The sequence below is a fragment of the Vibrio sp. 970 genome (assembly GCF_033339075.1).
Map to the genome: position 1 here is coordinate 1 of NZ_JAWOTW010000008.1, position 115,343 is coordinate 115,343.

Below are 115,343 nucleotides of genomic sequence, written 5' to 3' on the forward strand. Positions count from 1 at the left end.
CTTTAAAATACAAAACGCCCGATGAAGTACATCGAGCGTTTTAGTTAAAAAGTGTCAACCCATATCAGGACGGGTCACATCTATCAATGTACAGGCTTGTTCGCATGCTGGAAGTTTGAATACAAGCCTACAGTCGACTTATTTATATGGTCTAGAATTAGCTGTACCCTTGCTCGCTTATCACTATCTGACTTTCTGTCTACATCTTCACAATCAATAGTTATCAGCTCTGCAAGCTTTGATAGATCTACTTCGCTTACATCAACTTTCCTATGCTCTAATTGCTCTAACCTGCTGTTCAAGGTCAATAGTTTTGCATTAAATAGTAAAGTAAACTCATCTGAATCGATTCTGTTTTTTCTGCCTGATAACCAATAGTCTACCGACAGACTCTCAATAGAATCGAAAATGCGGAACAAATCATCCATCAGAGACTTAGTTTCTGCTCTAGTTGCAATCTTGACTGCATTTCTGTAGATAACAGCCCAACCTATGATAACTAAGAGAACACTTATCAAACCGCTATATTTAAGAATGGCCTCCAACTTCCCTCCTAGGCACGAGCTTCTTGGATAAACTTCTTAACTTGCTTATCGTATATTCCTATGCGGTCTTTTACACGAATATGAGCTATGAGTTCTTTTTTATCGAAACCTTTTCGAACCAGTCCGCCAAAAGCTTCTTCTAGAAAGGAGGAACCTACACCTAGCGCCACTTTAGAGAAATCAACCTCAACGTCTTCGCCATGAGATCCCTGAATGGCTGGAATTAATACAGTATCTCGGAACTTTTCGGCACTAAAATCACTGTCTTGTGCATACCTACCAAATGGAGTCTGCGAGAATGTTGCAACATCAATTGTAATCATATCAACCACCTAAACAATCAGCACATAATGTCCATTGCACTAACGTACCGTGGAAAAACAACCCTAGAGGCACAACTTGCCCCTGACGAAAACTAGAATTATATTGGTATTTATACCCACTACTATAAATCAGAAGTTCCTCTTTTGCACTATCATCCACAGGTCTTTTCATATCCTCGGAGCCATTGCCTCTCCCCGAACCTATGAATCGGCTATTCCCACCAGTCAAAGCCTCTGACAATGCCTTTTGTAATGGGAGTGCGCTTCCAATAACACTCATGTCACGCAAGTAAGTTTGCGCAATACCAAGGCCAATATCACAAATAATAAATGTCCAAGATTCCTCACTTTCATCATACCAAGCACATTGCCACCACCTTTCTCCAAGACTATCAACAATGTCTATTTTTACAGGATCAATTTCTGTATTACTCCCTGATTTTTTATAGGCATGGTGAATCACGTTCAGCATTGCCTCACCAATACCAGAAATCAAAATGTCGGTTTGCTGACTCGGTAAATTTTTATTAAATAAATCGAGAGTAACCATAAGAAGCTTTAGTGGGTCTACTCCAGTCTGGTAGTAATTCTGAGACTCATTGAGGGCCTCTATTTTATCAAAGCTACCTGCTAATAGTGCTTTGGATAGTCCAGTTTTGACGATATAACGATGTCCAACAGGGTTTCTGTCTGCTTTAGGGAAAATACATTTCACTGTGTTTGGGTTACCGCTCATAAGCTGACAGGTGTTAATGGTTGCGAACAACAAGACCGACGCAGCCGCGGTAACATTGCCTACCTTACTTAAATCCAGAGTTATGTACTCCCCACGCTGCAAGCATGAATTATTTATCCGTTGGAGTAATTCATAAGTCTGCTTTGTTGTACTGTGGTTATATATACAGAGAGTGGAAGGAGCTTCAATTATGGTTCGGATCATTAACTATGAGGTATAATCTATTGTTTGCATAAAGTATTAATCTGCCATTTGTTGTAGGTAAATTCCACATTTTTAGAGGAAAATGAGAGCTAGGGTTGATTTGCTCTACAGCCTAGACCACCAGCGCTCTATTAATGTTCTCTTTCACACGCCAAACTCCATATCACTACTTAAACAAAAGGAGTCGCAAAAGACACCAAGAACAATGTGGTTTGGCTGTGAGTTTAAGTTCCAGTTTTCCTAAATTATCCCTTTAAAAGAGAGGTTCTTCTACTCAACGATGGCGAGCTTAGGCACTACAAGCTTAAGCCCGCTTATCGAAATGAAAGGAATAACTTAAATTGGTTGTAAGCAGATCGCCGTAGAATAAAGGTTAACGTCATATGGTGAATTGCGATTCAGACCTACCACAAACCAAGCGCGATTTAAGCCACTATTTGAGACATCGCCTCCCATAATCGCTGGTTTAGATTGTAATACGTCAATACTAGAAGTCGCTTCATATCCCCCACCAGTCATGATACTTCCCAATGGGCACTCAGCCATAGCATTTCCACCACTGTTTTTGGGGATGGTCGTAACACTAACGACTCTAAGTTGAAGGAATCCTCCAATTCCACCACTTCCACTGCCAACTTCACATACATATGAACCATCAACGTTCGTAGAGTGTAAGAACTCTCCAGGCTGACACTCTCTATTCATGTAGCTTGCGTATCGATCTATGCTAATAGATAGCGAATTGACCTGTGAAAGTAATCCAGAAATTAAAGCTTTATTGGCCTCAATTTGTGATTCTAGGAGACCGATTGAATTAATTTGACTTTGAAGGTTAACAATCAAGGTGTCGTTGGAATCAATTTGTGATTGAAGTGATAAGTCCCCTGCTTCCATCGCTAGTCGTAGGCTAGTATTTTCAGCTTTCAATGCGTCAATCTGCCCTTGGAGAGTATTGAATTCTGCAACCGCAAGCTGAAGGACTCCAATCAGAGCAAGGTTAGTATCGATTTTCGATTGCAGAATATCGTCACCGGTCGTCATATCAGTTCTGAGTTTATCTAACTCATCCTGAAGGCGCGTTATCTCACCCTGTAAATCAGTAATGTTCCCTGCATTTGCATCGATTAATGCTTGTAAAGCCGCATCTTTAGCTTGTAAAGCTTCAATGGCATCTTCCGTTGCGTCCAAATGCTCTTCTATGCTTGAAACGTCACCGACTAAATCATCGATTTGTTCTTGTAGAGAAAGTTGAACGGCTTCAATCACTTCAATTTGTTCACCAATATATACAAAAGGCTTGCCTTGTGGCGTTGTTCCTCCATTGGTTTTTTCATTACCTTTTGCAAAGGTTGGTGTAGCAATGATGCTCAGTGTTAAGAGACTTAACACACCGATGCCTAATTTACTATTCATACTCTATTCCCCTGATCGTGTTGTTTTGCCGCTATAGGGCACATATGCACCTGCTCCGTGTGCCACCAAGCCAGCATAGAAATATGAAACAACCGACACCTCTCACTATTGAGATAATTTCAGAGAATTTTGAGTAATAAGCCACGATAGCAAACTTATCACAATGATAAGAATGAACTTTATGAAATTAAATTAACTGGTCTTACCTGGTAATTTAAATCTAAAGAATGATATTTAGATCCCACCGTGCCGGCCACCAACGCTTTACTAATACTTTCTTTTAGACGCCACGGTCCATATCACCAATAAACTGATAGTAACCGTTAGATACTCAAGGGTTAAAAATGTGAGCTATGTATTTTGTTGAATATTCATATCTAATGTAAGTTGCATTTAGACCTAAGAATATGAGCTAGAGGACTATTAAAATGTATACCGAAACATTCACCGCAAATGTCCAATATGATGACTATATAGGTACAGCTGCTGCTGATGATTCAGATAACGATAGTCTCATCACATGGTTGATAGAAGGGGGACATGCTGAAGATTCTGAGCATTTAATCGGTGTCGAAATGTACGTCAGTGATCTTGCTGTAGATAGTGATGATGAGCCAGTTTGGGTAAGCATCTTATTAGAGGATGAGAATGACGACTCAATACGAAAGATAAGAGTCAATATGTCATTTGAGGACTTCTTCTCATCCTTCAAAAGATTCAATTTGAAAATATCTCGTGGTGGAGAGTTAACTGATGAAGAAGTGCAAATAGATAGCACCACTGAACTGGATTAGCGCATTTAAGTGTTTAAGATTGAATCCCAACGCTTGGCACTTTTCATTTCATAGTTGGGTTTTGAGTTTACGACGCAACGGGTTAGGTTTCGTGGTAACGATGCTCAAAACTTAATACGGCGTTCTGTACATAGGAGAGTGGAGTGAGTGGAGTAAAGATTCCATTTGGTTATGATTCTAATGGAAACCAAGTAACGATTTTGAATTATTTAGCTTTCGGTAGACCAAGTCCAATTTTTTGTGGCGGCAAGGACTGCATAGCGGAACTTGAGTATGTTTCAGCAAGCCAAAGAGTTGGAAAGTCAAGAACGACTCAAGTACCTGCTTATTTTCGACTAGCCAAATATGAACTTCACTCAGTGACCTGTTCTTTTGCGACTAAAGGCAAGCAAGTAATCAATGCAGCTGGCTCATCGAATGAAATATTGACAGCTTTGGCTAATGGAAGTCGAGTTTTCCGTATTCACCTAATGGATGACAAAGACCAAGCAAAAATGAAAGGTAAGGAAAATGACTTTCTAAAAAACCATAATCATGACACGGTAAAGCGTACATACAGAACCCGCGGTAAAAAACTTCCTTATGTAAATAATCTAAACGGTCTGTTTGACCTGTATGAATATGGGCGTAAAAACCCAACGAAACGTCAATCAATTTTCGTCGTGGTGGATAAAGAAAAGATAAGATGGGACGATTTCTTCTTTGATGTAAAACACTATGATGCTTTACATAAGAAAGTAGTTAAAAACGGACCTGTTAAAGCGGCAGTCATAGGTCAGATACGACAAGTCAGTTTTAGTACCCCAACAAGGCGCTTCCATTCAGCAGAATTTTTGCCAAAGCTACAGAGTACTGGAAACAATATTTACCCCGTTGCACGACTAAAGTTCGGTTTAAGTCATAGTTTTATTACACCTGGTAAGAAAGTGCTATGTTTTGGATCGTTTAAATTAGAAACTGATCCATATAAACGTGTTGTATCTGGCAATACGGGACACGAATTAGTTATGGGTTTAGCCGCACCATATCAATTGCTTGAAATATAAATATGACGTTTAAGTGGGATTTGGCTCGTAAGGCATTGCTGGTATGTATTGGGTTTGTACTCAAGGCTGTTTGCAGAAACTTATGTATTGCGTAAACCCTAACGCTGTGTTCGTGTGCTAGGAGAAATATGAGCGAAAATTCCTTTAAATCTATTAGAAACGGGGCAATAGCATCTATTGTAGCTGGAGTCGCCCTAACTTTTATCCCTGAGTTAAGAAATTACGGGATGGCAGTTATTGATTGGATCTGGTCTCTTGCCTCATGGTGTTGGAGAGCTTTAATTGATACCTATGCTTTACCTGGATGGGCTTGGATTCCAATCATACTTCTGACACTGGTTGGCATTTTTAATATCTATCGATCGTTAAGAACACCTCAAAAGCAACCTACTTATACAAACTATCAAGAAGACTACTTTTACTCGACCAAATGGCGATGGTCTTGGGATAACAACGAAATATCTAATTTATGGTGTTTCTGCCCATCTTGCGATGCAACATTAGTTTATGACGATAGCTCTTGTGGCACCTTTTATGAAGAGGATAAAACGCACTTCATATGCGAAAATTGCAACAATAGTGTTATTACGACCGTTAAAGGTGGCAATCACTATTATGCTCTTAGTGCTGCCGAGCGAGAAATTTTTAGAAGAATTAGAACAGGTGAGTACAACACACACTAAAAACTGTTCAAGAGGGATTCGCTACGCGTGGCAGTTTTACTACGCGTTGGTTTTAGTGATTAAATTGGTATGCGGCGGCATCGGCATTGCGTTGCTCACCCTAAACAAGGCGTTAGCCATTTAGGAGTATCTCTATGAGTACATGGAAATTATCTATAAAGCCCGATAGTGAATCGCATTTAAATGCATTCGATTTATGCAGAGAAAAATCTTTACTAGGCGTTGGGTGGTCTGCTGCATATTTAGAGTCTCAACCGAATACTTTGGAGGAAGCAAAGTCTTTGGTTATTAAAAGGTATAACAAATGGCCATATGCTGTGCGTAAATTACTCGAAGATGTAAAGTGTGGGGATCATGTTTGGTTGCACCAGCAAGGAGATTACTATCTATGTCGAGCTAAAGAGGAAATTGTAATAGGCTCTGAAATTGATGAACAGTTTTCTCGCTTTGATCTTGGTCATGCAAGGAAAGCACAGTGGGTTAAAGTTCCTGAGATCTTTGTTTCAGGTGCCGTTCAACGAGGAACCATTGCACAAAGAATAATTCAACGAATAAAAGTCAATTCTAAAGAAAGGAATTGCAATGACATTATTTTTGAACGGTTATCTGTCGACCCTAACTGGTGTCCCGAAATAGACACAAAAGTTCTATCTAGCAAACTTAAAGAAATCGATGTGTATGCACTTTTTTCTATCATGACACCAGATGAACTCGAAGATACGGTTGCAATGTATTTACAAACACAAGGTTGGTGTTTAGTTAAATCAACGTGCTTTAGAAGTAAGCCTACATTTGAATTTTCTATGGTCAACAAACGTTCTGAAGTTTGTAGTGTCCAAGTAAAATCGGGTAAATACCCTGACCCATTGCCACCTGAAAAATATGAAAAGTTTGTAACTGATACAACGAAAATTGTACTGTTTTCTACAAATCCGAATGCCTATCCTGGTGAGCCAAAAGATGGTGTTAGATGTATAGAGCATTCGGTGTTGTTTTCTTGGTTGGTTAATAACGTTTGGTCCATGACAGAATCCCTTAAATTGAAACTATGGATACACCTTTGTGAAGACGGCTAACAAATATGAACCTTCTGCCTCTCAATATGTTTGGCTGCGCTAGCAGCCAAACCTTCTCGAAATCGCACCTCACCCCAACGCCCCAACCACCAGCGCCTTATTAATCGTCTCCTTCACATGCCAGAGCTGATCGCCGTGTTGATGTTCCCAAGTGTTCATATCGCGGTGCAGTTCTTGATGGTGTTCATTACATAACGGGAAGGTAAACATGTCCGAAGCCTTACTTCCCATCTTCCCTTCTCCGTGGCCGATTAGGTGATGAGCGATACCTGCAGTCTTACCACATACGCGACAGGGTAACTTTCGCACGAATGAAAGGTATTTCTCACTCTCCCAACGGATTGGCTTCGGCTTTCTTAGGTACATCGCTGGTGGATCGTCATCGATGATTAATTTGAGAACTGGCTTAGCTAAACGTTGTAGTTGCTCACGCAGATCTTCGAATACATACCTGGCATCCGTATCCACGTTTCCCAGCACACCGACTCGCTTGCTGCCTTCTTCTCGCTTGAGCTGGCGATCGAGAACAGACTGTGGAAGTAATGAATACACGTCATTGCGAACGGCCCACCAGCACAAATCAACATCCGTGATGTGTCTTACTTCACCATGCAGCTGGCGAGAAACAACCATCAGACCGTGGCGAACCGTATTCTTTCGGGCTATCGAAAACGCCTGGTGACTGTCGTCGGCCATATTGTCGTGATGCCAACACAAACGAATCGCTCCCTCACCGGTTACCCGAGTTTTCAGATTATGATTGCAGTAGCCCTCATCCTTCAGCTGACACTCGGAAATCGTATCAACATACTTAGCTGTACTACCGATAAGCAGTTGCACGTCATCATGCGCGAAGAACGCCACCAAAGAGAGGTCATCCGAAGACAACCCTCCAGCGGTCTTTGTGGCCAAACGTTGATTGGGAGAAACTAATCCGATCTTACCGTCCACCAGCAGTGACTTTAACGATTGAGTATTGGGTGTCAGAGCGATCACCGCAGCGTTAAGAATGGGCACAATATCGATATCTACCTTAATCACTTAATGCCTCCTCAATCATCTGTATCGCCAACCCCTTTTTGATCATGTCTCCGGTAAAACGCAAAACAGTCCAACCTCTCAATGCTGCCGTGTTGTATTTCTCACAATCTGCTTCAAAACCTTTCGCTCGATTATGGCGACCATTACTCCAAGTCCCACCTTCTACTTCGATAGCCAGCTGCTGATCGGGATAGGCAAAATCAAAGCGCCATCTGCGTGTCTCGTGAAATCGATACTCAGACATAGGTACTTCCAACTTCAACGCTCTTATATGCTGCAACAACAACTTCTCTAACTGACTCACGCTGCCACCGCCTTAAGGTGACCTGTTTCCAACAGCTTTTTGCGCAGCCAGATTTCACCCTTTCCAGTAATCAAGGCCGTGTGGCTGATCCTAGTTTGGGAGTTAGTTTCGTAAGTACCCTGTTTCACCGTAAAGTAACCACGTTCTACAAACTCCTGATACGGCAAGTTGTAAGATTCACCACGGCTCATAAAGATCTTTAACTCTCGAAGTACACGGAAAATAGTGACAGGCCCCAAGCCTACTGTTTTAGCAAACTGACCAAGCTTCACACCTTTATCCGCTCCAGCAATAGCATCTGCAAACTCGGCTTTTGGCGCTGCGATAGCTAATGCCTGGTTCTTTTCTTCCAGTTCTTTGGCTTGATTGGCCGCAAGCAAAAGAGCATCAGCAAAAGTTTGAGGAACTTGTGGTTGAGACTGCTTTTCTAGCTCTTGCCATCGTTTGACAATTTTCGCGGTAAACTCTGGAGATAGTCTCGCCACGACGATGTAAGAGCCTTCTTCGTTAACATGATAAACCCTCGTTGGCTTCCCTCCGCCTACGGTCGGTTCCTCAAATTGAGTGACCGAAATTAAAGACAAGTCCCACAAACTTTCTATAGTGCGTCGAACATTGTCGTGACGCTTACCTGTCAGTTCCGCAATCTCTCGACTACTCATTGTCATCTCTGTTTGGGTGCTGATACTTAACACTCGACTCCCTCCGCTAACCAGTATTTACTCGAGAACCCCGTAAGTTCACTACTCTCATGCCGGACATCCACACCAGAACGGCGAGCCGCCTTAACCAATCTAACTAAGTCACAAACGTGAATACCTAATTCATCACACAGCTCGCTCGGAGACCAAAGCCGACGACGAGATTTCATTACCTCAACCAAATCCTTTTTACTTGCCATTCTCGCCCCCCTACACCGCCTCTAGGTTCGCAACACGCTCCAGTAACTCTCTGCGCTTGGCCGACAAATCTGCGATCTTTCGCTTTGATGGTTCCACTTCATGTTGAGGTCGCTTAGCGTCAATCAAGTACAACATGCGCTGATTTTCTGAGTTGATAGAGCTCTCTAGCAAAGCGACTTCTCGCTGAATCACGGTCACTTCGTCCTGAGTATCCACTGAGGAATCACCTTGCTGTGGTGGTAGATAACGCCCCTTGTCTTGCTCTCTGCCAAGCCAACCTTGAATAAACTTCTCAATACCCTGCTTGGTTTTCCGCTTACGAGGATTGGCATCGCACCAAGCGATCATTTTTTTCAGCTCAGCACGAACATTCACTGCACCAAACAAATCCGAATAGCGGTCGATGTCTGGTTGAGTTACTCCATGAAACTGCCCTTTCCTGTTCAAAGGAATTTCAAACAGTGCTGGTTCGGCTTCGAGCGGTTCGCTTGGAGCAAGATCTTTACTTGATGGTTCTATTGGTGGATCTATTGGTGGTTTATAGCCGGATTCCGACCTACCCCCAGTCGGAATTTGACCTACCCCCTCTGGTTGTTTCGTCTGTTCGAGTTTCGAACGTTCGACTTTTGAAAAGACGAAATTCGACTGTTCAAAATCTGTCTGTTCATCTGCTTTCTTCTTCAAAAGCATCACAGGCAACTGGTACTGATTATTCGAACGGACTAAACGGCCAGTGTCCGCCTTTTTGAATTGGTTCTTTTTGAATAACCATCCGGCAGCTTCCAGTTTCTTAAGTGTCGATTTTACAGTGGTAGGTGAAACACCAGACTTACGAGCAATAGTATCGATAGACGGCCAGCAAAGGCCGCTATCGTCCGCATGGTCAGCTAGGCAAAGCATCACCAACTTATCAGAACCTTTAAAACTCGGAATGTCCCAAACGTAGCTCATTACCTTTACTGACATACATCCCCCATTTCAGATACAACTTTGTCGATGTTCTGGTGAATAACTTCGAATTCGATTACCCAGACGTAAGGGTTTTCATCCCAATTCTGATAGATCGAATCCCATAAGGTTGGAAAGTGATCCTGAGGAGGTACCGCCAAATCAACTTCCCCACCACCAACTCCATACCAACAGCCTTCCGCTCTAGCTTGTTCGTCAGTGATGTCTTTGATTCGCTCGATGCGAACGTTGGTTACCCTAAGTGTTAATCGGCTAGCCCAGCGAGGCATATGGATTGACGGTGTCCATTTAAGATCTGGAAATCCTCCTGCTTTAAAGAGGCAATGTTCATTAGTTTTTAGAGCATCAGGCAAGAACGCAGCAGAACAGCCACAGTTATTCCATTCAAAAAAGCTAAGTTCATGGTCGTCCCATGAGTCATGGTCGCAATCTGGGTCTGTACAAAACGTCTCGCGAACCCAAATTAGATCACCAACCACAAACGGATATGGAAGCCATTCTTGATTTGGGTTTTGTTGATTTACAGCAAACCGCTGACGCCCAGATACAACTGTTTTGTTAAAAGTACGACAATCGATGGTTCCCGCTCTTACTTTGCTGACTGGCCGACGTGTAACTGTCTTGCGACCATCAAGAAGTGCTTTCACCATTTCAGTATTGAAGATCATTGGGATGACTTTCATGCTTCCACCTCTTCTTTCTTCAACGTCCAGAACGCAGGGCGCTTAATACGGTTTCCTCTATCCCAACAAATCCATGCATACTCAGAGTTATCGCTTCCACCATGAACAAAGCATGGTCTCGGTGTTAGGATCAGTAGGTTTGTCCAAGGGAAAGAACGCCAGAAATCTGCACGACCTTTGCTGCCCAACATAGAGAGGCGAAGCAAGAAGCACATGGTGCCGTCATGCCGTAGGTCGCGGGTCATAGCCGTTGCGATAAACTCCAACGCCAAACTAAAAGGTGGATTAGTAATGATCACATCTGCAGACATGTCTTTTTTAGGGTTTAGGTAATCAATACCTTCGGCCAGCTCCGCATACTTGATAGTGTGTCCACCTGGTAGCTCGTTCGTTACACGGCCATCACCACGGCAAGGCTCAGAGATAACATCACCCTCGCGAAACTCGATGCAGTCCAATAAGGCTTTCACACACCAAGAAGGTGTTGGATAGAAATCTCGTTCGATACGTTCTTTAACCACGGAGCATCCCCTTATAAACAGCAGTTACGTAAATGCGCTTTGCTTCAAACAAGTCTGCTAATTCATCATGGGTGAGAATGATGCTCTGCCCCTTCTCCACCTTGTAAAACTGGTTTTGGTGGTACCACAATGAATAATTGAGTGTTATTCTTTCCATCACTCCTCCGTGATCTTTGCTGGTGACTGAGTGAGCTGTGATTGTTCCTCGCAAGAATCATCACAACCCGGCTTTAAACCGTTGCCGCGGTTTAAAGCCACTTCCTCATCTATTACTCGTAATCGACGTTCGCACTTTGCTTTCAACAGCTGAATTTGCTCACGTTCGTAGACTTCTGACGATTGGCCTTGCGCCACCATTAGCTTTGCCGAGCTGCAGGTGATGTCTGCCATCTGTGAAACGGTTTGCCAAAATATTTCTGTTTTCATACAACCTCCGCATACAACGCATCGAGCTTCAGCATGAAGGCTTCGAAAGTTGCGTGATATTCCGCTTTTAATTGAGCGATGAGCGCACGTTCGCGAGCATCAAACACACCATCCGCTTTCGCTTCTTCAATGGTTTTATCCAAAAGCCCTTTCACAGCATTAAGGTGTAAATGGCAATCGAACATATCCACGGTATCCAGTTCTGCGACATCAGGTTGCTCTACCACCATGCAATGAACACGGTTAGCAAAGTACTCTGCTACATATGGGGTGTTGGTTAGCTCAGCCATTTCCACCAGCTCATCAACACTAAAAAAGCGAGAACCCTTCTTCTCGTATAGGTGATTGTTAAAACTGTCGATCGACATACCGAGAACAGCAGCAACCGCCTCTTTACCACCAGTGACGCCTGCAATGGTTTTATTCACCATCTCTTTCTTATTCACCATTTGCTCCTTTGATTGGTGGTTTAACTTCTTGCCCTTCTGTTCCACAATCTTCTTGCGGGTCTGGGAATACGTCATCGAACGTACATTCAGCACCAAGCTGATTAAGTGCTTTAACTATCTTCCAGCACATCTCGACATTGATGTTACGGATACCCGACTCGTAATTGCCGATCGTTGATGGTGTTACGCCGATAGTTTTTGCTAAGCCTGCTTGGCTGACCTTTGCTTTGTTTCGATATTCTGAAATTTTGTTCATGTTGTTCCCTCCACCAGCAAAAGTACACGATTCGTGTTTGCAAGTAAACACAAAAAGTGTGCATACAACACACACGGAGCGTGTTAAATTTTTTCTTATGACAAAAAAAATTGAGATAGGACTGCGACTTAAGCAGTTCCGAGAAGAGAAAGGCCTTAGCCAGAGAGCCCTAGCCACTAAGTGTGGGTGGGGGCCTTCGCGTATCAGTAATTATGAATCGGGAATAAGAAGCATCAGTTTGGACGACGCCGAAACAATTTCCAACGCTCTAAACATTTCACCAAAAGCTCTACTGTTTGGTGATAGCTCTAATATCGAGAAACAGCCTCAAGCAAATGCAGAAATTCTCGGTAATATGCAGGTTTGGGATAGCAAGACTCCTATTGGGGATGACGAAGTAGCAGTGCCATTCTTATCTGAAATAAAACTTTCTGCAGGAAATGGATTCGTAAACGACTTAGAGCACGACAACGGTTTCCGCTTACGTTTTGCTAAATCCACCCTTCGTCGCTACAACGTAGCACCCGAGAACGCTGTCTGCGTAGCTGTCCATGGAAACAGTATGGAACCTGTTCTACCTGATGGCTCTACTGTGGGTATTGATTGTGGTAACAAAACACTCATGGAAGGAAAAATTTTTGCCATCAACCACAATGGTGAGCTTTTTATCAAGAAGTTATACCGACTACCCGGGGGTGGCCTCAGAATATACAGCTTCAATGAGTTAGAATATCCAGCTCGTGAATACACCGAAGCGCAAGTGTTAGAACAAAAAATCACTATTGTCGGACGGGTATTCTGGTATTCAGTAATGCTATAAGGACATACAAATGAAGTATTTAAAAATGATGGCCGCTTCTTTGGCGATGCTATCATTTACTGGCTGCGTTAGTACGCCAGAAACTAATGCTAACGCTCAGTCAGAAGTTACTCCAATAAATAACCCGATATATAGCGATCAAGATTTTTTGGACTTAGTGACCAAGTTAAACACAGCAGGACAAGGGAGTATCACTAACTGCACATTAACCTCGACTTCCAGTGTAATAAAGACTGGCTATTCTAATTCTTTCGACCGAGAGAAGCTTTTTGTGACAGTAAGCGATGAATATGGTGTTAACTATATTTTACTTCACCTATACCCAGATGATCTTAAGGTATTTAGAGAAACCCTAATAACAGCATCTGATAAGGCAAAAAGTAATGAGTCGTTAGAAAACCTAACTCTCGGTCGTTACAGTAGTTTTCGTACTGAAGTAACCTTTATTTCGCGTTACGGTAAGTTATTCGGTTTTTGGACGAGGTCTCCTGACCGAGTGTTAACTCCTATCAACGCAAATAACCTATTGCAATGCATCAACCAAGTATCTAAACAGCTTTAATTTATTCATACCGCCGCCCGGCGGTTTCTTGTCCATTTAAATACAACTATCTCCTCATATTTCTTTGCTTTTTAACTCGCCGCTTGGCGTTTTTTTTTGGCCCAAACAAAACAAGTACACAAAACGTGTTGACACAATAAACACAATTTGTGTACTTTATTGATACACAAAACGTGGATCGCGAGGAAATCACATGTCTAACCAAGAAGCAGGAAACCTCAGTCTTGAGGACCGCACCACTAACTTCCCAAAACTGATGCAGGAACTGGACGGCGGCGTTGTCTCCAATGTCGTCGGTTTGGCGTTATCTAACGTAGCCCGAGCTGTGTCCTACAGCGATAAGCAGGGAAACGTGAAGATGGATCTAAAGCTCAAACCAATGGGTACCAACAACGAAATGGTCGAAATCACCGTTAACATGTCGGTAAAAGAGCCAAAAGCCGGATTCGGTACCAAGTCAGAAGACTTCCAATACACCTCAATCGCGTACGTAGGCAAAGGCGGCAAACTTACCTACGACCGACCAAAAGAAGATATTCACGGCCAAGCCGTTATTGAAGAAGGCATGCTGCGCGAAGTACGCGGCTAACCCACTCCACCAGCAACTCACTCAAAGAGAGAATAGATAAATGGATAAATCAGCAATCCAGCAGATCCAAGAATCAGCGAATACACCGCAGTTTTTAAAGCAGTTAGAACAGGCAGGCTTCCCTGTTGCGGCTCTGCCTCAGTCTTTCAATCTGCATGATTTAGAAGAGTACATGCCAAACCGCAATTATTTCCGCGGCACAATGAAGACGGCAAATATCGACGAGTTTGTGCATTACCACGAAGAGTATCAAACCGAAGGTAATCAGTGCTTTATCAATGCGGAACGTATGGCTGCAGTAACTATTTTTGACCTTGGTACTCATAACTTCCCTGGGCACTGCAAACACCAAGCAAACTTGATTCTGCGCCGTACCGCAGCATTTAACGCCCTGCTAAACATTAACGAAGAACGCCTTGGCCAAAAGAAACTGGCTGAGTGGGTCGAAGACTACAGCGAGTTCGTTCAGGTCTTCTCCACCACTGGGGAAGTTATCGAAAACTCCGTCGCGTCTGCCGCTATTCGCAATATGAAGTTTGAAGCGAAAGCAGGGCGTGAATCCAATGTAGATGACTTCAGCCACCATCAATCTGAATACGAGTCTGTTGCGGTTCGCACTAAGGAAGAGTTCCCAATGCCTGCGGTGTTTAAGTTCACGTGTGTGCCTTACTTAGGTTTGGCTGAACGCACCTTTGAACTGCGCATGAGCACGATAGGTAATGAAACTCTAGTCCTTCGTATCAAGAAGCTGGAACAACACGAAGAAGAGATGGGCGAAGAGTTCCAAACCAAGCTTCAAGCGTGCTTTAAAAACGGTGAGATCGAAATTGATACCTTCATTGGCTCATTCAGCTCTTAACTAATATTGGCGCCCTCTTCTTAAAGGGGGTGTATCTTGCGAGGAAATATCTATGGCGGCAACCATCGATACTCAATTCGGGCAGGTCACGACATCGGCCCCTTACTTTAGTCACCAACTAGGTTGTGAAGTGATCAACCTAACTCTGATTAAACCAGAGAACGAGAGCAACGGCTGGGGCATCAGCAAAGAATGTCCTTCTAATGTCTCGCTCACCAATCAATTTCTAAACATGTTCGCCAGAGATGCAGCACAAGTAATGTAAGGATTTCGCGATGAGCATGACACAAGAAGAGATCAATAGAGCGGTTGATGGTGTGATGGAACTTCGCCCAACTGATGCGCGTTTACCAAAAGAGCAACCCAAGGACTCAGCCGTTAAACAACGAATGAATGATGTGCTGTTTGAGCAGGAACTAGCAGCAATTATGGAAAATGAACCCGTGTTAGGTTCCGCTTTCTATTTTTGTAATCAGGACGTAACGAAAGGTGGTCGTAAGAACCTGAACTTCAATCGATATCCTGGTGGAGTGAAGTAATGGCCCTCATTAACTTACATTATCTGTCACTACTTCGCTGCTATTAACACATCAACCACCAAATTAAGAAGAGTAAGGTGGTTGCCCTGCTCTTCTCTCAATTCAACTATATAGGAGTTTACCGATGAGAACATTTACGGTGATTCAATTAGAACCTAGCCGTTGGGTGAAAGAGGACCTTTTAATTGATTTAACAGGCATGTCGACCAATGAAATCAAAGACTATCGTCAGTTTCGTTGGATTGAAGGCGTTCACTTCAAAAAAGCATCCGGTAAGAGTAGTGGTGGTGGCAAAAGTTTTAAGTATGACCGTGTTGCCATCGATGAGTTTTCAGCAAGAGAAAGGGTTGCATAATGAACACACCAGAAGGTGTAGAAATCCGCGGTAAGTCTATCCGCATTAGTTTTACTTACCGCGAGATGCGTTGTCGAGAGACCCTAAAAGGCTGGGAAGTCACCAAAGGTAATTTAAAAAAAGCTAGCCATCTACGCGCTTCTATACTTTCTGAAATTTCATTAGGCACATTTGATTACTTATCTCGATTTCCAACATCAAAGAAAGCTCAACTCTTTGCGACTCCAGAACAGCGTGGTAAGAACCTTACTGTTCGCGAGTTGTTTGATGACTATATTCAATTGAAGAAAACGACTATGGCTTCGCAGTCACTCTACGTATTGAGTACTACCGCAAGAGCATGCTGCTTGTTTGTTGGTGAGGAACGTACTATCTCCACCATCACGATTATGGATGCACTAAAGTGCCAAAAGTTAATGGTCGACTCCCCTACTCGCAATGGAAGACCACGAAGCGCAAAGACGATCAATAATATGATCAAACTAATGCGCCGATGTTTTGATTTAGCAGTTAAATCAAAATTTATCGATGACAACCCATTTCTGCATGTTGAGTTACTAAGTGGTGGCTCTGGTGAACCAGATCCACTAGAACTAGAAGACTTCCACCAGCTAATAGAGTCAACGACAAACTTACAGCAGCGGAATATGTTCACCTTAGCCATTTACACTGGCATGCGAACTGGTGAACTTTGTGCGTTAGCCTGGGAAGATGTTGATCTAGATAAAGGGACAATCGAGGTTACTCGTAACGTCACGATTGAACGAAAGTTCACAACACCGAAGAATAAGAAGTCAGAGCGGACAATTCACCTACTTGAGCCTGCGCTACTCGCCCTTAAGTCTCAAAGAGAACTAACCATGTTTAGCCCGGTAAGAGATATTTTTGTGGAAGTAAAAGGTTCAAACACCTTTCGCCAGGAAAGCGTTCGATTCGTGTTTATCCCAGAACGTCGTAACGGCCAAGAACCTAGCGAGACTTATAAGACGACAACCTACAATCGACTATGGTCACGCGCACTTAAGCGAGCGGAGGTTCGCCACCGATGCTCATATCAATCTCGACACACCTACGCTTGTTGGCTGATCACCAAAGGCGCAAACCTATCTTTTATTGCGGAGCAGATGGGTCACAAGAGCACGATGATGTTGGAACGTGTTTACGGCCGATTCATGAAATCCCACTCGCACGAACAGATCGAGTATTTAAATGGGCTTATGGCTTCAAATAAATAAGGCCATTCAATCAAAATAAAAACAATGACATAATAACCTGATTGTGAATACCTCTGGAGGATTATATGTCTGCGCTACTAGAAGCCACACCCAAAAAAGATAAAGTTAAAATACTTAAGTCTTTAAGTGAAACGCATCATGATTGTTTGTATCGCTTTTTCCCAAAAAAGAGTGAAGCGGAAGCGTTGGTATCAGGAAAAGTTTGGGTTAGCACATTAGAGGCATGTCGAGGCTATGATGATCCTGCTAGAGGTGATGCTGGAGAAGGTACCATTGAGTACAATTCAGGCGCAATATCAGGTAACGGTTCTGATCCAAGGCTTCAAATGATAGCTGCAAGATCTGGTATTGGAGGAATAGGTCCGGGGGTGAAAAACATAAGTATTAGTAATGTAACACACTCGATGAGAATCCCTGATGCCTTTGTTCTATGCACAACGGAAAAGTATGCCCCTGATGATATGAAAGACGGCATCGGTAGTTATTGTGTCAAGATTACTGACCCTAATAGGTTCTTCAAGAAAGTAACTCGGAGACTGGCAGAGGAGTATCATCTGAATTTAGCTAAGATAAACAAGGTGTCATACTCTAAGCGTCATTACACAGGTACTGAGCCAATGTTTATTTCTCACATTGGCTTTGTTAAACCAAATATAGATATTTATACCTCTCAAAATGAAGTAAGAATGCTCTGGGAGTTAAAGAAACACATTAACATTAAACCATTCCTTCTTGATTGCCCCGAAATAAAGAAATTTTGTACTTTAGCTTAGTATCTTTTCAAAACTTGGATACAGACTATTTTGTTGGTTTATGAGTTTTAGAGTGGTACTTTCCTTTGTTTTTATCGGTGAGGGAGTGATTTTAGCCTGCTGTTTGTAGGCAACCGCGTCATTTGGAATAGAAAAAGTTATCTGAAATAAAAGGCTTTCTAACTCACCATAACACAGTAGTGTGCAGTTCTGCAGTACGATCTAATCGTGACTAACCAGCGGACGTGTAAGATCGGGTATGAGTTGCTAAAAGTAATGTTCAAATCTTCACACGCGAACTTTAATCCGTATAACCATTAATAATTCTGAATTGTCCCACCAGCGCCCCACTTTAGTCGGGGCGTGATAGCCACCAATAAAAACAATCACTTATAGCGTGGGTGTATATACCACGCAAATCTATACTCACGTTATCGAGCGCGGGGCTGGCGGTGTGTTGAGTCCATTATCCAGCCTTTAGAAAAACAAAGCCACCTCGAAAGGTGGCTTTGCTTTACAACTCGTTATTGACGAACACCGAGTTTCACATTGCCTTTTGAATCAAACCAAAGTGCTTGCGAACGGCGACGTCCTATTAGTATCGGACCATCGTCATAAAAGAGAAAGTTCTTCCAGTGCTTTTTAAAAATAGACCATTTCGTTTCGATGACATTGTACTTCTCGTAGCAAAAGTAAACGGTTACATCGTCTTGCCAATCGATATGTGCCTCAGCTTCCGCTGGCATGTCAGGATCATCCGACTCCCACGCAGCCATCCAATCCACAGTTTCAGACCAATTCGCCTCGTTCATTGGCCAGTCTTGGGAACTTAGTCTATCCATATCAGGGCTTTGAGCACTGATATTTTCTTTCCAAAATTGTGCTGAGCGGGCTTGGCTCATCGGCTTAATAAAAGCCAAATCTTCTTCTGGCACAGGCATCGACTGATGCGTAAAAATCCATTTTCTTTGGTATTCGTCCAAAGGCAAATAAGACATTCAGTCTCCTTTATTACGATTTCAGCCAACCTTTCTCTGTGGCTTCTTCAATCAACTCTTTCGCTTTGTCCCATAAGGTAACAGAGCCAAATTCAATTCGTTTATTAATGGTAAGTGCTTGTTCGCGTGAGACACCATGTTCCTTCCAACTCTGACCATTATTATGGTAGTTCAAGAGCATTGGAATTAACCGATCGAGTGCTTTTGCATACTTAGCATCATCGGTCTGCGCGGCTTCAAATTCATGCCAAAGCGCCAATAGCTCTTGCTCCTGATCGCTGGGTAACATACCAAACAAGCGCTCTGCAGCTCTAATTTCTTTTTCTGCTTGCTCTTGAGACGCAGCAGTATCATAAACAAAGGTATCGCCCGCGTCGATCTCTACTACGTCATGTATCAATAACATTTTCATCACTCGGCAAATATCAACAGGTGCATTCGCATGCTCTTCCATCAATATTGCCATCAGTGCGACATGCCAACTATGCTCACCACTATTTTCGAGGCGCCCTTCAGCACTTTTAACTCGAGTTCGGCGCAAAATGCTTTTGAGTTTATCGAGCTCGATTACAAGTGCTAACTGCTTTTCCAATCGTTCCATACTATCGCCCTTCTTGCTGCCAATTCGGATTAATAAGCGACGTTAGAACGTGGTCTTGCCACTCACCATTAATCAAAAGGTAATCTTTTGCATACCCTTCTCGGTTGAACCCTACATGCTCTAGCACAGATTCACTGCGTTTATTGTGAGGCATGTAGCCAGCTTGAATACGATGTAGTTTCTGAACGTTAAACATGTAGTCGCAAGCCATGGTTAATCCACGACGCATATAACCATGCCCTTGCGCTTTTTCAGCGAGAGAATATCCGACGTTACAAGAATAAAAAGGAAAACGACTCAAACTACTAAAGGATATCGTACCTAGCATTTCACCCGAAGAGGCTCTGACTAAAAGGCAATAATACCCCAATCCCATTCGATGCAGCTCATTGAGCTTGATAAGCTTTTGCAACCAACCGTTCACTGAGAAAAAAGCCTCTTCACGTTTCGGTTCAAACGGTTTCAGGTATTCTCGGTTCGCTTGAAAATATTCGGCAATCATATCTGCGTCACCGATTTCAGCGGTACGAAGAAGCAAGTCACCGTCCAACATATGAACGGCGATAGATGAGCTGTTATCTTCCATTACAAATGATTAATTCCGTCTTTTCGTTCAATTCGATTAATTCTTACGGATACCGTAATCACGCAGTTTATTAGCGATTGAGGTATGCGATACATTTAAGCGCTTAGCAAGCTTACGGCTTGATGGGAATGACAGATACAAACGTTCCAGAACTTGAGATTCATAATCACGCATGATCTCATCCAAAGAACCGTCGATGTTAAGCGTTGCACTACCAGCGCCGACTGACTGAGGCTGAGGTAAATTGAAGTGACCCGCGTTTAGTATATCACCATCCATTTCCGTGAGCGCTCGAAGAACCATGTTATCCAGCTGGCGCATGTTTCCTGGCCACTGATAATTTGCAAGGGCATCAACTAGACCATCATCAAACTCTGGCTTATCAATCCCAAGCTGTTGAGCATGTTTCGCCACAAACAACTCAAGCAATGGTGCAACGTCGTTTGAGCGCTTACGTAACGGAGGAATGCTGAGCGTAAGTACGTTGAGACGATAATACAAATCTTCACGGAACATTCCTGCTTCAGAAAGCTCGGCAAGGTTATGTTTTGTTGAAGCGATGATACGAACATCGACATGCATCTCATCTTCTGCACCGACACGACGGAAATTACCATCTTGTAGAAAACGTAACAGCTTGATTTGAAGATGCGAACTCATTTCACCGATTTCATCAAGAAATACCGTCCCGCCATTTGCTTGCTCAAAGATGCCTTTGTGGCCTTGTTCATGATTAAATGAACCCGGCGCATGACCAAAAAGTTCGGTTTCTGCTACATCGTCAGGCATCGAAGCACAACTCAAAACTAGGAATGGCTTGCTCGCGCGGCTAGAACGGCTGTGGCAAGCTTTAGCAAGCATTTCTTTACCGGTCCCCGTTTCGCCCTCAATCAACAATGGTTGGTCAAGCACAGACAGCTTCTTAGCTTGGTTCATTAGTGCTTTATGACGGTTCGATATACCAACAAAGTGCTCAAAACCCAGAGGGTTATGCAGCGGTAGCGCTTCTTCAATTCTGGCAACTTGCTGACTAGAGCGAATCGTCATTAGAGTACTCGCTAGAGTCGAGTTTTGCGCTTCGTCTCGGATATAAACGGGCATCAACTCTAGAACATAGTCCAAGCCCTCAATCACAAGGTTTTCCCGTGTTCGGCCATTCACACCCTCAGACCAACGAGAGAAACGAACACTTGGTAACAAAGCACCGATTTGAGTACCAATCACTTCTTGCTTGTGAAGGCCAAGCAATGAAAGTGCAGACATGTTTGCCATGTCTACGGCACCTTTAAGATCAATGGCAAAAACAGGATCGGGCAAGTTATCAACTAACGAGAGCAGCTCCGTATTGTGGCGCTCCATCGGCATAAACTGGATTTTACGTACGTCTTTCACCCCCGGAATACGGCGGATTTCAGCCATCAGCTCACTAAACGTATCAAAATCAATATCCGGGCAATTCAAATAGATAATACCGCTAATATCGATTTCGATACCACGCAAGTCGATGCTTTTAGACGCTAAAATATCGAGCAGTTCTCGGGTCAAGCCGAGTCGATCTTCACATAAGACTTCAAGACGCACTTAAAATATCCCAATTCACAACTGTCAGGAAAAGTTGACAGTAGTTTCTATCATGCTTGGAATGGCGTCAAGCAATCCTATCCATCAAAGTTGATATTCGTTACGGTTTCATCGTAATTGATGCAACTTTCGCCGCCACTGCCTTGCGTATGGTGCCCAACTTAACCTGACGGTCAGGATACCAGGGTAGTGGACGCAATAAGGTCATCGCTTTCAAGCCCAAACGTGCCGTTAGAATACCAACACCTAGCCCCTGCCCCGCACGAGCAGAAACTTTGCCAGCAAGATCCATCGACATCAAATCCATACTGGCATCAATAGCGAGCTCACTGGCACCAGCCGCCGCCATATTGACAAATACCGCTTTTAGTAACTTGATGCGAGATGCATAACCTAGCTCTACCCCATATACCTTGGAGAGGTTGTCGATCATTTTGAAATTTCGCCAAGCCACCAGCAACATATCAGCGGCAGCCAGAGGGCTCACGGCGACTAGGGCCGCACACTCGGTTGCGTGCTGTGATACGATTTTCGTTGCCAACTTGTCTTGTTGGCTCACCACCATCGAGTCATACATATCAAGAATTTCAGCGTCACTATGAGCAGGGTTAATACTGTTCTGCCAACGATCAAAGCCCGGATTCTCTGCCATCACACCACTTTGTTCTGCTACGGTTTCGCAAAAGGCTTTCCCTTTCCCAACGCTCTCACTATTAACAAGTGCTTCTGCTTCTTCTTGAACACTAAAATGATTTCGTAGTTTTCGCAGTTTCCAAAGCTCTTTACCCATAGCTCCTAAACCAAGCGAAGCGATCGCAGCAATAAACCCCGTCCAGCTTAAGGCCAGCCAATCAGAAGCCTGAATTGCGGTTATAACCGAGTCCACCGCTTGCCAGCCAACCAAACCAGCAAAAGTTGCAAATGCGCCAGTCGCGAGCCATTTTCTGCCCGATTTTGGACGAATGACATGCTCGAGTTGCAATTCCTGTTCGGTCTCCTGGTGCGCTTCTTTAACTTCAACAGGTACAAATGTTTCTTTTTCGCCGAATGTTTGCTGCGCCGTCAATTCCGGTTGATTCGATTGCTGCTCTTTTTCCATTGCCTTTTCAGAGAAAACTTGTTTTTGCTTCAACTCACTCATTTCAATTTATCTCCAATCAGGTAATCCAGTGCTTTGTCTAAGCGTATGTGCTTCACTGGCTCATCATTCGGTGAGGGCATCGGACGAAACGACGTAAAATCAAACCCGTTGTTTTGCCAATAAGCTGCATTTGGTAGCTTTTTCGGCACCTCTCCGGGAAACATAGTCATCGGCTCACCACCCAATGTTGTTCCTTGTAACGCCGGGATGGTCTTATCTCCAGAGGAAATAAACCCCGTCGTGGTTGCTTGGATGGAAGCGATACTCATGCAGCTCATCTCAATATTCTCGTAGGCTGCCGTTTGCCATGCTGGATGCACCATTTGTTGGAGCAGAGACACCAAATTTGGGTGCTGATCGGGCGTGATATGATCCGCTTTTGTAGCAGCAAACAACACTTTGTCGATTTTTGGTGAGAACAAACGACGCAAAAAGCTACTACGACCATAGCGGAAGCTATGCATGATCTGTTCTAGCGCTTGGCGCATGTCGTAAAACGCTTCATCACCGGCATTGAGAGGCTGCAAACAATCCACCAGTACAATCTGGCGATCGAAGGTCGCAAAATGATGCTTATAAAACGCTTTCACTACTTTCTGTTGGTATTCCTGAAAACGGGCTTCTAGCATCGCTAAGTTACTGCCCTTGGGCGCTTTGCTTTCCGAATCAGCACGACACGGAAAAAACTGTAGCACCGGCGCGCCTGCTAGCTCACCAGGTAATACAAAGCGGCCAGGCTGAACCCAATGAAGGCCAGAGTCTTTACAAGCATGAAGGTACTCTGTGTATGTGTGTGCAACTTTCTCAAGTAGTTTCTCATTCACTTCTGCAAAGAGATCCACTTTCTCCAGTTCAGAAAGCCAAGCTTTGGCTAAATCGCCACGCTGGCCTTTAAGTGCATCAAACTGAGTTTGCGACCACGTTGCAAAGTCCATGTCCAATAAAGGCAGGTCGAGCAACCACTCTCCTGGATAGTCGATAATATCAACATTTAAAATTGCGGTTTTACTCAACAGCTTTTTCGTAGTTTTATTTGGTTTGTACTTGAGCGCTAAGCGAATCTCACTCACATCACGTGTCGGTACTGGCCACTGAGGTGGAGTGGCATGAATTTGGCTCATCGCCTCATCGTAAGCAAAGCGTGGCACCATCATATTCGATTGAGGCTCACGCTTCGCTCCAATAAGGCGCTTATCTCTAGCCGCAGTCAAAAGAGGCAAATTGTCATGGGTTGCAGTATGAAGAAGCTGATTCACTAATGACGTGATGAATGCCGTCTTACCGGCACGAGAAAGTCCGGTGACAGCAATTCGAACATTAGAGTCCATACCTCTGTTGATAAAGTCATTAACTTCTTTCTTTATTCTCTTCATTACGCTTCTTTATCTTACTCCACTTTAAAACAACGTTGTCAGCGACTTCGAATTTCGAGCTATGAATACTGTTCTATCCCGAATTCTATGAGTTTAACTTTATATACCTTAATAAAAGATGAACAAAACATCCGGCTTAATGCTGTATCAAAAAAGAAAAGCCCCTGAGTGGTTCAGAGGCTTACTTAATCTACAGCATTAGTTACTCTATATGCGCTGATTACTATGTTAAACAGGAACCCGCTTTCTTTAAGCCTAGTCGTCTTCGATCAACTTATAGATAACAAATAGAGCGATTTCTAAAATCAGCCACAACACACATGTGATGGTCACGTACTTTTCATCAAAGATGCTGATACCGTGAAGAATCAAGTCATAGCCAACAAAGCCACCTATCACTACAGCAAGAATAATTTGTAGAATCTGAATAAAACGAGGCATGCCGTCTCCTAATTATTGTTCGCATAACGTTTGATTGCTATGCCTAAAGGTTTATATCCTTAATTATATAGACAAAAAGTGCAGGTTTCGCTGCACTTTTGTCAATTGTTTGCTAGGTAAATCAGCACCTTGTCACATTCTCTCTACTGAGACGCAGCAAGATTGCCCTTTGCCTTATGCTTCCATCTCTTGAATTTTCACTTTCCAAGTGTCTGGACCAATTTGGTGCGCGTTAACACCATTTGAGTCGACAGCCACTGTTACTGGCATATCTTCAACTTCAAATTCGTAAATCGCTTCCATACCTAAATCTTCAAATGCGACAACGCGAGCTTTCTTGATCGCTTTCGCCACCAAGTACGCAGCGCCACCGACAGCCATTAGGTAAACCGCTTTGTGATTCTTGATAGATTCAACCGTTGCAGGGCCACGCTCAGCTTTACCGATCATGCCCATGATGCCTGTTTTTTCTAGCATCATATCGGTGAATTTATCCATACGCGTTGATGTTGTTGGGCCAGCAGGACCAACGACTTCATCACCAACTGCATCAACAGGGCCTACGTAGTAAATGAACTTACCGTTTAGATCTACACCTTCAGGCAGACCTTCGCCATTATCTAGCATGCCTTGAATACGTTTATGCGCAGCATCACGACCAGTCAGAATTTTACCTGATAGAAGAACCGTTTCGCCTGTCTTCCACTCTTGTACTTCTTCTTTAGTAATTGTATCTAAGTTTACGCGACGCGTATTTTCGCCCGCTTCCCAAGTGATGTCTGGCCAATCTTCTAGTTTAGGTGGTGTTAGCTCTGCTGGGCCGCTACCATCAAGCGTGAAGTGCACGTGACGAGTCGCCGCACAGTTCGGGATCAAACAAACAGGCTTAGAAGCCGCGTGCGTTGGCGCAGTTTTGATTTTAACGTCGACAACAGTCGTCAAACCGCCAAGACCTTGCGCACCGATACCAAGTTTGTTCACGCGATTGAAGATATCCAAACGAAGCTCTTCTTCTGCGTTTTGTGGGCCACGGTCAATAAGCTCTTGAATATCGATGTGTTCCATTAGAGATTCTTTTGCCAATACCGCTGCTTTTTCAGCCGTACCGCCGATACCAATGCCAAGCATGCCAGGAGGACACCAGCCCGCCCCCATTGTTGGTAGCGTTTTTTCTACCCACTCAGCAATATCGTCAGATGGGTTTAGCATCACCATCTTAGTTTTGTTTTCGCTACCGCCGCCCTTCGCAGCGATCTGAATTTCAACTTTATCGCCCGGAACCATGTTGATATGTACGACGGCAGGCGTGTTGTCTTTGGTATTAATACGTTTACCAGCAGGGTCCATAAGTACTGACGCACGCAACGGGTTATCAGGGTTCGTGTACGCTTGTCGAACACCTTCATCTACCATCTGCTGAACCGTCATGTCGGTCGAATCCCATTGCACGCCCATACCGATGTTGACGAAACACGTCACAATACCAGTATCCTGACAAATTGGACGGTGACCTTCTGCGGACATTCGGGAGTTAATTAGGATCTGAGCAATCGCGTCTTTCGCGGCTTGACTCTCTTCGCGGTGATAGGCTTTTTCAAGAGCTTGAACAAAGTCTAGCGGGTGGTAGTAAGAAATATACTGTAGCGCATCAGCGACACTGCTGATCACATCCTGCTTGCGTATTACCGTCATTACATGCCTCGTTATAGTTATGCTTCCATTATTGGCTTGGCTTCAATCGTGTTTGTTAAGCTTATTGCTCTTTTGAGCTTCGTTTTTTATAAACAATTGTCGAACGGCTGATATCGACACACGAAATGCTGAAGTTGCCTACTTGTAAACCATCTCAAAACCCTATGAATAGAGGGAGTTTGGCTACACAGAGGAATATGATACTCTTGCTGCCCATGACATGCCATGCAGTGAACGATCTCTTTGTCACAAATTACACAAATGAACAACATGGACAATCAATTCATTGATTTTAAAGCGTTGGAATACGCACCAGAGTTTGCTCTTCACCTTTTTTCTCGCATTCAACACCAGCCTTGGGCGATGTTGCTGCGTTCTGCATCAAAAACGCATATCGATAGCCGCTTCGATGTATTGGTTGCCAACCCAATTGCAACGTTAGAAACCACTGCCGACAACACACAAGTTGAAACGCCATCGAATGCCTATTCAACTCAAGATGACCCATTTGCGCTGCTTCATCAGATGCAAGAACAGTGGCTTCCTCACGTAGAGTTAAATAAAGAATTGGATTTGCCTTTTGTCGGCGGTGCGCTAGGTTACTTCAGTTACGATTTAGGTCGCCGCGTAGAAACGATGCCAGAAGTGGCAGAAAAAGATCTCAACACGCCGGATATGGCGGTAGGTCTGTATGAATGGGCCGTCGTTGTTGACCACAAGCTTAAAAAAGCATGCTTAGTCGGTCAGAACATCGAGCAAGCTTGGCAATGGTTAAACGAGCAAAAAGCAGAACAAACCGTTGACTTCGCTTTGTCTGGTGCTTGGCAGTCAAACATGACAAAAGAGAGCTACGCCACTCGCTTTGACAAGGTGCAAGAATACTTGTTGAGCGGTGACTGTTATCAGATCAATTTGGCGCAACGCTTTAACGCACCGTATCAAGGCAGTGAGTGGCAAGCGTATCTAAAATTAGAGTCCGCCAACCAAGCGCCATTTTCCGCTTTTATCCGTATGCCTGAGTCTTCGATTTTGAGTATCTCTCCAGAGCGCTTTTTAGAGCTCAAAGATCGCGTCATTGAAACAAAACCAATCAAAGGTACTCGCCCACGCAGCGAAGATCCAAAGAAAGATAACGCTAATGCCCATGACTTGCAGACAGCGGAAAAAGATCAGGCAGAAAACCTGATGATTGTCGATTTGCTGCGTAATGATATTGGTCGGGTTGCATCACCGGGTAGCGTTCACGTGCCAAAGTTGTTCGATATTGAAAGCTTCCCTGCCGTGCATCATTTGGTGAGCACCATTCGTGCAAATTTGGATGAACAATACGCTCCTGCGGATTTGCTGCGAGCGTGTTTTCCAGGCGGTTCAATTACGGGAGCACCTAAAGTTCGCGCAATGCAGATTATTGAAGAACTGGAGCCGCATCGACGCAGCGCGTATTGCGGCAGTATTGGCTACATTTCACGCCATGGTCGTATGGACACCAGCATTACTATCCGAACTCTTGTAGCGGAAAAAAACAAACTTTACGCTTGGGCTGGCGGCGGCGTCGTGGCAGATAGCGATTGCGCCTCTGAGTATCAAGAAACGTTGGATAAGCTTTCAAAGATTTTGCCAGCGCTGCAATCGTAGGTTTCAACAGCACACAACGCCGCTTTAATGCTATTGACGAAAACAATCTAAAACGCCTCCAGAACGGATAATGCCGCTCATTTAACAGCGAGTGGCATATTTCTGTATCTCATCACCCTGCACAGCGACGAAAGAGCGTGATACAGGTTCTTCTATTCAAGCACTTTGTGGTCAAATTTGTTTCATTATCCGCTCGGCGTGCTGCTACTAGATTCTTAGTCTCGCCAAGGCTCGCTAGAATGACCCAAAAAACATCGTTAAATGATCGGCATTATCCGGTGTGGTGCGTTTTTTTGTGTGTTTTATTTGCATGTACTTTAGCTTTTAGCCGTTGGCCAACAAACATACTTTTTAAGAGGCAGCGTCTACTGCTCAAGCCACTTACACATAATCTGTTCGATATCGGTTGCGGTGTACGGCTTAGTGAGGATGTCGTCCATGCCTGAATCAATGCACTTTTGACGCTCTTCGATGGTAGTGCCAGCGGTTAATGCAATAATAGGATGAGTAAAGCCACGCTCTCTCAGATACATCGTCGCCTCATAACCATCCATTTCAGGCATTCGGCAGTCCATGAATATCAGTTCGTAGTCTTTACTTTTCACCGCTTCTAATGCTTCTTTTCCGTTGGCTTTTAAATCAGGTGTAATGTCGAGTTTTTTCAGCATTTGAGTAACAATGACTTGATTCATTCTGATGTCATCAACCACTAATATTGAGCGTCCTGCTAAATCGCTTCGCTCTATAGTGACCAATTCCCCCTCTGCTGTGCCTTGTGCTTGCCCTTCCTCAAGAGGAATAGCAACTTTAAAAGTTGTCCCTTTGCGCTCTTCACTCTCAAAGCTAATTTGACCTTGCATCAAATCCACGAGGTTTTTACAAATCGCGAGACCTAAACCTGAGCCTTCAAAGCTGCGTTTCGCCGAGCGATCAACTTGGACAAATGGGTCAAAGAGTGACGGCTGTGCTTTTATTGGGATGCCAATACCAGTGTCTTCAACCTCAAAATAAGCCGTGCCGTTAAGCCATTCCACACGTAACACGACACCACCCAAGTGAGTAAACTTAATCGCGTTTCCCACCAAGTTAACCAAAATTTGTGTAATGCGCTCTAAGTCACCGACTAAAAATTCAGGGATCCCCAGCTTTTTGTCGATAGAGAAATGGATGCGTTTTTCCGCAGCCTTAGCTGCAAATACACCCATGATGGCTTTTTCAAGCTCCTCCCAGGCAAAAACTTTATGTATGATTTCCATCATACCGGCATTCATCTTACTGAAATCAAGAAGATCATTAATGATAACTCTCAATAAGTCCCCTGATTGAGTCAAATTGCTCAAGTATTGACGCTGCTCTTCTTCTAATTGGGTTCGACTCAATAACTCCGCACTACCCAATACGCCATTGAGAGGAGTTCGCAGCTCATGGTTAATCATGGCGACAAACTCCTTCGTCGCTTTTTCTGATTCCTCAGCCCGCTTTCTCAGCTCGACCTCTCGCTCTAAACTTAAGTGTCGACCAATAACACCATGAACTAAGTCAGACACGAGCTCCATCTGTTTGGAAATAAAAGACTGATCGATTTGATCTTGCAACACGGAGAAAATCAACTCCCCAACCGTTTCCCCATCAATGATAACTGGCAAATGCAAATTCTCTCCCTGCCAATTAGGAGTGGTGAAAATCTCGTTGTTATGACGAAGCTGTAAGTGACCAAAGTGATGACGACGCAATGAGCTCAGCTTTGTAGCGTCAAGAAACAAGTAAGCCGCAGAAATGATCGAGTTAGAAGTGAGCTGCTCAATAAAGCTCGCTATCATTGCTTCATCGAACGTGCTCGATAAAAAAGTACGACCGAACTTAATCAACGTCGCATCAATTTGCTCTTCAAACTCAAACTTACGAAGATCCTTTTTAGATTTCAGCTCCAGCTTTTTCAATGCAACACTGAGTTGCTGGTTGGATTCATATAACTCTAAGCTTTTCTGTTCCAACAGCTGCTCAGCTGCTTTTCTTGATGCAACTTCTCGTTTGAGTTTCCTTTCTAATGAGGAACTTCCCGTCATATCGTTCTTATTGAGCCTCTAACCAAAAACGTACTTTGCTACCATCTTCTGACTGATTTTGATGTTTGATATGAACTACCTCACCAAAATGCGCAGCACAGCCTTTTATCAATCCTAAGCATACGTGAGACATACATCTTGCGCTGTGGTAGTCAAATACCAATTGGGATTGATTTTCACTAATGAAATCAAATTGCGGAGGGTTAGCATCAGGATAGAGCTTCTTAACTTCGACATGAATAAAGTCTTCAACATGGCGAACAAATTGAAACGTCGTTTCACACTGTTGCAAACTGGCGTGACTAGGAATGGAGCGAAGTAAATTCAAAAAGACGCACTCTCCAAACACTTCTTGCAGTTGCTCGGGGGGAACACCAGATACTTTACTGAGATTCACGATCAACTTAACCAAGTCTTTGTGATCGTAACTACCAACAGCGGTGTAAACACCTTCATCGTTAGAAAGATCGAGAACTTGGTCTAACACATCAAGACCGAATTTCTCTTCTACTAACTCCATGAACTCGGTGAAAATAATCCCTTTCATTGGCCAATACTTGTCCTATAGTGACGTCCTAAAATAAAGAATGGTGTATAACCTTATAAGTTTCAAATTAATATGTTCAAGCAGAGTGAGACACGCAACACAAAGAGGGAAAGTGCTGGCGAGTGCTTTAATGCGAATGTTTTATTTGGTAACCAGTAACGATAACGCCATACGCTTTGCCGTCTTTGAGTATAATAAATAATGGTTAGGCACGATAAATAAGGACTCAGTTTGGTTATCGACAAAACTCATTTACTACAGAACTTTCAATTTCGGCTTCCAACGGGCTACCACAAAGAGTCCCTTGCACGACTGAAATGGATGAAAGAAAAGTCCCTGAGAGATGCGGCAGTCTTAATCGGTTTTGTGGAACGCGATGACGGGTTACAAGTCATTCTGACTAAGCGTGCAGCCCACTTACGCCATCATCCGGGACAAATCAGCTTTCCCGGTGGCAAATATGAGCAGGAAGATATTCAGCTCGTGAATACCGCTTTAAGGGAAACCAAAGAAGAAGTTGGGATAGAAGATGAGCATATTCATGTGTTTGGTCAACTGCCTACACTACCAACGATTAGTCAATTTAATGTGACACCTTTTTTGGCTTTTGTTTCTCCGGAATATAAAACGCATATTGACCCAAATGAAGTAGAGTCAGTTTTTGAGGTTCCTGCCAACCATATTCTGAACCCCAAAAAATTGTATAGCACCAAATTTGACCTAAAAAGAAGCAGTCATCGTGTATTTGCTATCCCATATAGACAGCATTTCATCTGGGGCATGACGGCACAAATTATCGAATCAATGCAAAAACATATTATTTCACATTAAACAGTTGTTGATATCGGTGCTTTTATAGGCGCGATCATTATGCGCATCAATATTAATAAAACGTTGCTTCATAAACATTCATTCACATTAGATTAATTTTCCATTTTCACCGCAAACGCTTGCGGTGAAATAAATTTATACAAACAGCCCTATTGATAAGTTTTTCTAATTTTACTCATTAGCAGAAATCACGAGTAGCACATCATTTTCGTGATAAAAAGCAGGTTTTTGACATATCATTCAATAAGCGTAAGCAATAAATGATTTAGATCTAATTTTCCTAGTGTAAAATCTTGCAAAATTACTCCCGACTTATTTCCTGTTCCCAAAATGAGTAACTAAAAAATGAATACAACTACTTCTGCGGTTTCTACCGCACAATCGTCTAGTAAGTTTTCTTACAAAGACTTTACCTGGTGTCTGTCCCTTTTTGGTACGGCAGTAGGTGCAGGTGTACTGTTCCTTCCTATTAAAGCAGGTGCAGGTGGCTTCTGGCCATTAGTAATCCTAGCCCTAATCGCAGCACCAATGACTTGGTTCGCACACAAATCTTTAGCTCGTTTCGTTCTTTCTGCGAAAAACCCTGAAGCGGACATCACCGACACAGTAGAAGAGCACTTTGGTAAGACTGGCGCAAACCTTATTACGTTCGCTTACTTCTTCGCTATCTACCCAATCGTACTTATCTACGGTGTTGGTATCACAAACACAGTTGACTCTTTCCTAGTTAACCAAATGGGCATGGAATCTATTCCTCGCTGGCTACTTTCTGGTGCACTTATTGCTGCAATGACAGCAGGCGTAGTATTCGGTAAAGAGCTTATGCTGAAAGCAACTTCAGCAATGGTTTACCCTCTCGTGTTCATCCTACTAGCACTGTCTGTATACCTAATTCCTGGTTGGAACACTTCAATGATGGAAGTGTCACCTGACTGGGGTGCAATGCCAGCTATCGTTTGGCTAGCAATCCCTGTTATTGTGTTCTCTTTCAACCACAGCCCAATCATTTCTCAGTTCTCTAAAGAGCAACGTCGTGTATACGGTGATGACGCAGTTAAGAAAACTGACGCTATCACCGGTGGCGCAGCAATGATGCTGATGGGCTTTGTTATGTTCTTCGTTTTCTCTGTTGTACTTTCTCTGTCTCCAGAGCAACTAGCAACGGCGCAAGAGCAAAACATCTCTGTTCTCTCTTACCTAGCAAACGTGCATGAATCTCCACTGATCTCTTACATGGGTCCATTGGTTGCTTTCGCAGCGATCACCTCTAGCTACTTTGGCCACTTCTTAGGTGCGCACGAAGGTCTAGTTGGTCTAGTGAAATCTCGTTCAAAATCACCAGTAAGCAAGATCGAGAAGATGTCTCTAATCTTCATTGTAATCACAACTTGGATCGTTGCTATCGTTAACCCAAGCATCCTAGGTATGATTGAAACAATGGGTGCACCAATGATTGCGGCAATCCTATTCTTGATGCCAATCTTCGCAATGCAAAAAGTTCCTGCGATGGCTAAGTACAAAACTTCAGCACCTGTGCAAATTTTCACAGCAATCTGTGGTCTTGCTGCAATTAGTTCTGTAATCTACGGCGCTCTTTAATCATCTCTGCCCAGTGCAGTATGATTAATCCAAAAATATAACGATAAAATTAAGCCTCCCAACTCCCCTTGGGAGGCTTTCTTCTGAGGTAATCGATATGATTAGTGTTTTTGATATCTATAAAATCGGTGTTGGACCTTCAAGCTCACACACTGTAGGCCCAATGAAAGCGGGTAAAGAGTTTATTGATGATCTTCGTGCAATGGGAAAACTGCGCGACATCACTAAAATCACCGTTGACGTTTATGGATCACTATCACTGACAGGGAAAGGTCACCACACAGATATTGCTATCATCATGGGTCTTGCAGGCAACACTCCTGAGAAAGTTGATATCGATTCTATCCCGGGCTTTATCGCTCGTGTAGAAGAAACTGAACGCCTTCCTGTTGGCATGCACTGTCACACAGTATCGTTCCCACGTGAAGGTGGAATGAACTTCCACAAAACAAACCTAGAGCTACACGAAAACGGCATGCAGATCCACGCGTGGATCGAAGACGAAAAAGTGTACTCAAAGACTTACTACTCTATCGGCGGTGGTTTCATCGTTGATGAAGAAAATTTCGGTAAAGAAGCTGAGAACCCAGTAAAAGTACCTTACCCGTTTACAACGGCAGAGGAACTGGTTAACCAATGCCACGAAAGTGGATTGTCCATCAGCGCACTAACCATGAAGAATGAGCATGCGCTTCATTCAGATGAAGAAACTCGTACTTATTTCGCGAACATCTGGCGCACAATGCGCGAGTGTATGGATCGCGGTATGAATGAAGAAGGTATTTTGCCTGGTCCACTACGCGTGCCTCGTCGTGCAGCAGCACTTCGCCAGCAGCTACTTACTTCAGAAAAGACGACAAACGACCCAATGTCTGTTGTTGATTGGGTAAACATGTTTGCTTTCGCAGTAAACGAAGAGAACGCAGCAGGTGGCCGCGTTGTTACAGCACCAACTAACGGTGCGTGTGGCATCATCCCTGCGGTACTGGCTTACTACGATAAGTTCATCCAAACTGTGACTGAAAAAGATTACATCCGTTACTTTGCGGCTTCTGGCGCAATCGGTGGTCTTTACAAGCGCAACGCGTCTATCTCTGGTGCAGAGGTTGGCTGTCAGGGTGAAGTTGGCGTGGCATGTTCTATGGCAGCAGCAGGCCTTGCTGAGCTTATGGGTGGTAGCCCAGAGCAAGTATGTATGGCAGCAGAAATCGCGATGGAGCACAACTTAGGTCTAACGTGTGACCCAGTTGCAGGTCAGGTTCAGGTTCCATGTATCGAGCGTAACGGTATTGCGGCAGTAAAAGCAATCAACTCAACTCGCATGGCACTACGTCGCTCTTCAGCTCCAACTGTTTCTCTAGATAAGGTTATCGAAACCATGCTAGAAACAGGTAAAGACATGAACGCGAAATACCGCGAAACATCTCAAGGTGGTCTAGCAATCAAAGTGATTTGCTAATACGACTTTCTGAATACCAATCAAAACCCGAGTTTATGCTCGGGTTTTTTTATACCCCAAAAACCTAGGAGAATACGTTATCAGGACAAGTAAAAAAAAACCTAAAACGTTGAATATATCCAAATATTATGGATATCTCAGTAAAAAATCACATCTCTTCCCTAGCTTTATTGATAACGTAGCCAAAAATTAAACTTGGAGCACATCAACACATGATTAGGTTTGAAATTGGAAACCAAATCTGCGTTTGCTTGTCCGAAAACGAAATATCTCTAGAGCTCAATCAGTCACTCCACCACTCCATTCCTGTCAACCCAAATGAGTACGCCATTCTGTCAACTATCGCCACATACGGCAGTTTAAATACGCCGATTAGTCAGCGGTTAATAGAAAGCAAAATCACTCAACAATACAAAATGACACTGCCTGAAAATGGCTTTAAAAACGCGGTGGCCGCTCTAAGAAAGAAATTTCGCAAGCTCACGGAAGAACATTTAACCACTAACAAAAACATTATCGAAAACATTCACCGGACCGGATACTTCATTCCTTTTACTATGCAAAATAACCATCAGAATGGCATCGAACATCAACAGAAGATCAATCAATACACAACCAATAGTCTTCGCAAAGCGCTTCGTATTTGCCTGCGTAATAAAAAGATCTATTCAGAAGCAATGTGGGTTGTGTTGATCACTGCGATCATTTTCTTTGCTATCTGTTACTACGCGATAAACAGCATCGTTAAACATAATTATCTGGATAACGCCTTCGAAATTGCAGAGAACCTTTCCCGCAGGAGTTGCTTTGCTAATGAAAGCGAACTGAAGTCACTATTTGATAATGTGAAGTTGGTGGAGTCGAGCATGATGCTAGATCGTTTCAATATTCGATGCTTAGTCACTCCAGAAACCGTTGTCCCTGTCAGCAAAAAAGCGTTTGAAGAGTGGAGTAACAATAGCAATTACACTACCCAATCATTTGACTTAAATAACGCAACTGTTTTGGTTCGTGTTAAAAACATTAACTTATCCGACAATGTTGAAAATCATATTTCACGTTTTTTTCTTTCCGGTATGAAGCTATCAACGAATACCGGAACGTCGTTAGAGATTGGTAACACCAATGAACGCTTTTTCAATTATCACGTAAAGAATAGTGGCTATAAAGAGGTGTATTACATCTCTGGGCCGTTTCAAAGTATCATTCTACTGAGCTTACTTTTTCTCATTATACTGCGTCACCGCTCCCTACAAGCCTTTATGGCTTACTTGTGCGCAATTCGACAGTTCAAAATAAAACTGGAGCCGATTTATAACACTTCGGCACAAAAGATTGTGCACTACGAAGCCCTCTCCCGGTTTAAGGTAAAAAATACGCAACGGTTTATTGAAACACTGATCCGCAATGGATTGCTGCTAACTCATACCTTACTGGTGATTGATTCCATCTACACCAAACAAAAAGCGTTGCCCATCCCTATCAGCATTAACGTTTGTCCTTCTTTGCTGCGAGGGCGTAACTTTTCAATCCTATATAGAGAGCTATCTAATCGGGATTGCCGTTTGCTGACAATCGAAATCACAGAAAATGCATCGATGTACTATACCTCTGAGATTTATGACAATGTCGCGAAACTAAAAGCTCTGGATTGTAAAATCAGTATTGATGACTTTGGCACCGGCAATAATAATGTGGCGCTTATCAGCAAGCTGAATCCGGACTACCTCAAAATCGACCGAGAATTTGTTATTGGCCTAAAATCTGATGATAAAAAGATAGAAACCTTGCGTCAGTTAATTGCTATGGGCAATACGTATCGCTGCACGGTCATTGTTGAAGGCGTAGAAACGGCAGACAGTGCTCACTTACTCACAACATTGGGCGCCTATATTCACCAAGGTTATTATTACCCTCTTCATTGCTAGCTTTTCTTCACTCGGTTAGTTACTTAAAATAGATCTAATACTCTATAAAAACTCGTGGTGGCATAAAGGTATGCCGCCAATTTGTGATTGAGCGATGATTGCGATTAAACCCACCAAACTGAAAGATTTTTCAAGTTTGATGCAATTGGATGTGCAAGAAGAGCAAAAAGGATTTTTTACACCGTTTGAAATGGCTTATCAAAAACGTAGTAAGTCAGAGGCGTTCTTTACGATTTATTCTGATGATCTATTAGTAGGCTATCTTGTTATCGATAAAGGTTTCTCCCAACATGCGCCGTTTGCTAAACGATACGAACTGGAGCTTAAGTACTTGATGATTGATCAACGTTTCCAACGTCAAGGGGTTGGGAGTGAGGCATTGCGTAAACTGTTCCTTTATGCGTATACCATTAACCCTAAAAGCACCTCTCTTTGCGCCACTGTTCCACAAAGTCAGCAATACGCTATCAGTTTTTTTGATGCGTGCGGATTCATTAATACAGAGGAAACAACATTGGGTGATAATGAAAAAGAATGGATTCTACGACACCCATTAAGCTAACTGGTGAAGCATAATCAAAATTGGGCCATTCAGATACAACAAAGGCAAGCTTCTCGCTTGCCTTTGTTTAATGCTCAATAGAAAGTGACTTATTCGCCTTTGTAAATACAACCCGCTGTGCACGTTTCTTTGATTTCTACTTTACTTAGCAGTGGTAAGCTTGGCTTAAGCTGCTGCCAAATCCATTTTGCTAACACTTCGCTAGTCGGGTTCTCTAACCCTTCAATGTCGTTTAGGTAGTAATGGTCTAAGCGATTGTAAATTGGTTTAAACGCAGCTTTGATCTCTGCAAAATCCACTACCCAACCTGTATGTGGATCAACTTCACCTTCTACATAAAGACGAACAAGGAAAGAGTGTCCGTGCAAACGACCACACTTGTGACCTTCTGGTACGTGTGGCAAATGGTGTGCTGCTTCGAACATAAACTCTTTGTATAATTCTGTTTTCATCTTGATTCTCAGGCTTTAAAAAGACAGGCAATACTAAGGAATTCGCTGCCAAGAGACAAGCGTTACCCCATACAAGCGTAGCAAAAACTTCCGCTAGTTCCCGGCCTCTTTGCTATCACTCACACCAAAGCGCCGTATTTCTGTCACGCGCCAAACATTTGATTACACAGCACTCACATCACAATTACATATCCCCAACATGTGTGGGGTCACAATCATTCATTTCGTTGTTCGCAGTGCGCATTTGTGCACATTAATATTGTGCAGTTCGTTCCAATTACACTTATAAATTTATGCGCTCAACTATCACTTTTAAGCTCTTACTGGCGTTAATTGCTGTCTTCAGCTGCGTCCTAGCTGCCTCTACGGCTTACCAATACCATCAACAAAAAACCTTAATCAATGATGTTCTTAGTGAACAACTCCATGATAAGGCTAGTAATTATTTCGATAGCCTAAATATGATGATGCTTACGGGCACCATGTCGCAAAAAGAGACCTTACGTCAAAAATCCCTGGCCCAAGAAGGCATTGAAGCAGTTCGCGTGTTGCGAGCTGATACTGTGACCAAACTTTACGGACCTGGGCAACAAAACCAGCAGCCTGTCGATGATATTGATCAACGAGCGTTGAATGGTGAACTGGTGATTGAACCAATCTCAGCCGATTGGGGCAAAGGGTTAGTAGTCGCGCTACCAATGAAATCGAGCGAAAATTACCGTGGCACCAACTGCGTTTCTTGCCACGTTGCACCAGCAGGAGAAGTGTTGGGCGCGATTCGCTTGGAATACAACATGAATCATGTCAATTCAATGATCAGTAAACAGGCAATGTTTGCGATGGGAATAATGGCCGTAATCGCATTTGTGGGCTTCATCATAACGATGAGTTTGATTCAAAAAATCATTGTACGACCAATTCAAAGAACGTCGAAATTCATGTCGAATGTGAGCCATAGTAAAGATCTATCTCAACGACTGATGCATCACCAACAGGATGAAGTGGGCCAACTTTCTACAGCCATCAATTCATTCATGGACACGGTCTCCGAAAGCTTAGAACGTGTGCAAGACACCTCTCACTCACTTGCCGACTCCGCGAGTAAACTAACTGCTGTCGCGCAGTCCACAGATAAAGCGGCCAATAACCAACAGCTAGAGACCAGCGAAGTACAAAGCAATATCACCGATATGCTGCAGCAACAAACTGCTGTTGAGGACTCGACTAACAACGCTACTGTTTTGGTCAATCACACCGTTGATGTCGCCACTCATAGTGCAAGCCAAGCACACAATGTAAGTGAAGACATCAAACAACTAGTAAGTAACATTGATACCGTACGGGAAAAAATCAGCTCTCTAAACCAAAGAACCGAAGAAGTGTCGTCCATTCTTGTGGTTATTAAGGGTATTGCAGAACAAACCAATCTGCTCGCGTTGAATGCTGCTATTGAAGCCGCCCGAGCCGGAGAGCAAGGACGCGGTTTTGCGGTCGTCGCGGAAGAAGTGCGTAACCTGGCTTCTAGGACGGCTGAAGCCACTGGTAATATTGAACATATCATTTCTCAATTCCAGCAAGGAAGTGAAGAGTCATTAACTTCTGTTGATACCGTCTGCCAGTTTGCTCATCAACGCTCTGTCGATGTCGAGGCACTATCAGCCACAATGCATAACGTTGTTGACGAAATGCGCCAAGTGCTCAGACATGCAGAAGATATCCAAAACCAGACGCAAACCACATCTGATGTAAGTCAGCATATTCAATCTAAAATAGATGTGATCACACTGCATGCTAACGACACATCGCAATCAGCATCACACACGCGTGATATTAGTGTTGATTTAGAGCATCTATCCGAACGTTTAGAGCAATTACTAAACCAATTCACACTTTCAGAGCACCAAAGAGTGAATAAATAGAGAGATTCTCCCCATCAAAACGAATATAAAGGTTGATGCGAGCGAATTGACAGGTAATATGTCTCGTTGAATCTGTAAAATGCTACCCAACTCAGCGCTTAGCTTGTTTTTTGAACAAAAATGTTATTAGACAAGTACTTTAAGTAAGCGTTGAGTTGAATTTTTACCTCAATGGAGAATATTGAAAACATGACTTACGCGCCTGTATCAGACGTATTGAAAGGTCAGCTAGCAGTAGACAGCGAAGTGACTGTTCGTGGCTGGATCCGTTCACGTCGTGATTCCAAAGCTGGAATCTCTTTCCTTGCCATATATGACGGCTCTTGTTTCGACCCGATTCAGGCCGTGGTCCCAAATAATCTTAATAATTACGAAGAGGAAGTATTAAAGCTAACGACTGGCTGCTCTGTTGAAGTAACTGGTAAGATTGTTGAATCTCCTGCAAAGGGTCAAGACTTCGAACTTGCTGCCACTGACGTTAAAGTGGTTGGTTGGGTTGAAGATGCTGAAACTTACCCAATGGCAAAAACTCGTCACTCAATCGAGTACCTACGTGAAGTTGCGCACCTACGTCCGCGCACAAACGTAATCGGTGCAGTAGCACGTGTACGTAACTGCCTATCTCAAGCAATCCACCGCTTCTACCACGAGCAAGGTTACTTCTGGGTATCTGCGCCGTTGATCACGGCTTCAGATGCTGAAGGCGCTGGTGAAATGTTCCGCGTATCTACGCTAGACATGGAAAACCTTCCTCGCACTGACGCTGGTAAAGTGGACTACAACGAAGACTTCTTCGGTAAAGAGACGTTCCTAACAGTATCTGGTCAGCTAAACGCAGAAGCTTACGCTTGTGCACTAAGCAAAGTTTACACTTTCGGCCCTACTTTCCGTGCTGAAAACTCAAACACAAGCCGCCACCTAGCAGAATTCTGGATGGTTGAGCCTGAAGTTGCGTTCGCAGAACTGGATGATGTAGCGAAACTGGCTGAAGACATGCTCAAGTACGTGTTTAAAGCGGTGCTTGCAGAGTGTCGTGATGACCTTGAGTTCTTCGCTCAACGCATCGATAAAGAAGCAATCACTCGTCTAGAGCAGTTCGTTTCTTCTGACTTCGCGCAAGTTGACTACACTGACGCAATCCAGATCCTTCTTGATTCAGGTCGTGAGTTCGAGTTCCCAGTTGAATGGGGTATCGATATGTCTTCTGAGCACGAGCGTTTCCTTGCTGAAGAACACTTTAAAGCACCTGTAATCGTTAAGAACTACCCGAAAGACATTAAAGCATTCTACATGCGTGCTAACGATGACGGTAAAACAGTTGCAGCGATGGACGTTCTAGCACCGGGCATCGGCGAAATCATCGGTGGTTCTCAGCGTGAAGAGCGCCTAGACATTCTAGATGCACGTATGCGTGAAGTGGGTATCGATCCTGAACACATGAGCTGGTACCGCGACCTACGTAAATACGGTACAGTGCCACACGCAGGCTTCGGTCTAGGCTTTGAGCGCCTAGTATCTTACGTCACTGGTATGGGCAACGTTCGTGACGTGATCCCATTCCCACGTACTCCTCGCTCTGCGAACTTCTAATCACTTTTTAGTGATATCGAATTAAAAAGACCTCCCATGTGGAGGTCTTTTATTTGTACGAATGATTTTCTAGCAACCGGTGTATGCACTCTAGTTGTTATTTTCGTCGTCATCCTCATCTGCTCGCGCTGCGTATTTTACTCCAACCACACACAAGCCAAACATCACAAATGGGATAACGGCAGCAGTGTATTCCGTCCAAACCATATGAGAGAAAGATTTCGCCAATATCAAGTGTGCAAACACCAACAAAAATGCGCTAAAAATAGCAACACCCATCAACCTAAGTTCATGCTTTACCAACTGCTTTTTCATTACGGCTCCTAACCTAAATGGTTGTCTGCCCATGATTGAAACACAGCTTCGGTATCGTCCACTGATACAGTTTGAGCAAAAAACAGGTAAACAGTTGGCTAATGAAGTAATTCTCCGACCGTCTTCACGGCTTGTTCTAATTCATCATTTACAGGTAACGATGTATTAAGCCTCAGGTAGTTCTCATAATTTGGAGCGATAGAAAACAACTGACCAAATGCTACAGTGATGTTCGCTTCCAATAACTTCTGATAAATCGCTTTTCCGCACTTTGTGTTCGGCAGTTCTATCCAAAGAAAATAGCCGCCTTCCGGTTGCGTGTAACGAATCGATTGGGGAAAGTACTTATCAACCAGTTCAATAAACGCCAATTGCCGCTGCTCAAGATTCTTTCGCAGTTTTCTAAGATGGCTATCATAACTATCGTTTTGCAAGTAATGCGCGATACCCTGCTGGATTGGTGCACTGCCTGACAACGTCGAGATAAGTTGCAGCTTTTGAAGTTGCTCATTGAAGCGTTTGTTTACCACCCAGCCCAGCCTATAGCCAGGGCAAAGGCTTTTTGAAAATGATCCACAATGCAACACGCGCTCTTGTGTATCAAAAGCTTTAAGTGAGCTTGGCTTTTTTTCAGAAAAATAAAGCTCTGAATACACATCATCTTCGATCAAGTACACATCGTATTTGTCAGCCAGTTCGACGATACGTTGCTTCTGCCCGTCACTTAATAAGGTTCCTGTTGGATTGTGAAAGTTAGTCATTAACCAACATGCGCGAACCTCATTGCCGGCAAAAGTCGCTTCAATTTGATCCACTGAATGTCCAGTTAACGGATCCACCGTTATTTCTATCGCCTTTAGACCTAAACGTTCAATCGCTTGAAGTGCGCCATAAAACGTCGGTGATTCAACTACAACAGTATCTCCAGGCTGGGTCACGGCCTGAAGGCTCAAATTCAATGCTTCTAATGCGCCAGAAGTAACGACAATATCATCATGGGTAAACACCATACCTTGTTGGATGTACCGTTGAGCAATCAAACGGCGTAGAGACTCACAGCCCGGCGGCAAGTTATCCAATAACGTCTCTGCCCCCATCTTCCTGCCTGAGCTGGCTAGGTTGCGGTTTAGCGCTTCTAATGGGAACAATGCTGGGTCTGGAAACGCGGAGCCAAACTTCACCGCATTCGATGAGGCCTGATTTTTGAGGTAGTCGTAAAGTTCATCGTTGATGCTGGAGCGATAAACGGAAGTGGCTGGAGAACTCGGTTCGAAGCGGTCCAACTCCGCAGTCACAAAGTATCCAGACTGAGGTTTCGCTGCGACCCAACCTTGTGCTTCGAGCAGCTGATAAGCTTGTAATACCGTACCTGCGCTGACAGAATGGTTTCGGCTTGTTACACGCACTGATGGCAGCTTTTCCCCTGCTCTCCAAGTATTTTGCTGAATCTGCGTTTTGAACAGCTCAGCCAGTTGACGGTATCGGTTCATGTTTCCCTCATTTCACTTACAGCCGCACCATAGCATACTTCGCGCCAGCATTCTGATATGGGAGTATTCAATTTAGCAACGTAATTTATCAAGCTTATAATAGATATTTCAGCCACGAAGTGAGCGTTTATATCCCATACTTTGACCGTTACACACATATTGCCTCACATCTTTGCAATACCTAAAAGCCAAGGTTTTACGTTGGACTGAGTTCGTTAAACTCACTTCGAGCTACGGTCTTTAAATCAGGAGGAAGCGATGAAAGTTTTTACAATGGACGATCTCTCGTATCACGGAAAACATAAAGGTGTACATAGTTGGGACCATCCTGGCAGTACCACCCCTTATTATTGGCATCCTGATTGGCTGCATATCGCTGAAGATGCTTTGGGTGAACACAAAAAGGCTGACCTTGAACTCCCTGATGGAGAAACAGCGACAGAAGAGCATGCAAAAGCGGCGATTCTCAAACACTTGAATGACGAGTAGTTTAGGCTCTATCACCGTTCAAGAATAGCATTAGGTAGGCGAATCCATCGTTGTATGCTTTAAACACAAATAAAGCTAAAACCTGCCAAATAGTAAATTCTTCTGAATGAGAAGTACGCATCTTCTATAGCGTTCAAAGGGCAAAATAAGTCGATTGTTATCACATTAATTTTCATTACATCTGTTACATTTAAATATTAATGGTGATGCACACCTCAACTCATGGATTATGAGAGAAAACAATAATGGCGAAATACAACGAAGAAGATATTAAATACAAAGGTGAATCCAACGGCGTACATTCTTGGAGCTCTCCTTCCGGCCAACCTTATTACTGGCACCCAGATTGGTTACACGTTGCGGAAGATGCGACGGGTACGCATCCGAAGCAAAAACTTGAAGTTGAAAAGACAGAAGTACCAACCGAAAAGCACGCGTTAAAAGCGATCTTAAAGCATATGAATGACTGGGCGACTGAAAAGCTTTCTTCTAACCCTGACATCGAAACCAATGCGGTTGAGTCGGAAATCAATCTGAAGAAATAACCCCAACCGATATCCATACTTCTAACAGTAAACGCTCCACCTTTGGTGGGGCGTTTTTGTCTCAACAAATCCTCACTAGACAATTATAAACGTGTTAACGCAAAGCACTGAATTGAAACGATTGGGATGTGTGCAAAACTTCTCCAACCATGGCATAAATGCCCTTCAAACTCTGTGCCTACCAAACGTTTTCATGGCAAAAACTTTAGTTATGTTAGAATTCTGTTTCAAATCGCAACTTTTTTAGGTTTTCTTTTCAGTAACGGTTGTAACCAATATTGCTGAAAGGTATAAATGTTAGCACACCCCTTCGATTAACATGGATGAAGATTATGTTTGAAAAAGTAGTTGCCGCTCCGGCTGACCCTATTCTTGGCCTTACTGAAGAGTTTAAAAAAGATGCTCGCGCAGACAAAATTAACCTTGGCGTAGGTATTTACAAAAACGAGCAAGGCGAAACTCCCGTTCTTGCGACAGTAAAGAAAGCTGAAGCAGCACTTGTTGAAACTGAAAAAACCAAATCTTACCTAACCATCGAAGGCACAGCAGAGTACGGCATTGCAGTACAAAAACTGCTTTTCGGCTCTGATGCAGAAATTGTAAACGAAAAACGCGCTAAAACAGCTCAAGCTCCGGGTGGTACTGGTGCACTACGTGTTGCCGGCGAGTTTATTAAACGTCAACTAGGCGATGTAAAGATCTGGATCAGCAACCCAACATGGGCGAACCACAACGGCGTATTTACTGCTGCTGGTATCGAAACGGCACAATACAGCTACTACAATGCTGAAACAAAAGACAAAGACTTCGATGCGATGCTAAATGATCTGCAATCTGCATCTGAAGGCGACATCGTGCTTCTACACGGCTGCTGTCACAACCCTACAGGGATCGATCCTACGGCTGAAGAATGGGAAACATTGGCGAAACTTGTCGCAGAGAAGAAATTGCTTCCTCTGTTCGACTTCGCCTACCAAGGCTTTGCTAAAGGTGTGGAAGAAGATGCTGCAGGTCTTCGTACTTTTGCTAAATACAACAAAGAAATCCTAGTCGCGAGCTCTTTCTCGAAAAACTTTGGCCTATACAATGAACGCGTAGGTGCCTTCACGTTAGTAGCTGAGTCAGAAGAAGTCGCAACAACCGCTTTTTCTCAAGTTAAAGCCATTATTCGCTCTATCTACTCTAACCCACCTGCACACGGCAGCGCTGTCGTGACTCACATTCTTGGCAACGCCGAAATGCGTGCGGAATGGGAAGCTGAAGTAGCAGAAATGCGTGACCGCATTCAAGAAATGCGTGAACTGTTTGTAGCGACACTAAAAGCAGAGGGTGTGGACGCAGACTTTAGTTTCATCGAACGTCAAAATGGTATGTTCTCTTTCTCTGGTCTTTCTAAAGAGCAAGTTAACCGCCTTAAAGAAGAGTTCGGTATTTACATTGTCGGTTCTGGCCGAATCAGTGTTGCTGGTATGACGAAGTCAAATATGGGCCCTCTATGTAAAGGCATTGCAGCGGTTTTATAATCGACTGTCGCATACTTTATTAAAAGGAAAGGTCAGCATAAGCTGACCTTTTTTGTTTTAACTTAACGCCAAAAACGAACCCGTCCGATCTAGTAGACAAACTTCAAACTCAGCCCTACTTCATTGACGTAATCTGAGCTTTCACCGCTGTAATCAGTATCTCTAAACTGATAAAAAAGACCAGTGCCGATGACTTTATGCCATTGGTAGTTAAGACCGATCTTAAAATTGTTCTCATCAACGATATCACTACGGTTCAACTCCACTTCAGCTGTCGCAATAAGCTTTTCACTGAGCAAGTAATTCACCCCAACAGTTACAGCTTGAATCAATTCGCTATCGGAAGACAACGTATTATCCGTTTTGTCGTCCGTCGCTTTCGCTTTGATTGCGCCTATTCCATATAGCCCGTAGATATCGAATTGCTCTGTAACTCCATAACGGTAACCACCACCAAACAAAAGGCGGTCAATGCGAAGAGTAAAATCATCCGGATGGAAAAACTGCGCTGAGTAATCAACATTAAACAACCAGTTCTCAGTAAACAAATAGTTACCACCGAGTCCAACTGTGGTCGCATTAGAGTTATCTAACCATTCTTCGTTTGTCGTTCCGGCACCAACATCCAAATGAATGTGTTCGTACCCAAATTTTTCTGCTTGGTCCATGACCGCTGCGCTTGATATCGCCGGCAAAGCAGCTAAAGAAACAAGCAATAAATTTCTCACCATTCGACTTCCTTTCATGAGAATTATCTAAACACTGTATTCCATCGCCTGAGCTACTTGGCTCAAGAAGAATAGCTTAATCTAAAGACGTGATAACGATCTGAAACAGCCAAAGATCTAATCAGTCATCACGAAGAAAACATATCGACGACGTCTTTTTCAATTGAGGTGACCATATAGTAGTAAAAATGAAGCTCCCTTATCGTGCGATATGTCAGAATCTTATGACTGAGCACGAAAATCGCGGTTCAGATAAGACTCTGTTTTAAAACTAAGTTAAGATTACTTTATTATTTGCGAACTAAAAGGCGCCTTCGATGGATGCAGAACTTCTCGAGATTTACAACTTTCTCGCCAAGTATCCCCCGTTCAATGAACTCCCTGAAGAAACACTAAACAAGGTGACAGAGAGTGTCGAAATCTCGTACTACCGAGAAGATACCCCCATCATCCATTTTGGAGACTATATCCAAGATTTATACGTGGTGCGAAGCGGTGTTGTTGAAGTTTATCGACGCAAAGGTGAGCTGTATAATCGCCTTGACGAAGGTGACCTATTTGGCCAGATGGGCATGCTCACCAATAACAAAGTCCGCTTTCCGGTAAAAGCCATTGAGGATACCCTGCTCTACTGTATTCCTGGTGACATTTTCCAAGAAATTTACGATAACTTTGATTCCTTTGCGGATTTTGTTGAAGTTGAAAATAGCGCTCGTTTACGCCAAGCCATTTCAGAAAACAAAGACGCCAATGACCTGACGACGTCGAAAGTGAAAACCTTGCTGACTGGCGATGCTCATACGATTGATCGTGGTCAGACAATCCAGCAAGCCGCGCAGCAAATGGCGAATGACAACGTATCGGCTTTACTTATCGTCGACCCAGATTTCGTTCGTGACGAAGACGATCCACAGTCCCCAGTACTTGGTATCATTACTGACCGTGACTTGTGTACCCGTGTGTTAGCTGAAGGTTTGTCCCCACAGGACGATGTGTCCAGTGTGATGACCACGGAGGTCATGTCTCTTGACCACAACGCTTACATCTATGAAGCAATGTTAACGATGCTGCGTTACAACGTACATCACCTACCAGTGGTAAAAAACCAATTACCAATCGGTATTATCGAAACAACCGACATTGTTCGTTATGAATCTCAGAATTCGTTGTTGTTGGTGAGTAGTATTTTCCAACAACAGACTATCGAAGATTTAGCAGTTGTTGCCGAAGAAGTGAAAAGCAGCTTCGTGCGTCTGGTCAATGAAGATGCCAACTCTCACATGGTGGGTAGCGCGATGTCGGTCATTGGCCGAAGCTTCAAACAGCGTCTGCTAGAAATGGCAGAAGAAGAGCTTGGTCCACCGCCAATTCCTTATTGTTTCCTTGCACTTGGCTCAATGGGGCGAGATGAGCAACTGTTGGTGACTGACCAAGATAACGCCATCATTCTAGATGAGACTTATCAAGAAGAGAAACATGGTAAATACTTCGAAGCCCTAGCAAAATACGTCAGCGATGGGTTAGATGCCTGTGGCTACAAATATTGCACAGGTGATATTATGGCAACCAACCCACTATGGCGCATGACTCGTTCAGAGTGGGAAGAGTGTTTTGCTGACTGGATTGATAACCCGAACCCGAAAGCACTACTCAACGCCTCCATCTTTTTCGACTTGGATGGCGTCTATGGCCGCTTAAAATGGGCAGAACAGTTAACTAGCTTTATTGTTCGTCGCGCTCGAAAGAACAACCGCTTCTTAGCGTGTTTGGCTCGTAACGCACTAAACAGAACACCACCTCTGGGCTTCTTTAAAGACTTCGTGATGGAAAAAGATGGCAGACACAACAACTCCATCAACCTCAAACGTCGCGGTACTGCTCCTCTGGTCGACTTAATTCGTGTTCACTCTCTGGCGGTTGGTTCACGTGCACAGAACTCGTTTGAGCGTCTTGACGACATTATTGATGCTGGCATTTTGCCAAAAGGTCGAGCACAAGACTTAAAAGACGCGTTAGAATTTATTTCCATGGTACGTATTCGTCACCAAGCGACGGATGTGGAACTAGGCATTGAGCCTGATAACAATATCGAACCGGAAAACCTCTCTGAGTTTGAACGTCGCAACCTAAAGGATGCATTCCAGATCCTAAGCAATGGTCAAAATTTCCTTAAGTTCCGCTACCAAGCGAACAAGAGCTTTAAGTGAGGTTTAGCATGATTAAAAAGCTCTTTCAGAAGCCAACCATTCAGTGGCCAACGAAGTTTGAACAAAAGCTGGAGATGGCGAAGGATGAGAATTTAATTGCGTTCTATAGCAACAAGCCGCCTGCTCCAGAAACACCGTTATCTGAGGTGGAGTTCGTGGCGTTAGATTTCGAAACGACGGGTTTGAATCCTGAAAAACATGACATCATTACTATTGGTTTGGTGTCGTTTAACCTGAAGCGAATTTTCCTACGTAACTCGCGTCATTGGAAGGTACGTCCACAGCGTGCACTCGATGAAGACTCAGTCATTATACACGGTATTACTCACAGCGAATTGATCGATGCGCCTGACTTAGGCGATATCTTAAGCGAGCTGCTACCATGCTTAAGCGGGAAAATCATTGTTGTTCATTACCGTCGTATCGAGAGAGAGTTTCTGGATAAAGCGCTCAAAAGCCGTTTAGGGGAAGGTATTGAGTTTCCTGTTTTAGATACGCTGCACCTTGAAGAAACGATTCAACAGAAACGTTCAGGCTCTCTCTGGGAGCGTCTAAAAGGGAAAAAACCAGAATCGGTTAGGCTAGCGCAATCTCGACGCCGTTATGGGCTGCCAGACTATACGCCTCACCATGCATTAACCGACGCAATTGCTACCGCAGAGCTGCTGCAAGCGCAAATCGCCCATCATTACAGTGAAGAGCAACCCATCAGTGAGTTCTGGCTGTAATGTATTTCACGCTTAATAGCGATCAAAAAAGGAGCCAGATGGCTCCTTTTTACTTAGGTTGAGACAAGATTACAGCTTAAAGCGTTGAATCTCTTGTTCAAGTTCGTGTGATAGCTCAGACAGGTGAGCAGCTTGTTCTGCTGCTTGATGAGCTTCGACTGACAACTCGTTAGACACGTCACGAATACCTTCAGTGTTACGAGTGATCTCAGTGGTTACCGATGCTTGCTCTTCTGCTGCTGAAGCAATCTGCGTTGCCATATCACTGATACGCTCAACAGCAGTGTGGATTTGCGTCAAGCTCGCTGCAGCCGCATTGGCATCATCAACACTGGTATCAGCTAGACGACGACTGTCACCCATAATACCGACCGCTTTGGCCGTTGTGCCTTGTAGCATCTCGATAGTTTCTTGAATCTCTTGCGTTGAAGCATGAGTACGTTGGCTCAATACGCGGACTTCATCTGCAACCACAGCAAAACCACGGCCTTGCTCACCTGCACGTGCCGCTTCGATCGCCGCGTTAAGTGCAAGTAGGTTCGTTTGCTCTGCAATGCCTTGAATCGTTGATAGAATCGTATTGATGCTATTTCCGTGTGCTTCTAGCTCTTGAATCACATCAGTAGCAACTTGAACTTCTTGCGCTAAGTTCTGAATAGAGCCTTGCGTTTGAGTTACTTGGCTTGAACCGTGTGAACAAGCTTGAACCGCTTCTTCTGAGTTACTTGCCGTGCTATCAGCATTACCTGCAATTTCTTGTGTCGCTGCTGCCATTTCGTTCACGGCCGTCGCCACCATGTTGATTTCATCTTGCTGGTAAGAGATACGCTGACTACGCTCCTCAGCTTGCTGTGCTGTCGTGCGTGCTTGCTCTGAAAGCGCAGAAGATACGTGGCTAAGCTTAGTAACCATTGTGTGCATGTTGCCAACAAAACGGTTGAAGTTTTCCGCCAGTTTACCTACTTCATCATCACTGCGTGGTTCTAGGCGTTGCGTTAAGTCACCTTCACCAGATGCAATTTCTTCCAGTGCATTTGATACGCGGTTCAAGTCACGGAACAAGAAACCAACTAGCCAAGAAACTGCAAGAATAACCACAATCGTGATCGCCACAGCAGTAAACAATAGATCTCGTAGCAATACCGCATGACCTGCTTCTTCTGTTGCGCGATCCATTTCAATCGCAAACATCCAATGCGTACCAGGAACTTTATTGAAGTAGTAAAGCTTCTCTTTTCCTTTGATTACCGTATCTTCGATACGACCTTCATCGGCGGCGCGCTCAATTGCCTCTTCTGAAAAATCTTTTAGAACACTGGTGATAGGCTTAAGCGTCAAGCTTTTATCTGGATGCGCTAAGAAGGTGCCTTCATTCATGTCGATTAGCATCGCATGCGCGTTTTCACCTGCATCTAAGTTAATCACATCGCTGATAAGCTGATCGATCAGTACGTCCGCACCAACAACACCAACAAACTGACCATTTTTCATTACTGGCTCAGCAATGGTCACAAGTAGTGCATTCGTGATTGCGTCTTGATATGCGGCTGTGATGATTTGCTTACCCGCGGCATCAGCATCCTTGTACCAAGGACGTGTGCGAGGGTCATAATCAGCACGGTTACGCTCCGGATGAGAGCGGTACATATCACCGTTTGGTGTACCAAGGAAGATGTCATCGAAGCCACCAGCCTTGCGAGCTTGTTGTAGGAAAGGAACAACGTCTTGCTCGGTCGAGTAGTCGTTGAACGCAGTGGCAATATCTTTACGGATATTGACCCAATCAGAAATTCCCTCTGACGCAGTAGTACTAAGACTTTGCGCACGTGAATAGACACCTGAACGAGTCTGATCAAATAATTGACCAGCCGACAACCAAGTAAGTGCTGTTGCCATCACAACAACAGCAGAAAGGCTTGCGCCTATAAGCTTTTGTTTTAATGATAATTTCATATTTATAGTTTTTTGAGTTGGGAGAACAGTTAAGGTGCATGAATATTACACACTTTTTTACGACTATTCACTAATTTTTAAAAAACAAAATAGCACATTAACTCTTTGTAAAATATGAACTTTCATGTGTCATTTTTTTGTCTCGAGCGTCATAAAAACCGCACAAAAAAAGCCAGCAAATTGCTGGCCTTTTGATTAATTGTTAGTCAAACGGTTTTATAAAATGCCGAATTACTGACGCTCAGTTCGCATACCCATCAATAAGCTCACACACATTGCAAGCAGAATGAAGGTAAATGGCAGTGCTGTAGAAATGGCACCAGCCTGAAGAGCTTGAACCGCCTCGGAGCCACCAATCCATAGCAGAGCAACCGCAATTGCACCTTCCATGAATGCCCAGAAGACACGTTGAAGTACAGGTGCATCGACTTTACCACCTGCCGTGATACTGTCGATAACAAGTGAACCAGAGTCAGAAGACGTAATGAAGAACACAAGTACCAGCACAACAGCGATGATAGAAAGCATGCTACCAAATGGAAGAACATCAAACATTTGGAACATAGCAAGTGATACGTCAGTCAAGCCATTTGTGCCCAGCTCACCTACTTTATCAACAACTTGCTCGATCGCCAGGCCACCAAATACAGACATCCAAACAACGGTAACCGCCGTTGGAACCAGCAGAACTGCTGTGATGAACTCGCGAACGGTACGGCCACGAGAAACACGCGCGATGAACATGCCTACGAATGGCGACCATGAAATCCACCAAGCCCAGTAGAACACTGTCCAGCCTTGGAACCAAGCTTCGTCCGTACGACCAAACGGGTTACTTAGTGGGATGATATTCTCTACGTATGCCATAAGTGTGGTTGGAATCGAGCCTAGGCTCGCCGCCCAACCGATAAGACCAACAAGGAGAAGTAGCAAGAACGCCACAACCATGTTGATGTTACTAATGACTTTAACACCACCATCGATGCCGCGTACGACTGAAACAACAGCAAGTAAAGTCACCACGGTAATAACGACGATTTGCAGACCTAGGCCTGGCTCAACACCAAATACGTGATGAATACCACTTGCTGCTTGCTGCGCACCTAGACCTAGGGATGTAGCAAGACCAAATAAAGTCGCAAGCACAGCCAGAATGTCCACAATGTGGCCAGCCCAACCCCATGCACGATCACCCAGAAGTGGGTAGAAGATCGAACGCATAGATAGCGGTAAACCTTTGTTGTAGGCAAAGAATGCTAAAGAAAGTGCTACAACACCGTAAATTGCCCATGGGTGAAGGCCCCAGTGGAACATCGTTGCACCCAGTGCCAATCTCGCGGCTTCTGGTGTATTTGCCTCAACACCAAGTGGCGTTTCATACCAACCGGTGAAGTAAGCGACAGGTTCTGCAACACTCCAGAACATTAAACCGATACCCATACCAGCTGCAAATAGCATTGCAAGCCATGACATAAACGAGTAATCGGCAACAGCGTCTTTACCACCTAGTCGGATCTTACCCATTGGTGAGACGATAAGCGCCAAACAGAAAATAACGAAAATGTTACCTGCAATAATGAACAACCAATCGAATGAACCAATAATTTTCCACTTCAGCCCATCAAGTGCCGTCTTTGCGGTATGTGCATCTAGAACTAATGCAGCGACAAGAAACAGCGCAATTAAACCTGCACTAATACCAAAAACTGGGTTATGAACATCAAAACCCCATTTTTGAACGTTGTCCTGACCTACCGTATAGTCGGTACTATCGATACTGTACTTATCTATACCCTTTGTCATCGTTCCTCTCTATTTTTGTAGTGTTTTTACGTACCAAACAAAAAAATCTTTCGAACACGATACGTTTTGCATTCCGTGAAGGCGCAAGATCCTATCATTTGACACGTTTTTGTCTATCTTTTTGCTATTAAAAAATCCAATAACTTACTTTTCACTGTGTGGTTACGGCCTTTGATAGAACAAATCACTACTACAATAGTTAGACCACAAACATTTATTGCTATAATAATTTTAGCTCTTCTTATTTTGTCGAAAAGGCGCGACAAAATGGTATTGAGGACACGGCGTAAAATTGTAGGGGTAATTTTTGATTTCCCCCCTTTAAATAAGGGCGCATTTAAGTTAGTGTCGCCTCGATAAATGTTCCCTACAGACTGGATGAATAAATTGGAAAAGTACGAAGAAGTATTGGTCTCGATTCGTCAGATCATCCGCGCTATTGATTTACATTCTAAAAAGCTGAGCAAAGAGTCTGGATTGACTGCTCCACAGTTGATTTTGATGCGCGCTATCAATGACTTAGATAACGTGACGATTAAACAGTTGTCTAGCCACACTAACATGAGCCAAGCGACCGCAACGACCATTCTAGATAGACTAGAACGAGGCCAGTTTGTTGAGCGTCAGCGCAGTGTTCAAGACAAGCGTAAAGTGCATGCTGTACTTACGAGCAAGGGCCAAGAAGCCTTAAAACAAGCACCAACGCCGCTGCAAGAGCACTTCATTAATCGATTCCAAAAATTGGAAGAATGGGAGCAATCCCTTCTACTATCTTCCGTTCAACGCATCTCGACGATGATGAATGCAGAGGACATCGATGTTGCTCCAATGCTAGAGCTTGGTAGCATTACCAAAGCCGATTAGTTTCGCTCCCACGTGCTCGCTTTTTGCGGGCACTACTCTCCTACTCAGTCAAGCCAGTTTCAAACGCATATTTTGCTAACTCTGCCGTCGAATGTAAGTCCAACTTGTGCTTAATGTTATGGCGATGCGTCTCTACCGTTCGATAACTAATATTGAGTAAAGTGGCGATTTTTTTGCTGCTGTTTCCTTGAGCAACTAATTTAAGTACCGCTTCTTCCCTGCGGCTGAGAGGATTCGTTTTTTGCGTGGCAGGCACCACTTCTTGGGTAAAGAGTGTTTGTGTGACGGATTCACAGAAATACGTCGAGCCTTGGTTCACCGTTTTTATTGCTTGCACCATTTTCTCGGCCGAGATTTCCTTGAGCATATATCCTACGGCACCAGCTTGCATGACCTTCATGATGTACTCGCGATTATCGTGCATGGTCAACATAAGTATTTTGCTCTCTGGGCGAGCTTCTTTAATTACACCAGTCGCTTCAATACCGTTCATTATTGGCATGCTGATATCCATCAATATGACGTCCGGTTGCAAGTGTTTTGCGACCTCTATCGCTTCCAAGCCATTACTTGCTGTACCCACCACTTCGATGTCAGACTCTAACTCCAAACGAGCCATGAAGCCATCCAATACCACTTGATGATCATCGACAATCACTACACTAATCGGTTTATCCATAAACTATTTCATCCAAATTAAGCAGCACAGTAATCTCTGTTCCCAAGCCAAGCTCACTCATTAGCTCAAATTCACCACCGATGAACTCTACACGCTCTTGCATGTTCCTTAACCCAATCCCTTGTTGGTGCACTGCATGGTTAACCACAAATCCAACCCCATCGTCACGTATGAGTAATTGCAGCATATTGCCCATTTTTTGCAAAGTAACCGTTACTTTTTTCGCTCGCGCATGTTTTTCAATGTTATTCAAAGACTCCTGAGCGACGCGATATAGCGTCGTTGCGACTTCCGAAGTCAGTTTGTGCTGCTGAGTATCGAAATTGCTCTCGATATCAATCCCGGAATGGGAATGAAAATCCTGTAGCAAGGTCGTCAGTGCTGCTTCTAAACCGATATCATCGAGGGCGCTTGGACGGAGCTGATGAGAAATATGCCGCACCTCATTTATCGCGGTGACGAGCGATCGTTGTGATTTATCTAAGTGGGATTTGAGTTTTTCGTCTTCCAGTCTATGACTCATTAAGTCTAAATGACATTTACTGGAGACTAACAACTGATTGATTCCATCATGCAGTTCTCGCGCTAAATGCTTTTTCTCATCTTCTTGGAACATCACGGTTTTATGTGCCAATTCTTTCAGGTTCTTATCAGCGAGGCGATGCTCGTGCAGATTGATCGCCAAAGTGAGAACAATGATTACAGCAACGGTCACCGCTAAGATCACGACGACTGAGAAAAATGTCGTTTCGATATTTTTGTTCACTGCCGCGCGCATATTGGCGACTTCTCGGCTTACATCCTCAATATACAGCCCAGTACCTATCATCCATTCCCACTTATCGAGCCATGCAGCGTAACTAAGCTTAGGGACGACTTCACCCGTAGATGGCTTTTGCCATAGGTACTGATGAAATCCTCCACCTGATTGCGCTTGATACAATAAAGCTTCGATTAAGCGATCGCCATTTTCGTCTTCAAGATAGAGTAAGTTTTCCCCGACAAGCTCCGGAAGAACTGGGTGTACAAGGTTGGTACCATATTTATCATAAGCAAAAAAATAGCCGTCCGACCCATAACTCAAACGATTTAAAATCGCTTTCACACGCGTTTTGGCAACACTCTCTTCTAAAGTCGGATCGTTGTAGATGTAAGAAATGGAGTCAAAAGCGACGTCGACCGTATCTTTCAGCGCCGCTTCTTTTGATTGGATCAGGTTTTGATGAAAGATCTCCACCTCCCTTTTGCCAAGGGTCTTGGTTTGATAGATAGAGATCCAGCTGATACTCGCTGACACCAATACCACGGGTATCAGTGTCAGCAGAATTAACTTTGCTTTGAGAGGCATCCCTTCCCTCCATGAAACGCTGCCTTTACAGCTTACTATCTTAGCAGTACAAACGAATCGATTGTGTCTGCATAGACATAATTAACAGCTTAACAACTTGTCTCAAAAGGTAAAAACTCTCAGTTCACAAAATCTCTTTATTATCGAGTGATTAACTCATACCGTAAAAACCTGGGAAAAACAGCAAAGACGCCAACACAACAATCTGAATCGCGATAAATGGCATCACACCTTTGTAGATATCACGCGTAGTAACCCCTGCTGGAGCGACACCTTTTAGATAGAACAAACTAAAGCCAAATGGCGGTGTGAGGAACGACGTCTGCAAGTTCATCGCAATAAGAATCGCAAACCACGTCATATTAATACCCATCAATTCAGCGACTGGCGCAATAATTGGCACGATGATAAAACAGATTTCAACGAAGTCGATAAAGAAACCTAAAATCAGAATCACCACCATGGTAATAATAAGGAATCCCCACTTTTCACCCGGCAGTTCTAACATCCACTCTTCAACTAAATAATCACCACCAGTGTAGGTAAATGCCATTGAGAAGGCGGTCGCACCAAGTAAGATCGCAAAGACCATTGCGGTTACTTTCACTGTCTCTTTTGATGCATCATAAATCATCGACCAACTAAACTGTTTATACAATAGCGATAAAATTATCGCACCTGCACCGCCCAGTGCCGCTGACTCTGTTGGTGTTGCAATCCCTGCAAAGATGGAGCCCAATACCACGATGATCAATGCTAACGGTGGCAATACAGCTTTCAGTGCGGTGAGCACTTCTTGTTTACGACTGATCGACTCATCGCGCTCTATCGCCTGTGCGGCTTGAGGGTTCAACTTCGCGTAGATGAGAATGTAGATCACATAGGCGCCAACAAGTGTAATACCGGGCCAGATCGCAGCTTGAAATAGGTCCCCTACCGGTACGCCAAGTACATCACCCAACAAGATCAACACGATAGAAGGTGGGATAATTTGGCCCAACGTGCCAGACGCACAAATAGTCCCACACGCTAAACCTTTGTCGTAATTGTACTTGAGCATCACAGGAAGAGATATTAAGCCCATCGCAACAACTGATGCGCCTACCACACCCGTTGAAGCGGCAAGCAATGCGCCAACTAACACGGTAGAAATAGCGATACCACCGCGAACGCCACCGAACAAACGCCCCATTGATTCTAGTAGCTGTTCAGCAAGCTTCGTTTTCTGTAGCACTAGCCCCATAAAAACGAACAGCGGTACGGCCATTAGCACCGTATTTTCCATAATGGACTGAATTCGATATGGCATAAAAGCAAACATCTCGATGCCTTCAGCCCAAACACCAAAAATCAGCGCGATACCACCAAAAGTAAAGGCAACGGGAAATCCCAATAGAAGCGCAAAGAGCGCAACAAAAAACATCACTATACCGATCATAATGACTTCCTTTTACGACTTACCGTTATTACCGGCATAGATGAGATGAGGGTTGACAATTTTGTTGATTGAATGAAGTAACAATCCAATACCACTCACCGCCATAAAGAAAAATGACAGCGGAATCATCGCTTTGATAATCCAACGATATGGTAAGCCACCTGGGTCACCAGACGTCTCGCCTAACGCGTAACTTTCCTTGGCGAAATCAATACCAAACCAAGCTACCAGTAGGCAAAAAGGGAATAAGAAAAATAGTGTGCCTATGATGTCGATGATGGATTGTGCTTTGTAAGATAAGCGTTCATAAAAAATGTCGACGCGAACATGGCCACCGGACTTAATTGCGTAAGGCACACCAAGCAAGAACACGGCAGAGAATAGATGCCATTCCATTTCTTGGAATGCGATAGACACATCATTAAACACGTAACGCATGACAACGTCGTACACAACGTTTGCTAACAACAAAATAAACAGGATGCTGGATAACCATCCGAGGAAATCGCTAAAGCGGTTAAATAATCGCTCAATATAAATAAGACTTCTCATTCCGAACTCCGTGGAACGTTTAGATGCGCTCCGCTATGGTGCGGAGCATTCATTATGAAGTTTTCTTGGGCTTCGATAGCAGGCTAAACCTCTCGGCATCGCCTGCTTCATAACGTTATTGTTGAGCTTGACTGTTTAAGTACGCTCGGTGCGAAATATCTGACCATGGTCGAACTTGATTCATATAGTTCGCTTGCGACTCTTGAATCTCTTTCGCCAAAGCATCTTTTTCTGCATGTTCTTTCAACAAACGATCGTTTGCTTCTCGCAACGCAGCTACTACTTCAGGTGGGAAATCTTTTACTTCAACATTTGGGTATTCAGACTTAATAGATGCCCAGTTTTTGCCGCTTTCGTGTTTCGATTGCGTGTACATATCGTAAGCGGCCGTTTTCATGGCTACTTGCAAAATCGCTTTTAGATCATCAGGTAGACGGTTCCAGGTACGCTTGTTAACGAGGAACTGAAGCTCAGTCGCTGGCTCATGCCAACCTGTGTAGTAGTAAGGCGCGATTTTGTGGAAGCCCATACGTAGATCCAGCGATGGACCAACCCATTCCAAGGCATCAATTGTGCGACGCTCTAGAGAAGTATATAGCTCACCAGGGGCGATATTCGTTGGCTTGGCACCTAACTCGGCCAAAATCTCACCAGCAAACCCTGGGATACGCATTTTCAAACCCTGTAAGTCCTCGACGGACTTGATCTCTTTTTGGAACCACCCGCCCATCTGAGTATCGGTATTACCGCCAGGGAAAGACATCAAGTTATGTGGAGAGTACACTTTTTCCATCAGCTCCATACCACCGCCGTAGTAAAACCATGCATACTGCTCAGTTGGCAACATACCGAAGGGCATAGAAGTGAAGTAAAGTGTGTTTGGAACCTTACCCTTCCAGTAATAAGACGCTGAGTGCCCCATGTCATACTGACCCGACTTAACCATATCAAACACCCCAAAAGGCGCTTTATGCTTGTTTGCGGAATCAATGCGGATTTGCAAACGTCCGTTGGACATCTCTTCCGCCATTTTGGCCATGTTTTTTGTGGTATCACCAAAAATTGGGAAATTAGGCCCCCAAGTTTCAGCAAGCTTTAAACGATAGACTTTTTCAGCAGCGTTTACAGAAGTCGCTGCGAGTGCCATCGCGGCAGCGACAGCGGTTGTTTTGAGCACTCGTTTTAAAGATTTTTGGATTAGACTCATCGTTCACGTCCTTTATCACCAAGGTTATTGTTGTCATCCATTTCATTAGGATTGGCTGTATTCGGTATAAAAGATGTAACAATGTTTTCTAATGCGAAATGGGCATGAACACGGAAGCGAGTGATTCATCAATAAGGCATTAGCCTAAGGTATTACGTACAAGTACGTAGGAAAACCGTCATGACAAAAGACTAATAATAGCAAAATCAATAAATTATATTTTTATCTATGAATAAAAATAAAAGACAATACTTACGTATTTTTCTGCCAAAAAATTTACATAGTATTTAAGAAAATGTGACAAACCACTTATTGGTAGTGTTAAAGTCAGTACTTAATGCATTATTTCCAATACCAAGATAAAAAATACCTCGGCATCGGCCGAGGTATTCAATCCAGAACGGTAGCGGTAATTAAACTGCTTTGTAGATAACTTTGTTACCTGCTAACTGCTCTTTTTGAACTAGGTTTTCTTCAAGAAGCTTCTTTAGTGCGCCAGTAGCCCATGATGCCGCTTTAGTATCTTCTTGACCTGCAGCTAGACCGATGCCTTTAGGGTTAATACCTTCAGCATTCGCCATAACGATGTCTAATACTTGTTGTTGCTTAGGAGTAAGGGCAACATCAACTGTTTTCACTGCAGCTACTTTTTTATCAGCTACTACTTTCTCCGCAACAGCTTTTTCAGCAACAGAAGGTGCTACTGCTTTTTCCGCAACAGGCTTCACTGCTTTAGGTGCTGCAGCTAAGTTTGCTACTGTCGCTTTAATGCGTTTTTGCAGTTTCATCTGCACTTTACGCTTATGAGCAAGTCTCATTGAATATTTCTCCAGTTCACTGCATCTCAGCAGGGATGAAAATTTGAAGCGCGTTTTATACCAAAATTCACAAGCAATTTGTAGGTTTTAGCGGCGAAACGCGATGAAAAATGCGCTCAAAGCATAGAACGTCTACTATTTAATCAGATATTTTATGAACGGATTTATTGAATACTGGGTATAAAAACAGAGGTTTGTTTTATTTTAAATGCAAGTCAATGCATATAAAGCTGCCCACTCATTTTTGAACAAGTATTCGATGAGGTTATAAGCATGGAAACGCTGCACCTAACAAATTCACATTTCAAACCCGACTCCCCTATCAACAGAATACTTTTGTTGCTCGTTGCACTCATCACTTTGTTTTTGGTTGCCATTTCTCCGGGATGGAAGCAAGCCATGCTGTCGGTCATTTTGATGTCTGCAATCGTTGGTTTCGCCATCTTGATGATTAAGAAAAGCCAAGTCACTTTTACGCTGACAGCTTCTCACTTTCAGCAACACCTTTTTAAAGGAGGTTGGGTCGTCCGATGGCGAAATATTGAGTCAATCGGTATTTGTAGCTACCAACAGGAAGGGTGGCACCAACCGCTACCTTGGATCGGTATTCGTCTAAAACACTACTCACCCTACTTAAATTCAATCTGCCCTCGTATAGCGACAGAAATTCTCCTCAGCCAGCGAGCACTGCTTTACTTAGGCGCGAAACAAAATCAGTGTGAAGATAAGTTTGAGGATATGGTGCTTGACCCTAAACCGTATATAAACAGAGATGGGATTGAGTACAAAGGTTTGTTAGCGATGCTCGCCAACCGGATGAAGTATCAGAGAGGCTTTTATGGCTACGATCTATTTATATCAGCAAGTGATCTAGATCGTGAGGCTGAGGATTTTGTGGGACTGACTCGGCGATACTTAGCTGCCGCCGAGCCAGAATAATGCTTAGTACACGCACTTTTAGTAAAGCGGCATCTCGTCAGCAACGAACGGGTTAGTTTTACGCTCGTGACCGAAAGTCGATTGAGGGCCGTGACCAGGGACAAACGTGACATCATTGCCTAAAGGCCACAATTTCTCTTTGATAGAACTAATCAACGTATTGAAATCACCTTGTGGGAAGTCAGTTCGACCAATGCTACCGTTAAACAAAACGTCACCCACAAACGCTAAACGCGCTTCTTCACTGTAAAGCACAACGTGACCAGGTGTATGACCAGGTGTGTGGAATACATTCAGCACTTGATTACCAAAAGTGACAGTGTCACCCTCATTTAGCCATTGGTGCGGTTCAAACGCTTCTGTCAGCGGGAAACCAAACATTTGGCTCTGACCTTCCAAACCTTGCAACCAGAAGTTATCTGCCTTGTGAGGGCCAACAATCTCTGTACCGCCAAGCAGTGCAGACAGCGGCTCCGTGCCACCTACGTGGTCCAAGTGACCGTGTGTTAGCACTAGGTTTACCACGTCAACACCCAGCTCTTTGATAAGCATAACGAGCTGCTTTTCATCGCCGCCTGGGTCAACCACAATACCTTTCATGGTTTCGTCACACCAGACAATAGAACAGTTTTGAGAGAAAGATGTTACTGGAACAACTTGGTATTTCAGAGCCATAGATAACCTATACCGAATAAATTTGCGTGAAAACTGCCGCAACTATGACACTAAGGCCTAGCGACTTCAAGCTTTGTACCATGGGTAATAGGCGACGTTCTGAGACGAGGAACCCTGTCTCAACTTGGCACTACCAAGAACGAACAGCACCCGTATCGATATGAACAAAGTTACTGCGTGGATAATAACCCACACCACCGGCTTTTAGGCTTAATGCAGCATCACGAACCGTTGAAAGCTTCACGCCGTCTAAACGAAAATCAATGGCCTTTCCTTCCATGTGCATGCTCTTTTTCGCTACACGAGAAGACCCGTTGCGCAGCGAGGCGTTAGTGGCAGGAGAACGGTAACCTGAAATGACGATCACCTCTGCTTCTGTACCAATTAACTTTTGAATTTGACTTATTTGATCGAACAAGCGTCTATCCATGGGATGAACCTCATTTCGTCGATGGTCTCGACAAAACTCATTCAGCCTTTGAAGTTCATCATTAATGTATCGTTTTCCATCGAAATAGCATGTTTCGAGGATCTCTCCAGTATTAAGATTGTTCATCGCCAGTGCACGTGGCTCGTCAGGGAGTGAAGCCCAAGAAAATGATGGCAGGGCAGACGCCAACACCACACCACCAGCGGTCATTTTAAGGAAATCTCGGCGGGAAAAGTTACGACTTACCATTTCAAAATACAGTGCTCAACAACTAGACAAGTCGTGGACATTAACCAAACACATTTGTCACGTCAAATGCATAAAACGCTCCATCTTGATTTTCAGATGCAGTAATTATTGCTTAATTATTGAACGAAAAGAGAATTCTTCGTTTTGTAAATTTTCCTTAAAGATTTCAACTGCGGTGATCGTACTTATAGATATCATCACGGTAGTAAAGCGTTCCCTCTTCCAACCATGCTGTTTGATAAATGATGTGTACTTGAATGCGCTCTCCCAAAGGAACTGACGTGTTAGACCGACGAGAACTTTCTCGCTTTTTCGCTAAACGTTCTTCCAACCCCTGAGTTTTGAACAGAAGTTCTGCTAACTGGTCTGCATGTTCTACACGAACACATCCTGAGCTGAATGCGCGTCTGTCCTGTTCAAACAAGTTCTTACTTGGCGTGTCATGCAAATAAATAGCTTGTGGGTTAGGCATATTGAACTTGTACAATCCCAGTGCATTTTGTAAGCCCGACGCCTGTCGCATACGATAAGGAAATGTTCTCGGATTCACTGTTGCCCAATTGATGGTTGTAGGGTCAATAATTTCGTTCGAAGTCCAAGACCGAATGATTTGAATGTTATGGTTAATCAAATACATCGGATTACGTTTTACTTTAGGAATAATGTCTTTAACCATGATAGTCCAAGGCACGTTCCAAGTTGGGTTGAGAATAACTGAATCCAGTGCTACCGACATGATGGGCGTTTTTCTTGATGCTCTCCCTACCACGACTTTAGACTCAAACAAGGGTTGACCGTCATGCCAATACGTGACTTCGTATCCAGGCACGTTAACAAAGACAACATTATCCCTTTCTTTCGACCAAATTCTTGAACGCTCAGAATTCAACGCCAACAGATGCAATCGCTCTTGAGGAGAAAAGTTGATCCATCGAATGGTATTCGGGCCGATAACGCCATCTTCTTTCAAACCATGAATACGCTGGAACTCTTTTATCGCAAGCTCTAATTGTTCGTCATATTCTTCAGTGACTAAATCCAAGTAAGAAACATCTACGCCTACGATCTCCATTCGCTCAATCAACAGGGGTCTGTTTTCTAATGTATCGCCAACACGTGCTAGCCCAGTTTGTTGATAGGCCGGATATTGGTACTGAGAATGTTCCGATAGCGAAGAATAGGCGGAGTAGAAAGCATCATCTGTTTGTAGTGGAGACCGGAGACTTGCCAAAAACTGACCAAGTTTGCCAACCGTAATCTCATTACTCAGAACCGATAAAGTATCGATGCTAGGAGCGGGTAACGTAACATGGGCTTTGTCTGTAAATAGCCAATTAATCCCTTCTTCGGGGAGTTGCTCAAGATAACTAAGGTACATCAAGAGTGAATCTGTCATCACTAAATCGAAGTCGAGATTATCTCCCTGCCACCTTACTTGGTTTATCCGGTGAAGTTGATTTTCGAATTCGTCGGTGACATCCGCAAGTGCAACCAGGTTTACTTGAAAAAGAAACTGCTCAATATCACTTTCATTTTCCCAGTTCAAACGGTAATTGGTGCTTTGATACAGTTGATCAATCACCTCTGGATAATGGATCATTTTTTCTACAGACAGCTTTTGTACCGCTCCCTCTTGCTCGACTTGCGCTGAAGCTTCGAGAGAAACGACGGTGGAAAAGCTGCAAAACGGCACCAGAAGTGCCGTCATGATTAAAACCCTAGCAAACACTGAAATGATCCTTGCGCTACTTGCCATAATAAAAAGTATGGCAAATATCTCACAGCTTGCAGGTTTAAAATTAAGAATCTGATGCCGAAAACGACAACAAAACTCTCTATAAGTAATTACTCAATGATCTTTCTAGATAATTCTCGACCAATGGTTATCCCATTGCACACCGCTTGCGAAGGTATTTTTTGACTCTTCAGGCCTTTGCTCTACCACTTTTCCCGCTCCAGAACTGACTCGGAATTCATCACCGTAGATCACAACACCAGAGGCGTCTGGTAACGCACTTAACTCGACCAATTTGCCCGTAGATTTAGACCATATACCATAACAACTGCCCGGAGGCGAAGTGGCTAAGATCCATTCATCGGTTGCTGCAATACTCGCAACGTAGTGATTGAAACGCGCCCACTCTTCAGGCTCAGCTTGAAGATCTTGCATTTCACCACCACGCGTGTGCATGGCGATCAAGGCTGGATACTCGTCCGGCTCACCACGATATTGCTGACCACAAAGCACGGTTTCCGCACCATCATGGGCTAAGTGGCGAATACTCAACTTATGATCCGGTAAAGACACTTGATCCAACAGCTCACCTTCTTGTGAAAGGTAACTCAGGCTGGGTCTCATGCTATCAAGATTGAGAGGTTCACGGCCGTTGGTGTGTACGCCACCGACGCCAATCGCTAATGCGCCATCAGGCATCATGATCACTTCATGAGGGCCAAGGCCAAAACCCGTTAACTCATCAATCTTTTGATATTGCTTCTGCACATCATAAACACCAATGATCCCGCGGCTTGTCCCCCTCTCCCCTTCTGTGGCAAATAGCAACGTGCCATCATGGGAGTAAACACCATGTCCATAAAAATGACGATTTGGCGTTGCTAGTTGCAGTTTGATCATCTGCTCTGAGCGATAATCAAACACCATGAAGAAAGTACCAGGTCGACGACCAAAAACTACGGCGTGGCCTTGTTGGTTTGTTGCCACACCGTGACCACGCTCAGGAATCGGCAATGAAGATAGCGGCATACCATGCTCATCCGCCACCACCGCTGCATATTTATCTCGGCCAATGATAGAGCAGCCGATCAACGCAGGCTCACGTGAGCTTGTTGAAGCACAACCAAATGGCATCATAGGTATAGCCGCCCCGAATAGAGCGGCTTTCAGCAAAGTTCGGCGGGTTTGATCAGTCACCATCGGTTGCATTAAATCCTATAACTACGCCAAGCTCGATCGCCACTTCTTCGTGAATCAGGTACTTCAATTGCTCTAGCTTATTGTATTGAGAGAGCACCATGCGATAGCCTTCTTTTGTTTGTAGTGCAGCAAACAAGCTCTTATCTTCTGGCCAAGTTTCTAACGCCATTTCAAACTGATGAACAACACGGTCTGCGAGATCTGCATGGCCTTGCTCTCTTAATAACGCATCTAAACCATTTCCGTTAGCAAAGTACAACGCTTCCATCCCTTGAAGGTTGGCTTTTAGGTTTGAAAGCGAAGTTTCTGAACGCCATGACTCTGAGAAATACGGGCGAGGCTTACCAATCTTCGCTAGCGGTCGGCTCAACTTCTTCATGCTGTATTCAAGCTGATTCGAGAGCAGTGAAATGTACTCAGACTCCCATTCCGTCATCTCTAGCGATTTCCAAGGGTTCTCTGCCCAAGAATCCGCGATGATCTGCGCTTTGTTATCGAGGTTTTCTGCAATCGCTACGCCTGTCACACAAGTATTGCTGTTGCTAGATAAGGTCGACGCTTTATCGTAAAGCAGCCATTCCAGAGCCCCTAAACCTTGCACGGTGACACTTTGGGTGGAGATATCTTCTGCACTCCAAGCTTGGTCAGATTTCGTCAATATAGACATTTTACGACCAGTAGTGTTCTTTTTATCTGGCCAAAACTGAACATTCCAGCTTTGCTCCAATGCCGTAGCAGGGCCACGTTCTTGACCTTGTAATGCCATCCACGCAAGCATAGTTTGATGCCACTGCTGTTTTACTTGTGCATCATCTTTCGACTCTGATGCGCAGTAATCCGCGAAGCGCTGTTCAAGTTCTGTGGTTTGCGCTAAAAACGTCTGAGCTGATTGAAACTCGACCTCGTACACGCTTTGAGAAATATGACTTGTACTCTCAGGCTTGGCAGAGCTCGAACCGATGGTCGATTGGCAACCAACCAAACTTAACGTTGCGGCAATCGCACTCACTAATAGTGTTTTTTTCATGGTTGCTTCCTTATAGAGAATTCAGAAACGCAATCAATGCGTCACGTTCTTTTTTGTTCAGTGCTAAGACGTTTTGTTTCGCCGTTTCAGCTTCGCCGCCGTGCCACAACACCGCTTCCATCAGGTTACGAGCGCGGCCATCATGTAGAAAGTAAGTGTGTCCGTTTACTTCTTCGGTATAACCAATGCCCCATAGCGGTGCTGTTCGCCACTCGCGGCCGTTTGCTTGATATTCCGGACGGTTATCGGCTAAGCCTTCACCCATGTCATGCAAAAGCATGTCGGTGTATGGGTGGATAAGCTGCTCAGAAAGCGCTGGTAACTCTGGTCGTTTCGCCGTTTTAACACTGGTCTTGTGGCAGCTTTCACAGCCAGACGCAGCAAAGATTTGCTGACCAAGTTTCACGTTAGGGCCATTGACATTACGGCGAATAGGTACAGCTAAGTGCTGGCTGTAAAACTCTACGAAGTCGAGAATATTTTCACTCACTTCTGGTTTGCCGCCATTTGGCATGTCGTCACAAATGCTTTGTTTCGAGGTACAGTTTTCATTTGGGAATAAATGGCTCGTAAGACCCACATCACCATTAAATGCTGCTGCATTTTGCTGCATTAGCGTCGGTTGTCCTGCTTTCCAGCCAAAACGACCAATCGAGAAGTCGTCCTTCTCAATATCCCACACCTTATTGACTTTGCCTGAGATACCGTCTTTGTCGGCATCTTGTTCATCAGCCCAAGCAAGTAGCGTTTCGTCGGGAATACTCTCTAACAAACCAAGGCCGATCATTGGCGGTGCCACGCGTGCTGAGAACTCGGTATCAGGGTGCATATCGCCGTAACCCAGATCGGTAATGTTCAAATGAGGTTTTCTTAGCGTCACCGTCGTACCGTCTTTAAATTTCACTGGAACATCGGTGTAAGTGATTTCGATTTTGCCTTCTGGCGTTTGATCTTGCAGGGCGAAATCTTGAAGCTGGCCACCATAAGTCGGCTCAGGTATGCCGCCATCTTTGATGTAAGCTTTCTTTTGTTCTGGCGTCATCGCAGGAATGCTTAAGCGCACTAACATAGACACTGCATGTAAATCATCTTTCTCTGGCGGATGACCACGACCGTCTTTGATGTGACAATTCTGACAACCATTGGTGTTAAAAAGCGGGCCTAAGCCATCACGAGCGTCTGTTGACGCTGGCGCTTGTACCCAAGGGTTGCGGAAAAAGCTGTTACCGACGCTAAAATCGAGGCGTTTGCTCATTGGCAAGTTAGCAGCAGGAAGAGAATAGGCATTCGCGCCGTCTTTTTTAACACTGGTTTTGCCACCAGACTTAACATCATAAGCCATGGCAGAAGAAGAAAGGATCGCGGCTAGCGCAGAAATTAGGTATGGCTTCATATCATTGCTCTACATAGACAACAAGGGTGATAACAACGAGCTCAAACGTCAAAAGGGCTCACAAAGAGCCCTTATTTATTATGGTTTTCTTATTAAAACTCGTGGTCAGCAGTATCAGGGCTTAGGCTGTCGATGCCGACAATGCTTGCCGCGCGCTCAATCGCTCCGGTTTGTGCTACCAACGACATGATGGTGTCGTTTACTAGCGCGTTGCCTTGTGCGTTACCCGCTGCAATAAGTTGGTCAAAGTGCTGGTTGTTCTTCTCTGCAGAAGTCACTAGCTCACCAACTTGGCTACGTGTTGTATCAAACTGCTTTTGAATTTCGGTCGCTGCTTTCTTGTCTTTTTGAGCAACAAGGTCAGCGATACTTGGACCAGATAGCTCTTTGCCGTTTACACCTTTGTATGTACCTGTGTAAACGTTGTAGATGCCTTGCTCATTGTAGTAGTGGGAGTTGTGCGTGTTGTCTGAGAAACAATCGTGCTCGTCTTCTGTTGAGTTCGCTTCCAGTGCTACCTTCATGCGCTCACCCGCTAGCTCACCTAGAGAAAGAGAACCCATGCCGAATAGCATCTTACGTAGACCATTGTCTGCTGAGTCGTTCAGTAGCTCTTCACGGTAGTTACCTTTCACTTCAGCAGACCACTGCTTTTCCATCCACTCAAGGTCTTGAACCAGTAGATCAGCGGCTGCTTTTAGGTACTCTCCACGACGATCACAATGGCCATTCGTACACTCAGAACCCACAACGAAATCAGTGTAAGCGCGTTGACCTGCACCCGCGTTAGTGCCGTTTAGGTCTTGACCCCAAAGCAAGAATTCAATCGCGTGGTAACCTGATGCAACGTTTGCCTCAGAACCGCCTACTTCGTTTAGATCCGCTAGCAATTCTGGAGTGATTTTTGAAACGTCCAGTTTAGAAGCACCGATCTGTAGGCTAGTGTTCGCGATGATGTTGGCAGCAGCGCCCTCGTTACCCAATTCGTATTGGTAATCAGCCGCTACGTAGTCAATCAAACCTTCATCAAGTGGCCATGCGTTCAGCTGACCTTCCCAATCATCAACAATCGCGTTACCAAAACGGAAAACTTCAGACTGTTGGTAAGGCACGCGAGAATCTAGCCAAGCTTGTTTTACTTCTTCAAGCTTTTTCGCTGATGGTGATTGTAGAAATTCGTCGATTTTCACATCAAGCGCTTTCGCTGTTGTTACTGAATCAGCAAATACAGCATGGGCAACGTCCGCGTAATGTTCGACTACTTGTTGTTTAGTTACTGTGGCAGCAACGGTAGAACCACTGGCAATGAGGAGTGATGCAGCAATAGATTGGACTAAAACTTTTTTTGCATTCATCTGAAGCATCCTTGTTGAGCTTTTCAATTATCGTATTGGTAGTGCTAATTATTCTTATTTGCACTTTAGTCTCGAGATAATACAAATTTACAATTTATTTGCAACTCCAGATACAAAAAAACCTCATAAAAATGAGGTTTTTCACAGACTTTATTGTCAGTTTTATCTTTAGGATTAAACCTTTAGGTCATGTTTTCCGTGAGAGACTTTTGCCTTCAGATAATTTTCGTTGCCATCTTTGATATGTGCAGAGGTATTGACAACCTCGCCAATTTCAATTCCGTACTCAGATAACTCACGAATTTTCTTAGGGTTGTTCGTCACGAGGCGGATCTTATTCACGCCTAAAGCTTCTAGCATTTGTGCTGCTTCTGTGAAATCACGCAGGTCATCATCAAAGCCCAAATGGTTGTTAGCTTCGTACGTGTTCATGCCCTGGCTTTGTAAGCGGTATGCATCGATCTTATTGTACAAACCAATACCACGACCTTCCTGACGGAGATACAAGATGATACCACCGGACTCGCCCATGCGATTGATCGTCTCTTCTAGTTGCTCACCACAGTCACAGCGTGAAGAGTGGAACACATCGCCTGTCAAACACTCAGAGTGCATACGAACTAAAGGCATGTCCTGAGTTTGGTCCGCTTGTTTAAAGATAATAGCAACATGCTCTTTGTCTGTCTTCAGACCATGGAAAGACAGAATTTCGGCATCAATGTTACTTTTTGCCCCGACTTTAAAATCTACTCTGGCACGTACTTCCGCCATATCTATACTCACTCGATTTATTGCTTGATGCGCTTGATGCGTTTTCGTTATTGCATTCATGGGATTTACTCGTTGCTCTTCAACTATGGGGACTGATACCGCATTTTGCAATATAGAGATCACAATTGAGGGCAGTTATCCACTCAAGACAGCAAAAGAGAACCACTCTCCAACTGAACAATTGTTATATTATAACAATTTAAAAAAACTACAATAAAAAACCCCAGACAAATTTTATCTGGGGTTTCAAGAAGGTCGTTTGGTCTATCTTTTAATGGGTCTGACTGCGCTTCCAAACGGCGAGTTCAATCCAAACTGCTTCGAGTTCTTGGATTTCCTCGTCGGTCAACACGGCGAGCGTTGAAGTAACTTGAGGCAGGTTCGGTGATTGAAATGCACGAATCTGCGAATAGAAGTCTTTTTTAAGTTGTAATATAACTGAATCCACTGCGTGCACCTATTTCGTTCTTTTATTACTTATCCAGCTCAAAATTTTTATTTTCTTTATACTGGAAACTTCATAAATTCGGAAAAATGATAACATTCTGCTTGTTAAGTGCACAATTTATTTTTAATAGTGGAATAACGGTCACATTAATTACGCTTCACCATTCGGATCGAATATAAGACAAAAAAGATCAAAAATAGCACAGGAAAGATCCACAACAGCGCCGTGGAATAATTTAATGGTGGTTGATACAGAACAATATTCCCATAACGAGCAACTAGATAGTCCTTTATTTCTTGATCTGAGCTGCCTTCATTGGCCATCGTATACACTTTCAACCTCAGGTCTTTGGCCGCCTGTGCATTAGACTCGACAAGGTTTTGGTTTTGACACTGCGGGCAGCGTAATGTCTTGGCTAGCGAGGTTGCACGCTGTTGCACTTCAACAGAATTAAACTCAAACAGATCAACATTCTGTTCTAAATCCGCACTTATCGTGAAAGGAGAAAATAGTATAAATAGGATTAAAGTGAGGAGAAGATTATTAAATCGAAACATTCAAGTATCCTGAAAATATATCGTTCCATTTATCTGCCGTTAGCTCTCCACGATATTTGATCAATATACGACCATTTGGATCAATCAAGTAAGTTTCCGGCGTTCCGATAACACCTAGCTCCACAGCGAGCTTTCCATTAGGGTCACTAATTACTTCAATATATGGATTTCGTTTAGAGCTCAAATATTCACGAGCGGCTTGTTTTTGATCTCTATAATTCAGCCCAATAATAGGCACACCAAGTTCTGCTAACTGCAATAACTTTTCATGCTCTCGCTTGCATACCCCACACCAAGATGCCCAAACATTCAATAATTTATATCCGTCGCTTTTGAACAGCTGCTCAGAAACCATGCCATCAGAGATCAGAGAAGTAGAGCGAAAATTAGGTGTCTCTAAATTTCGTTGTGGGGACAATTCAACATGTGCTCGCTCAGACAAGGCCATCGCAGTTACTACAGTAAACACGGCAACAGCCAAAACGAGACCTGCGAGTTTAAGCGTATTTCTCGATCGCATTGATAGCCTCTCTCTTTTTCTTTAGGCCGGTTAACAGCGCACCAAACACAGCTAATAACCCACCAGACCATATCCACCAAATACCTGCTCGGTACTGAACTTTAATCGCATAAGCATGAGTGTCGACTTTGTCACCCAATGTCACGTAATAATCGCCATGCCATAGTGAACGAATCGCAGGCTCGGTCATATTCATCACTCGCACAGGGTAATGGCGCTTTTGCGGGTTGAAATTGAACATGCGGCCATCTTCCAAGTGCAAGGTGATCTGTCCTTGTTCCGCAGTGTAGTTTGGCCCCACCAGCCATTCGATACCATGATAATCGATAGTGATCCCCGCCCTTTGTTGAGAACTGCCGGGTTCGACACGTAAATTGTGTTCATATGAGTAGTGACTGTTGAATACAGCTCCACTCACCGCCAGCGCAAAACCGATATGTGCCATCACGATTGGCATGAGTTTGCGCTTATTGGAACAACGAAACAGCATAACGAGATGTGCCACAATCACCCAAGTAGCCAATATTATGGTTAGCAATACTTCGAAATGCAGTACGTTCACTGAGAACATAAACCCGCTCCCAGAGACTATAGATAACGCAATACTAATCGCGATATCAGTGCTTCCACTCGGAACTGCGCCTTTTGTCCATTTCAGCACTGGCATGAATGCTAAGGCAATCAGAGCCAGTATGCTTAATGGAAAGGTCAGACTATTAAAGTAAGGTGCGCCAACCGAAATGTTCCCTAAGCCGAGCAGTTGATAAACCATCGGATAAAAAGTGCCAAGAAAAACGATGGCAGTCGCAATAACCAGCAGCCCTTTGGCGATATAAGCAGTGTAAGCTCGGCTCGCTAGAGATTGAAGTTTGAAACGAGGGAGTTGTTCTCCTCGCAAAATCAGTACGCCAAAAGTGATAATGACAAGCAAGCTCAATACACCAATCAGCACCAAACCTTTAGTTGGGTCCACCGCAAAAGCGTGCACTGAAGTCAGCACGCCAGAGCGCACCACGAATGTCCCTAAAATGCTTAGGCTGAACGTAGCAAACGCCAGTGCATAGGTGCTCCAAATTGCGCTTCTGTTACGTGTTGCGACAACACCGCTGTGCAACAAAGCAGTACCAGTAAGCCAAGGGAGTAGAGAAGCGTTCTCCACAGGGTCCCAAAACCACCAGCCGCCCCACCCTAGCTCATTGTACGCCCACCATGATCCCACCAAGATACCCAACGTGAGCGTTCCCCATGCAAAAAACGCTGCGCTTCGAGCAACCACATACCAATCGCTCATCGGTTGTTTACCCAATAGCGCTGCTAATGCAAAAGCTAATATTGCTGCGTAACCGACATAACCGAGATAAAGCAATGGTGGATGAATGATAAGCCCAACATCTTGCAACATTGGGTTTAGATCTCGTCCTTCCGACGCCAATACTTGGGTATACTCGAACGGGTTAGAGGTCATTAACGTGAACCAAGCAAATGTCGCAATAAGAACGTTCATGATTCCTAAACAGTCACAAGTATATTGGGCGTTGAGCGGTGACTTAAATGCAATAAACGACGCCCATAAACTCAAGGTGACGACCCAAAACAACATGGAGCCTTGGTGCCCACCCCAAGCGGCAGCAATTTTGAACGCCACGGGAAGTTGACTGTTGGAATGCGTAACAACATATTCCAACGCGAAGTTGTCTTGCACGAAGCAGACGATCAGAAGTGCTAAACAAATGATGGAAGCTAAGCTAATGATGTGGGACATCGCGACTTGATGCGGCAATGTCGCCTTCTTACCCATAGCACGACGTAGCCAATGCAGCAACGATGCACAAGTCGATGTTACAGCCACCAATATCAGTAAGAAGAACCCTAGCTCAGCCTCCATTTTTCCCCCTTACACTATGGTCATTTGACCGGCATAGAGAATGAAAGTACGTAGCATAAGTACGCCAACCAAGCTCAACGTCGTGACCACAAAAACGTAACTGCCTTTGTGGCGCACTTCTGAAGGCGTTAACCAATTGAGAGTCAAAGGCGTAATCATGCCGATGAACACTACCCCACCCCAGAACCATTGAGCCCAGAATCCACTCGAAATAGCATTCCAAGCCGCGACTTCGTTCTGACCACCGCTGAAGATCAGTCCAGTAAAGAATGTCACTAAGACAAACAACTCAAACAACACTACAGGGCGTTCAAATCCGTGCACCCAAGACACACTTGGGCTGCTGGTCGACTCTTTAAACACCAAGATGCCGAACATCAAGCATGTCGCTGCACCCGAGGACAAACTAGAGAACAGGAACAAGATTGGCAGTACTGGATTGTTTAGCATTGGGTAAGTCTTCAATGCAGACAATAGAAAGCCAGTGTACGCTGCAAGCACGATGGCTAAGAAGCCCAAGAACAATTCAATGGCGTTGTTGGCTTTCCCCGCCTTAATCAAAATGCCATCGGCAAAATCCAGCAGTTTGCTTGGTAACTTCCCTTCACAGAAGCTGATGATTTGATGGCGGAAGATAACGCCAATCCAAACAAACAGCACCAGCATGTACACTTGGAACAAGATCACGCCCATCGACATCACAGACGTTGGGTTGTAGTAGATCATGATCTTCCAAAACTCTAAAGGCTTGGTTAAATGGAAAATCAAAATTACCAACCCAGCAATGATGCCAAATGGCGCAAGCCAAGCCATAGCTTTCATGATGCCGTTGTTTGCGGGATCACCTTCAATCACTTTGCGTTTTAAATAGATAGAAATCATCACCGCACCTGCTGACATCCCAGCAAGGAATAAGTAAATCGCGATGATCCAATCCCAGACTAACGAGTCAAAGTGGAATGCACTTTCGAAGCCGTTCATGATGACACCTCCCCTTTGCTATGCGGAATTTTGTACAGTTTAGGTTGCGTACCTAAATGCGATTTATCGCGATAGACAACATGGCTTTCGATAGCTTTGCTCACCTCGCTAGTTGGGTCATTCAAATCACCAAAGATGAGTGCTTTTGTTGGGCAAGATTCCACGCAAGCTGGCTGCTTACCTTGCGCTAGGTTGGTATCACGGCAGAAGTTACATTTATCCGCAGAGTGATCGACTGGATTAAAGAAGCGCACTTGGTAAGGGCAAGCGGCAAGGCAATAACCACATCCGACACATTTCTCTTTGTGCACATCCACGATGCCGGTCGCTTCATCTTTGTATGCAGCGCCTGTTGGACAAACGTACACACATGGTGGGTTATCACAGTGCTGACAGGATTCGCGAGTAAACTGGTATTCCACATCTGGAAATTCGCCAATCGGTTCACTGCGATGAATTTTAAGTCGCGTTACGCCTTCAGGGACTTTATTTACTTCGCGACAAGCATCGGTACAAGCGGTACAGCCAATACAGGCATTTTCATCATGAACCATACCCATGCGTTTCGCTTGTTCACTGTTGCTGGCATAGAGAGAGGAGCTAACAACGGAAGTGCCTGCAACGCCTGTAGTTAAAATCAACGCGCCGCTGCCGGCTAAAAAGTTTCTTCTCGAACATTTCATGCTATCTCTCCTCTTCTTTGGCAAGTTCAGGTTCGACGGCAAATTCAGAGTGACAATCCACACACTGCTTGATCAGTTGTTTTCTGTCGTACGACAACGCTTTGGTTTTCGCTGCGTGTACATCGTGGCAATTTGAACAAGTGAGGTTTTTGGCGTGCACATCGTGCGTCCAGTGGCTTTCTCTCAGCTGTGTCGGTGCGTGGCAATCCACACATTGGCTGTTCGCTTTGAGGATCAAGCTTGGGTCTAAGAACACTTTGTCGTGCACCGCTTTCGATTGAGCCGCTGAAAACTTAATCACATCAGGCGCGCCCTCACGATGGTCGGGACCAATGTTGCTATGGCAATTGGTGCAATTAAGTTGCTTCCCTTGGCTGAGTAGAGCTTGCGGGTCATGCGAAAGGTTCAGAGTCTCTTTTGCATCCTTATGACATTGCAGACACTTGTAGTCACGGTCACGGATCAACTCGACTTGATGACGCTCAGCTTGAGCACCTTCAATCGGCTCTGAAGAAGTCGCATGGGCGGCGATGGAGAAACCATAGATGGCAAAGACGAAGAGAAGTTTCAGCATTGTCTCTATGGTCAATTTTATATTGCCCATATTGTTCTTTCCTTAGCTCGATAATAATTGATAACTATTCTCAATTATTTATTTGAGCGACAATTAATTTCCTCTGAAGATATTTTTTAGATCTTCAAATGACATCAATTCTTATTTCGGAAAGCCACAACGCTAAACCTATATTTATAATACCTCTATTATTCATAAGGGGTAGAAACGCCTGCTCAAAAAGCGAACTAAATCACCCTATTTTTAAAAAGGTTAAAACCCAAAGCATTGCAGAACAATGACTTAACAACTACCACTTTAGAGGTATATAAATTCAAACATGACTGAGATCACTGGTGTAAATTGATCTAAAACAAGACAAGATTCACTCACTATTTCATCTATCCAATTAAGCAATATTATTAATCGTAGATCTCCAGTTCTTATTTGGAATAGCTCCTCACAACGCTGCTAATAAAAACGAATATGGAGATAACACTGTGAGCATAAAACACTGGATGAGCGCACCTATTGCGGTTGCGACCTTATTCGCCAGCCAATTATTTTTGGTTGACGCTCCGTTAGCGGCAGAAGAGAAGGATTTTATCGATCCTCGTAACGATGTCTTTGAACAGAACCACCCTGATCAATACCATTCTTGGAAAGCAACATCCGAAAGTGAGCACATTGAAGATGCTCTAAGTGAAGACCCAAACATGGTTATCCTGTGGGCAGGTTATGGCTTCGCGAAAGACTACAACAAAGCGCGCGGTCACTTTTACGCAATTGATGATGTTCGTCAAACCTTACGTACCGGCGCACCGACTGATGAAAAATCCGGCCCTATGCCGATGGCGTGCTGGAGCTGTAAAAGCCCAGACGTTGCTCGCGTGATTGATGAACGTGGTGAAGACGGTTATTTCGAAGGTAAATGGGCACGCTTAGGCTCAGAAATCGTCAACCCTATCGGTTGTTCCGATTGCCACAACACAGGCTCTGAAGCCTTCAAGAAAGGCGAACCTGCGCTAGCACTGACTCGCCCATACGTCGAGCGTGCTTTTGATACTATTGGTAAAAACTTTGATGAACAGTCTCGCCTAGATAAGCAAGCATCGGTCTGCGCTCAATGTCACGTTGAATACTACTTCACCGGCCCAACTAAAGCGGTTAAATTCCCATGGGATATGGGCACCACCGTTAATGACATGGAGAAATACTACGACGCGTTGAATTTCAAAGATTGGACGCATGCCGTATCTAAAGCGCCGATGCTAAAAGCGCAACATCCAGGTTTCGAAACTTGGAGAGCGGGTATTCATGGTAAAAATAAAGTGGTGTGTGTGGACTGCCACATGCCTAAAGTGACCAAAGAAGACGGTACGGTGTACACAGACCACAAAGTGGGTAACCCATTTGATCGTTTTGAAGACACCTGTGCGCAATGCCATACCCAAACTAAAGAGCAGCTACAAGGCATCGTTTCGACTCGCAAAGCGCAAGTACTGAACATGAAGCTAACCGCCGAGAAGCAAATCGTAGCGGCACACTTTGAAGCAGGCGCAGCGTGGAAAGCAGGTGCTACAGAAGCAGAGATGGAGCCTATCCTACAAGATATTCGCCACGCACAATGGCGTTGGGACTACGCGATTGCTTCTCACGGTGTTCACATGCATGCCCCTGAGGTAGCACTTGAAGTACTAGGTACTGCAGTTGATCGCGCCGCTGACGCCCGTACCAAGTTGGTTCGTTTACTGGCCACCAAAGGCATTACTGACCCTGTTCAAATTCCAGATATCTCGACCAAAGCCAAAGCACAACAAGCATTGGGCATGGATATGGATAAGATGAACGCAGACAAGAAACACTTCCTAGAAACAGTAGCGCCAGAGTGGGATAAAGCAGCAGCTGAACGCGAAGCCACGTATTAGTCTAACAAGCAGAGGTAAACCTATAGATACAACAAGGGGCGTACTGAACGCCCCTTTTCTTTATTTCTTTCTTTGTTATCTTTATCTCTTCACCCTCGATTCTTTCGAGAGTAAAAATCGAATGTACTAACGACGAGGAAGCCTCGGTCTAGGTTGAATATTTGGACGTGCTTTAGGCATCTGCACATTTGGACGAGCAACTGGGCGCTGGATCTTCGTTTCCGGTAATGCTTTTCTTTGTTGAACCTTTTCTTTTACCGCTTTGCCTTGTAAAGCCGCTGGCTCAATACGCTCCGGACGATTCTCCCATTTGGTTTGAATCTCTTGTTTTTGCTCGTCAGGCAATGATTGCCAATGATCGTCGAGTTGGCGTTTCATGTTATCGATATTGGCGGACATATCATCGTCTTTCCAATCCTCGACTTTGTCTTTGATGGATTGCTGTTGGTCTTCATCTAAACCATTCCACCACTCTTCCAGTTTCTCTTTGTATTCGTCGTCGTTGTCGCAACAACCCGGATAGTAATAAATCCAGTAGTCGTCATGATCGTACCACCACGGATCGTAATAACCTGAAGAATAATAAACCGAAGAGGAAGAACCAGAATGATCGGAAGAGCTACAACCCGCCAATACAGAGCCGCACAGCAAAACCAATATGCTTAGTGCCTTATTTTTCATTCGTTGCCCACCTTTCCCTCTACTGCTTATTAAATTGTACGCTTACAACAGCTCTTTTGCTTTGTTGATAGAGTTAATGATTTGCACTCTATCTAAATTTGGATCATTAGAATCTAATAATAGTACCCAGGCATCAATCGCTTCCTGAAATCGGAATGACAGAAAATGATCATTTGCGATCAAAGACAAAGCGGCTTCATTGTGCGGTTCTATCTGCAAAGCTTGCTCCAAAAGCAAGCTAACTTCTTGCGTCATTGATTGCTGGTGAATGTAGTACAAGGTCGTCGCTTTTGCGGCAAGTTGCGTGGCACTGACTGGCTCAGTCAGTTGGATCGCGTAATCAAAACAAATCAGCGCGCCATCAAATTCCCCCTCTAGCAGGTAGCCCTGCCCGAGTTGGAACCACAATTCAGCGTTGTTCGGATCTTCACGCAACTGGTCTTGAATCTCTTTCATGATGTCACGAGCAGTCATCATTCGTGACATTTCCGCTTGTATTGATTTAGGCGGAGTTTGATGCAGCAATAAGAAACTGGCACTCGTCACGACAAGTACTAACAGGCAAAAGCCAAACCATTGAGCAGGTTTAACTTTTGATGCACTCAGTGATAAGAGTACGATAAACAGCCCCATCAGAGTGATGGCAGCGAAAAACCAAACAGACATAACACGTCCTGTAAACAAAGATAACGTCAGTGTACGCATTTCTTACTTTAAATGCGTTGATACAGATACAAAAAAGCCGAGCAACTAAGGCTCGGCTTTTCATATCAGGATAACGATGTAAGATTACTCTTCGTTACCTTCCTCTGCATCATCAGCAGCTGGAGCGTCTTGCTGCGTATTTTCGTCTGTTGACTCTAACGCTTCTGCATCTTCATCAGCAGGCAGCTCTTCATCATCAACTTCTTCAATACGTTGCAAACCAACAACTGATTCATCTTCCGCAGTACGGATAAGCGTTACACCTTGTGTGTTACGACCAACTTGGCTAACTTCACCCACACGAGTACGTACTAACGTGCCAGCGTCGGTGATCATCATCATTTCATCACCTTCAACAACCTGGATAGCACCAACTACCGGGCCATTTCGCTCAGAAACTTTGATAGAAACTACACCTTGAGTGCCACGACCTTTTGTCGGGTACTCGCTAAGTGCTGTACGTTTACCATAACCGTTTTCTGTAACCGTTAGGATGTCGCCTTCGTGCGAAGGAACAATAAGTGATACAACTTGGTCATTTTCAGCCAGTTTCATACCACGAACACCAGAGGCGGTACGACCCATAGGACGAACACCTTTAAACTTGATCTCTGGCTGACCATTCTCATCAAGAACTGGTTTACCATTTTCATCAAGTACTGGAATCTCTTCTGCTTCTTTAAAGCGAACCACTTTACCCGCTTTAGAGAACAGCATGATTTCGTTTTCGCCGTTAGTGATATCCACACCGATTAACGAATCGTCTTCACGTAGGTTCACAGCGATTAGGCCGTTTGAACGTACGTTTGCAAACTGGTTCAACGGCGTTTTCTTAACCGTACCGTCACCTGTTGCCATGAAGATGAATTTGTCTTCAGAGAATTCATCAACACGCAGAATCGCGGTAATGCGCTCACCTTCTTCTAATGGAAGGATGTTCACAATTGGCTTACCACGCGCAGTACGGCTCGCTAGAGGCAATTGGTAAACTTTCAGGCGGTATGTCTTACCACGAGTAGAGAAACACAAGATGTTATCGTGGGTATTCGCCACTAGAAGACGCTCGATATGGTCTTCATCTTTCATCTTAGTCGCACTCTTACCTTTACCACCACGGCGCTGTGACTCGTAGTCGCTCAGTACTTGGTACTTAACGTAACCACCGTGAGATAGAGTAACCACAACGTCTTCACGTGCGATCAGCTCTTCCATGTCAATATCATGGCTCGCAGCTGTGATTTCTGTACGACGAGCGTCACCAAAGCCGTCACGAACCGCTTCAAGTTCCTCACGGATAACTTCCATCAAACGCTCAGTGCTCGCAAGGATATGCATGAGTTCAGCGATTTCTTCTAGAAGTGTTTTGTATTCGCCTAGAATCTTCTCGTGTTCTAGACCTGTCAGTTTATGTAAACGTAGATCTAGGATAGCTTGTGCTTGTTGCTCAGTCAGGAAGTACTGACCATCACGAATACCGTATTCAGGCTCTAGCCATTCAGGGCGCGCAGCATCTGTACCAGCACGCTCTAGCATTGCTGAAACGTTGCCTAAATCCCAACCACGAGCGATAAGACCCGCTTTTGCTTCAGCCGGTGTAGGTGCCTTACGGATAAGCTCAATGATTTCATCAATGTTAGCAAGCGCTAGAGCTAAACCTTCAAGGATATGAGCACGTTCACGCGCTTTACGCAGTTCGAAGATAGTACGACGTGTCACAACTTCACGACGGTGATCAACGAAGCACTTCAGCATATCTTTTAGGTTGAATAGCTGTGGCTGGCCATTGTTTAGGGCCACCATGTTGATACCGAAAGTGGTTTGCAGCTGAGTCTGAGCGTAAAGGTTGTTTAGAACTACTTCGCCCACAGCATCGCGCTTACACTCAATAACAATGCGCATACCGTCTTTATCTGACTCGTCGCGCAGCGCACTGATGCCTTCTACTTTCTTATCTTTAACTAGCTCAGCGATCTTTTCGATCAAGCGAGCTTTGTTCACCTGGTAAGGAATTTCAGTGACGATAATGGTCTCTTTACCATTCTTCTCCACTTCGATGTCCGCTTTCGAACGCATGTAGATTTTGCCACGACCTGTTTTGTACGCGTCTACAATGCCTTTACGACCGCTGATAAGCGCCGCCGTTGGGAAATCAGGACCAGGAATGTAATCCATTAGTTCATCAATAGTGATTTCTTCATTATTGATGTATGCAAGACAGCCATCAATCACTTCGCCAAGGTTATGAGGCGGGATGTTGGTTGCCATACCTACTGCGATACCAGAAGCACCGTTAACCAATAGGTTTGGAATTTTAGTTGGAAGAACCGCTGGGATCTGCTCAGTACCGTCGTAGTTTGGTACGTAGTCTACGGTTTCTTTGTCTAGGTCAGCCAATAGTTCATGGGCAATTTTTGCCATTCGAACTTCGGTGTAACGCATTGCCGCAGCAGAGTCGCCATCGATCGAGCCAAAGTTACCTTGACCATCGACCAGCATGTAACGAAGCGAGAACGGCTGAGCCATACGTACGATTGTGTCGTACACAGCAATATCACCGTGTGGGTGATATTTACCGATTACGTCGCCGACAACACGGGCTGATTTTTTATATGGTTTGTTCCAATCGTTGCCTAGTACGTTCATCGCGAATAAAACGCGGCGGTGTACTGGTTTTAGGCCATCACGCACATCTGGAAGAGCACGACCCACGATGACTGACATCGCATAGTCTAGGTATGAACCTCTAAGCTCATCTTCAATGTTTACGGGCGTGATCTCTTTAGCTAAATCGCTCATAGAGCCATTATCCCTCTATTATCTGATCGTAATTACGATACGTGTAAGGTGCAAAAATATAACACACAATTCATCACTTCGGCATCACTTTCCCTCTCCTTTTATCAGGTTGTGAGCTTGGTTATGAATCAAATGTCGAGAATTTGCACACTCATCCCATATCTTTCTGATTAGTGGTTATATTTCGGTCAATATTGAGCAAAATCGGACCCTTTACGCGGAAAAGCGAGGTAAATTCCTTTAACTACACAACGCGAAAATGCAGGTTTTAGAGTTATTATCACTGGCACCAGTTCAAGGATGAACCAAAAACAATAGTTAGCGCTTTACAAATTACAGGCACCTGTCTCGATTGCCGCGCCAGTGAACTCTGTCATTGTCCCTTAACTAAGCACATCGAGGTTGTTTGGGTGTAAAACGTTGGAGTATACTGGCGCCCTCTAAAGGACTCAGATTGAATGCAATAAAACCAATTATGACTAAAGCACAAAACGTCGACCCAAGTGAAATTAAGAAATTCGAGGACATGGCTTCTCGATGGTGGGATTTAGAAGGCGAGTTTAAGCCGCTTCATCAAATTAACCCACTTCGTTTGAACTATGTACTTGAAAAAGCAAATGGCTTGTTTGGCAAGCGAACACTTGATGTCGGCTGTGGTGGTGGCATTCTTGCTGAAAGCATGGCAAAAGAAGGCGCTATTGTGACGGGGCTTGATATGGGTAAAGAACCATTAGAAGTCGCGCGACTACATGCATTAGAAACAGGCACTCAACTGACCTACATTCAGAGCACAATAGAAGACCACGCTATAGAAAACGCAGGAACTTACGATGTCGTGACTTGTATGGAGATGCTTGAACACGTTCCAGATCCTCTCTCCGTTATCCGCTCTTGTGCTGCGCTAGTCAAACCCGGTGGTCACGTGTTTTTCTCAACTTTGAACCGAAACATTAAGTCGTACTTATTTGCTATTGTCGGTGCTGAGAAGCTTCTTAAGATTGTTCCTGAAGGCACTCATGAGCACGATAAGTTTATCAAGCCAGCCGAAATGATGAAGATGATAGACCAAACTGACCTGACGGAAATGGGCATTACTGGGCTTCATTACAACCCTCTAAATGATAGCTACAAACTCGGTCGTAATGTAGATGTAAACTACATCGTTCATACTAAAAAATACTGAACGCTATTAAGTTAAAAAATGAGTTTTGTGATTGACATTTTTTAAAGAAAATGAATCGGAAGCGGTAGCACAAAGTTGCCGCTTTTTTTGTCTTTTTATGGCTAAAATTCGTGCTCTAGATTCCATTTTGACCAAGCCATTTTTCGTAGATAAAAACGGCCAAAGATCAAGGAAAATATTTTTGCATGCGGTTATTTCTAAACCGATCTCGAAACCGTACTTTTAACCATTCAAGTCTGCCCTTTTCTCATCGGTTAGTGTTCACTTACTGATTTTTTTCATTTTGTCAGTTATCCACAAGTCATCCCCGATCTGTACCTTGATAAATCAGTGTAATAGCACTATCTTGTAACCCGCAAACAAATGAACCCCTATATGTTGTGTTTAAGCGACAATATATAGATAGACTTTGATCACAAAGCCGCCGCAAGCTTTACTCATATTGCACATAAACAAACAAAAATACGGCTTTTATCAGTTTTCTTAGGGAAATAAAGCAGAATGAACCAACAACTTACCGTCACCAAGCGTGATGGCCGTAAAGAAAGTATCGATCTGGATAAAATCCACCGCGTTATCACTTGGGCTGCAGAAGGTCTAGATAACGTTTCGGTTTCTCAAGTAGAACTTCGCGCTCACATCCAGTTTTACGACGGCATCACAACGACAGATATTCACGAGACAATCATCAAGTCTGCGGCAGACCTGATCTCTGAAGAGACTCCGGATTACCAATACCTAGCTGCTCGCCTAGCGGTATTCCATCTGCGTAAAAAAGCGTATGGCCAATACGAGCCACCAACGCTTTATGATCACGTGTCTCGCCTCGTCGATATGGGTAAGTACGATCAACATATTCTAGAAGACTACACAAAAGCAGAACTCGACGAACTTGATGCGTACCTCGACCATAAACGCGACCTAAACTTCTCATACGCGGCAGTTAAGCAGCTAGAGGGTAAGTACTTCGTACAGAACCGTGTTACGGGCCAAATTTACGAAAGTGCTCAGTTCTTATACATCCTTGTAGCAGCGTGCTTATTTGCGAAATATCCAAAAGCGACACGTCTTGATTACATCAAACGTTTCTACGATGCGACATCGACATTTAAGATTTCTCTACCTACGCCAATTATGTCTGGCGTGCGTACCCCTACTCGCCAGTTCAGCTCATGTGTTCTGATCGAGTGTGGAGACAGTCTTGATTCTATTAACGCAACAGCAAGCTCAATTGTTCGTTATGTATCTCAGCGCGCTGGTATTGGTATCAACGCAGGTCGTATCCGTGCATTAGGCTCAGAGATTCGCGGTGGTGAAGCATTCCACACTGGTTGTATTCCGTTCTACAAGTACTTCCAAACAGCAGTAAAATGTTGTTCACAAGGTGGTGTACGTGGTGGCGCAGCTACTGTGTTCTACCCAATGTGGCACGGTGAAGCACGCTCACTAATGGTACTTAAGAACAACCGTGGTGTTGAAGAAAACCGTGTTCGTCACATGGACTACGGTGTTCAGTTAAACAAACTGATGTACCAACGTTTAGTTGAAGGCGGCAATATTACGCTATTCTCACCATCTGATGTACCTGGTCTGTACGACGCATTCTTCGAAAACCAAGAAGAGTTTGAGCGTCTATACGTGAAGTACGAGAACGATCCTTCAATCAAGAAAGAAACGGTTAAAGCGATTGAAATGTTCACTCTGCTAATGCAAGAGCGTGCATCAACGGGTCGTATCTACATCCAGAACGTGGACCACTGTAATACTCACAGCCCATTTGATTCTGAAGTCGCTCCAGTTCGTCAGTCGAACCTATGTTTAGAAATCGCACTGCCAACGAAACCATTAACTAACGTTGAAGATGACTCAGGCGAGATCGCACTGTGTACGCTTTCTGCATTCAACTTAGGTGCTATCAAGTCTCTAGATGATTTCGAAGAGCTATCCGATCTTGTTGTTCGTGCGTTAGATGCACTGCTTGATTACCAAGATTACCCTCTACCAGCGGCATACAAATCGACTATGAACCGTCGTACGCTAGGTGTTGGTGTGATTAACTTTGCTTACTACTTAGCGAAGAATGGCGTGAAATACTCTGACGGTAGCGCGAACGGCCTAACTCACCGTACGTTCGAAGCAATGCAGTACTACCTATTGAAAGCATCTGTAGCACTGGCGAAAGAACAAGGTAAGTGTCCTTCATTCGACGAGACGAACTACGCGAAAGGCTTACTGCCGATTGATACGTATAAGAAAGATATCGATCTAATTTGTGACGAAGCGCTGCACTACGACTGGGACAGCCTACGTAAAGAAATTATGGAGCACGGCCTACGTAACTCAACACTGACTGCGCTAATGCCTTCTGAGACTTCTTCTCAGATTTCAAACGCAACTAACGGTATTGAGCCACCACGTGGTTACGTTTCAGTAAAAGCTTCGAAAGACGGTATCCTGAAGCAAGTTGTACCAGAGTTCACAGAACTTAAAGACAGCTATGAACTGCTTTGGAATATCGGTTCGAACGACGGTTATCTACACCTTGTGGGTATTATGCAGAAGTTTGTTGACCAAGCTATCTCTGCTAATACTAACTACGACCCGTCACGTTACGAGACTGGCAAGGTTCCAATGAAGAAACTACTTCAAGACCTGCTAACAGCGTATAAGTTTGGTGTGAAAACGCTTTACTACCACAACACTCGTGATGGCGCGAAAGATGAACAGAAAGATGCTGTTCAACCACAAGATGACGATTGTGCTGGCGGCGGTTGTAAGATTTAATCTTCCCGTACCTAGCGAACCCGTAAAGACAGACTATCGATAACCTCCCCCTTACGGGGAGGTTTAAAAGGAATTGAGGCATTATGGCTTACAGTACTTTTAACCAAAAAAAGAATGACCAATTGAAGGAACCAATGTTCCTAGGTCAATCAGTAAACGTTGCACGTTACGACCAACAAAAGTTTGAGATTTTCGAAAAACTTATCGAGAAACAACTTTCTTTCTTCTGGCGTCCAGAAGAAGTAGACGTATCTAGCGACCGTATCGATTACAACAAACTTCCAGATCACGAGAAGCACATCTTCATCTCTAACTTGAAGTACCAAACGCTTCTTGACTCTATCCAAGGCCGCAGCCCTAACGTGGCACTGCTGCCGCTTGTGTCTCTGCCAGAACTAGAGACTTGGATTGAGACTTGGTCTTTCTCTGAAACGATTCACTCTCGTTCTTACACACACATTATTCGTAACATCGTGAACGACCCTGCGGTGGTGTTTGATGATATCGTTGAGAACGAGCACATTCTGAAGCGTGCAAAAGACATCGCGCACTACTACGACGATTTGATTCAAGCGACGAATGATTACCATCGCTACGGTGAAGGTGAGCATGTCCTTAACGGTGAAACGGTTAAGGTTAGTCTGTACGATCTTAAGAAGAAGCTGTACATCTGTCTGATGTCTGTTAACGCATTAGAAGCTATTCGTTTTTACGTAAGTTTCGCATGTTCTTTCGCTTTCGCAGAACGCGAACTAATGGAAGGTAACGCGAAAATCATCAAGCTGATCGCTCGTGACGAAGCACTTCACTTAAACGGCACGCAGCACATGATCAACCTGCTACGTAACGGTCAAGATGACTTCACTTTCATGCAAATCGCAGAAGAGGCAAAACAGGACTGTTTTGACCTATTCAAAGAAGCAGCTGAGCAAGAAAAAGAGTGGGCAGAGTATCTATTCAAAGATGGCTCTATGATCGGTCTAAACAAAGACATCCTAAGCCAATACGTTGAATACATCACAAATATTCGTATGCAAGCGGTAGGTCTACCAGCAGCGTATCCAGAAGCAACAACCAACCCAATTCCATGGATTAACGCTTGGTTGTCTTCAGATAACGTTCAAGTTGCGCCTCAAGAAGCAGAAATCTCTTCTTACCTTGTGGGTCAAATTGACAATGAAGTTCGCGCAGATGACTTCGAAGGATTCGAGCTGTAATGGCAACACTCAAAATCAACAAACTGATCAGCATTGAATCCAACCCTTCCAATACGATTTTGGAAACAATGGAGCAAGCTGGCCTATTACCAGAATACAACTGCCGTGATGGGCACTGCGGCGCCTGTCGCTGCAAATTGGAGTCTGGTGAAGTGGAGTATGTTGGTTTTGCCATGGCTTACACACAAAGTGATGAAATATTACCTTGTATCTGTAAAGCAAAATCAGATTTGTCACTTAGCGGCGTTAACTACGCGATGAAAGAAAAGCAGCGCGCATAACGTTGACTCGACGGTATAAAATGCAAAAGCCAAGGTAATCACCTTGGCTTTTTTGTCTCTGTGTTTTGTCTCTCAGACTACTGTAGAGAGCTTTGGTTATAAAGCACTGCTCGGGAGGTGCATCTCTTTAACTTTCTCTAAAAATGCATAATGCGCAAACATCGGTTTACGTTCTAGGTAGCGACGCAACAAGTCTAATGCTGCCGTGCTGATCACTTTAACTTGATCACTGCGCTGATACTTTTTCGAGAGTTTATATAACGCTCCCCACTCGCCTGACGGTGTCGATAAAGCGACGGAAAAAACACCCTCTTCAATATGGCCAGTAACGAGTGATAAATCCGTCCCACACTTCTCTCGCGTAGCACCAGCCAGAGCAAACGTTTCTGCTAATGGATCTCCGCTGTTGGCCATCGCTTGAGTCAGGCTCGGTAGTATCCAACCATGCCCTAGTTGCTTTTCAGCGTTTTCATCACCGTTTAGCCAGTACGTTAAGTATCCTCCGCTACTTTTTTCGGAGGTCGACACTGTTAGTCCTTTATCGACCAACAACTGGCCGACATTTTCAACCATAGGTAAGTCAATACTAACGGTATTACTCTCAAGGTGTTTATTAATTATCTGTACGAGTTTCAAACGCTGTTCAAGCTGATCTGAAGGACCAAAAAGTTTCACTTCAATAAAAGGCAAGTAAGAGCGATACCCTAGCTCATAGCCTTGAGGAAGTTTTAGCTGATCTAGCTTATCTGAAATACCGGATTCAGACAGACCAAACGTGTAGATTCGGCTACAACATGAACCTTGCACATCGGGAAACACTCTTCTCAGATCGGGAAGAATTTGCGTCTCTGCCATGAGCTTAAATTCACTTGGTACACCCGGTGTGAAATAAAAAATGGCATCATTAATCAGCATTTTGAAACCGCAAGCAGTGCCTATCGGGTTGTCCAATATCTCTGCCGTTTCTGGCAGCATTGCTTGCTTTAAATTACTGTCCGGCATAGGGATGCCACGTCGAGCATACAAACTTTCTAGATGCTGCAACCACTCTTTGAATAGCACCAGTTTACAATCGGCGGCTCTCGCGGCGGCGGCGGCACTCATGTCATCCGTTGTAGGGCCTAAACCACCATTAACAATAACCACATCGTTGTTAAAGCTGAGCATTAAAAACTCTTCAACCAAACTCGATAGGCTATCGCCAACCGTTGAGCGCTTTGTTAAGCCAAATCCATGTTGATAAAACAGGCTAGACAACCATGCCGCATTAGTATCAACAATATCACCGTGGAGGACTTCCTCACCAGTACTAAGCATTGCTATTTTCACAACTGACTCCTGAACGTAAGCACAATCCTATTTTCGTTATAGCGCTTATTTTTCTTTTTATTTGGACAAATCTCGCCGAGGTTTGTTGGGACTAAATAAGGGTCAAGTGTTTAAATGATTGATGTTTTGAGGGATAATTACGAGCCCGAACATACACCATTAACTCGGAGACCTTTGTGTCAAAATCATCCATGTTCAAGACGACTCTAACAGGCCTTTGCTTGGCTTCGTCAGCGCTTGCGCACGCAAGTCACTATGACCTAAGCCGTCATACAGAGTTTTCTTACACACCTGATTGCTTGTCAGGTTACTGCGAAACGACGACTCTGTACACCTTCGAGGCTCAAAATCGCGGTGTTATGTATGAACAGAATAATGATGATTCGCTAAACCTTGACGCAGGGCTTCAGCCTAAACATCTCATCATCCCTCAAGATAAAGACTGGGATTACCTGATGGGTCAAACCTACACCATTCTAGGTCTCAGTATCGCGACCGTAGGCATGATGACTTTTCTTCCAGAAAGTATCACCAAATGGGACGAAGAAGACCGAGACATGAGTAAGTTGGGGCAAAAGTGGAAAGATAATGTCTCTGACGGCCCCGTTTGGGATCGCGATGAACATGTCCTCAACTACATCATGCACCCATATTTTGGCGGCGTTTACTACACGGCAGCACGTCACGCTGGCTATAATGAATTTCAGTCGTTTTTGTACTCCGCAACTATGTCGACGTTCTTTTGGGAGTATGGCGTGGAGGCGTTCGCAGAAGTACCATCTTGGCAGGATATTTTTATCACACCATTCTTTGGTGCTGTTGTTGGTGAAATGATGTTAACGGCTGAGCAAGACATTATTGCAAACGGCGGCGAAGTTATGGGCTCTGAAACCGCAGGTGATGTTTCGCTCTTCTTCTTAAACCCTGTTGGACATATTCATTATTGGGTAACTGATGCATGGGGCGGTAGTGCAGAACTACAATTCAATTCATCACCTTGGTTTGGAAACCAAGATGTTGCAAAATTCGCCATGGACGCAGGCGCAAACTACGACAGTCAATTTTTTGGTGTCGAGTTAAAAGTAACCTTCTAATCCTAAGTTGATACTCGGTAAAAAGCAGCCTTACGATGGCTGCTTTTTTGTGCTCTGAACATTGTTTTAATTATTTCCATCACGAATTAGTGTTAAAAATTGACTTTCATCAAACATTACCTGCCCTTAGCACCTACACTAAATAAAAGGATTTATTCCAATAACTTAAGTAGCACGTTTATTCGTACTGCGTCCAAACCTTGATTCTAGGAGGGGACATTATGAACACCGTATTTATTGTTAATTTTGTCGGACAAGCGTCACCCGCCACGATTAAAGAGCTCGCTGCAATCACACACGAAAACGGCGGGAAATGGCTGATCAGCAAAGTAAACTTTATCGAAGACCAAGTTGCAGGTGTCATCAAAGTAGAGCTTCCAAGAGAAAATGCCGACATCGTTAAACAGGCGTTCTCTTCTTGTCAGACTCTTGTTGTTAGGTTCGTCGACTCTGAACCTCATTCATATCGTGAAGACACTATCTTCCAACTTCGTTTAGATGCCAACGATAGAGCGGGTATTGTGAATGAAATTACTCACGTTCTCGATAATCAAGGTATCTCAATTTTAGATATGGATTGTCAGCGTGTATTCATTGCTGGAGGCGGAGGGGTAAGCTCTAGCTTATTCAGCGCTAAAATGGCGATAAAACTACCTAGCGAGCTAGAAATTGAAGACATAGCCAATGAGTTAGAATCTCTGAGTGAAGACACTCGTGTAATTGTAGAAAGCTAACTGCATACCTTTAACGCTTCCCCAATAAAAAGAGCAGCAATTCAGCTGCTCTTTGTCGTTCTAATACTCAATACGTTTTATTTCACTGACCACTGAGACAGTGAACGTTTGAAATCAGAGTAGTCAAATTCATTCAGTTTTTGAATGTCACCATTCGAGCGTTCACAGTAGACCGACGGCATACGTAGACCGTTAAACCAGTTTAGTTTCACCATGGTGTAACCGGCACTATCTAGAATATGCAGACGCTGTCCTATCTCTAGAGGCTGTTCGAAGTTCGCCACGCAGAACTGGTCACCAGCCAAACAAGAGCACGAGCCGATCACATACTCATGTTCACCATTTTCAGATGCTTCAAGGATTGACGCTGGCTCATTGTAGATCAACGTATCTAAGCGGTGAGCTTCTGTGGCCGAATCGACAATCGCCGTCTTCTTTACGTTCTCTACAATATCAACCACTGTTACAACGAGATCAGTGGTCTTAGTAATTATCGCTTCACCCGGCTCTAAATACATTTGTACGCCGTGTTTCTCTGAGAACGCTTTAAGTGCTAACCCCAACTTCTCGATATCGTACCCCGGCCATGTGAAAAACACGCCGCCACCCATGCTTACCCAGTCCAGCTTATCTAGGTACTCGCCAAACTGAGCTGAAATAGCATCGAGTAAGCCGATAAACGCATCCACGTCTTTGTTCTCACAGTTCATGTGGAACATTACGCCATCAATACCATCAAAAATTTCCGGTTTGATGTGATCAGCCTGAACCCCAAGACGAGAGAATTGACGCGCTGGGTTTGCTAAGTCTTGCCCTGCATAGCTCACACCTGGGTTTAGGCGCAAGCCAATCGATGCTTTACCTTCGACAATATGACGATAAGCCGCTAGCTGTGACTGAGAGTTAAAGATCATCTTGTCACAGATGTCCGCCACATCGCGAACGTCATCTTCGCTGTAACCCACACTGTATGCGTGTGTCTCACCACCGAACGTTTCGTAGCCAAGCTTCACTTCAAACGGGCCAGAACTTGTTGTTCCGTCTAGGTAAGGCTTGATGATGTCGAATACACCCCATGTTGAGAAGCACTTCAGTGCTAATACAAGCTTCACACCAGAGATGTCTTTTAGCTGTTTTGCTTTCTCTAGATTCTCAATCAGCTTATCTTCATTGATCATGAAGTATGGCGTTTTTAGTTCGTTTTGTTGCATTTTGATACCTTACGTCCCTTCGCCTTAGCAAAGACACTATAAAATCGAACAAAGCCGACGCAAGTGCATCGGCTTAAACGTACAAATAAGAGTCGCTAAATTCTTACTTCAATTTATGGATAACAGGTTGTCCTGGCTCCAGTTCTTGAACATGCCAATCTAGACCAATAGATGGCATGGTTTCTAGGAATGGGTCAGGATCTAGCTGCTCCATGTTGAACACGCCTTTGTCTGCCCATTTGCCACGGAAGAACTGCAAAGCAGCAGTGATCGCAGGTACGCCAGTGGTGTATGAGATAGCTTGGTGTTCAACATCTTCGTATGCGACTTCGTGATCAGCGTTGTTGTAAATAAATACACTGCGCTCTTTACCATCTTTCTTACCTTGAACCCAAGTACCGATACACGTTAGGCCAGTGTAGCCTGGTGCGAGAGATGTTGGATCTGGTAGTAGTGCTTTTAGCACGTGCAAAGGTTGAACAACCGTACCGTCGTGAAGCGTTAGTGGATCTGGGCTGAGTAGACCGATGTCGCGCATCACATTGAAGTAGTTTAGGTAACGGTCACCAAAGCCCATCCAGAATTCGATGCGTTTCGCCGGGATGAACTCTTGCATAGATCGAACTTCGTCGTGCGCCATTGAGTACACTTTGTGTGAGCCACAATTCGGGAATTCGAACTCAAGCATACGTGAGTGACAAGGTACTTGTTTCCACTCGCCGTTTTCCCAGTAGAACGAATCGCCTTGAATCTCAAGCATGTTCGTTTCTGGATCAAAGTTAGTTGCGAACTTCTTACCGTGGTCGCCTGCGTTTACATCCATTACGTCGATAGTATCGATTTCATCGAACAGATGCTTCACTGCGTATGCGGCAAACACCGATACTACGCCCGGATCGAAACCAGCGCCAAGAATACCTGTAATGCCCGCTTCTTCAAACTTCTCACGGTAGCCCCACTGCCAATCGTAAGCTTGAGGTACTTGTTGGCCTTCAGAGCACAAGTCAACCGCAACAGATGTATCAAGGTATGACACTTTAGCTTGGTAACATGCTTCCATAATAGACATGTTCACCCAAGGAGGACCTGCGTTGATCACTAAGTCAGGTTGTACTTCTTTAATTAAAGCAACTAAAGAATCTACGTCGTCCGCGTTTACCGCTCGCGCTTCTAATTTCTTAGTTGAATCTTTCAGATTGTTTTTCTTCTGAATCGATTCGATGATTTTCTCACACTTACCTACGGTACGTGATGCGATTGTGATATCACCCAGAACGTCGTTGTTTTGTGCTGCTTTATGTGCAACTACCCAGCCAACGCCGCCTGCACCAATCTGTAGAATTGCCATAGTTTTCCGTTACCTTTGTTAAACTAGCTCTGCCGCTAGCGTATTGATTTTTGAGAGCAAAGATTCAAAGTCCGCCGTCGTCAGACACGGGTTCAAAATCGTAAATTTCAATGCAGTTTTATCGTCGACAATGGTTTCACCCAATACCGCGATACCGCGTGTTAACGCTTCTAAGCGCAACGTTTTGTTCAGTTCATCCAGATCCGCTGATTCATGTGTCGCGCGGAACAGAACCGTAGATAGTGATGGTTCAGCCAACAACTCAAAGTGTTTGTTATCTCGAATCATGTCCGCCACTTCAAGCGTCTGTTCAAGCAAATGATCATACATATCGCCTAGGGCTTTTGGCCCTACGCTTTGCATCGTCATAAACACTTTGAGCGCATCAAAGCGCTTAGTTGTCGCAATAGACTTATCCACCAAGTTCGGTAGTTCGTCGTGTTCGCGGTTCAAATAGTCTGCATGGTGAAGCAGGAATTTAAAGTTAGACTTGTCATTTACCAATAGCGCACCACAACTGATGGTTTGGTAAAACAGCTTATGGAAGTCTACGCTGATGGAATGTGCACGCTCACAACCTTTCAGACGCGCTTTTTGGCTACTTAGAATCAGAGCTCCACCGTATGCACCGTCGACGTGCATCCACATGTCATGTCTCGCTGCCATATCGGCGATAAAGTCTAAGTCATCAATAGCACCGTGGTCCGTTGTACCCGCTGTACCAACAATGGCAAATGGGATCAAACCTTCTGCTTTGGCCTGATTGAGAACTTCGTCTAATTTAGTGACATCCATCGTTCCATCGGCATTAGCATCGACGGTCATGACCGCTTTTTCACCCAATCCCATCCAAGACGCTGATTTTTGAACCGTGAAGTGGGATTTTTTCGAACATACAATACGTAGCTTGTCTGCGTATTCAGGAAGGCCAAGCTTTTGAATTGAGTGTGCACTGAGTTTGTCAACAATCCAATCTCGCGCAAGCATCAAACCCATTTGGTTACTTTGCGTGCCGCCGCTCGTGAAGATACCGTCCGCTTTTTCACCTAACTCATATTTATCGCATAGCCAGTTCACAACTTTCTGTTCAACATAAGTCGCTGATGAAGCTTGATCCCATGAGTCCATCGACTGGTTCAAAGCCGCAATCATTGCCTCTGCCGCAATCGCTGGCATCAACGGTGGAGTATGTAGGTGAGCAATACAATCTGGATGTTGAGTAAAAATTGCGTTTTTCGCGACCAGCTCAGCAGCATCGTCGATAACGGTTTTAAGAGGCGCATTTCCATTATCAAGATCAACGTCGTGAATCGCTGCTTCCAATGCTTTTGGATCCATACCTGAATACGGTGCAGTCACTTGTTCAAACACTGACTTCATTGCCGTAGTAGTGTGATTCATCACCGAAGCAAATTCATTGCTGCCCATCTCTCCAGTGTGGATGAAATGCTTCTTCCATTCATCTTGTGGCTGAGTTTCGATGTGACTACCGCCAGCGGCTAAAATCGCGTCTTCAAATACACGTAAAGCAAAGTCGATTTGCTCAAACGAGATGATAAGAGGAGGAAGGAAACGAATTACTGCGCCTTCGCGTCCACCTTTTTCAACGATCAAGCCACGCTCGAGTGCTGCGCGTTGAATAGAAAGTGTGAGTTCACTATCCGCTTGAGGTTCACCAAATTTATTGAGCTCACCGTCTGGATTTTTAATCTCCACGCCTAGCATCAAACCTTTGCCACGAACCTCTGCGATACAGTTTACACGCTTTTGAATACTCTCAAGGCCGTAACGCAGGTACTGACCCGCAATATTGGCATGCTCAACAAGGTTATCACGCTGGATAATTTCTAATGCTTTCGCACCAGAGACCATAGCTAGCTGGTTACCACGAAATGTACCTGTGTGCTCGCCCGGCTTCCATGTATCATGTTGCTTGTTGATAACCAATAGCGACATTGGTAAGCCACCACCAATTGCTTTTGATAAACACAGAATATCTGGAACAATGCCCGACTCTTCGAACGCGAAATTGTAGCCAGTTTTACCAATACCACACTGGATCTCATCGAAGATCAGTAAGATACCGTGTTCATCACAAATACGACGTAACTCTCGTAGCCAGAATGCTGGCGCAGGAACAACACCACCCTCACCTTGCACTGGCTCCACGATAATCGCGGCAGGCTTCATAATGCCTGACTCATCATCGTTTAAAAGACGATCGATATAGCGAATACTTGCTTTCGCACCTTCATCACCGCCAAGCCCAAAAGGACAACGCAGGTTGTATGGGAAAGGCATAAAGTGCACATCCGACATCAAACCAGTTCGACGCGCTTTCGTGCCTAAGTTACCCATCATCCCCATCGTACCATTAGTCATACCATGGTATGCGCCACGGAAGGCAAACATAGTGTTGCGACCGGTAGTCTGTTTCGCGAGCTTGATAGCAGCTTCAACCGCATCAGCTCCAGACGGGCCACAAAATTGGATAACGCTGTTCTCGCTTAACTCTTGAGGAAGAAAAGACTTAACAGATTGAATAAACGTCGTTTTTGCTGATGTTGCAATATCTAGCGTCTGATATGGCAGTCCTGAATCTAATTGCTCTTTCAGCGCTTGGTTTATTTCAGGATGGTTATACCCCAAAGCTAGAGTGCCTGCCCCCGCAAGGCAGTCTAGAAAGATCTGTCCACGCGTATCTTCAACCAAGCACCCAAAGGCTTGTTTAATTGCGATCGGCAAACGACGTGGATAAGAACGTACTTCAGATTCATGCTCAGCCTGATCAATCAATACTTGATCTGGCGTTAAGTCATACGTTCCCTCAACGATAGGAACCTGAGACGAAAAAATGTTTGCGATATTGCTATCGACTTCAAAGGCAGTGCTCATACTACATAATCCCTTGAATTATAATAATTCTGTATCCTGTATTAATAATCATTAGAATGAAATTACAGGAGGTGTGAATACCCCTCCGCATTTGTCAGTGCATAAATGACAAATACAGATCATCCGCCACGATACTCGCGACTTTATATGTAAAAGGGATTAATCAAGGTTCTGTAATGCACCCGTTTTGTAAAACAGGACATTTCGGCAGTATGAAGCTGATTAGTGTGTGTTTATTCAAAGGTTTCAATGTTGGGTTTCCCATTAATATGCCGCGTTTACAGCATTAGTATCCCGTCTATCGACAAAAGGCTTTGCCGATACCTACCCTACGCAGTGTCACAATCAGCTTGAATGGTCACTACGCGTATCCCCCAGAGATCAAACGTTGTTAATTACGCTCCGAGATTGCGCGCGAATTTATCACAAAATAAAATCTTCTGGCAACGATTTTTCATATTAGTAACAGTGATGTAAATCACAACAAAACATACCCCATTGCAACTCACATGTTCATATTCATGAGCTATGCTTTTCTGCTTCTCTCAAACAGCTGTTATTTAAACAAATATTCTTGAGATATCATCACCTCATCCAACAGAGGTTTAAGGTTGTGCTGCTTAATCGTAAAACATTCCTTTCTATATCCGGAACATTTAAAAAGATAGCATTCTCGTCACAGCTTTGCCTGGAGCAAGAGTGGTTATTCTCCACAAGTGATGGTTTAAACATAGACTAGTAGGAATGGCTAAGATGCATTGCAATGGCAGAATGAACAATCACTTGAGTCAATGAGACAAAGGGTTCGTTACTTAACGAAGTCTGTGACAGAAAAGAAGTTTGAGATTTTCAAAAAATACGAAAAAGGCCTAACATTTTCATGTTAGGCCTTAAATCTGGAGCGACACACGAGGTTCGAACTCGTGACCTCAACCTTGGCAAGGTTGCGCTCTACCAACTGAGCTAGTGTCGCATTTAATATGAGATGGTGCCCCGGGCCGGACTTGAACCGGCACAACGCGAACGTCGAGGGATTTTAAATCCCTTGTGTCTACCAATTCCACCACCAGGGCACACAAATATTCTTTGTGATGCCTTTACAGAAAAGTAAAACACCATCTGATACCGCTAAATGCCATATCAATAAAATTTGGAGCGACACACGAGGTTCGAACTCGTGACCTCAACCTTGGCAAGGTTGCGCTCTACCAACTGAGCTAGTGTCGCATTTATTCTCGAAAGCCATTCACTCTCAAAAGAATAATGGAGGCGCCTCCCGGAGTCGAACCGAGGTCCACGGATTTGCAATCCGCTGCATAGCCACTCTGCCAAGGCGCCTCATTTGTGAATAAAGCTAAGCTTTTTCACCACCCTTTCGAGCCGTGCTCTCTTGGGTACGGGATGCATTCTACGGATTCGAGCGATCGAGTCAACACTATTTTTATTTTTTTAAATCGTTTGACTAGAATTTGTGCGAAAGACGATGGATTGCTTAGTTTTAATACTAAAAATCGCTTAAATACACTTGTTTATCATAAAACTTTGGCTACGCCTTACACTGCTGGCCGTGCGTTGCGTGCATTGAAGTATTAATAATCAGAAGACTCGCCTCTCTAAGACTCTCCAAGGACAAAAACAAGACTTAGATCACAAATAGAACTCTATCGAAGCAAAAGCCCCAGATACAAATTGCAAACATGGCCGTTAGCAAGCATTGAAAAGCGAGAGAAGCCAAAAAATGCTGTAGATTGTCTTAGTACAAAAAAGCAGGCTATTAAGCCTGCTTTCTAACATCAGAATTTAATGGTGCTCTTCATTCAACAGATCGTCTTTCGCAGCAGCCAAATATTGAATCATTGACCAATATGTCAAGAAAGTTGCCACATACAAGGCCGCAAAGCCTAGCCAAACCATCCATTCATCGTAACGCCATATCAACACCCATAAGGCGAACATTTGCGAAACAGTTTTTACTTTGCCAACCCAAGATACCGCAACACTCGCTCGCTTACCGATTTCAGCCATCCATTCTCGCAATGCTGAGATAATGATTTCTCGCGCAATCATCGTTACCGCAGGAATGGTCACCCAAATTGAATGATAATGTTCCGTGATTAGAATCAATGCCGTTGCCACTAGCACTTTATCAGCGACAGGATCAATAAACGCGCCAAAACGAGAAGTTTGGCCAAGTTTACGGGCCAACATGCCGTCAAGCCAGTCAGTAAAACCCGCTACCCAAAACACCATTGCTGCTGCAAACGGTGCCCATGAATAAGGTAGATAAAAGACAACCACAAAAACAGGGATTAGGAACAGTCTAAGAAGAGACAGAATGTTCGGGATATTCAAACGCATTTTATTATTCTCTTACACATTGCGGCTTAATGTTGCGCGATTTTCCTTATTGTTTCAATGCTTGGAAAATAATTTCTGCTAAAGAGTGACTTATTCCCGGTACTTTGGCGATTTCTTCGACACTTGCACGTTTAAGTTCTTGTAACCCACCCATGTACTTGAGTAACGCCTGACGTCGTTTAGGGCCGATTCCCTCAATCCCTTCGAGTGCACTCGTACGTCTGGTTTTACCTCGCTTAGCACGGTGCCCCGCTATAGCATGGTTATGGCTTTCATCACGAATATGTTGGATAAGGTGCAGCGCAGGAGCATCGCTTGGTAAATGAAACTCCTCCCCATCGACTGTAATCAGCGTTTCTAAACCTGGTTTGCGAGTAACGCCTTTTGCAATACCAATCATGATGGGACGCTTTGGCCAATCCCCCCAATATTGCGAAATGATGTCATGCGCACGATTTAACTGACCTTTACCGCCATCGATAAAGATGATGTCGGGAATTTTCTCTACGTCCAATTGCTTCGAATAACGGCGCTCCAACGCTTGTCCCATTGCTGCGTAATCATCACCACCGGTAATCCCAGTAATGTTGTAGCGACGATACTCTTGCTTTACGGGGCCTTCGTTGTTGAACACCACGCATGACGCAATCGTGCTTTCCCCCATCGTATGGGAGATATCAAAACATTCCATTCGAGCTATAGACTCCAACTTCAATGTTTCGCGAAGCGCATGAAAACGCTGATTAATTGTCATCTTGTGATTGATTTTGGTGGTAATCGCCGTTAGTGCATTCGTGTTCGAAAGCTTGAGATACCTTGCTCGAGAGCCAGTTGGCGACGTATGAAAATGAACCTTACGGCCTGCCACTTCACTTAACGCTTTCTGTATTGGCGCAATATCTTCTGCCAACTCTTGATTCAAAATAATACGAGAAGGAATTGTACGTGCTTCGTTATGGCTCAAATAATATTGAGTCAGAAAACTATCGAACACTTCCTGCTGGCTTGTATTTTGTGGGATTTTCGGAAAATGGCTACGGCTACCAAGCACTTTGCCTTGGCGTATCATCAGGATATGGATACACGCGATACCATTCTCCTGAGCAAACCCGAGTACATCCATATCATCCATGCTGTCTTCTGAGACGTACTGCTGCTCTTGAACACGCCTAATCGCTTGGATTTGATCGCGAAATTTAGCGGCATCTTCAAAGCGCAATTGCTGACTGGCAACTTCCATTTTCTCGATCAGTTGTTTGAGTACTTGCTGATCTTTGCCTTGCAAAAACATGCGCACAAAGCCAACCAACTCTGCATATTCTTCATCAGAAATGATGGTATTAACGCATGGTCCTGCACAACGACCAATTTGGTACATCAAACATGGGCGCGTTCGGTTGGAATAGACAGTGTCTTCACACTGGCGCACAGGAAATATCTTTTGCAGCAAATGCAATGTTTCTCTTACTGCACCAGAATCTGGGTAGGGGCCAAAATATTCACCTTTGCGCTTCTTGGCGCCACGGTGGATAGAAAGCCGTGGGTGCTTATGACCGCTAATAAAGATATAAGGGTAAGACTTATCATCTCGCAGCAACACATTGTATTTCGGCAAATACTGCTTGATGTAGTTATGCTCTAAGATCAGCGCTTCTGTCTCAGTGTGAGTCACCGTGACGTCTATTTTGGCGATATTACTGACAAGCGCGCGAGTTTTCTCACTGTCTACTTTTTTCCGAAAGTAGCTTGAAAGGCGCTTTTTAAGGTCTTTGGCTTTACCTACGTAGATTACAACAGCTTCGGCGTTGTACATTCTGTAAACGCCGGGCTGATTAGTTACTGTCTTGAGAAAGGAAGCCGAATCGAAGGGAGGATTCACGCTAAAGGGTCTCGGTGTCCAGCATTCCGTGGCGAATCGCTAAGTGAGTTAACTCAACGTCACCATTAATGTCCAATTTACTAAAGAGTCGGTAGCGATAGCTGTTGACTGTCTTTGGACTTAAATTAAGTTGCTCAGAAATATCCGTTACCTTTTGGCCTTTGGTGATCATAAGCATGATCTGCAATTCACGCTCGGATAAGTCTTTAAAAGGGTTCTCAGAGGCTGGAGAAAATTGACTCAATGCCATCTGCTGCGCAATCTCTGGCGAGATGTAACGCTGCCCACTATTAACTACACGAATCGCATTCACCATTTCGTCAGGGCCAGCACCTTTGGTTAAATAACCAGACGCACCTGCCTGCATCACCTTGGTTGGAAACGGGTTTTCTGTATGAACGGTAAGTACGATGATTTTCACATCAGGATTCACGCGAAGAATTTTTTTAGTGGCTTCCAAGCCGCCAATTCCTGGCATGTTCATGTCCATTAAAACGACGTCAGCATGATTACTGCGACACCATTTTACTGCATCTTCACCGCTGTCAGCTTCTCCTGCTACGTTCATTCCACGGACGTCTTCAATAATACGTCGTATCCCTGTGCGAACCAGCTCGTGATCATCTACAAGGAAAACATTTATCAAACTTGTATCTCCACACTTTGTATTGGTTCTGCACCCACATAACCATTACTTGTTAAATGTGGATATCAGTATGACTGCCTATATACTAACGTAATCGACAAAAAATTGCTTTCTATGAATATGTGCTGAAACGCAAACTTTAGCAAGAACTTATTCATAAACCACTCTATTATTTTAGAGCGTGATGAGCAGAACCGAAATCTAAGAAAAGACAATTAACAACATTAAGTACAATAAATCAAGTAACTAGGTTTCATATTGCCCAGAGAAACACGCTATAACTTAAAATGACACTGTCCCTCTTGCACCAAAGACTAACTTGTAATCACTAATTCCAGCAAAAATTTGAGACGCTTTCTTTACTGGTTATTTTTACAGTTCTTAGTGTTAAACTAACGTTCTTCAAGTTTTCTAAGGTTTCTCACATTTGAATATTCAACAAGGCTTCCTGCTAACTCGACAGGCACGAGACATCAAAGGTCAAACTCAAATCGAGCTGTGGCTTTCGACAGAAGCAGGTCCTACTCAGTTACTTATTAATGGTGAGAAGCCAGTATTTTTCATCGCTCAGAAACACTCAGAGCAAGCAAAGACACTCGCACGAGAAAAAAACATATTCGTCGACATCCGCCTTTTGGATCTCAAAACGTTTGAACATACGCCTCTTGCTGCCTGCTATACCAATGTAACCAGAGACGCTCTCGCACTCAAAGACACATTCGCTCAAAAAGATATCACTACGTATGAAAGTGATATTCGCCTCGCCGATCGCTACCTAATGGAGCGTTTTATCAAAGGCAGTATCGAGTTTACAGGCAATGTGACTCGCACCAATGGCTACCAACGCGTCCAAAGCGCAAAATGCCGTGCGGGGCAATATGAGCCGAAGTTAAACGTTGTCTCGTTAGATCTAGAATGCTCTGAGAAAGGCATTCTTTACTCAATCGGATTAGACAGCGTCATGGATTCCCGCGTTATCATGATCGGAGAACCAGAACCTTCGGAGACACCGATACAATGGGTTAAGGATGAAAAAGCGCTTCTAGAAGCACTCATCGTTTGGTTTAAACAATTCGACCCCGATGTCATTGTCGGTTGGAACGTCATTGATTTTGACTTTCGTCTGCTACACAAACGAGCAGAATGGCACAACATGAAGCTAATGCTTGGTAGAGCAGACCAAGCCAGCTTTTTCAGAAGTTCATCTCAAAGCCAACAAGGGTTTATTTCCATTCCAGGGCGAGTTGTAATGGACGGTATCGATACGTTAAAAACGGCGACTTATCACTTTCGATCTTGGTCATTAGAGTCTGTATCTCAAGAACTCTTAGGGGAAGGGAAAGAAATCCACAACGTTCATGACCGCATGGATGAGATCAATCGTATGTACCGCTCCGACAAACCATCGCTGGCTAAATATAATTTACAAGACTGCGTGTTAGTGAATAAGATTTTCAATCACACTCACCTGCTCGACTTTGCAATAGAGCGCTCTCGTCTCACTGGTGTCGAACTGGATCGTGTCGGCGGTTCGGTTGCAGCATTCACAAACCTATACATGCCTCAGATACACCGAGCAGGCTACGTTGCTCCGAACCTACACCCTGAAAATTGGATTGCCAGCCCCGGCGGTTACGTGATGGACTCCATCCCTAACCTATATGATTCTGTTTTAGTATTGGATTTTAAGAGTCTATATCCATCGATTATTCGCTCTTTCTTGATTGATCCTATGGGTTTAGTTGAGGGGTTATTGCTCGATATTGGAAAAGAAGAAAATCAGGCTGTACCTGGCTTTCGCGGTGGGAAGTTCCATCGTACGAAACACTTTTTACCAGAAATGATTGAAAAGCTTTGGGCAGCACGTGATGTGGCAAAGAAGAACAATGAAAAAGCTTTTTCTCAGGCAATCAAAATCATCATGAACTCCTTTTATGGCGTACTGGGCTCATCGGGATGTCGTTTCTTTGATACTCGGTTAGCTTCTAGTATTACCATGCGCGGACATGAAATCATGAAGCAAACTAAGGTGCTGATTGAGGAGCAAGGATATCAAGTGATTTACGGCGATACGGATTCCACATTCGTGTCGTTGAATCGACCATACAGTCAAGTAGAAGCTGACGCTGTTGGAAATCAATTAGTTGATTACATCAACTCTTGGTGGAAAGAACACCTGCGTTCTGAGTACAACCTAACATCTATGTTGGAAATCGAGTATGAAACCCATTATCGCAGATTCCTTATGCCAACGATTCGTGGCGCAGAAACTGGCTCGAAAAAGCGCTATGCGGGTTTAATCGGTGAAGGAGAGCAAGAAAGGATTGTATTTAAAGGGTTAGAAAGTGCCCGTACTGACTGGACCTCGTTAGCACAGAAATTTCAAAATACACTCTATAGCATGATTTTCCATGGTGAAGATCCAAGCGACTATGTCCGAGAGATGGTTGAGAAAACTAACAACGGTGAATTTGATGAACAGTTGGTGTATCAAAAGCGACTGCGCAGAAAACTGCATGAGTATCAGAAGAACGTCCCGCCACAAGTGCGTGCAGCTCGTTTAGCGGATGAGATAAATGCCAAGCTTGGCCGCCCATTACAGTATCAAAACAAAGGACGAATTGAATACATTATTACCGTGAACGGTCCTGAACCTTATGAGTACCTCAATAGCCCGATTGATTATCAACATTACATTGATAAACAACTCAAACCCGTTGCAGATGCGATTCTCCCTTTCATTGGGACGGATTTTGACAGGCTTTCAGCGCCACAAATGGGGTTGTTTTAGCCGATACGAAACTCTGTTTTCTGGTACTGTTTGACTAACCAATCACCAAACGCATCAATTAGCCCGATAACAGAACGCTTGGGAATACCCCGGCCAGAAAGTAAAATTTCTAGCCGCTCGATCTCAAGCTGCTTTTCAGGATGATAAGTTAAGAATACCTTGCCACATTGTATAGGGTCATCAAACCAACGTTTATCTCGATACATCACCAAAGAGTATGACGCTCTTAGTAACTTTTTAGCAATCACTCGCTGGGCGGCCACCTGCTCTTCTATCGTCTTCGCTTGTACGATTTTTTTGCGATACACCGTAATCCAATCTTCCACATCCATATTCCAGTGCTTAGCAATTTCCCAACTTGGGACGTAATCACCGAAGCAGTCTGCTAGATCATCACCATAAACACAGACACAGCAATGCTTAAGCATAAAGCCCCAAGTAAAAATACTATCTAAATTAGCCACTTCGCTCACTAAGGCTGTACGGACCGATACACCATTAACGTGAGGGTAACTCTGCTGCGCACGCCACTTAATTGTGTTGAGCAAAGTCGCGCGATTGTGCTCAAAGGATGATTGAGTAACGACAACCAGGTCTAAGTTCGACCTCTCAACGATCGCTGTTTTGCGAGCAACACTACCGTATACATAAACGCTGTGTAAGTTTTGCCCCAGTCCACCTTTGAGACAAGCGGTGACTTCCCTAATTAAAGGCGCAAACTCTGGTTGAAATGGTTGTTTAGGATCGATAACAGGCAGAGACATGACTTAAAACGTGTTCTCAGATGGTTCAAGAAGTTGGGCTATATGTTCTCTTAGCCAACTCACCGAATCAAGTCCATTCAGGTGTTTAGTCATGGGAGTAACAACAAATTTCTGCAATGAATTTTAATGCTAGGCGGCTAACTTAGCGCTATAATCACCGGGTTTTGCTTAATAAGTATGAATAGGAATATACAATGCCAAAGGCAAGTGAAATCAAAAAAGGCTTCGCAATCGAGTCTAATGGTAAAACTCTTCTAGTTAAAGACATCGAAGTAACGACTCCTGGCGGTCGTGGCGGCGCTAAAATCTACAAAATGCGTTGTACAGATCTAAACACGGGCGCACGTGTAGATGAGCGTTACAAGTCTGATGACGTTGTTGAAACGGTAGAAATGAACAAACGTGCAGTTGTGTACTCATACGCTGACGGCGATGAGCACATCTTCATGGATAACGAAGACTACTCACAATACACATTCAAGCACAATGAAGTTGAAGACGACATGCTGTTCATCAACGAAGATACACAAGGTATCCACATTATCCTTGTTAACGGTGCTGCAGTGGGTATTGAACTACCATCTTCTGTTGAGCTAGTGATTGAAGAAACTGACCCTTCAATCAAAGGTGCTTCTGCATCTGCTCGTACTAAACCAGCACGCTTCGCTTCAGGTCTTGTCATCCAGGTTCCTGAGTACATTGCAACTGGTGACCGTGTTATCATTAACACAGCTGAACGTAAATACATGAGCCGAGCATAAGCATGTCTGATTTGATTTCTTACGACGACGTCATCGACGCAGCGTACGACATTTTCCTTGAGATGGCTCCAGATAACCTAGAGCCAGCTGACGTGATTCTGTTTACTGCGCAATTTGAAGATCGTGGTGCCGCAGAACTTGTTGAAACCGGTGATGACTGGGTTGAACATGTTGGCTTCGAGATCGACAAAGAAGTATATGCAGAGGTTCGTATCGGCCTAGTAAATGAGGAAAATGACGTTCTTGATGACGTATTTGCTCGTATGCTAATCAGCCGAGACCCTGAACATAAGTTCTGCCATATGCTTTGGAAACGCGATTAACGTTTCTTCATCATGAACAAAGATACCAGCCTAGTGCTGGTATTTTTTTATCTGTTGTTTTCGTCTAGCTGAGATATATGTTTATACAAAGCACCCTGCTCTATATAGGCTTTAGATCCTTTTGTTATGTAACAGATAAGAAAAAGGCTTGCCGAATTGGCAAGCCTTTCTGATGTTTTGCTATCGATTAACGATGCTTGTTGCGTGCGCCTTGGTCACCAGCAGTCTTCTTCGGCTTACGACGAGAAGGGTTGTTGCTGCGACCTTTTGGCGTGTTAACACGCTCTTCATGGCGCTTAACTGCGCGACGAATTTTTTGGCTGCGTGCACGCTCTCGTTTGCGTGACGTATTGTCTTTGTTCAGATCAAGCATGGTTTCTTTCTCTGGACGAAGCTCTACAAGCTCACGCAAGTAGTTTACTTCTTTCAGGTCAAGTTCCATCCAACCGCCACGAGGCAGTTTCTTGTCTAAGAAGATGTCGCCGTAACGAACACGTTTCAGACGGCTAACGGTACACTCTTGCGATTCCCATAGTCGACGAACTTCGCGGTTACGACCTTCGTTGATAACAACGTAAAACGTGTGGTTCATGCCTTCACCACCCGCGTAAACAACATCTTCAAAGCGAGCTAAACCGTCTTCCAGTTCAACACCTTTTACTAGATTACGAACTTTCTGTTCAGTTACTTCACCGAACACACGTACTAGGTATTCACGTTCAACTTGGCGGCTTGGGTGCATTAAGCGGTTCGCCAGTTCACCATCCGTTGTGAAAAGTAGAAGACCAGAAGTGTTCGCATCCAGACGACCAACTGAAATCCAACGAGAGCCACGAATTTTTGGCAGACGATCAAAAACAGTACGACGACCTTCTGGATCGTGACGAGTACACAGTTCACCCTCAGGTTTGTAGTACGCAAGTACACGACAAATCACTTCTTCTTGAATCTTTGCAGAGACAATGTGACCATCGATACGAACTACGCTGCTCTCGTCTTCAAGTCTTTCACCAAGCTTAGCGACTACACCGTTCACGCTAACGCGACCAGATTTAATTAACGATTCAATCTCACGACGAGAACCGTGACCAGCACGTGCTAATACTTTTTGTAACTTTTCGCTCATTTATCTACCTATGTGTCGTCTTCACAGACGTCTAGACCAGGATTGGTCTGTATTTTGCTATTTACCCATTTCAGTGGGATTTTTCGGTCGGACATTATACGTAACTTTCTTAGTTAATGTAAGCTAAATCGGCGCCATTCTCCACACCAAAATTCACTTCAAAAATGACCGAAATATTTGTCCTATTCTGCAACTTTTTTACTACTTAAAGCAGGCATTGCTCAACGAGAATCCCACTAATATCGGTCTTCCTGAACCACTTTAACCACGCGGTACCTGATAAAATTGTCAGGGTTACAACAATAACCACTTGGGGTGTGTTTACTGTTCGTATTGCTAGAAAGCAACGAAGAATAAGCCGTCCCTGTTTGCTGCTAAGTAATACCAATCACCGCAGACAATGAGCGCTCATAGCAAAGCAAGGTCGTGGGTAACAAGACAAAAATTGTCTTTAAGTCATTAGTTCACATCAAAAATAACACTAATGCTATCGTGTACTCTGACTCACTAGGTTCGCTCTGCACTCTCGGTGATTGGCATAAATCAGACAAAAAGGAATAGAACAATGTCTATGCTAAATCTCGACCTAAATTGGATTTTTGGGACATCTCAAGATGACGATATGACAGGCACAAAAGGCTCTGAAACAACCGATATTTTCTTCGGCTTCTGTGGTGATGATAAGTTTGTAGGATACGGAGGTAATGATATTGTCTTCGGTGGCTGGGGAGACGATACCTTGCTTGGTGGCCGAGGTAACGACTTTGTTTCTGGCGGCTTTGGAAACGATTTCCTATCCGGCGGATTAGGAAACGACAAACTCTTTGGTGGCTGTGGCGACGACACAATTTTTGATTATTCAGGCAACAACTACTTGAGTGGTGGCTGGGGTAACGACACACTCGTTGTTGGTGATGGTGAATCAGTACTGAGCGGTGGCTGTGGAGACGACACCTTCGTGCTTACAAACCGCCTGGCTATTGGTGTACCTGATCAGCCAGTATCTTCCAACGATATTGATGTCAAAGCCGACATTGTCGATTTTAATATTTTCCATGACAAACTTGTCTTTGATATGGGCCGAGACACTGATAACGATGGCATTCGAGATACGTTCTTGGATTCAGCGGATGATCTGACTTTATCTTACAATGAATGTGGCTGGGCAGTATTCTCAAGTGATGAATACAATGTTGAAGTGACACTAAACGGTGTGAGCTCTGCATACATCAACTATGCAGAACAAAATGGTATCGACATTTTCGATTTCGCTTAACCTCAATCAGTTAAGTTCAATGAGATATTCGATATGACAACTAAAATAGGAGGCGCGATGCCTCCTATTTTGTTTGGCGGTGGTGTGCGTCTACTATTCGAATGGTGCAGGGTCACCTGATCCCAAACGAACTACAACAGGTTCACCTTCGCTAAAGTCAATTACAGTCGTAGGTTGTTCACCTAGGTAACCGCCATTAAGAATCACATCAACCGCATGTTCTAGTTTATCGCGAATATCCTCTGGATCAGATTCTGTTACGTCACTGCCAGGTAGAATCAACGACGTAGACATCATCGGCTCACCTAATGCTTCCAACAAGTCCAAGGCAATTTGATTGTCTGGGACACGGATACCGATGGTCTTACGTTTTGCATTCATCAAACGACGCGGTACTTCTTTAGTACCTTTGAAGATGAAGGTGTAAGGACCTGGTGTGTTATTTTTCAGCAGTCGGAATGCAGAGTTATCCACTCGCGCATAGAGAGAAAGCTCCGACAAATCACGACACAGTAAAGTAAAGTTATGCTTATCATCCAGACGACGAATCTGACAGATTCGTTCCAGTGCCTGTTTGTTCTCCAACTGACAGCCAAGTGCGTACCCTGAATCAGTAGGGTAAACCACAACGCCGCCGTTACGAATGATTGCTACTGCTTGATTAATCAAGCGAGCCTGTGGGTTTTCTGGGTGAACGTAAAAAAACTGGCTCATTGTAATTCCTCATTATCGAGCCTCTCGGCTCTATATTTTTATGGGTTCTCGACTTCGTATTACTGAGTATTATTCAACGAAGGATCTATTCCCCAATCTTTCCAAACTGGTTCGACGCCAGCAGGCAACCATAGGTTCCTTCCTAGCTCCATCCACGGTGATGGGTAGTGAAAATCACTGCCTTGAGAGGCTAATAGTTTGTATTGTATAGCATAATCAGCCAAGTTGCGCCTTTCTTGTTGCGCTTGCTGTGGCTGTGCAACTTCCATCGCATCACCACCCGCTTCGACAAACGCTGCTAGAAGACGCTTAATCCACTTCGCTGTCAACTTATATCTACCAGGATGCGCTAATACCGCCATTCCACCAGCCGCATGGATAGCATCAACCGCATCCTTCATCGAACACCAATTCGGTGGTACATAACCTGGGTTATTACGCGTTAGGTATTTTTTAAACACCATTTGCATGGTTTTTGCGTAACCATTATCTACCAACCATTTCGCGAAATGCGCTCTTGTCACTGGAGCATCACCGGCGATTTGCCTTACCTCTTCAAGCACACCTACTCGAGTTGCTTTTTGTAGTCGCTCTGCAATTAACTCAGATCGTGTTATGCGATGCTGCTTCTGTTGTTCTATGAGGGCAGATAATTGTTCATTTTCCGGATCGATATTCAGGCCGACAATATGAATATCTTTGTTTTGCCAGACGGTCGATATCTCAATGCCATTGATGATTTTTATCGGCAAATTATTATCTTGAACGTATTGCTTAGCTAACGCCAAACCGTCAACCGTATCATGATCAGTGATCGCCAAAACCTCGATATCAAAACTCAGCGCCCTTTCCACTAAATCTTTAGGTTCTAACCGACCGTCCGATGCAGTGGTGTGACTATGTAAATCAATTCTCATATTTTTATCGTTTTAATGCCGTTTTGGGGTTGACTTTTTACTCTCGCACTAGTTAACTAGTACACAAATACAAAGTACGTAATTTAAGGTTCACCATGTTACAAGAATTTAACCAAAACCAAAAAGCGAAAGTTGCGGTTTGTCTTAATAAGGCAAACTCATCAGATCTTGCTTGGTGGCGCACTTGGACTAGTTCTTGGTGGGCAAACGTATACTTCTAGTTTATAGAACCAAACGTTGTAAAGCCCGCTACTTAAGCGGGCTTTTTTGTTTTGTTGCTCATTTCACATTCAACTGCCTAAACATTAATCGAATATAGCCAACTCTAGATTGGGAGAACGTTTGCTTTATGCGACTATGTACGGCAGGAAGATTTAAACAGCTACAAGGAGGTCTTGTGAACAAGGCCATTGAAATTAAGAAACTTGGACAGCTTGAAGCGCTAACGGCTTCCGTCCCTTATACTCAAGACCCGACTCGCTTGTTCCACACACTATGTGAGAACAAAACTGACAGCCTATTGCTGGAATCTGCTGAGATCGATTCAAAGCAAAATTTAAAATCCCTGCTGATCGTAGATTCAGCGGTTCGCATTGTTTGCTTCGGCCATACCGTTAGCATGCACGCCTTGAGCAATAACGGTAAAAACCTACTGTCTCACCTAAACCAGAACATCCGTGGTGACGTTGAGAGCAAGTTCGATGGCGAAACGCTAACTTTGCAGTTTAACCAGCCATGCGACACGTTAGATGAAGACTCTCGCCTACGTGAAGCCTCTTCTTTCGATGCGCTACGTTTGGTTCAGCATAGTTTTGATATTTCACAGCAAGACAAACACGCAATTTTCCTTGGTGGTCTGTTTGCCTACGACTTAGTCGCAAACTTTGAGCCGCTTGGTAATGCCGAAGCAACAAATCAGTGTCCAGATTACGTTTTCTACGTCGCGGAAACACTACTTGTTGTCGACCATCAAACGGAATCTTGCCAGCTTCAAGCGACGTTGTTTGTTGATGGTTCAGAGAAAACAGCGTTAGAGACTCGTATTGCAGAAATTAGCGCCCAGTGTGCAGCGCCAAAACTGTTGCCGAGTGCAGAGCAAATAACAGATGTAACGGTAGAACCTAGCGTGTCTGATGCAGACTTCTGCCAAACCGTTCGCGACTTAAAAGAGTTCGTAGTGAAAGGCGATGTATTCCAAGTTGTACCGTCTCGTAGATTCACTCTACCTTGTCCTTCTCCACTGGCGGCTTACAAAGAACTGAAACAAAGTAACCCAAGCCCTTACATGTTCTACATGCAAGATGAGCTGTTCACTCTGTTTGGCGCATCACCTGAAAGCGCGCTTAAGTATGAAACCGATACCAACCAAATTGAAATCTACCCAATTGCAGGCACACGTCGCCGCGGTAAGCGCCCGAATGGAGAGATCGATTTCGACCTAGATAGCCGCATCGAACTTGAACTACGCACCGACATGAAAGAAAACGCAGAACACATGATGTTGGTTGACTTGGCACGTAACGACGTCGCTCGTATTGCTCAAGCTGGCACTCGCCACGTAGCAGACCTTCTAAAAGTCGACCGTTACAGCCACGTGATGCACTTGGTATCACGCGTGGTTGGTCAACTGCGTGAAGACCTAGACGCGCTGCACGCATACCAAGCTTGTATGAACATGGGCACGCTCACTGGTGCACCAAAGATTCGCGCAATGCAGTTGATTCGCGATGTGGAAGGCGCACGTCGCGGTAGCTACGGCGGTGCGGTTGGTTACCTAACTGGTGAAGGCACACTCGACACGTGTATCGTCATTCGCTCAGCTTACGTAGAAAACGGCATTGCTCAAGTTCAAGCTGGTGCAGGCGTGGTGTTCGACTCTGATCCGCAAGCGGAAGCAGACGAAACGCGCGGCAAAGCACAAGCGGTAATCTCTGCTATCCAAGCAGCGCATAAGTCACAATAAGGAATAGGGTTCAGAGATGGCTAATATCATTTTTATCGACAACTTTGACTCGTTCACCTACAACCTTGTGGATCAATTCCGCTCGCTAGGTCACTCAGTCAAGATTTACCGAAACAACATTCCAGCAGAAACCATTGAACAAGCGATAAACGAGCTTGAAAACCCGGTGGTTCTGCTATCGCCAGGTCCTGGCGCACCGTCAGAGGCAGGCTCAATGCCGGAGCTTATCCAACGCATGAAAGGCAAAGTGCCGATGATCGGAATTTGTCTTGGTCACCAAGCGATTGTTGAAGCATACGGCGGCACCGTTGCTGGCGCGGGCGAAATCATTCACGGTAAGGTATCTATGATGGAGCACCAAAACCATGCGATTTACCAAAACCTACCATCACCACTTGCAATTGCACGTTACCACTCGCTGGTTGCGACCAAGGTTCCTGAGAGCCTAACCATCACAGCAGAAGTGGATGACTTGGTAATGTCTGTTGTACATGAAGAAGATAAAGTTTGCGGGTTCCAGTTCCACCCGGAATCTATTATGACGACCTACGGAGCAACACTGTTGGCCAATGCCATTGAATGGGCACTTGAAGAACAAACTTCAGCGACCCCACTCACTGCTTAAAAAGCACTTGGCACATAAGAAATTTAGGAGAGGAAATATGGAAGCAATCATCAACCCTATTATTACCAAACTGTACGAGCAAGAATCGCTTACTCAGGAAGAGAGCCAACAGCTATTCGACATCATTATCCGTGGTGAACTAGATCCAATTTTGATGGCGTCAGCGCTGACTGCACTAAAAATCAAAGGCGAAACGCCAGACGAAATTGCAGGCGCGGCAAAAGCACTGCTGGCAAACGCAAACCCATTCCCTCGTCCAGATTATGATTTCGCGGATATCGTAGGTACTGGCGGCGACGGTCACAACACCATCAACATTTCAACCACTGCGGCGTTTGTTGCTGCAGCATGTGGTCTAAAAGTAGCGAAACACGGTAACCGCAGCGTTTCAAGCAAATCGGGTTCTTCTGACCTTCTTGATTCATTTGGTATCAACCTAGCTATGAGCGCAGAAGATACGCGCAAAGCGGTAGACGATATCGGTGTTGCTTTCCTATTTGCACCTCAATACCACGGTGGTGTGCGCCATGCGATGCCAGTGCGTCAAACCATGAAAACACGCACCATCTTTAACATTCTTGGCCCACTGATTAACCCTGCTCGTCCTAACATCGAATTGATGGGCGTTTACAGTGAAGAACTGGTTCGTCCTATCGCAGAAACCATGCTACAAATGGGTATGAAGCGCGCCGCTGTAGTACACGGCAGTGGTTTGGACGAAGTAGCAATTCACGGTGAAACAACCGTTGCCGAAATCAAAGACGGTAAGATCACAGAATACAAATTAACGCCTGCAGACTTCGGTCTAGAAGCGCACCCACTAGAAGCAATCAAAGGTGGCGATCCTGAAGAAAACAAAGCGATCATTACCAATATTCTGACGGGTAAAGGTACAGACGCACAATTGGGCGCAGTGGCAGTAAACGTTGCTCTGCTAATGCGTCTATTCGGCCACGAAGATTTAAAAGCCAACACGCAACAAGCGATTGAGGCAATGAATTCAGGCAAGGCGTACCAATTGGTACAACAACTTGCCGCACACGCTTAAGGAATTGAAGAAGATGACTGACTTCAACACTCAGCAAGCTGACAACCTGTCTGAACACGTTTCTAAGAAAGAAGCAGAAATGGCAGAAGTACTGGCGAAAATTGTCCGCGACAAATATCAGTGGGTAGCAGACCGTAAGGTGTCTCAACCGCTAAGCACATTTCAGTCTGATTTGCTTCCATCGGACCGCAGCTTCTACGATGCTCTGAGTGGCGAAAAGACGGCCTTCATCACCGAATGTAAGAAGGCATCTCCTTCTAAAGGTTTGATTCGTGATCACTTCGACTTGGATTACATTGCATCGGTTTACAACAACCATGCTGATGCGATTTCAGTCCTAACAGACGAGAAGTACTTCCAAGGTAACTTTGACTTTCTTCCTCAAGTCCGTGGTCAAGTCAAACAACCGGTTCTGTGCAAAGACTTCATGGTAGATACCTACCAAGTTTACCTAGCGCGTCATTACAGTGCTGATGCCGTGCTATTGATGCTTTCTGTCTTGAATGACGAAGAGTACAAAGCGCTAGAAGAAGTAGCGCACAGCCTGAACATGGGTATCTTGACCGAAGTCAGCAACGAAGAAGAGCTTCATCGTGCAGTTAAGCTAGGCGCACGCGTTATCGGCATTAATAACCGTAACCTTCGCGACCTAAGTACTGATTTGAATCGTACTAAAGAACTGGCACCGACAATTCGCGAACTGGCTCCTAACGCAACAGTAATCTCAGAATCTGGCATTTATACACATCAACAAGTTCGTGATTTAGCGGAATACGCAGACGGCTTCTTGATTGGTAGTTCACTGATGGCGGAAGACAACCTAGAGCTTGCAGTACGCAAAGTGACGCTGGGCGAAAATAAAGTCTGTGGCTTAACGCACCCAGATGACGCAGCGAAAGCGTACCAAGCTGGTGCGGTATTTGGTGGTCTGATTTTTGTCGAGAATTCGAAGCGTGCGGTCGACCTTGAAGGTGCGCGCTTAACCATGAGCGGTGCTCCACTTAACTACGTAGGCGTGTTCCAAAATCACGATATCGATTTTGTTGCTTCTGTCGTGACCTCTTTGGGTTTAAAAGCGGTGCAACTGCACGGTCAAGAAGACCAAGCTTACGTTAATCAGCTAAAAGCAGAGCTACCAGCATGTGTTGAAATCTGGAAAGCTTACGGTGTGACAGATGCGAAGCCAGAACTGCTTTCGGACAACATTGACCGTCACCTATTAGATGCGCAAGTTGGCACTCAAACAGGTGGAACCGGACAAGTGTTCGACTGGTCACTGATCGGCGACCCAAGTCAAATTATGCTAGCGGGCGGACTGTCGCCAGAAAATGCTCAACAAGCAGCGACACTAGGTTGCTTGGGATTAGATTTAAACTCTGGTGTAGAAAGCGCACCAGGCAAAAAAGATTCACAGAAGTTGCTTGCGGCATTCAGCGCCATTCGCAACTACTAAAGCTGGATATCAGCTAAAAAATTTAAAGCTATTCGTAGCGAAAAATACGAGAAGGAATATAACGATGGCAAAACTGAATGCCTACTTTGGCGAATACGGCGGTCAGTACGTTCCGCAAATTCTAGTTCCAGCACTGGAGCAACTAGAGCAAGCGTTTATCGACGCGCAAGAAGATCCAGAATTCCGCAGCGAATTCATGACGCTTCTCCAAGAGTATGCGGGCCGTCCAACGGCTTTGACTCTAACTCGTAACCTAACCAAAGGTACGAAAACCAAACTGTACCTAAAACGTGAAGACCTACTTCACGGTGGCGCGCACAAGACCAACCAAGTGTTAGGTCAAGCGCTACTTGCAAAACGCATGGGTAAAAACGAAATCATCGCAGAAACAGGCGCAGGCCAACACGGTGTAGCAACTGCACTAGCGTGTGCGCTGCTTGGCCTTAAGTGTCGCGTTTACATGGGTGCAAAAGACGTTGAGCGTCAAAGCCCGAACGTATTCCGTATGAAGCTAATGGGCGCAGAAGTTATTCCTGTCCACTCGGGTTCAGCAACGCTTAAAGACGCATGTAACGAAGCGCTACGCGACTGGTCTGCAACTTATGAAGACGCGCACTACCTACTAGGTACAGCGGCAGGTCCTCACCCATTCCCAACCATCGTGCGTGACTTCCAACGCATGATTGGTGAAGAAACGAAGAATCAGATTTTGGCACGTGAAGGCCGTCTTCCTGATGCGGTTATCGCATGTGTGGGCGGTGGTTCAAACGCTATCGGCATGTTTGCTGACTTCATCGAAGAAGAAAGCGTTCGCCTAATTGGTGTTGAGCCAGCAGGTAAAGGTATCGATACTGACCAGCACGGTGCACCACTTAAGCATGGTAAAACAGGCATCTTCTTCGGTATGAAAGCGCCATTGATGCAAGATCCAAACGGCCAAGTTGAAGAGTCTTACTCAGTATCTGCTGGTCTTGATTTCCCTTCAGTTGGTCCACAACACGCCCACCTAAACGCAATCGGCCGTGCTGAATACGACAACGTAACAGATGATGAGGCGCTAGAAGCATTCCAAGAGATTGCGCGTCACGAAGGTATCATCCCTGCTCTAGAATCTTCTCACGCACTGGCTCATGCACTGCGTATGGCTCGTGAGAACCCAGAAAAAGAGCAATTGTTGGTTGTTAACCTATCTGGTCGTGGTGATAAAGATATCTTCACTGTGCATGCCATCCTAGAAGAAAAAGGAGCAATCTAATGAGCCGTTATGAAAAGATGTTTGAGCGCCTAAACGAAAAGAACCAAGGCGCGTTTGTACCGTTCGTAACGGTTTGCGATCCAAACG

At 44.3% G+C, this 115,343-nt stretch carries 113 protein-coding genes, 4 tRNA genes and 1 other annotated feature (1 of these 118 running past the window's edge); of the genes, 47 read left to right on the forward strand and 70 right to left on the reverse strand.

Features of this window, described 5'->3' with window-relative positions; genetic code table 11:
- Window positions 1-83: 83 nt before the first annotated feature.
- From R7Q11_RS13175 to R7Q11_RS13190, 4 genes are all read right to left on the reverse strand, one after another.
- Window positions 84-545, reverse strand: coding sequence for a hypothetical protein (locus R7Q11_RS13175; RefSeq protein ID WP_213866496.1), 462 nt, complete (start codon window positions 543-545; stop codon window positions 84-86).
- A gap of 8 nt (window positions 546-553) precedes the next feature.
- Window positions 554-868: an STAS-like domain-containing protein gene (locus tag R7Q11_RS13180; protein ID WP_213866495.1), complete on the reverse strand. Its 315-nt coding sequence runs from the start codon at window positions 866-868 to the stop codon at window positions 554-556.
- 1 nt (window position 869) lies between these two features.
- A complete protein-coding gene (locus R7Q11_RS13185; RefSeq protein ID WP_213866494.1) occupies window positions 870-1,604 on the reverse strand; it encodes a hypothetical protein in 735 nt (244 codons plus the stop codon).
- Window positions 1,605-2,144: 540 nt separating this feature from the next.
- On the reverse strand, window positions 2,145-3,221 hold the full coding sequence (locus R7Q11_RS13190) for a coiled-coil domain-containing protein (protein ID WP_213866493.1): 1,077 nt from the start codon (window positions 3,219-3,221) through the stop codon (window positions 2,145-2,147).
- A gap of 428 nt (window positions 3,222-3,649) precedes the next feature.
- Between R7Q11_RS13190 and R7Q11_RS13195 the strand changes: the two genes are divergently transcribed.
- The 5 genes from R7Q11_RS13195 to R7Q11_RS13215 all read left to right on the forward strand — a co-directional run bounded on the left by R7Q11_RS13195 (window position 3,650) and on the right by R7Q11_RS13215 (window position 6,820).
- Window positions 3,650-4,015 carry a hypothetical protein gene (locus tag R7Q11_RS13195; protein WP_213866492.1) on the forward strand — a complete coding sequence of 122 codons (366 nt, stop codon included), beginning with the start codon at window positions 3,650-3,652 and terminating at the stop codon, window positions 4,013-4,015.
- A 143-nt stretch (window positions 4,016-4,158) separates the two neighbouring features.
- On the forward strand, window positions 4,159-5,061 hold the full coding sequence (locus R7Q11_RS13200; protein ID WP_213866491.1) for a hypothetical protein: 903 nt from the start codon (window positions 4,159-4,161) through the stop codon (window positions 5,059-5,061).
- Window positions 5,062-5,189: 128 nt separating this feature from the next.
- Window positions 5,190-5,744 carry a hypothetical protein gene (locus tag R7Q11_RS13205; protein WP_213866522.1) on the forward strand — a complete coding sequence of 185 codons (555 nt, stop codon included), beginning with the start codon at window positions 5,190-5,192 and terminating at the stop codon, window positions 5,742-5,744.
- Entirely contained in the window at window positions 5,725-5,868 is a 144-nt protein-coding gene (locus R7Q11_RS13210; protein WP_225466505.1) for a hypothetical protein, read from the forward strand. The genes R7Q11_RS13205 and R7Q11_RS13210 overlap by 20 nt, the downstream gene beginning before the upstream one ends.
- 10 nt (window positions 5,869-5,878) lie before the next feature.
- Window positions 5,879-6,820 carry a hypothetical protein gene (locus tag R7Q11_RS13215; protein WP_213866490.1) on the forward strand — a complete coding sequence of 314 codons (942 nt, stop codon included), beginning with the start codon at window positions 5,879-5,881 and terminating at the stop codon, window positions 6,818-6,820.
- Window positions 6,821-6,889: 69 nt separating this feature from the next.
- On the opposite strand, the gene R7Q11_RS13220 is transcribed toward R7Q11_RS13215, so the two are convergent.
- From R7Q11_RS13220 to R7Q11_RS13270, 11 genes are read right to left on the reverse strand one after another with little or no spacing between them, the layout of a single operon-like run.
- On the reverse strand, window positions 6,890-7,861 hold the full coding sequence (locus R7Q11_RS13220) for a DUF968 domain-containing protein (protein ID WP_213866489.1): 972 nt from the start codon (window positions 7,859-7,861) through the stop codon (window positions 6,890-6,892).
- Entirely contained in the window at window positions 7,854-8,165 is a 312-nt protein-coding gene (locus tag R7Q11_RS13225) for an endonuclease domain-containing protein (RefSeq protein WP_213866488.1), read from the reverse strand. Before R7Q11_RS13225 ends, R7Q11_RS13220 begins: the two co-directional genes overlap by 8 nt.
- On the reverse strand, window positions 8,162-8,827 hold the full coding sequence (locus R7Q11_RS13230) for a phage antirepressor KilAC domain-containing protein (RefSeq protein WP_225466506.1): 666 nt from the start codon (window positions 8,825-8,827) through the stop codon (window positions 8,162-8,164). Before R7Q11_RS13230 ends, R7Q11_RS13225 begins: the two co-directional genes overlap by 4 nt.
- 26 nt (window positions 8,828-8,853) lie before the next feature.
- A complete protein-coding gene (locus R7Q11_RS13235) occupies window positions 8,854-9,066 on the reverse strand; it encodes a hypothetical protein (protein WP_213866486.1) in 213 nt (70 codons plus the stop codon).
- Between the two features lie 10 nt (window positions 9,067-9,076).
- Window positions 9,077-10,033 carry a helix-turn-helix domain-containing protein gene (locus R7Q11_RS13240; protein WP_213866485.1) on the reverse strand — a complete coding sequence of 319 codons (957 nt, stop codon included), beginning with the start codon at window positions 10,031-10,033 and terminating at the stop codon, window positions 9,077-9,079.
- Window positions 10,024-10,719 carry a hypothetical protein gene (locus R7Q11_RS13245; RefSeq protein WP_213866484.1) on the reverse strand — a complete coding sequence of 232 codons (696 nt, stop codon included), beginning with the start codon at window positions 10,717-10,719 and terminating at the stop codon, window positions 10,024-10,026. The genes R7Q11_RS13240 and R7Q11_RS13245 overlap by 10 nt, the downstream gene beginning before the upstream one ends.
- The gene (locus tag R7Q11_RS13250) at window positions 10,716-11,240 is read right to left on the reverse strand and encodes a DNA methyltransferase (protein ID WP_213866483.1); all 525 of its coding nucleotides are present in this window, start codon (window positions 11,238-11,240) and stop codon (window positions 10,716-10,718) included. Before R7Q11_RS13250 ends, R7Q11_RS13245 begins: the two co-directional genes overlap by 4 nt.
- Window positions 11,233-11,397, reverse strand: a complete 165-nt coding sequence (locus R7Q11_RS13255; protein ID WP_171343079.1) for a hypothetical protein — start codon at window positions 11,395-11,397, stop codon at window positions 11,233-11,235. The genes R7Q11_RS13250 and R7Q11_RS13255 overlap by 8 nt, the downstream gene beginning before the upstream one ends.
- Complete coding sequence (locus R7Q11_RS13260; protein ID WP_086485273.1) at window positions 11,397-11,666, reverse strand: hypothetical protein; 270 nt, start codon at window positions 11,664-11,666, stop codon at window positions 11,397-11,399. Before R7Q11_RS13260 ends, R7Q11_RS13255 begins: the two co-directional genes overlap by 1 nt.
- A complete protein-coding gene (locus R7Q11_RS13265) occupies window positions 11,663-12,115 on the reverse strand; it encodes a YmfL family putative regulatory protein (RefSeq protein WP_140144389.1) in 453 nt (150 codons plus the stop codon). The genes R7Q11_RS13260 and R7Q11_RS13265 overlap by 4 nt, the downstream gene beginning before the upstream one ends.
- A complete protein-coding gene (locus tag R7Q11_RS13270; RefSeq protein WP_140144387.1) occupies window positions 12,105-12,371 on the reverse strand; it encodes a helix-turn-helix transcriptional regulator in 267 nt (88 codons plus the stop codon). Before R7Q11_RS13270 ends, R7Q11_RS13265 begins: the two co-directional genes overlap by 11 nt.
- Window positions 12,372-12,468: 97 nt before the next feature.
- Here R7Q11_RS13270 and R7Q11_RS13275 point away from each other — a divergent pair, with 97 nt between their 5' ends.
- The 9 genes from R7Q11_RS13275 to R7Q11_RS13315 all read left to right on the forward strand — a co-directional run bounded on the left by R7Q11_RS13275 (window position 12,469) and on the right by R7Q11_RS13315 (window position 18,103).
- The gene (locus tag R7Q11_RS13275; protein ID WP_140144385.1) at window positions 12,469-13,191 is read left to right on the forward strand and encodes an XRE family transcriptional regulator; all 723 of its coding nucleotides are present in this window, start codon (window positions 12,469-12,471) and stop codon (window positions 13,189-13,191) included.
- A gap of 10 nt (window positions 13,192-13,201) precedes the next feature.
- Window positions 13,202-13,753 carry a hypothetical protein gene (locus R7Q11_RS13280; RefSeq protein WP_213866482.1) on the forward strand — a complete coding sequence of 184 codons (552 nt, stop codon included), beginning with the start codon at window positions 13,202-13,204 and terminating at the stop codon, window positions 13,751-13,753.
- Between the two features lie 193 nt (window positions 13,754-13,946).
- The gene (locus R7Q11_RS13285) at window positions 13,947-14,342 is read left to right on the forward strand and encodes a hypothetical protein (protein ID WP_005376932.1); all 396 of its coding nucleotides are present in this window, start codon (window positions 13,947-13,949) and stop codon (window positions 14,340-14,342) included.
- 40 nt (window positions 14,343-14,382) lie between these two features.
- On the forward strand, window positions 14,383-15,201 hold the full coding sequence (locus R7Q11_RS13290) for a DUF2303 family protein (protein WP_213866481.1): 819 nt from the start codon (window positions 14,383-14,385) through the stop codon (window positions 15,199-15,201).
- Window positions 15,202-15,253: 52 nt separating this feature from the next.
- Window positions 15,254-15,466 (forward strand): hypothetical protein, encoded by a 213-nt coding sequence (locus R7Q11_RS13295; RefSeq protein ID WP_005376930.1) that lies wholly within the window; start codon window positions 15,254-15,256, stop codon window positions 15,464-15,466.
- 10 nt (window positions 15,467-15,476) lie between these two features.
- Window positions 15,477-15,740: a hypothetical protein gene (locus R7Q11_RS13300; RefSeq protein ID WP_213866480.1), complete on the forward strand. Its 264-nt coding sequence runs from the start codon at window positions 15,477-15,479 to the stop codon at window positions 15,738-15,740.
- Between the two features lie 124 nt (window positions 15,741-15,864).
- Window positions 15,865-16,095, forward strand: coding sequence for an excisionase family protein (gene xisR, locus R7Q11_RS13305; RefSeq protein WP_047104247.1), 231 nt, complete (start codon window positions 15,865-15,867; stop codon window positions 16,093-16,095).
- The gene (locus tag R7Q11_RS13310) at window positions 16,095-17,330 is read left to right on the forward strand and encodes a site-specific integrase (protein WP_213866479.1); all 1,236 of its coding nucleotides are present in this window, start codon (window positions 16,095-16,097) and stop codon (window positions 17,328-17,330) included. Before xisR ends, R7Q11_RS13310 begins: the two co-directional genes overlap by 1 nt.
- 65 nt (window positions 17,331-17,395) lie before the next feature.
- Window positions 17,396-18,103 (forward strand): hypothetical protein, encoded by a 708-nt coding sequence (locus tag R7Q11_RS13315; protein ID WP_213866478.1) that lies wholly within the window; start codon window positions 17,396-17,398, stop codon window positions 18,101-18,103.
- A gap of 503 nt (window positions 18,104-18,606) precedes the next feature.
- Here R7Q11_RS13315 and R7Q11_RS13325 read toward each other — a convergent pair.
- The 8 genes from R7Q11_RS13325 to R7Q11_RS13360 all read right to left on the reverse strand — a co-directional run bounded on the left by R7Q11_RS13325 (window position 18,607) and on the right by R7Q11_RS13360 (window position 26,495).
- On the reverse strand, window positions 18,607-19,080 hold the full coding sequence (locus R7Q11_RS13325) for a DUF2947 domain-containing protein (RefSeq protein ID WP_017636094.1): 474 nt from the start codon (window positions 19,078-19,080) through the stop codon (window positions 18,607-18,609).
- Between the two features lie 13 nt (window positions 19,081-19,093).
- Complete coding sequence (locus tag R7Q11_RS13330) at window positions 19,094-19,681, reverse strand: HD domain-containing protein (RefSeq protein ID WP_005376917.1); 588 nt, start codon at window positions 19,679-19,681, stop codon at window positions 19,094-19,096.
- A 1-nt stretch (window position 19,682) separates the two neighbouring features.
- Window positions 19,683-20,267 (reverse strand): ribosomal protein S5-alanine N-acetyltransferase, encoded by a 585-nt coding sequence (gene rimJ / locus R7Q11_RS13335; protein WP_025767303.1) that lies wholly within the window; start codon window positions 20,265-20,267, stop codon window positions 19,683-19,685.
- 36 nt (window positions 20,268-20,303) lie between these two features.
- Window positions 20,304-21,848 carry a transcriptional regulator TyrR gene (gene tyrR / locus R7Q11_RS13340; protein ID WP_225466507.1) on the reverse strand — a complete coding sequence of 515 codons (1,545 nt, stop codon included), beginning with the start codon at window positions 21,846-21,848 and terminating at the stop codon, window positions 20,304-20,306.
- 100 nt (window positions 21,849-21,948) lie between these two features.
- Window positions 21,949-22,989, reverse strand: coding sequence for a YcjF family protein (locus tag R7Q11_RS13345; RefSeq protein WP_225466508.1), 1,041 nt, complete (start codon window positions 22,987-22,989; stop codon window positions 21,949-21,951).
- A complete protein-coding gene (locus R7Q11_RS13350) occupies window positions 22,986-24,362 on the reverse strand; it encodes a YcjX family protein (protein ID WP_225466509.1) in 1,377 nt (458 codons plus the stop codon). The genes R7Q11_RS13345 and R7Q11_RS13350 overlap by 4 nt, the downstream gene beginning before the upstream one ends.
- Window positions 24,363-24,617: 255 nt before the next feature.
- Entirely contained in the window at window positions 24,618-24,803 is a 186-nt protein-coding gene (locus R7Q11_RS13355) for a hypothetical protein (protein WP_005376906.1), read from the reverse strand.
- A gap of 174 nt (window positions 24,804-24,977) precedes the next feature.
- Complete coding sequence (locus R7Q11_RS13360; protein ID WP_005376905.1) at window positions 24,978-26,495, reverse strand: fumarate hydratase; 1,518 nt, start codon at window positions 26,493-26,495, stop codon at window positions 24,978-24,980.
- Between the two features lie 270 nt (window positions 26,496-26,765).
- On the opposite strand from R7Q11_RS13360, the gene pabB reads away from it, so the two are divergent.
- Window positions 26,766-28,130: an aminodeoxychorismate synthase component I gene (gene pabB / locus R7Q11_RS13365; protein WP_042522775.1), complete on the forward strand. Its 1,365-nt coding sequence runs from the start codon at window positions 26,766-26,768 to the stop codon at window positions 28,128-28,130.
- A 365-nt stretch (window positions 28,131-28,495) separates the two neighbouring features.
- Here pabB and R7Q11_RS13370 read toward each other — a convergent pair whose 3' ends face one another.
- Window positions 28,496-30,196 carry an ATP-binding protein gene (locus tag R7Q11_RS13370; protein ID WP_005376903.1) on the reverse strand — a complete coding sequence of 567 codons (1,701 nt, stop codon included), beginning with the start codon at window positions 30,194-30,196 and terminating at the stop codon, window positions 28,496-28,498.
- A gap of 7 nt (window positions 30,197-30,203) precedes the next feature.
- Window positions 30,204-30,743, reverse strand: a complete 540-nt coding sequence (locus R7Q11_RS13375) for a heme NO-binding domain-containing protein (protein ID WP_005388282.1) — start codon at window positions 30,741-30,743, stop codon at window positions 30,204-30,206.
- Window positions 30,744-30,974: 231 nt separating this feature from the next.
- On the opposite strand from R7Q11_RS13375, the gene R7Q11_RS13380 reads away from it, so the two are divergent.
- The 5 genes from R7Q11_RS13380 to R7Q11_RS13400 all read left to right on the forward strand — a co-directional run bounded on the left by R7Q11_RS13380 (window position 30,975) and on the right by R7Q11_RS13400 (window position 37,122).
- Window positions 30,975-31,574 carry a CoA pyrophosphatase gene (locus R7Q11_RS13380; RefSeq protein ID WP_005376901.1) on the forward strand — a complete coding sequence of 200 codons (600 nt, stop codon included), beginning with the start codon at window positions 30,975-30,977 and terminating at the stop codon, window positions 31,572-31,574.
- A gap of 345 nt (window positions 31,575-31,919) precedes the next feature.
- Window positions 31,920-33,173, forward strand: a complete 1,254-nt coding sequence (locus R7Q11_RS13385) for an aromatic amino acid transport family protein (protein ID WP_005388284.1) — start codon at window positions 31,920-31,922, stop codon at window positions 33,171-33,173.
- Window positions 33,174-33,270: 97 nt separating this feature from the next.
- Complete coding sequence (locus R7Q11_RS13390; RefSeq protein ID WP_042522776.1) at window positions 33,271-34,632, forward strand: L-serine ammonia-lyase; 1,362 nt, start codon at window positions 33,271-33,273, stop codon at window positions 34,630-34,632.
- Between the two features lie 212 nt (window positions 34,633-34,844).
- Window positions 34,845-36,560: an EAL domain-containing protein gene (locus tag R7Q11_RS13395; RefSeq protein WP_042522777.1), complete on the forward strand. Its 1,716-nt coding sequence runs from the start codon at window positions 34,845-34,847 to the stop codon at window positions 36,558-36,560.
- Window positions 36,561-36,654: 94 nt separating this feature from the next.
- The gene (locus R7Q11_RS13400; RefSeq protein WP_017636099.1) at window positions 36,655-37,122 is read left to right on the forward strand and encodes a GNAT family N-acetyltransferase; all 468 of its coding nucleotides are present in this window, start codon (window positions 36,655-36,657) and stop codon (window positions 37,120-37,122) included.
- An 89-nt stretch (window positions 37,123-37,211) separates the two neighbouring features.
- On the opposite strand, the gene queD is transcribed toward R7Q11_RS13400, so the two are convergent.
- Window positions 37,212-37,574 carry a 6-carboxytetrahydropterin synthase QueD gene (gene queD / locus R7Q11_RS13405; protein ID WP_005376896.1) on the reverse strand — a complete coding sequence of 121 codons (363 nt, stop codon included), beginning with the start codon at window positions 37,572-37,574 and terminating at the stop codon, window positions 37,212-37,214.
- A 293-nt stretch (window positions 37,575-37,867) separates the two neighbouring features.
- On the opposite strand from queD, the gene R7Q11_RS13410 reads away from it, so the two are divergent.
- Entirely contained in the window at window positions 37,868-39,493 is a 1,626-nt protein-coding gene (locus tag R7Q11_RS13410; protein WP_205461187.1) for a methyl-accepting chemotaxis protein, read from the forward strand.
- Window positions 39,494-39,682: 189 nt separating this feature from the next.
- Complete coding sequence (gene asnS, locus R7Q11_RS13415) at window positions 39,683-41,083, forward strand: asparagine--tRNA ligase (protein ID WP_025767293.1); 1,401 nt, start codon at window positions 39,683-39,685, stop codon at window positions 41,081-41,083.
- Window positions 41,084-41,173: 90 nt separating this feature from the next.
- Here the strand turns inward: asnS and R7Q11_RS13420 are convergent, their stop codons facing one another.
- Window positions 41,174-41,398 (reverse strand): hypothetical protein, encoded by a 225-nt coding sequence (locus R7Q11_RS13420; protein ID WP_017636102.1) that lies wholly within the window; start codon window positions 41,396-41,398, stop codon window positions 41,174-41,176.
- A 98-nt stretch (window positions 41,399-41,496) separates the two neighbouring features.
- A complete protein-coding gene (locus R7Q11_RS13425; RefSeq protein ID WP_213965723.1) occupies window positions 41,497-42,888 on the reverse strand; it encodes a PLP-dependent aminotransferase family protein in 1,392 nt (463 codons plus the stop codon).
- Between the two features lie 258 nt (window positions 42,889-43,146).
- Here R7Q11_RS13425 and R7Q11_RS13430 point away from each other — a divergent pair, with 258 nt between their 5' ends.
- The 3 genes from R7Q11_RS13430 (at window position 43,147) to R7Q11_RS13440 (ending at window position 45,445) form a co-directional block, all read left to right on the forward strand.
- The gene (locus R7Q11_RS13430; RefSeq protein ID WP_205461185.1) at window positions 43,147-43,377 is read left to right on the forward strand and encodes a hypothetical protein; all 231 of its coding nucleotides are present in this window, start codon (window positions 43,147-43,149) and stop codon (window positions 43,375-43,377) included.
- Window positions 43,378-43,622: 245 nt separating this feature from the next.
- Window positions 43,623-43,922: a hypothetical protein gene (locus tag R7Q11_RS13435; RefSeq protein ID WP_005376885.1), complete on the forward strand. Its 300-nt coding sequence runs from the start codon at window positions 43,623-43,625 to the stop codon at window positions 43,920-43,922.
- A 332-nt stretch (window positions 43,923-44,254) separates the two neighbouring features.
- Window positions 44,255-45,445: an amino acid aminotransferase gene (locus tag R7Q11_RS13440; protein ID WP_017636105.1), complete on the forward strand. Its 1,191-nt coding sequence runs from the start codon at window positions 44,255-44,257 to the stop codon at window positions 45,443-45,445.
- A gap of 89 nt (window positions 45,446-45,534) precedes the next feature.
- Here R7Q11_RS13440 and R7Q11_RS13445 read toward each other — a convergent pair whose 3' ends face one another.
- Window positions 45,535-46,176, reverse strand: a complete 642-nt coding sequence (locus tag R7Q11_RS13445) for an outer membrane beta-barrel protein (protein ID WP_017820457.1) — start codon at window positions 46,174-46,176, stop codon at window positions 45,535-45,537.
- A 314-nt stretch (window positions 46,177-46,490) separates the two neighbouring features.
- Between R7Q11_RS13445 and R7Q11_RS13450 the strand changes: the two genes are divergently transcribed.
- Entirely contained in the window at window positions 46,491-48,380 is a 1,890-nt protein-coding gene (locus R7Q11_RS13450) for a DUF294 nucleotidyltransferase-like domain-containing protein (RefSeq protein ID WP_033905640.1), read from the forward strand.
- A gap of 8 nt (window positions 48,381-48,388) precedes the next feature.
- A complete protein-coding gene (locus tag R7Q11_RS13455; RefSeq protein ID WP_225466510.1) occupies window positions 48,389-49,108 on the forward strand; it encodes a 3'-5' exonuclease in 720 nt (239 codons plus the stop codon).
- A gap of 69 nt (window positions 49,109-49,177) precedes the next feature.
- Here R7Q11_RS13455 and R7Q11_RS13460 read toward each other — a convergent pair whose 3' ends face one another.
- Together R7Q11_RS13460 and R7Q11_RS13465 are read right to left on the reverse strand one after the other, a co-directional pair.
- Complete coding sequence (locus R7Q11_RS13460) at window positions 49,178-51,061, reverse strand: methyl-accepting chemotaxis protein (RefSeq protein ID WP_005376880.1); 1,884 nt, start codon at window positions 51,059-51,061, stop codon at window positions 49,178-49,180.
- Window positions 51,062-51,292: 231 nt separating this feature from the next.
- Entirely contained in the window at window positions 51,293-52,864 is a 1,572-nt protein-coding gene (locus R7Q11_RS13465) for a BCCT family transporter (RefSeq protein WP_005376879.1), read from the reverse strand.
- 387 nt (window positions 52,865-53,251) lie between these two features.
- On the opposite strand from R7Q11_RS13465, the gene R7Q11_RS13470 reads away from it, so the two are divergent.
- Entirely contained in the window at window positions 53,252-53,728 is a 477-nt protein-coding gene (locus R7Q11_RS13470) for a MarR family winged helix-turn-helix transcriptional regulator (protein ID WP_005376877.1), read from the forward strand.
- 40 nt (window positions 53,729-53,768) lie between these two features.
- Here R7Q11_RS13470 and R7Q11_RS13475 read toward each other — a convergent pair whose 3' ends face one another.
- The 6 genes from R7Q11_RS13475 to R7Q11_RS13500 all read right to left on the reverse strand — a co-directional run bounded on the left by R7Q11_RS13475 (window position 53,769) and on the right by R7Q11_RS13500 (window position 59,770).
- Window positions 53,769-54,407 (reverse strand): response regulator, encoded by a 639-nt coding sequence (locus R7Q11_RS13475; protein ID WP_017636110.1) that lies wholly within the window; start codon window positions 54,405-54,407, stop codon window positions 53,769-53,771.
- Window positions 54,400-55,755, reverse strand: a complete 1,356-nt coding sequence (locus R7Q11_RS13480; protein WP_005376873.1) for a cache domain-containing protein — start codon at window positions 55,753-55,755, stop codon at window positions 54,400-54,402. The genes R7Q11_RS13475 and R7Q11_RS13480 overlap by 8 nt, the downstream gene beginning before the upstream one ends.
- A 151-nt stretch (window positions 55,756-55,906) precedes the next feature.
- Complete coding sequence (locus R7Q11_RS13485; protein WP_005376871.1) at window positions 55,907-57,193, reverse strand: TRAP transporter large permease subunit; 1,287 nt, start codon at window positions 57,191-57,193, stop codon at window positions 55,907-55,909.
- 12 nt (window positions 57,194-57,205) lie between these two features.
- Window positions 57,206-57,745: a TRAP transporter small permease subunit gene (locus R7Q11_RS13490; protein ID WP_005376869.1), complete on the reverse strand. Its 540-nt coding sequence runs from the start codon at window positions 57,743-57,745 to the stop codon at window positions 57,206-57,208.
- 115 nt (window positions 57,746-57,860) lie between these two features.
- On the reverse strand, window positions 57,861-58,952 hold the full coding sequence (locus R7Q11_RS13495; protein ID WP_017636112.1) for a TRAP transporter substrate-binding protein: 1,092 nt from the start codon (window positions 58,950-58,952) through the stop codon (window positions 57,861-57,863).
- A gap of 413 nt (window positions 58,953-59,365) precedes the next feature.
- On the reverse strand, window positions 59,366-59,770 hold the full coding sequence (locus tag R7Q11_RS13500; RefSeq protein ID WP_005376863.1) for a hypothetical protein: 405 nt from the start codon (window positions 59,768-59,770) through the stop codon (window positions 59,366-59,368).
- A 273-nt stretch (window positions 59,771-60,043) separates the two neighbouring features.
- Here R7Q11_RS13500 and R7Q11_RS13505 point away from each other — a divergent pair, with 273 nt between their 5' ends.
- On the forward strand, window positions 60,044-60,709 hold the full coding sequence (locus tag R7Q11_RS13505; protein ID WP_005376857.1) for a DUF2982 domain-containing protein: 666 nt from the start codon (window positions 60,044-60,046) through the stop codon (window positions 60,707-60,709).
- A gap of 18 nt (window positions 60,710-60,727) precedes the next feature.
- Here the strand turns inward: R7Q11_RS13505 and R7Q11_RS13510 are convergent, their stop codons facing one another.
- The 15 genes from R7Q11_RS13510 to nrfB form a co-directional block, all read right to left on the reverse strand.
- Complete coding sequence (locus tag R7Q11_RS13510; protein WP_149191754.1) at window positions 60,728-61,384, reverse strand: MBL fold metallo-hydrolase; 657 nt, start codon at window positions 61,382-61,384, stop codon at window positions 60,728-60,730.
- A gap of 130 nt (window positions 61,385-61,514) precedes the next feature.
- Window positions 61,515-62,063, reverse strand: a complete 549-nt coding sequence (locus R7Q11_RS13515) for a DUF882 domain-containing protein (protein WP_017820459.1) — start codon at window positions 62,061-62,063, stop codon at window positions 61,515-61,517.
- Between the two features lie 166 nt (window positions 62,064-62,229).
- The gene (locus R7Q11_RS13520) at window positions 62,230-63,771 is read right to left on the reverse strand and encodes a murein L,D-transpeptidase (RefSeq protein WP_170893455.1); all 1,542 of its coding nucleotides are present in this window, start codon (window positions 63,769-63,771) and stop codon (window positions 62,230-62,232) included.
- 153 nt (window positions 63,772-63,924) lie between these two features.
- Complete coding sequence (locus R7Q11_RS13525) at window positions 63,925-65,007, reverse strand: DUF1513 domain-containing protein (protein WP_213915208.1); 1,083 nt, start codon at window positions 65,005-65,007, stop codon at window positions 63,925-63,927.
- Entirely contained in the window at window positions 64,988-66,025 is a 1,038-nt protein-coding gene (locus R7Q11_RS13530) for an imelysin family protein (RefSeq protein ID WP_064368585.1), read from the reverse strand. The genes R7Q11_RS13525 and R7Q11_RS13530 overlap by 20 nt, the downstream gene beginning before the upstream one ends.
- A gap of 10 nt (window positions 66,026-66,035) precedes the next feature.
- The gene (locus R7Q11_RS13535; RefSeq protein ID WP_064368586.1) at window positions 66,036-67,418 is read right to left on the reverse strand and encodes a di-heme oxidoredictase family protein; all 1,383 of its coding nucleotides are present in this window, start codon (window positions 67,416-67,418) and stop codon (window positions 66,036-66,038) included.
- Window positions 67,419-67,510: 92 nt separating this feature from the next.
- Complete coding sequence (locus R7Q11_RS13540; protein WP_005376847.1) at window positions 67,511-68,773, reverse strand: imelysin family protein; 1,263 nt, start codon at window positions 68,771-68,773, stop codon at window positions 67,511-67,513.
- Window positions 68,774-68,947: 174 nt separating this feature from the next.
- Entirely contained in the window at window positions 68,948-69,544 is a 597-nt protein-coding gene (locus R7Q11_RS13545; protein ID WP_025767283.1) for a GTP cyclohydrolase II, read from the reverse strand.
- 271 nt (window positions 69,545-69,815) lie between these two features.
- The gene (locus tag R7Q11_RS13550; RefSeq protein ID WP_225466511.1) at window positions 69,816-69,992 is read right to left on the reverse strand and encodes a hypothetical protein; all 177 of its coding nucleotides are present in this window, start codon (window positions 69,990-69,992) and stop codon (window positions 69,816-69,818) included.
- A 146-nt stretch (window positions 69,993-70,138) separates the two neighbouring features.
- Window positions 70,139-70,549: a heme lyase NrfEFG subunit NrfF gene (nrfF, locus tag R7Q11_RS13555; protein ID WP_225466512.1), complete on the reverse strand. Its 411-nt coding sequence runs from the start codon at window positions 70,547-70,549 to the stop codon at window positions 70,139-70,141.
- Complete coding sequence (locus R7Q11_RS13560) at window positions 70,536-71,069, reverse strand: DsbE family thiol:disulfide interchange protein (RefSeq protein ID WP_115386148.1); 534 nt, start codon at window positions 71,067-71,069, stop codon at window positions 70,536-70,538. The genes nrfF and R7Q11_RS13560 overlap by 14 nt, the downstream gene beginning before the upstream one ends.
- Complete coding sequence (locus tag R7Q11_RS13565) at window positions 71,047-72,954, reverse strand: heme lyase CcmF/NrfE family subunit (RefSeq protein WP_225466513.1); 1,908 nt, start codon at window positions 72,952-72,954, stop codon at window positions 71,047-71,049. Before R7Q11_RS13565 ends, R7Q11_RS13560 begins: the two co-directional genes overlap by 23 nt.
- Before the next feature lie 9 nt (window positions 72,955-72,963).
- The gene (gene nrfD / locus R7Q11_RS13570) at window positions 72,964-73,935 is read right to left on the reverse strand and encodes a cytochrome c nitrite reductase subunit NrfD (protein ID WP_225466514.1); all 972 of its coding nucleotides are present in this window, start codon (window positions 73,933-73,935) and stop codon (window positions 72,964-72,966) included.
- A complete protein-coding gene (nrfC, locus tag R7Q11_RS13575) occupies window positions 73,932-74,618 on the reverse strand; it encodes a cytochrome c nitrite reductase Fe-S protein (protein ID WP_017636123.1) in 687 nt (228 codons plus the stop codon). Before nrfC ends, nrfD begins: the two co-directional genes overlap by 4 nt.
- 1 nt (window position 74,619) lies before the next feature.
- Window positions 74,620-75,222 (reverse strand): cytochrome c nitrite reductase pentaheme subunit, encoded by a 603-nt coding sequence (gene nrfB, locus R7Q11_RS13580; protein WP_225466515.1) that lies wholly within the window; start codon window positions 75,220-75,222, stop codon window positions 74,620-74,622.
- 449 nt (window positions 75,223-75,671) lie between these two features.
- Here nrfB and nrfA point away from each other — a divergent pair, with 449 nt between their 5' ends.
- Window positions 75,672-77,099, forward strand: coding sequence for an ammonia-forming nitrite reductase cytochrome c552 subunit (nrfA, locus tag R7Q11_RS13585; protein ID WP_021033971.1), 1,428 nt, complete (start codon window positions 75,672-75,674; stop codon window positions 77,097-77,099).
- Window positions 77,100-77,225: 126 nt separating this feature from the next.
- Here nrfA and R7Q11_RS13590 read toward each other — a convergent pair whose 3' ends face one another.
- From R7Q11_RS13590 to gyrA, 3 genes are all read right to left on the reverse strand, one after another.
- Complete coding sequence (locus R7Q11_RS13590) at window positions 77,226-77,780, reverse strand: hypothetical protein (protein ID WP_017820469.1); 555 nt, start codon at window positions 77,778-77,780, stop codon at window positions 77,226-77,228.
- Between the two features lie 42 nt (window positions 77,781-77,822).
- Window positions 77,823-78,446: a tetratricopeptide repeat protein gene (locus R7Q11_RS13595; RefSeq protein ID WP_017636127.1), complete on the reverse strand. Its 624-nt coding sequence runs from the start codon at window positions 78,444-78,446 to the stop codon at window positions 77,823-77,825.
- 123 nt (window positions 78,447-78,569) lie between these two features.
- Window positions 78,570-81,281, reverse strand: a complete 2,712-nt coding sequence (gene gyrA, locus R7Q11_RS13600) for a DNA topoisomerase (ATP-hydrolyzing) subunit A (protein WP_225466516.1) — start codon at window positions 81,279-81,281, stop codon at window positions 78,570-78,572.
- Between the two features lie 475 nt (window positions 81,282-81,756).
- On the opposite strand from gyrA, the gene ubiG reads away from it, so the two are divergent.
- From ubiG to yfaE, 4 genes are all read left to right on the forward strand, one after another.
- Window positions 81,757-82,464 carry a bifunctional 2-polyprenyl-6-hydroxyphenol methylase/3-demethylubiquinol 3-O-methyltransferase UbiG gene (ubiG, locus tag R7Q11_RS13605; RefSeq protein WP_017636129.1) on the forward strand — a complete coding sequence of 236 codons (708 nt, stop codon included), beginning with the start codon at window positions 81,757-81,759 and terminating at the stop codon, window positions 82,462-82,464.
- A gap of 501 nt (window positions 82,465-82,965) precedes the next feature.
- Entirely contained in the window at window positions 82,966-85,248 is a 2,283-nt protein-coding gene (nrdA, locus tag R7Q11_RS13610; RefSeq protein ID WP_005376819.1) for a class 1a ribonucleoside-diphosphate reductase subunit alpha, read from the forward strand.
- Between the two features lie 83 nt (window positions 85,249-85,331).
- Window positions 85,332-86,465: a class Ia ribonucleoside-diphosphate reductase subunit beta gene (gene nrdB / locus R7Q11_RS13615; protein WP_005376818.1), complete on the forward strand. Its 1,134-nt coding sequence runs from the start codon at window positions 85,332-85,334 to the stop codon at window positions 86,463-86,465.
- Window positions 86,465-86,746: a class I ribonucleotide reductase maintenance protein YfaE gene (gene yfaE / locus R7Q11_RS13620; protein ID WP_005376817.1), complete on the forward strand. Its 282-nt coding sequence runs from the start codon at window positions 86,465-86,467 to the stop codon at window positions 86,744-86,746. The genes nrdB and yfaE overlap by 1 nt, the downstream gene beginning before the upstream one ends.
- Window positions 86,747-86,842: 96 nt before the next feature.
- Here yfaE and R7Q11_RS13625 read toward each other — a convergent pair whose 3' ends face one another.
- Window positions 86,843-88,075 carry a CinA family nicotinamide mononucleotide deamidase-related protein gene (locus tag R7Q11_RS13625; RefSeq protein ID WP_005376816.1) on the reverse strand — a complete coding sequence of 411 codons (1,233 nt, stop codon included), beginning with the start codon at window positions 88,073-88,075 and terminating at the stop codon, window positions 86,843-86,845.
- Window positions 88,076-88,266: 191 nt separating this feature from the next.
- Between R7Q11_RS13625 and R7Q11_RS13630 the strand changes: the two genes are divergently transcribed.
- The gene (locus tag R7Q11_RS13630; RefSeq protein WP_206949302.1) at window positions 88,267-89,169 is read left to right on the forward strand and encodes a DUF3943 domain-containing protein; all 903 of its coding nucleotides are present in this window, start codon (window positions 88,267-88,269) and stop codon (window positions 89,167-89,169) included.
- A 221-nt stretch (window positions 89,170-89,390) separates the two neighbouring features.
- The gene (locus tag R7Q11_RS13635) at window positions 89,391-89,903 is read left to right on the forward strand and encodes a glycine cleavage system protein R (RefSeq protein WP_005376814.1); all 513 of its coding nucleotides are present in this window, start codon (window positions 89,391-89,393) and stop codon (window positions 89,901-89,903) included.
- A gap of 77 nt (window positions 89,904-89,980) precedes the next feature.
- Here the strand turns inward: R7Q11_RS13635 and nspC are convergent, their stop codons facing one another.
- The 10 genes from nspC to uvrY all read right to left on the reverse strand — a co-directional run bounded on the left by nspC (window position 89,981) and on the right by uvrY (window position 100,240).
- Window positions 89,981-91,114, reverse strand: coding sequence for a carboxynorspermidine decarboxylase (nspC, locus tag R7Q11_RS13640; RefSeq protein ID WP_005386789.1), 1,134 nt, complete (start codon window positions 91,112-91,114; stop codon window positions 89,981-89,983).
- A gap of 103 nt (window positions 91,115-91,217) precedes the next feature.
- Window positions 91,218-92,462, reverse strand: a complete 1,245-nt coding sequence (locus R7Q11_RS13645; RefSeq protein ID WP_012841628.1) for a carboxynorspermidine synthase — start codon at window positions 92,460-92,462, stop codon at window positions 91,218-91,220.
- Window positions 92,463-92,480: 18 nt separating this feature from the next.
- The gene (locus R7Q11_RS13650; RefSeq protein WP_054730795.1) at window positions 92,481-95,357 is read right to left on the reverse strand and encodes a pyridoxal phosphate-dependent class III aminotransferase; all 2,877 of its coding nucleotides are present in this window, start codon (window positions 95,355-95,357) and stop codon (window positions 92,481-92,483) included.
- 897 nt (window positions 95,358-96,254) lie between these two features.
- Window positions 96,255-96,330, reverse strand: a tRNA-Gly gene (locus R7Q11_RS13655).
- Window positions 96,331-96,343: 13 nt separating this feature from the next.
- Window positions 96,344-96,430, reverse strand: a tRNA-Leu gene (locus tag R7Q11_RS13660).
- Between the two features lie 78 nt (window positions 96,431-96,508).
- Window positions 96,509-96,584 (reverse strand) — tRNA-Gly (locus tag R7Q11_RS13665).
- A 37-nt stretch (window positions 96,585-96,621) separates the two neighbouring features.
- Window positions 96,622-96,695, reverse strand: a tRNA-Cys gene (locus R7Q11_RS13670).
- A 462-nt stretch (window positions 96,696-97,157) separates the two neighbouring features.
- Window positions 97,158-97,715 (reverse strand): CDP-diacylglycerol--glycerol-3-phosphate 3-phosphatidyltransferase, encoded by a 558-nt coding sequence (pgsA, locus tag R7Q11_RS13675; protein ID WP_005394805.1) that lies wholly within the window; start codon window positions 97,713-97,715, stop codon window positions 97,158-97,160.
- A gap of 46 nt (window positions 97,716-97,761) precedes the next feature.
- Window positions 97,762-99,594 carry an excinuclease ABC subunit UvrC gene (gene uvrC, locus R7Q11_RS13680; RefSeq protein ID WP_080960110.1) on the reverse strand — a complete coding sequence of 611 codons (1,833 nt, stop codon included), beginning with the start codon at window positions 99,592-99,594 and terminating at the stop codon, window positions 97,762-97,764.
- A 1-nt stretch (window position 99,595) separates the two neighbouring features.
- Window positions 99,596-100,240 carry a UvrY/SirA/GacA family response regulator transcription factor gene (gene uvrY / locus R7Q11_RS13685; RefSeq protein WP_005386783.1) on the reverse strand — a complete coding sequence of 215 codons (645 nt, stop codon included), beginning with the start codon at window positions 100,238-100,240 and terminating at the stop codon, window positions 99,596-99,598.
- Between the two features lie 427 nt (window positions 100,241-100,667).
- Here uvrY and R7Q11_RS13690 point away from each other — a divergent pair, with 427 nt between their 5' ends.
- A complete protein-coding gene (locus R7Q11_RS13690) occupies window positions 100,668-103,031 on the forward strand; it encodes a DNA polymerase II (protein WP_206949233.1) in 2,364 nt (787 codons plus the stop codon).
- Here R7Q11_RS13690 and R7Q11_RS13695 read toward each other — a convergent pair.
- Entirely contained in the window at window positions 103,028-103,795 is a 768-nt protein-coding gene (locus R7Q11_RS13695) for a nucleotidyltransferase (protein ID WP_025767268.1), read from the reverse strand. The two genes, R7Q11_RS13690 and R7Q11_RS13695, sit on opposite strands and share 4 nt — an antisense overlap.
- Before the next feature lie 194 nt (window positions 103,796-103,989).
- On the opposite strand from R7Q11_RS13695, the gene yeiP reads away from it, so the two are divergent.
- Both yeiP and R7Q11_RS13705 read left to right on the forward strand, forming a co-directional pair.
- A complete protein-coding gene (gene yeiP, locus R7Q11_RS13700; RefSeq protein ID WP_005376801.1) occupies window positions 103,990-104,556 on the forward strand; it encodes an elongation factor P-like protein YeiP in 567 nt (188 codons plus the stop codon).
- 2 nt (window positions 104,557-104,558) lie between these two features.
- Window positions 104,559-104,879 (forward strand): HI1450 family dsDNA-mimic protein, encoded by a 321-nt coding sequence (locus R7Q11_RS13705; protein ID WP_005376800.1) that lies wholly within the window; start codon window positions 104,559-104,561, stop codon window positions 104,877-104,879.
- 187 nt (window positions 104,880-105,066) lie between these two features.
- Here R7Q11_RS13705 and rluB read toward each other — a convergent pair whose 3' ends face one another.
- Window positions 105,067-106,005, reverse strand: coding sequence for a 23S rRNA pseudouridine(2605) synthase RluB (gene rluB / locus R7Q11_RS13710; RefSeq protein WP_005376798.1), 939 nt, complete (start codon window positions 106,003-106,005; stop codon window positions 105,067-105,069).
- Between the two features lie 565 nt (window positions 106,006-106,570).
- Here rluB and R7Q11_RS13715 point away from each other — a divergent pair.
- On the forward strand, window positions 106,571-107,281 hold the full coding sequence (locus R7Q11_RS13715) for a calcium-binding protein (protein WP_005376796.1): 711 nt from the start codon (window positions 106,571-106,573) through the stop codon (window positions 107,279-107,281).
- Window positions 107,282-107,374: 93 nt separating this feature from the next.
- On the opposite strand, the gene R7Q11_RS13720 is transcribed toward R7Q11_RS13715, so the two are convergent.
- Both R7Q11_RS13720 and rnm read right to left on the reverse strand, forming a co-directional pair.
- Window positions 107,375-107,995, reverse strand: coding sequence for an L-threonylcarbamoyladenylate synthase (locus R7Q11_RS13720; protein ID WP_005376791.1), 621 nt, complete (start codon window positions 107,993-107,995; stop codon window positions 107,375-107,377).
- Window positions 107,996-108,054: 59 nt separating this feature from the next.
- Window positions 108,055-108,912 carry an RNase RNM gene (gene rnm, locus R7Q11_RS13725; protein ID WP_005386777.1) on the reverse strand — a complete coding sequence of 286 codons (858 nt, stop codon included), beginning with the start codon at window positions 108,910-108,912 and terminating at the stop codon, window positions 108,055-108,057.
- Window positions 108,913-109,007: 95 nt separating this feature from the next.
- Here rnm and R7Q11_RS13730 point away from each other — a divergent pair, with 95 nt between their 5' ends.
- The 7 genes from R7Q11_RS13730 to trpA form a co-directional block, all read left to right on the forward strand.
- Window positions 109,008-109,133: a trp operon leader peptide gene (locus R7Q11_RS13730; RefSeq protein WP_005376787.1), complete on the forward strand. Its 126-nt coding sequence runs from the start codon at window positions 109,008-109,010 to the stop codon at window positions 109,131-109,133.
- Window positions 109,080-109,183, forward strand: a sequence feature (Trp leader region). Its footprint overlaps the gene before it by 54 nt.
- Window positions 109,184-109,309: 126 nt before the next feature.
- Window positions 109,310-110,875, forward strand: a complete 1,566-nt coding sequence (locus R7Q11_RS13735) for an anthranilate synthase component 1 (RefSeq protein ID WP_154205181.1) — start codon at window positions 109,310-109,312, stop codon at window positions 110,873-110,875.
- Window positions 110,876-110,891: 16 nt separating this feature from the next.
- Window positions 110,892-111,500, forward strand: coding sequence for an aminodeoxychorismate/anthranilate synthase component II (locus R7Q11_RS13740; RefSeq protein ID WP_206949235.1), 609 nt, complete (start codon window positions 110,892-110,894; stop codon window positions 111,498-111,500).
- Between the two features lie 37 nt (window positions 111,501-111,537).
- On the forward strand, window positions 111,538-112,548 hold the full coding sequence (trpD, locus tag R7Q11_RS13745) for an anthranilate phosphoribosyltransferase (protein WP_017635721.1): 1,011 nt from the start codon (window positions 111,538-111,540) through the stop codon (window positions 112,546-112,548).
- A gap of 13 nt (window positions 112,549-112,561) precedes the next feature.
- Window positions 112,562-114,001, forward strand: a complete 1,440-nt coding sequence (gene trpCF / locus R7Q11_RS13750) for a bifunctional indole-3-glycerol-phosphate synthase TrpC/phosphoribosylanthranilate isomerase TrpF (protein ID WP_206949236.1) — start codon at window positions 112,562-112,564, stop codon at window positions 113,999-114,001.
- Between the two features lie 64 nt (window positions 114,002-114,065).
- Complete coding sequence (gene trpB, locus R7Q11_RS13755; RefSeq protein WP_005445041.1) at window positions 114,066-115,256, forward strand: tryptophan synthase subunit beta; 1,191 nt, start codon at window positions 114,066-114,068, stop codon at window positions 115,254-115,256.
- Window positions 115,256-115,343 carry the start of a tryptophan synthase subunit alpha gene (trpA, locus tag R7Q11_RS13760; RefSeq protein ID WP_025767264.1) on the forward strand. It continues 719 nt past the right edge of the window, so the window shows 88 of its 807 coding nt (coding positions 1-88); the start codon lies at window positions 115,256-115,258; the stop codon falls past the right edge of the window. The genes trpB and trpA overlap by 1 nt, the downstream gene beginning before the upstream one ends.

Coding starts and splice junctions, on each gene's coding strand:
- R7Q11_RS13180 (WP_213866495.1), bottom strand. CDS start 868: ATGATTACAATTGATGTTGCAACATTCTCGCAGACTCCATTTGGTAGG.
- R7Q11_RS13185 (WP_213866494.1), bottom strand. CDS start 1,604: ATGAGCGGTAACCCAAACACAGTGAAATGTATTTTCCCTAAAGCAGAC.
- R7Q11_RS13190 (WP_213866493.1), bottom strand. CDS start 3,221: ATGAATAGTAAATTAGGCATCGGTGTGTTAAGTCTCTTAACACTGAGC.
- R7Q11_RS13195 (WP_213866492.1), top strand. CDS start 3,650: ATGTATACCGAAACATTCACCGCAAATGTCCAATATGATGACTATATA.
- R7Q11_RS13205 (WP_213866522.1), top strand. CDS start 5,190: ATGAGCGAAAATTCCTTTAAATCTATTAGAAACGGGGCAATAGCATCT.
- R7Q11_RS13215 (WP_213866490.1), top strand. CDS start 5,879: ATGAGTACATGGAAATTATCTATAAAGCCCGATAGTGAATCGCATTTA.
- R7Q11_RS13230 (WP_225466506.1), bottom strand. CDS start 8,827: ATGAGTAGTCGAGAGATTGCGGAACTGACAGGTAAGCGTCACGACAAT.
- R7Q11_RS13235 (WP_213866486.1), bottom strand. CDS start 9,066: ATGGCAAGTAAAAAGGATTTGGTTGAGGTAATGAAATCTCGTCGTCGG.
- R7Q11_RS13240 (WP_213866485.1), bottom strand. CDS start 10,033: ATGTCAGTAAAGGTAATGAGCTACGTTTGGGACATTCCGAGTTTTAAA.
- R7Q11_RS13245 (WP_213866484.1), bottom strand. CDS start 10,719: ATGAAAGTCATCCCAATGATCTTCAATACTGAAATGGTGAAAGCACTT.
- R7Q11_RS13255 (WP_171343079.1), bottom strand. CDS start 11,397: ATGGAAAGAATAACACTCAATTATTCATTGTGGTACCACCAAAACCAG.
- R7Q11_RS13260 (WP_086485273.1), bottom strand. CDS start 11,666: ATGAAAACAGAAATATTTTGGCAAACCGTTTCACAGATGGCAGACATC.
- R7Q11_RS13265 (WP_140144389.1), bottom strand. CDS start 12,115: ATGGTGAATAAGAAAGAGATGGTGAATAAAACCATTGCAGGCGTCACT.
- R7Q11_RS13270 (WP_140144387.1), bottom strand. CDS start 12,371: ATGAACAAAATTTCAGAATATCGAAACAAAGCAAAGGTCAGCCAAGCA.
- R7Q11_RS13275 (WP_140144385.1), top strand. CDS start 12,469: ATGACAAAAAAAATTGAGATAGGACTGCGACTTAAGCAGTTCCGAGAA.
- R7Q11_RS13280 (WP_213866482.1), top strand. CDS start 13,202: ATGAAGTATTTAAAAATGATGGCCGCTTCTTTGGCGATGCTATCATTT.
- R7Q11_RS13285 (WP_005376932.1), top strand. CDS start 13,947: ATGTCTAACCAAGAAGCAGGAAACCTCAGTCTTGAGGACCGCACCACT.
- R7Q11_RS13290 (WP_213866481.1), top strand. CDS start 14,383: ATGGATAAATCAGCAATCCAGCAGATCCAAGAATCAGCGAATACACCG.
- R7Q11_RS13295 (WP_005376930.1), top strand. CDS start 15,254: ATGGCGGCAACCATCGATACTCAATTCGGGCAGGTCACGACATCGGCC.
- R7Q11_RS13300 (WP_213866480.1), top strand. CDS start 15,477: ATGAGCATGACACAAGAAGAGATCAATAGAGCGGTTGATGGTGTGATG.
- xisR (WP_047104247.1), top strand. CDS start 15,865: ATGAGAACATTTACGGTGATTCAATTAGAACCTAGCCGTTGGGTGAAA.
- R7Q11_RS13310 (WP_213866479.1), top strand. CDS start 16,095: ATGAACACACCAGAAGGTGTAGAAATCCGCGGTAAGTCTATCCGCATT.
- R7Q11_RS13315 (WP_213866478.1), top strand. CDS start 17,396: ATGTCTGCGCTACTAGAAGCCACACCCAAAAAAGATAAAGTTAAAATA.
- R7Q11_RS13325 (WP_017636094.1), bottom strand. CDS start 19,080: ATGTCTTATTTGCCTTTGGACGAATACCAAAGAAAATGGATTTTTACG.
- R7Q11_RS13330 (WP_005376917.1), bottom strand. CDS start 19,681: ATGGAACGATTGGAAAAGCAGTTAGCACTTGTAATCGAGCTCGATAAA.
- rimJ (WP_025767303.1), bottom strand. CDS start 20,267: ATGGAAGATAACAGCTCATCTATCGCCGTTCATATGTTGGACGGTGAC.
- R7Q11_RS13345 (WP_225466508.1), bottom strand. CDS start 22,989: ATGAGTGAGTTGAAGCAAAAACAAGTTTTCTCTGAAAAGGCAATGGAA.
- R7Q11_RS13350 (WP_225466509.1), bottom strand. CDS start 24,362: ATGAAGAGAATAAAGAAAGAAGTTAATGACTTTATCAACAGAGGTATG.
- R7Q11_RS13355 (WP_005376906.1), bottom strand. CDS start 24,803: ATGCCTCGTTTTATTCAGATTCTACAAATTATTCTTGCTGTAGTGATA.
- R7Q11_RS13360 (WP_005376905.1), bottom strand. CDS start 26,495: ATGACGGTAATACGCAAGCAGGATGTGATCAGCAGTGTCGCTGATGCG.
- pabB (WP_042522775.1), top strand. CDS start 26,766: ATGGACAATCAATTCATTGATTTTAAAGCGTTGGAATACGCACCAGAG.
- R7Q11_RS13370 (WP_005376903.1), bottom strand. CDS start 30,196: ATGACGGGAAGTTCCTCATTAGAAAGGAAACTCAAACGAGAAGTTGCA.
- R7Q11_RS13375 (WP_005388282.1), bottom strand. CDS start 30,743: ATGAAAGGGATTATTTTCACCGAGTTCATGGAGTTAGTAGAAGAGAAA.
- R7Q11_RS13385 (WP_005388284.1), top strand. CDS start 31,920: ATGAATACAACTACTTCTGCGGTTTCTACCGCACAATCGTCTAGTAAG.
- R7Q11_RS13390 (WP_042522776.1), top strand. CDS start 33,271: ATGATTAGTGTTTTTGATATCTATAAAATCGGTGTTGGACCTTCAAGC.
- R7Q11_RS13395 (WP_042522777.1), top strand. CDS start 34,845: ATGATTAGGTTTGAAATTGGAAACCAAATCTGCGTTTGCTTGTCCGAA.
- R7Q11_RS13400 (WP_017636099.1), top strand. CDS start 36,655: ATGATTGCGATTAAACCCACCAAACTGAAAGATTTTTCAAGTTTGATG.
- queD (WP_005376896.1), bottom strand. CDS start 37,574: ATGAAAACAGAATTATACAAAGAGTTTATGTTCGAAGCAGCACACCAT.
- R7Q11_RS13410 (WP_205461187.1), top strand. CDS start 37,868: ATGCGCTCAACTATCACTTTTAAGCTCTTACTGGCGTTAATTGCTGTC.
- asnS (WP_025767293.1), top strand. CDS start 39,683: ATGACTTACGCGCCTGTATCAGACGTATTGAAAGGTCAGCTAGCAGTA.
- R7Q11_RS13420 (WP_017636102.1), bottom strand. CDS start 41,398: ATGAAAAAGCAGTTGGTAAAGCATGAACTTAGGTTGATGGGTGTTGCT.
- R7Q11_RS13425 (WP_213965723.1), bottom strand. CDS start 42,888: ATGAACCGATACCGTCAACTGGCTGAGCTGTTCAAAACGCAGATTCAG.
- R7Q11_RS13430 (WP_205461185.1), top strand. CDS start 43,147: ATGAAAGTTTTTACAATGGACGATCTCTCGTATCACGGAAAACATAAA.
- R7Q11_RS13435 (WP_005376885.1), top strand. CDS start 43,623: ATGGCGAAATACAACGAAGAAGATATTAAATACAAAGGTGAATCCAAC.
- R7Q11_RS13440 (WP_017636105.1), top strand. CDS start 44,255: ATGTTTGAAAAAGTAGTTGCCGCTCCGGCTGACCCTATTCTTGGCCTT.
- R7Q11_RS13445 (WP_017820457.1), bottom strand. CDS start 46,176: ATGGTGAGAAATTTATTGCTTGTTTCTTTAGCTGCTTTGCCGGCGATA.
- R7Q11_RS13450 (WP_033905640.1), top strand. CDS start 46,491: ATGGATGCAGAACTTCTCGAGATTTACAACTTTCTCGCCAAGTATCCC.
- R7Q11_RS13455 (WP_225466510.1), top strand. CDS start 48,389: ATGATTAAAAAGCTCTTTCAGAAGCCAACCATTCAGTGGCCAACGAAG.
- R7Q11_RS13460 (WP_005376880.1), bottom strand. CDS start 51,061: ATGAAATTATCATTAAAACAAAAGCTTATAGGCGCAAGCCTTTCTGCT.
- R7Q11_RS13465 (WP_005376879.1), bottom strand. CDS start 52,864: ATGACAAAGGGTATAGATAAGTACAGTATCGATAGTACCGACTATACG.
- R7Q11_RS13475 (WP_017636110.1), bottom strand. CDS start 54,407: ATGGATAAACCGATTAGTGTAGTGATTGTCGATGATCATCAAGTGGTA.
- R7Q11_RS13480 (WP_005376873.1), bottom strand. CDS start 55,755: ATGCCTCTCAAAGCAAAGTTAATTCTGCTGACACTGATACCCGTGGTA.
- R7Q11_RS13485 (WP_005376871.1), bottom strand. CDS start 57,193: ATGATCGGTATAGTGATGTTTTTTGTTGCGCTCTTTGCGCTTCTATTG.
- R7Q11_RS13490 (WP_005376869.1), bottom strand. CDS start 57,745: ATGAGAAGTCTTATTTATATTGAGCGATTATTTAACCGCTTTAGCGAT.
- R7Q11_RS13495 (WP_017636112.1), bottom strand. CDS start 58,952: ATGAGTCTAATCCAAAAATCTTTAAAACGAGTGCTCAAAACAACCGCT.
- R7Q11_RS13500 (WP_005376863.1), bottom strand. CDS start 59,770: ATGAGACTTGCTCATAAGCGTAAAGTGCAGATGAAACTGCAAAAACGC.
- R7Q11_RS13505 (WP_005376857.1), top strand. CDS start 60,044: ATGGAAACGCTGCACCTAACAAATTCACATTTCAAACCCGACTCCCCT.
- R7Q11_RS13510 (WP_149191754.1), bottom strand. CDS start 61,384: ATGGCTCTGAAATACCAAGTTGTTCCAGTAACATCTTTCTCTCAAAAC.
- R7Q11_RS13515 (WP_017820459.1), bottom strand. CDS start 62,063: ATGGTAAGTCGTAACTTTTCCCGCCGAGATTTCCTTAAAATGACCGCT.
- R7Q11_RS13520 (WP_170893455.1), bottom strand. CDS start 63,771: ATGACGGCACTTCTGGTGCCGTTTTGCAGCTTTTCCACCGTCGTTTCT.
- R7Q11_RS13525 (WP_213915208.1), bottom strand. CDS start 65,007: ATGCAACCGATGGTGACTGATCAAACCCGCCGAACTTTGCTGAAAGCC.
- R7Q11_RS13530 (WP_064368585.1), bottom strand. CDS start 66,025: ATGAAAAAAACACTATTAGTGAGTGCGATTGCCGCAACGTTAAGTTTG.
- R7Q11_RS13535 (WP_064368586.1), bottom strand. CDS start 67,418: ATGAAGCCATACCTAATTTCTGCGCTAGCCGCGATCCTTTCTTCTTCT.
- R7Q11_RS13540 (WP_005376847.1), bottom strand. CDS start 68,773: ATGAATGCAAAAAAAGTTTTAGTCCAATCTATTGCTGCATCACTCCTC.
- R7Q11_RS13545 (WP_025767283.1), bottom strand. CDS start 69,544: ATGGCGGAAGTACGTGCCAGAGTAGATTTTAAAGTCGGGGCAAAAAGT.
- nrfF (WP_225466512.1), bottom strand. CDS start 70,549: ATGTTTCGATTTAATAATCTTCTCCTCACTTTAATCCTATTTATACTA.
- R7Q11_RS13560 (WP_115386148.1), bottom strand. CDS start 71,069: ATGCGATCGAGAAATACGCTTAAACTCGCAGGTCTCGTTTTGGCTGTT.
- R7Q11_RS13565 (WP_225466513.1), bottom strand. CDS start 72,954: ATGGAGGCTGAGCTAGGGTTCTTCTTACTGATATTGGTGGCTGTAACA.
- nrfD (WP_225466514.1), bottom strand. CDS start 73,935: ATGAACGGCTTCGAAAGTGCATTCCACTTTGACTCGTTAGTCTGGGAT.
- nrfC (WP_017636123.1), bottom strand. CDS start 74,618: ATGAAATGTTCGAGAAGAAACTTTTTAGCCGGCAGCGGCGCGTTGATT.
- nrfB (WP_225466515.1), bottom strand. CDS start 75,222: ATGGGCAATATAAAATTGACCATAGAGACAATGCTGAAACTTCTCTTC.
- R7Q11_RS13590 (WP_017820469.1), bottom strand. CDS start 77,780: ATGAAAAATAAGGCACTAAGCATATTGGTTTTGCTGTGCGGCTCTGTA.
- R7Q11_RS13595 (WP_017636127.1), bottom strand. CDS start 78,446: ATGTCTGTTTGGTTTTTCGCTGCCATCACTCTGATGGGGCTGTTTATC.
- gyrA (WP_225466516.1), bottom strand. CDS start 81,281: ATGAGCGATTTAGCTAAAGAGATCACGCCCGTAAACATTGAAGATGAG.
- ubiG (WP_017636129.1), top strand. CDS start 81,757: ATGACTAAAGCACAAAACGTCGACCCAAGTGAAATTAAGAAATTCGAG.
- nrdA (WP_005376819.1), top strand. CDS start 82,966: ATGAACCAACAACTTACCGTCACCAAGCGTGATGGCCGTAAAGAAAGT.
- nrdB (WP_005376818.1), top strand. CDS start 85,332: ATGGCTTACAGTACTTTTAACCAAAAAAAGAATGACCAATTGAAGGAA.
- yfaE (WP_005376817.1), top strand. CDS start 86,465: ATGGCAACACTCAAAATCAACAAACTGATCAGCATTGAATCCAACCCT.
- R7Q11_RS13630 (WP_206949302.1), top strand. CDS start 88,267: ATGTTCAAGACGACTCTAACAGGCCTTTGCTTGGCTTCGTCAGCGCTT.
- R7Q11_RS13635 (WP_005376814.1), top strand. CDS start 89,391: ATGAACACCGTATTTATTGTTAATTTTGTCGGACAAGCGTCACCCGCC.
- nspC (WP_005386789.1), bottom strand. CDS start 91,114: ATGCAACAAAACGAACTAAAAACGCCATACTTCATGATCAATGAAGAT.
- R7Q11_RS13645 (WP_012841628.1), bottom strand. CDS start 92,462: ATGGCAATTCTACAGATTGGTGCAGGCGGCGTTGGCTGGGTAGTTGCA.
- R7Q11_RS13650 (WP_054730795.1), bottom strand. CDS start 95,357: ATGAGCACTGCCTTTGAAGTCGATAGCAATATCGCAAACATTTTTTCG.
- pgsA (WP_005394805.1), bottom strand. CDS start 97,715: ATGCGTTTGAATATCCCGAACATTCTGTCTCTTCTTAGACTGTTCCTA.
- R7Q11_RS13695 (WP_025767268.1), bottom strand. CDS start 103,795: ATGTCTCTGCCTGTTATCGATCCTAAACAACCATTTCAACCAGAGTTT.
- yeiP (WP_005376801.1), top strand. CDS start 103,990: ATGCCAAAGGCAAGTGAAATCAAAAAAGGCTTCGCAATCGAGTCTAAT.
- R7Q11_RS13705 (WP_005376800.1), top strand. CDS start 104,559: ATGTCTGATTTGATTTCTTACGACGACGTCATCGACGCAGCGTACGAC.
- rluB (WP_005376798.1), bottom strand. CDS start 106,005: ATGAGCGAAAAGTTACAAAAAGTATTAGCACGTGCTGGTCACGGTTCT.
- R7Q11_RS13715 (WP_005376796.1), top strand. CDS start 106,571: ATGTCTATGCTAAATCTCGACCTAAATTGGATTTTTGGGACATCTCAA.
- R7Q11_RS13720 (WP_005376791.1), bottom strand. CDS start 107,995: ATGAGCCAGTTTTTTTACGTTCACCCAGAAAACCCACAGGCTCGCTTG.
- rnm (WP_005386777.1), bottom strand. CDS start 108,912: ATGAGAATTGATTTACATAGTCACACCACTGCATCGGACGGTCGGTTA.
- R7Q11_RS13730 (WP_005376787.1), top strand. CDS start 109,008: ATGTTACAAGAATTTAACCAAAACCAAAAAGCGAAAGTTGCGGTTTGT.
- R7Q11_RS13740 (WP_206949235.1), top strand. CDS start 110,892: ATGGCTAATATCATTTTTATCGACAACTTTGACTCGTTCACCTACAAC.
- trpD (WP_017635721.1), top strand. CDS start 111,538: ATGGAAGCAATCATCAACCCTATTATTACCAAACTGTACGAGCAAGAA.
- trpCF (WP_206949236.1), top strand. CDS start 112,562: ATGACTGACTTCAACACTCAGCAAGCTGACAACCTGTCTGAACACGTT.
- trpB (WP_005445041.1), top strand. CDS start 114,066: ATGGCAAAACTGAATGCCTACTTTGGCGAATACGGCGGTCAGTACGTT.